Consider the following 115,343-nt stretch of genomic DNA (forward strand, 5'->3'; position numbering starts at 1 on the left):
GTGGCAAGGACTCCATTCTGATGCTGCATCTGGCGCTGAAGGCGTTCGCACCCGCGACCGTGCCGTTCTCCCTGCTGCACGTGGACACCGGGCACAACTTCCCCGAGGTCCTCGCCTACCGGGACCGGGTGGTAGCTGAACACGGGCTGCGCCTCGAAGTGGCGTCGGTGCAGGAATTCATCGACACGGGGCGGTTGCGGGAACGCCCGGACGGCACGCGTAACCCGTTGCAGACACCACCCCTTCTCGACGCCATCGAACGCCACCGTTTCGACGCGGTGTTCGGCGGCGGGCGGCGGGACGAGGAGAAAGCGCGGGCGAAGGAGCGCGTGTTCTCCTTGCGGGATGAATTCGGCGGCTGGGACCCGCGCCGCCAGCGCCCCGAGCTCTGGCAGCTCTACAACGGACGCCACGCCCCCGGCGAACACGTCCGCGTCTTTCCCCTGTCGAACTTCACCGAGCTCGACGTATGGCAGTACATCGCCCGCGAGAAGATCGAACTGCCCTCCATCTACTACGCCCACGAACGCGAGGTCTTCCACCGCGCCGGAATGTGGCTGGCCCCCGGCGACTGGGGCGGCCCCAGGGAAGGCGAGCGGACGGAGAGACGACTGGTGCGCTACCGCACCGTCGGCGATATGTCCTGCACCGGCGCCGTCGACTCCGACGCGCTGACCATCGAGGCCGTCATCGCCGAGATCGCCGCGTCCCGCCTGACCGAGCGCGGGGCCACCCGCGCCGACGACAAGCTGTCGGAAGCGGCCATGGAAGACCGCAAGCGCGAGGGGTACTTCTAACCATGACCACCACGACCCTCCTGCGTTTCGCGACCGCCGGTTCCGTCGACGACGGGAAGTCCACCCTGGTCGGCCGGCTGCTGCACGACTCCAAGTCGGTGCTGGCCGATCAGCTGGAGGCCGTCGCGCACGCCTCCCGCAACCGCGGCCAGGAAGCACCCGACCTGGCACTGCTCACCGACGGACTGCGGGCGGAACGGGAACAGGGCATCACCATCGACGTGGCCTACCGCTACTTCGCCACCCCCCGCCGCCGCTTCATCCTGGCCGACACCCCCGGACACGTGCAGTACACCCGCAACATGGTCACCGGCGCCTCCACCGCCCAGCTCGCCATCGTCCTCGTCGACGCCCGCAACGGCGTCGTCGAACAGACCCGCCGCCACGCCGCCGTCGCCGCCCTCCTGCGCGTCCCCCACCTCGTCCTCGCCGTCAACAAGATGGACCTCGCCGGCTACACCGAGAACACCTTCGCCGCCATAGCCGACGAATTCACCGCCTACGCCGCCTCCCTCGGCGTACCCCAGGTGACCGCCATCCCGATCTCGGCACTGGCCGGCGACAACGTGGTCACGCCCTCCTCCCACATGGACTGGTACGGCGGTCCCACCGTCCTCGAACACCTGGAGACGGTGCCCGTCGTCACCGACCCCACCGCCGAGGACGCCCGCTTCCCCGTCCAGTACGTCATCCGCCCCCAGACCCCCGCCCACCCCGACTACCGCGGCTACGCCGGCCAGATCGCCTCCGGGGTCCTCACCGTCGGCGACGAGGTCACCGTCCTGCCCTCCGGCCGCACCAGCACCATCAGCGCGATCGACGCCCTGGGCACCGGCGTCGACACGGCCTTCGCCCCCCAGTCGGTCACCCTCCGGCTCGCCGACGACCTGGACGTCTCGCGCGGCGACCTGATCGCGCCGACCGCCACCGCACCCGTACCCACCCAGGACGTCCAGGCCACCGTCTGCCACGTCGCCGACAAACCCCTGCGCGTAGGCGACCGCGTCCTGCTCAAACACACCACCCGCACCGTCAAGGCGATCGTCAAGGACATCCCCTCCCGGCTCACCCTCGACGACCTCTCCCACCACCCCCACCCCGGCGAACTGACCGCCAACGACATCGGCCGGATCACCCTGCGCACCGCCGAACCCCTCGCCCTCGACTCCTACCACCACTCCCGCCGCACCGGCGCCTTCCTCCTCATCGACCCCACCGACGGCACCACCCTGACGGCAGGAATGGCCGGGGACGCCCAGGCGGCGTTCTCCGTGGCGGCCGCCGTGGCCGACGACGAAGGCTGGGACTTCTGATGACCATGACGTGTTGTCGCCGCTGACCGCGCCGCCTCGCCATCCGTCCCCCGAGTCCCCGCTCCGCCGCCGGGCCGCCGTGCGCGCACGCACCGCCCCGGACCGTTCGAGAGGAACCCCCTCGTGTCTGTCGCAGTTCGTCGTGCCCTGGCGGCCGCCGCCGCCCTCCCCCTGCTGATCGGCGCCCTGGGCGCCTGCGGCTACGGCTCGGGGAAGAAGGAGGACCGGACGGAGAACGCCGGGGCGAAGGGCGCCAAGCTCTCCGCCGACACCGTCCGGATCGGCTACTTCCCCAACATCACCCACGCCACCCCGCTGGTCGGCGAGCAGGAAGGGCTCCTCCAGAAGGAGCTGGGCGGCACCGAACTCCGGTCGACGACCTTCAACGCGGGACCGTCCGAGATCGAGGCGCTCAACGCGGGCTCGATCGACATCGGCTGGATCGGCCCGTCGCCGGCCATCAACGGCTATGTGAAGTCGAAGGGCAAGAGCCTGCGGATCATCTCCGGCTCGGCATCGGGCGGGGTGAAGCTGGTCGTCGACCCCAAGAAGATCTCCTCGCTCGACGACGTCAAGGGCAAGCGGATCGCGACCCCGCAGAAGGGCAACACCCAGGACGTGGCCTTCCTCAACTGGATCGCCACGAAGGGCTGGAACGTCGACCCGCAGAGCGGCAAGGGCGACGTCTCCGTGGTCCGTACGGACAACAAGGTGACGCCCGACGCCTTCAAGGCGGGCTCGGTCGACGGCGCGTGGGTGCCGGAGCCGACCGCCTCCAAGCTGGTCTCCCAGGGCGGGAAGGTGCTGCTGGACGAGGCCGGCCTGTGGCCGGACAAGAAGTTCGTGATCACCAATGTGGTCGTGTCGCAGAAGTTCCTCGACGCGCACCCGGACGTGGTCGAGGCCGTGCTGCGCGGCTCCGTGCGGACCAACGCCTGGATCAAGGGGAACCCGGACAAGGCCAAGGCGTCGGCCAACGCGGCCCTGAAGAAGCTCTCCGGCAAGGAACTGCCCGCGGAGATCCTCGACCCGGCCTGGAAGAGCATCGAGGTCACCGACGACCCGCTGGCCAAGACCCTGGACGAGGAGGCTGCCCATGCCGTCAAGGCGGGGCTCCTGGAGAAGCCGGACCTGTCGGGCATCTACCACCTGACCGTGCTCAACAAGGTCCTCAAGGCCGAGGGCGGCAAGCCTGCCGACGCCGCCGGTCTCGGCAAGCAGTGATCAGCGACGCCTCTCGAACGAAAGCCAGGAGGTGACCGGATGTCCCCGGCACTGACCACCGACAAGCCCGGCCCGGCGGAGGTCGCGGACGACGCGCCCGTGGCCGTCCGGCTCGCCCATGTCCACAAGAGCTTCGGCCGTCCCGGTGCGGCCCAGCCCGTCCTCGACGACATCTCGCTCTCGGTCCGCCCCGGCGAGTTCGTCTGCCTGCTCGGCGCCTCCGGCTGCGGCAAGTCGACACTGCTGAACCTGGTCGCCGGCCTCGACCGGCCGACCGCCGGCACCATCGAGGTGCCCGGCGGCCGCCCGGCGCTGATGTTCCAGGAGCACGCCCTGTTCCCGTGGCTGACCGCGGGCCGCAACATCGAACTGGCCCTGCGGCTGCGCGGGGTGCCCCGGGCCGCCCGCCGCCCCGAGGCCGAGCGGCTGCTGGAGCTCGTACGGCTCGGCGGCGCGTACGGCAAGCGGGTGCACGAGCTGTCGGGCGGGATGCGGCAGCGGGTCGCGCTGGCCCGCGCGCTGGCGCAGGACAGCCGGCTGCTGCTGATGGACGAGCCGTTCGCCGCGCTCGACGCCATCACCCGGGACGTGCTGCACCACGAGCTGACCCGGATCTGGTCCGAGACGCGGCTGTCGGTGCTGTTCGTCACCCACAACGTCCGGGAGGCGGTGCGGCTCGCCGAGCGGGTGGTGCTGCTGTCCTCCCGGCCGGGCCGGGTGGCCCGCGAGTGGGCGGTGGACATACCGCAGCCGCGTCGCATCGAGGACGCGGCCGTCGCGGACCTGTCCGTGGAGATCACCGAGGAACTGCGCAAGGAGATCCGCCGCCATGGTCAGCACTGAGGCCCCCGCACCCCGTCCGCCGGCGGAGTCCCAGGACCTGGCCGGCCTGGAGGCCGGGCTCGACGCGCTGGACTCCGTACGGGTCGAGCGCACCCCGTTCACCCAGGTCCTGCTGCACAAGGTGCTGCCGCCGGTGCTGGCGGTGGTCCTCGTGGTCGCCGTCTGGAAGCTCCTGGTCCTGGCCGAGGTCACGGACGACTACAAGCTGCCCGACCCGTCGGCGGTGTGGGGCAGTCTCCGGGAACTGTGGCTCCAGGGCACGCTGCTGGACATCGTCTGGACCAGCGTCTCGCGCGGCCTGCTCGGCTTCCTCGCCGCGCTCGCGATCGGCACGCCGCTCGGCCTGCTGGTCGCCCGGGTGCGGTTCGTCCGGGCCGCCCTGGGCCCGATCCTCTCGGGCCTCCAGTCGCTGCCGTCCGTCGCCTGGGTGCCGGCCGCCGTGATCTGGCTGGGCATCACGGACTCGGCGATGTACGCGGTGATCCTGCTGGGTGCGGTGCCGTCGATCGCCAACGGCCTGGTGTCCGGCATCGACCAGGTGCCGCCGCTCTATCTGCGGGCCGGGCGCACCATGGGCGCCACCGGGGCGCGCGGTGCCTGGCACGTCCTGCTGCCGGCCGCCCTGCCCGGCTACATCGCGGGGCTCAAGCAGGGCTGGGCGTTCTCCTGGCGGTCCCTGATGGCCGCCGAGCTCATCGCCTCCTCCCCCGATCTGGGCCTGGGGCTGGGGCAGTTCCTGGAGAACTCGCGCACCGACTCCGACATGCCCGGGGTGCTGCTGGGCATCATCCTCATCCTGTTCGTCGGCATCGCCATCGACCTGATCGTCTTCAGCCCGCTGGAGCGCCGTGTGCTGCGCGTCCGGGGGCTGGCGGCGGCCGGCGGCCGGTGAGGGGCCGGGCAGTGGCCCTCCTGCTCGTCGCGCACGGCAGCCGGGACGCCCGGCACGCGGCGACGGTCGAGGCGATCCGGGCCGTGGTGTCCGTGCTGCGGCCGGGGCTCCGTACCGAGGTGGCTTATCTGGACCTGTGCGCGCCGCGCGTGCCGCGGGCGCTGGAGCGGCTGGCCGCGGACGGGGTGACGGAGGTGGTGGCGCTGCCGCTGCTGCTCGGCCGGGCGTTCCACGCCAAGGTGGACCTGCCGTCCGTGCTGCGCGAGGCGGCGGCCCGGCTGCCCGGGCTGCGGATCCGGCAGGCGGCGGTGCTGGGGCCCTCGCCGCTGCTGACGGCCGCGCTCGAACGGCGGCTGGGCGAGGCCGGGGTGGGCCCGGCCGACCGGGGCTCCACCGGGGTCGTCCTCGCCTCGGCGGGCTCCTCCGACCCGGCGGCGACGGCGGAGTTCGCCGCCCTGGCCCGGGAGTGGCGGCACACGGGCGGCTGGCGCGCCGTGCTCCCCGCCTTCGCCTCCGCGCGTCTGCCGCGCACGGAGGACGCCGTACGGATGCTGCGCGCGGAGGGGGTGCGGCGGGTGGTGGTGGCGCCGTACGTCCTGGCGCCGGGGCGGCTGCCGGACCGCATCGTGCGGGGGGCGGCGGAGGCGGATGTGCTGGCGGGGGTGCTGGGGGCGGCGCCGGAGGTCGGGCGGCTCGTGGTGCGGCGGTACGACGAAGTGGGGGCGGGGGTTCTCCCCGTCCCGCCTCTTCCCGCGTCCGGGGGCTGACGCCCGGGGCCCCTTCCGCGCTACCGCGCGGTGTCCTCAATCGCCGGACGGGCTGAATTTCCGCCCGTCCGGCCGTTGGGAGGAGAACGCGGCGAGGCCGGTCGTCGCGCCCCGTGGGGGTGGGGCGCGGCGGCCGGCCTGACGGCCCTTCCGGCCGTATCAGCGGGTGTCGGCGGGACCGGTGAGCGCGGTCCCCCCGTCGTGCGTTACTTGACGACCCTCAGCAGCTTGTTGGGCGTGCCCGCGCTGGGGTTGGAGATCTTGTCCGGGGTGGCTCCCTGGACGAGGGCGGCCGCGACCTGGTCGGGGGTCGCGTCCTTGTGCCCGCTCAGATAGACCGCGGCGGCACCCACGACGTGCGGGGTGGCCATGGACGTACCGGAGATGGTCTTGGTGCCGGTGTCGCTGTCGTTCCAGTCGGAGGTGATCTCCGAGCCGGGGGCGTAGAGGTCGACCGAGGCGCCGAAGTTGGAAAAGTCGGACTGCTGGTCGCTCTCGGTGCTGGAGGCGACGGTGATGGCCTCCTTCACCCGGGCCGGGGAGCCCTTACCCGCGTCGGTGGACTCGTTGCCCGCCGCGACGGCGAAGGTGACGCCGGAGGCGATGGCCTTCTGGACGGCCGCGTCCAGCGCCTCGTCCGCGCCGCCGCCGAGGCTCATATTGGCGACGGAGGGACCCTTGTGGTTCTTGGTGACCCAGTCGATGCCCGCGACGACCTGCTCGGTGGAGCCGGAGCCGTTGGCGTCGAGCACCCGGACGGCCACGATCTTCGCCTTCTTGGCGACGCCGTGCGCGGTTCCGGCGATGGTGCCGGCCACGTGGGTGCCGTGGCCGTTGCCGTCGTCGGCGTTGTCGTCGCCGTCGACCGCGTCGAAGCCGGAGGTGGCCCGGCCGCCGAAGTCCTTGTGGCTGACGCGGACGCCCGTGTCGATGACGTACGCGGTCACGCCCTCGCCGGCACCGTCCGGGTAGTCGTACTTACCGTCGCCCTTGGTGTCGGTCTGGTCGATCCGGTCCAGCCCCCAGGAGGGTGGGGCCTCCTGGGTGGCGTTGATGCTGAAGGTGTGGTTCTGGACGACCTTGGCGACGGCCGGGTCGGCGGCGAGCCGCTTCGCCTCGGTGCTGTCGAGGCCGCTGGCCGAGAAGCCGTGGACGGCCGAGTCGTAGCTGCGGTTGAGCTTGCCGCCGTAGCGGGCGGCGAGGTCCTTCTTGTCCTGCGCGGCGGCGTGGGCGCCCTTGGCGCTCGCACCGTCCTTCAGCAGGACGATGTAGCTGCCGTCGATCGCGCCCTTGGCGTCCGTGCCGTAGACGGTTCCCTCGGCGGGGGCGGCGCCGGCCGGCAGGGTGAGCAGGGTGGCGCCTGCCGTGACGGCCGCCGCGGCGGATATCGCCAGTACGAGCCGTCGCTTTCCGGCGCGCTTGTGTGATGCCATGACGAGGTTCCTCCTCGTGCGGATGTGGGGGGGAATTGCGCGTTTCGCAACGCATCCGGAGCAACGGAAGCTCTTGCTCCGGGTGTTCGAAACCCTGTCAGGGTTGACGCGCTCAATTCAACATCCGCACGCAGGTGTGACATACGCAACGTCATTGCGTATTTTCAAACCCCTTTGAACGGCGGCAAATTGGACAGTTCACTTGACGGTGGCTGTCACGTTTTACTTGAAAGCCATATGACTAACTTCCTTTGCGGGCAGGCGTTTTCATTGCTGATGCAACATCAGTTACGAATCGCACCTGCCCGCTCCGGCTCCGCCTCGATCAGGCCCGCCGCACGCGCCGTGCCGCCCTCGGCCGCCGGCTCCGCCTTGAGCCGCGCCGACCTGAGCGCCATGTCCGGGTCGCCCACCAGCGAGAGGACGACCTCCCGCGGGGTCCGGGCGTCGGCCCGCTCGCGGACCACCTCCAGGCCGGGGTTCACACGCCCGGGGGCACGATGCCGAACATGGCGATACGGGCGGGGCGAGGGTGAGTCACGCCCCTGACGCTGAACAAGACGATACGTATCGTGCAATCTTTTTCCGGGCCCCGGCCACCGGCCCCGCCCTCCGGGAGGGGAGACTGGGGGCGACCGGCTCGAAGGCAAGTGAGGGACGACGTGGTGGACGCAACGGACGCGAAGGACACGGCTTTCACGGAAGCGCGGGCACGCGAGCTCCTCGCCGCCGCGGTGCCCGAGGCCGCCGTGGCGGACGCGACGCTCCTCACCCTCGGTGAGAACGCGGTCTTCGCCGTCGGCGGCCTGGTGGCGAAGGTGGGCCGGGACGCCTCCCTGCGGGAGCGCGCCGCCCATGAGCTGCGCGTCGCGGGCTGGCTGGCGGAGCTGGGCGTACCGGCGGTCCGGGCGGCCGAGCCCGTGGTCCGGGAGGCCGAAGGGCACCCGGTGACGCTCTGGACCCGGCTGGGCGAGCCGGTCCGCCCGGCCGGCACCCGGGACCTCGCCGCGGTGCTGCGGCTGGTCCACGAACTGCCCCGGCCGGACTTCGCACTGCCCCGGCGCGAGCTGCTCGGCGGCGTCGAGCGGTGGCTGCGGCTGGCGGGCGACGCCGTCGACCCCGCGGACGCCGCCTACCTCCGCGAGCGGCGCGACGGCTTCGCCGCGGCGGCCGCGGCGCTGACCCCGCACCTGTCCCCCGGCCCGATCCACGGCGACGCCCTGCCGCGCAATGTGCACGTGGGCCCCGACGGCCCGGTCCTGGTCGACCTGGAGACCTTCTCCGGGGACCTGCGCGAGCACGACCTGGTCGTGCTCGCGCTCAGCCGCGACCGCTACGGCCTGGACCCCCGGGCGTACGACGACTTCGTGGCGGCCTACGGCTGGGACGTCCGGGAGTGGGACGGCTGCGCGGTCCTGCGCGGGGCCCGGGAGACGGCGAGCTGCGCGTGGGTCGCCCAGCACGCCCCGGGCAACCCGGCCGCCCGCGCCGAGTTCGGCCGCCGGGTGGCGTCCCTGCGCGAGGGCGACCCGACGGTCCGCTGGCACGCCTTCTGAGCGGCCCTCGGCTCGCCGGGCGGCCGGGTCAGTGGGCGGTGCCCGTCGACCAGATGGCCTGGCTGCCGTCATAGATGACGACGTTGCCGTCGTCCTGGACGGCCAGGCGCGATCCCGGGTGGCCGGCGGTCTTGGAGTCCCAGACCGCCCGGCCGTTGCGGGTGTAGACGACGAAGTTGCCGTCCGTCTGGAACTGGGCCGTCCAGCCCTGGCCCACCGTCCTGGACGCCCAGCGGGCCCGGCCGAACTCGTCGTAGACGACGAGGTTGCCGTCGGACTGCATGACGAGCGTGGCCGTGTTGGAGCTGACCGACTCGTTGTGGTTCAGGGCGAACGGCGCGTACAGCGTCTGGGACGCCTGGATCCTCTGCGCGGCGGCCGCGGGGGTGCGGTCCGAGGGCGCCGCGCTCGCCTGTCCGGCGAGCGTCAGGGCGGCGAGTGCGGCGGTCGCGAGAAGTGCGGCGGATCTCTTGCCCACTGGAGAACTCCTTGGGTCAGGTAGTTCGCACACCGGCGCCCGGGTCGGGCACCGCACCCGGACTCTGGCATCCGGGGCGGGACCCAATGAGCCGCTTCCGCCTCGATGACGTGTTCGCATCCCTCTTTGACCTGATATTGCAGACGTCAACTTCCGAACCCCGGGGATCAGGCGGTCCCTGCCATAAAGCTTGAGTGATCGGGACCGCCGCATGGTGCTACAGCGTCGGGGGGCCGGTCTCCTCGGCGATGCGCTGGTCGATGTCGTGCTCGTCCGGGCACGGCTGCCCATCGACAGGGCAGAACATGCCCGGGTCCGCCAGCCAGCCCGGCCGCATGGCCTCTGCCTGCTCCAGGCACATGGTGCAGTAGGTTTCGACGGCGATGTTGATGGTGTCGCCCTCAATACCGCAGAACGCCGTCCGCCACGAGACATCCCGGCAGCACACCAGATGCCCGATGTCGTCGGGATCGGCGTCCAAGCGCAGGTGGGGTTCCGTCCGTACTTCTGGGTCGCTGACGTGCTGATTTGCTATAGATGACACCTGATGGACCCTACGACACAGCCTTGACCTCTTTCGAACCGATTTCCGGGTGCGAAGCTGATGGCAGCTGTCGCTGCCGACCGGCCCGGCGGTGATCATGTCAGCCGCCGCAAGTGGCTCTGGTTATGCCCTCGTTGGGGCCCGGCCATGGGGTACGGTGGCGGCGATCGGGTTACTTCGTTCCATAAACGAAGCGGCCCCCGGAGGTGCTGGAACACCAACCGAGGGCCTACACCCACAAGGACTTACTAAGGAGTCCCGGGATGCTGAGGCATGCTATCGCGCCTGCGCGCTTCTATTCACAGGTGCCCAACGAGATCATCCGCCACCCCCGGCTGTCGTCGGACGCGGTGCGCCTGCTGTCCTGGCAGTTATCGCTGCCGGAGGACGCCGATCAGCCGCTGTCGGAGACCGCGAAGCGGGCGGGGATCAAGAAAACCGGGTTCATGCGGGCGAAGCGCGAGCTCGCCGCCGAGGGCTACCTCCACGAGTGGCGGCGGCAAGGTGCGGACGGCCGGTGGTCGACCACCCAGCTGATCTCCAACGTGCCGCTACCTGCGGAGAGAGCGGTCGCGGTACGGGACGGCCGTCCGACGGACGGTCTTCCGACCGCCGGAGGGCCGGAAGGCCGGTCCGTCGGCCGTCCCCAGAAGAACACGGAAGAGAACATCTCCCACCCTCCCTCGCCGGCCCCCGTGGCCGTATCGGAGCACGCGGCCGGCCAGGCGTACGTAGCGGGGAGGGAGGACACGAACGCCTCCCGGGCATCCGGCCCCGACCCGGTGTGCGCCGTGCCCGCCCCGTTCGTGGAGCGCGGCGCCCAGGCCCTGGCGGCCGTCTCGCACGGCGAACGCCGCCTGCGCCTGTCGGGTCGCGAGGTTGCCGCACTGGCCCCGTTGGCCGGGGACTGGCTACGACGCGGCTCCACGGTGGCCGACATCCGCGAGGCACTGACGCAATGGCTTCCCGACCGGGTGCACTCCCCGGCCGGACTGGTGCGCGACCGTCTCACTCGCAAGCGCCCGGAGGCACCGACGTTCGCCGAGCAGCGGGCGGCTGAGCGAAGTACGGCCGTAGCGCGGTCCGGGCCGCGAGTGGCGGAGATGCGCGAGTGCGCGGGCGAGCATGTGCAGCCGAGGCTGTTCCGGCCGGTGGACGGTGAGGCGCTGTGCCCGTCATGCCGATGCGACCGGGCCGGGACGGAAGCGCCTGCGGCGGCCGAGGCAGCGATGCGGGGCGGCGCCCTGGTCCGTGATCTGCTGCATGCGCACCGGGCAGAAGCAACGGTGTGAGCTACGGATTACGGGGAGGGGGACGGATGAACCTGCGGGATCACCTGTCTTCCGTGGCCTCTTGTCCGGTGCCGACGGACGCCCGATCGTGGCATGCGTCGGCAAGGGGAAGGACGGGGGACTCATAGCCGGAACCCCGCCCGTCCGCCTCACGGGAAGCGCACGGGTGGGGTGGCAGGTGCGGTGAACGCGTCAGGTGGTCAGGTCAGCCATTCAGCGATGGCCAGTGCGACGGGCTGGCCGGTCGTCAACTCAATGAACCCGAACTGCCCCGCGGGGTTGCACTCCAGGAAGTGCCATCCTTCGGCCTCATCAACGACGAAGTCCAACGCTCCGTAAGCGAGCCCGCTTGCCGCCATGAACGCCCGCACCTTCGGCCCGATGCTCTCGGGGACGGGAACGTTCCGCCACTCGACGCCTTCCTCGAACCGCCAGTCGAGCACCCGGTGCCCGGTGTCGGACCGGGCGCAGAACAGCCGGTCCCCGACCACCGTCAGCCGGATGTCAGCCACCTTGGCAACCCGCCGTTGTAGGCACGTCGGTGCGTGCGCCACGGCCGAGAAATCCGCGCCGGGGGGTACCAGCGTGGTCGGGAGTGCTGCGGGCGGGTCGTCCGGGTGACGCCCCGATATGGACTTGCACACCACGGGTCCGGACCGGGTCGCGAACGCTTCGGCGTCCGCCGGCACGGTGGTGATCACGAGGTCCGGGGTGCTCAGCCCTACCGCATGGGCGGTGCAGAGTTGCCCGGCCTTGTACCGTGCCGCGCGCTGGGCATCGGGATGATTCATCCACCTGATGCCAGGCTGAGCCCGCAACGCCCCGTACAGCGCGTGATCGCACTCGTGAGCGGTCCAGCCTCGCTGCACTGTGGCGCCCCCACCGGGCCGACCAGGTCGGCGTATCCAGATGGACCGGACGTCGGCGACGTCGACCGTGCGGCGCCCATGGGTGATGGACCCGGTGATCGTCCCCTTGGTGTACGAGGTGCTGAGGCCGACCCGGCCGGGGAAATCGGCCGGGTCGAACCGGAGCACTGGCACGCCCATGGTGGACAGACGGTCGATGACCAGATCGGCTGTGATGTCCTCCGGGCAGGACAGTACGAGGACGGTCATCAGTGCACGTACTCGTGATCGTCGTCGTCCCTGTGGACCTTCGACCCTGCGGTGGACGTGCTGAGCGGGGTGGCCATCCAGATCGACGTCTGACGGGCGACCCGTGAGCCGTCCGGCTGCACGTTGAGCTGTCGTTCGCCGTCGTACCTGAACGACGGGTGTCCCGCGTCAGGCGGTGCCTGACTGAAGCGCAGGGCGAAGGGCTGCATCGTGATCTCCTCTCAGCCGGTGGTCGGCAGGGTCAGTCGGTGTCGTCGTCGTGGGTCTTGGAACCCGCGCTCGACTGGGTCGGACCGCTCGCCAAGAGGGTTGCGACGTCGCGGGCGGCCGGCGATCCGTCACCCATGACGTTGAGCTGTCGCTCGGGGCTGTACGTGCACGTCATGGGCACCGGTGGTTTCGGCGCCTGTATGAAGGAGAATGCGAAGGGTTGCACTGGAATCTCCTTTGTTCGGTTGTGCGCTACCGTGCGCGCGTCCGGCGCACGGGGACGGGGGGCGGTTCGGGGCCGTCGAATGCGGCCACCAAAACCGCGTCGTGGCTACGGAACTCCGACTTCAGAGCTTCGAACCCGGGCACATCGGTGTCGACGGACGCCGGCCCCGGAACCACGATGATTTCGCCGCTGCCGGCCTTGAGCGTGGCCACTACCTTCTTCCAACCCTCGCGGGCGTTGAGTGCCCGGTCGGGCGTCTCCTCGATCACGGTCTCGATGACCGACCACGCCCGTACCTTGGCGTAGTTGCGACAGTTATTGGCCAGGCGTTCAGCCTCTTCGGGCCTTATGTGCGACACGTAGACGAGGGTGGGAGGCGGGCCGTGCCGACAGGGCCGCCCATCCGTGTTGCAGCCGTAAGACAGTGCGTCCATGGTCATCAACTCCTCAGCGTGGGAACACTTTCGGCAGTCTGCCGCCTCCCCGGCCGTGAGGTACACCACGGCGCTACGTGCGAGGTACAGGAAGACTCACATGGTCGAACGAAAGCCCGTCAGTGGTGCACCCGCCCGCCCCGGTGCCGGGACCGCGCCGATCTTTCGCGAGACCCGGAAGGGTCTGGTCGCCGTCTGGGACGGGTCTCGTTGAAGATCAGGACACGGCCAGCCAACGCGCTCCGCATGTCGATCACGGGGTGCCACATGTCACCGATACGAACGAAGTCGTGGGTCCTGATCATTGCGGGCATGGCTTCCACGAATTCCGTTCCCAAGGGCGGGGCACCTCGGTCGTGTCCACTGCGGCCTCGTCGCCCGTCATCCGGACACCTCCTCGCCGCAGCGCTGAAGGTCCCGGATCTGCGCGCACCACTCGAAGCCTCAACCGGGCGGCAAGAGCCAGACGCAGGACGGCGGCGGGTCATCGGACTGCCGGACCGCCTCACCGATTCCGTGAATGACGCCGACCCGATTCGTGGCCGTGTCGCGAACACGCACGTTCATGGCCACCCAATCGGGCATCGCGCGGTCGCGAGTCCATGCGCTCATGACTTCGTCACCCGCTGTGAAGCCAGGCGTCCCTGGTAGGCGTTCATCCTCGAACACCTGTAACTCATCATTTTTGCTCCCAGCTCCTTCGATCCGCTGCCCGCAGTGCTCCTGGACTCGCAGCCGGGCACAAGGCTTGAAAGATCTTGCGAGGTTCTCGATCAGCCTTCGCGGCGCGGCAGGTTGGACAGTTATGCAGGGGTCGTGCACAAGAGCTCCGGACTGCGAGCACGCGTATGCGCGTCGTCGCTGTGCGCGACTATGCTCGATGCGTGCTCGCCTGGGGCGCTCGCTGCCCTTCGAACCTACGGCCCCCGGTGAGGGCGTAAAACTGATGCTCGGTACGGGTTGTTCGGGTTCGCACGGCCGGAGAAGAGGCGATGAGTCCCACGCGTTCCAACCTCGGCAACGGAACGCTGACCACCGGTCGGCGTTCCAGAAATCGTGCTGCCGAAGGCTTAGTGACAGGGCATCTCTTCAAGGTCATCAGGGAGCGACTCCCCTGCACACAGAGCCAACTTGGTGAGTGTCTCGGCGTGGATACGACCACGGTGCAAGGATGGGAGTCCGGCCGCCGTCCCGTCGCGGCAATGCCTGCCGCACAGTTCTTGATGCTGCGGCGACGGTTTCTCGGCCTGGGCGCTGACCCCGGCCTGCTCGTTCTGCTCGACGCGGCCATGGACGCCGACTCAGTCATTGCGCGGGCGCTTTGTTACGACCACGCGCATGAGGAACTGGAGAGCCACCCCCTGGCAGGGTGGGTCTTCACTCGCGCGTCGACGCACATGATCGCTTGGGCCCTCACCGGTATCCCGCCCGCAGCCCTGCCGCCTGCCCCCTCCGGCACGCCACGCCGACGCGGGCCGTCCCCAGAAACGCCCATGCTTACCGAGGCCGAACGCCGACGGTTCTATTCCCATATGCGGCGGTACACGGAAATTGCTGACCATGCTGGCGAAGTCGGTGCGCTGCTGAGACGGCAAGCGCTGTACCTGTGCAGTTACGACACAGCTCCCGATACGCATGCATGGCTCGCGGACATACGCGCCCGTAAGACTGTGCAGCTAGTCCACTCCGCGTGGTCGCCAGCGTGGGCCGACACACGTTCGCTGGCCACGTCCTTGACCAAGTACGGGGACCTTGACGTTCTTCACGGCTTCATTGAGCGGGGCATGGGGGACGACGCCGGGGAAGTCGCGAACCTGAACTACTGGGCTCACTGGCTCGGCTTGGACCGGACGCCTCGGTCCGATGACTCGTTCATGTCTGATCGGTCCACGCATCATTGGGACGCCAGGGCCCTGTTGCGTGGCTTCGCCGATCGGCTGGACCCTGGACTGGGGTGTGTGGACCTGAACATCCATTCAGTGTGGTCCTTGATCGCTTCACGCCCCGGAGTGCTTGCCGGCGAGGCTGAGCTTGCCCAAGAGCTGCGAGACCGCGTTTCGCGTCTACTGGACAGTGGCTCGGTATCGCGGCAGTCCAGGCGTGAGCTGGACGCCGTGCACTACGGTCTAAGGGATCGCAGAGAATCAACATGCTTACTTGATCTTGGCTTGGGTGGGGCTGGAAGCGAGGAACGTCGTGATGTCGGTGGGTGTGCGGAATCGGGCGGTGGAGGCGTTGATGTGATGGCCGTGCGTTTCCAGGAGGGGGCGGACTTCCTGGTTTGCGCGGCTGATGGTCATGGCGGTGACACCGAAAAGCTGACCGAGGAGGTCCATGGTGGCGAGCTTGCGCTGGTGGAGCACGGTGGCCAGGACCCGGTCGGCTGGAGCGAGCTTGGCTTTGGCTCCTGTGCCGGGGGCCACCAGGCGCTCATGACCTCGGCGGATGCGGAGTGTCCGCTCGCGTTGCAGTTCCAGCTGGGGCGTCAGAGTGTCGATCAGCTCACTGAGCTGCTCGCGGGGCATTCCGGTCAGTTCCGGGGCCTGCAGTGAATGCGGCGTCAGGCGATGTGGTGTGCTCGCCGGCGCCTGGTCCGCTGTGCTGTTGACCGGTGTCTCGTTCACGTGAGGTTGGGGGTGAAGGGTGTAGTTCCAGTCGCCGTGGAAGCGGTGCCGGGTGATCGGCAGGGCGGCGATGGCCTCGTCGCTGACCTGGATGCCGGTGGGGTAGGGGTTGGTATCGAGTTCGGCGTGGACTGTCAGGCCGGTGCGGGTCGTGGTCGCGGCGATGCTCTGGACAATGACTTCGTGGCTGGTCAGGGGTCTGCCACGCCAGTTCATGGTGATGTGGGAGAAGAGCCGGTGCTCAATCTTGTTCCACTTCGATGTCCCGGGTGGCAGGTGGCACACGGTGATCTCAAGGTTGGTTTCGGCGGCGAGGGCGGCCAGCTGAGTCTTCCAGCCGCGGGTGCGGTAACCGTTGGAACCCCCGGCATCGGCGGTGATCAGCAATCGCCGGGCCCGTGGGTAGTCGTGCCGGCCGCGGGCCTGCCACCAGCGGCGGATGGAGGCGACGGCGAAGGCAGCGGTGTCGTGGTCAGTACCGACGTTGACCCAGCCGGTGTTCGCGACCGTGTCATAGATGCCGTAGGGGATTGCCTTGTCAGCCTGACCGGGGAAGTCATGGGTTTTGACCTTTACCGGTTCGCCCATGGGCTGCCACTCCCGCGGTGTTCTTGTAGTCGCCGACCAACTCCTTCTTCTTGGTGTCCACACTGATCACCGGGTCTCCTGCGTCCCGGTGATCGCGGGCTCGCTCGTTGAGGTAACGGAACTGGGCATCGCGGTCCGGATGTTGCTGGCCTTCGATTGTCTTGGCGTTGGCCTGCAGACTGAAGCCTTCCTCACGCAGCAGGTCGCCGACGGTGTCGGCCGAGACACGGTGCCCCTGGCGGGTGAGTTCGGCGGCGAGTGTTCTGGTCGACTTCACCGTCCAACGTAGAGGCGACATCGGATCGCCCCGCATATCGGGCTCGACCAGGGCAAGCAGTGCGGGCCGCAAGCCCGCGTCCAGCTCGGCGGCCTTCTTCCTGCCTCCGCCTGGCCGGCGGACTCGGCCCAGCGGGGCTTCCCCGGCCTCGAGCTCGACAACGCCTTTGCGGACAGTGGCTTCGCTGGCCTGAGCGGCCCGGGCAACAGCCCGGATCCCACCATGTCCCAGGATGCGGGCCTCGGCCCCCATCACCAACCGACGCTGCCGTTCATCCAGGTGCGGGAACAACACCGCGAACCTCACCGCGAGTTGCTCGTGCACCGACTTCGATATGCCCATACCACATCAACGAGCGTCAGAGAGGAAAGCAACACGTTGATTCTCTGCGATCCCTAAGGCTGAGCAGCCCGTGATCCATTCGAAAGGACAGGCCGGATGACTGACGATCAGCATGCCAAGGGGTCCGTGAGCTACCTGATGGAAATGGGCGCTCTGAAGCGCATGAAACGATCCGGCTGGTGGATCGCGGGCGTGAAGGACCCCGAAACGATCGCCGAGCACTCGTTTCGCACCGCCGTCATCGGCTCTGTGCTCGCGATGATGGAGGGCGCCGACCCTGCGCGGGTCGCTCTACTCTGCACATTCCATGACACCCAGGAGACCCGGGTCGGGGATATCCCCTGGATCGGTCGGCGCTATCTGACTGCGGCGAAGAACGAAGCTGTTACCGCCGACCAGGTCTCACAGGCCCACCCTGCGGTCGCGGCGGGCGTTCAAGCCATCGTCGACGAGTACGAGACGGGCGACTCGCTCGAGGTCATGGTGGCGCGGGATGCCGACAAGCTGGAATGCATGATTCAGGGACTGGAGTACCTGGAGCAGGGCTACAGCAATGCCCGGGAATGGGTGGACACCACTCGGGCCAAGCTCAAGACGCAATCCGCCATCACCCTTGCGGACGCCGCACAGAGCATGTCCTCACTGGAGTGGCAGCGCGTCTATCTGCCGTAGGCGCCCATAGCGGGGCTGGCTGCAAGGATAGGCCCCGCACCGCCAACGGCGAATTCGAGGGGTCGTAGCAACACAGTGATCAACTGGCTGTGGCCAGGAGCTTAGCGAGACGCTCGGCTGGGGTTTCCCAGCCGAGCGTTTTGCGTGGGCGGCTGTTGAGCTCGGCCGCGACGGTGTCCAGTTCCTGACGGCTGTAGCGGGCGAGGTCGGTGCCCTTGGGGAAGTACTGCCGGAGCAGGCCGTTGGTGTTCTCGTTCGAGCCTCGCTGCCAGGGACTGCCTGGGTCGCAGAAGTAGACAGGCATGTCGGTGGCTGAGCTGAACTCCTTGTGCAGGTGCATCTCGGAGCCCTGGTCCCAGGTGAGGGAGCGCTTGAGCTGAGTGGGCAGTGCGGAGACGGCCTGTATGAGCGCGTCGCGCATCTGGGCGGGCTGGCGGCCGTCGGGGAGGTGGACCAGGGCGACGAAGCGGGTGGAACGCTCGACGAGGGTGCCGATGGCGGACTTATGGGCCTTGCCGATGATCAGGTCGCCCTCCCAGTGGCCGGGGACCGCGCGGTCCGAGACCTCCGGCGGACGCTCGCTGATCATCACCATGTCCTTCGCCATGCGGGGCTGTCGCTTGGCCGACTGGCGGTGCGGCCGACGCATGGCACGTCCGGTCCGCAGGGCACGGGTCAGTTCGCGGCGGAGTTCACCGCGGCCCTGGACGTAGAGGGCTTGGCAGATCGTCTCGTGGGCCACGTGCATCTCCGGCCGGTCGGGAAAGCGGGCCCGCAGAGCGTGACATATCTGCTCTGGGCTCCAGCGACGTTCGAGGTGGCGCTGGACGAAGTCCCGCAGCTCGGGGTTCTGGCCGAGCTTCCCGGTTTCGGGCGGGGTCGGCGGGCGTCGGCCCGGGACTGTGCGGCGTGTGGACGATAGGCCCAGCGGGACGCGTTCCCGCGCAGGGGCATGCCGTTGCGGCGTATCTCCCGGCTGATCGTCGAGGGGCTGCGGCCCAGCTCGCCCGCGATGGTCCGGATCGATGCCCTTTCGCGCAGCCGGTCGGCGATGTGGATGCGCTCGGACTCCCGCAGATAGCGGCCAGGGCCTGCCGAAGACGGCTCCCGGTGGACCGGGGGACGCGCCTTCGACAAGCCCTTGTGGGCGCGGCGGCCGTTGCGCCACACCTTGCCGGTCCGCGGGTTGATCCCCACGATCCGGCATGCCTCTTTGTTGCTGTAACCCTGCTGCACGAGCTGGAAGTATGCCGCCCGCTCAGCGGTCAGTCTCTTCCGTCCCTGCGGCTTCCGGTCCTCCCGGATCTGGTGGTCCATCGCATCCCCTGAGCTGGGGTGTTGCGACGACCACTAGAACGGAAGAACGCCGGGGCGGGGTCACGGAGTGTGCCCTTCGAGGACGCGTACGTGGGGACGTGCACGGCGGTATTCCGGCGGGCCGTCGCCCGCATAGACAGCGCAACAGCCCGCGACTGCGCGATGCGCATCCACGAGACAGCAGGGAGCGCCATATGACGGAGCACGAGACAATCGTGGTCGAGCGGTTGGACGGCTCGGCCGCGGCGGCGGCCGAGGAGGCGTTCCGCCTGGTCTACGCCGAGGCGTTCGCCGGACCGCCCTACTACGAGACCGGGGACGACGTCGCCGCCACGTTCCGCCGCTTCCGCTCCCAGACCCGCAAGAACACCTTCCGCGCCGCCCTCGCCCGCACCGAGGCCGGCGAGCCGGTCGGCATCGCCTACGGCTACCCCCTCGGCCCGAACACGGGATGGTGGGACCAACTCGCCCAGCCGGTTCCGGAGGCGGTGCGCCACGAGGACGGGCGCCGGACGTTCGGACTCATGGAACTCGCCGTGCGCCCCGCATGGCGCCGGCGCGGCATCGCCCGCCGACTGCATGACGCCGTGCTCGGCGACACCGAGGCCGGGCGTGTACTTCTCAACGTCCGCCCGGACAGCAAGGCGGCATCGGCCGCCTACCGGGCTTGGGGGTACCACAAGGTAGGCGACGCGCGCCCGTGGGATGGCGCCGCGCTTCACGACGTGATGGTGCTCGACTTGCGCTGAGCGGACGGGGCGCAGTGCGCTGCCGAGCCGGCGGGGAGCTGATTCCCCCCGGATTCTCCCCGAGGCGTCAAACGATCACTGAGGCCCCGGGCGACAACGGTCGCTCGGGGCCTCAGTGATTCTGGCCGTCAGATCAGGCTCCCCGCCTCAGGCGCTTCCGTGAAGGAGGACCGCGGGCCGTCGAGGGTGGCGTCCATCCGGGCGGCCTGGCCCTGGGTGAACATGAACATCGCGGCGTCCTCGGTGTAGTCCATGTAGTTCATGAACATGTCGCCGTCGGGGGCGTTGCCGCAGCTGACGACCGGGAAGACGGGACTGCCGAAGTTGGGCCCGCCCTGGTTGGGGGTGTCGGCCACGTGGTCGGTGCCGCTGCAGCCTGTGCCGTCGTCACCCCAGATGTGGAAGAGGTTGAGCCAGTGCCCGACCTCATGGGTGGCGGTGCGCCCGAGGCCGTAGGGGGCCGCGGCGGTGCCGGTGGTGCCGAAGGCCGAGTGCAGGATGACCACGCCGTCCGTGGCGGGCGGGCCGCCGGGGAACTGGGCGTACCCCAGGAGGCCGCGGCGCAGCACGCACGCCCACATGTTCAGGTAGCGGTCGGCGGGCCAGGCGTCGTGGCCGCCCCGGGCGGTGAACTTCACGGCGTCGTCGGTGCCGAAGCCGGCCGTCGTGGTACGGGTCCGGGTGATGCCGGTGGTCGGCCGGCCGGCCGGGTCGCGGGTGGCGAGCGCGAACTCGATCCTGCTGTCGGCGGTGAGCGGCTGCCAGACGGCCGGGGTCCGGGCGACGTCCGGGTTGAGCTTGCGGTAGTCGCGGTTGAGGGCGTCGAGCTGGCTGAGGATCTGCGCGTCGGAGATGTTCTCCGCGCCGGTGCGATAAACGACGTGGACGACAACGGGGATCCGGGTCACCCCGGTGCGGGCCGTGGTCGCGTCGCCCCGCTCGTAGGCGAAGGCGCGGTTCTCCACCGCCACGCGGGCGGCGGCGTATCCGGGCTGTTCGTCGAGCAGCCGGCGGTGCACTTCCATGGTTCCGCACAGCAGATTCTCGGGCGACCGGCCCGCACGCGTGGTCTCCTGGTTCTCGGTCACACCGGACCTCCTCGCATGGCCGCATGACGCGGCTGTGGTGGGGGAAGTCGGGCCCGATACCGATTACCGTAGCCTCCATTCATCCGGAGAAGTGATGGGCATCACACAATCCAGGGGCAAGTGCCAGAGGCCATTCCGCTTCTTGGTGTTCCCGGCGACGGCGGAGGCGGATGAGGCATGAACGACCACACCGGGACCGAGCCGCCCGCGGGTCTCCTCCGGCACTGGGTGCACTCCTTCGAGGAGGACTCCCCCGGGGCCACGGTCTACCGGCCGGAGGATTTTCCCTTTCCGCCGGCGCGGGGAAGGAGGGGGATGGAGTTTCTGACGGGGGGTGTGTTTGTGGACCATCCGCTGGGGAGGGGGGATGCGGAGGAGTCCGTGCGGGGGTGCTGGCGGGTGTCGGGGGCCGGGCGGCTCCGGGTGTGGTTCCCGGGGACCGGGCGGGGTGGTCGGGAGCTGGAGGTTCTGTCTTGTGACGGGGAGGGGTTGCGGGTGGCTGCGCGGTGAGGCGGGGGCTGCCGCGGGGAGCTTTTTCCCCTACCCTCCCCTTCCCGGAACCGGGAGCTTCGCCCCCGGGCCCCCCTTTCCGCGCTGACGCGCGGTGTCCTCAAGCGCCGGACGGGCTGATTTCAGCCCGTCCGGCGCTTGAGGACCGAGGTCCGGGGCGGAGCCCCGCGCAGCGGCACCCACCCCGCACCCTCATCTCACCCCTGCTGATGCAACCCCCGCCCCGCCAGCGACAGGAACACCTCCCCCACCGCCTCCGACAGCGTCGGATGCGCGTGGACGTGCTGCGCCACATCCGTCGCCTCCGCGTCCCAGCCCACGATCAACTGGCTCTCCGCGATCATCTCCGAGACGTTCGGGCCCACCAGGTGCACGCCCAGCACCCGGCCGCCGCCCCGCTCCGCGACGACCTTCACCAGGCCGCCCTGGCCGTGCACCATGCCCTTCGCCACGGCCGTCAGCGGCATCGAGTTCACTTCGGCCTCGTGCCCCCGCTCGCGGGCCTCGGCCTCGGACAGGCCGACGGACGCCGTCTGCGGGCTGGAGTAGGTGACGCGCGGCACGGCCGCGTAGTCCACCGGCCGGGGCGAGCCGCCCGCCAGTGTCTCGGCGACCAGCAGCCCCTCGGCGAAGGAGGCGTGCGCCAGCCCCAGGGACGGCGGCGGCAGCAGGTCGCCCACCACATGGATGCCCGGTACGGACGTCTCCAGGCGCGACCAGTCGGCCGGGGCGACGAAGCCCCGGGCGTCCGTGGCCAGCCCGGCCGCCGCCAGGCCCAGCCCGTCCGTGACCGGCACCCGGCCCACGGCCACCAGCAGCCGCTCGGCCGCCACCGTACGGAGCTCCCCGCGGGCGTCGCGGACCGTCGCCCGCACCCCGCCCTCGTGCACCTCGGCGCCCTCCAGCCGGGCCCCCACGCGCACGTCGACGCCGCGCTTCTTCAGCCCCCGCGTCAGATGGCGGCTGACGTCCGCGTCCTCCAGCGGCAGCAGCCGGTCGGCCGCCTCCACCAGCGTCACCTCGGCGCCCATGGACCGGTGCAGCGAGGCGTACTCCACGCCGATGGCGCCACCGCCCAGCACCAGCACCGAGCCGGGCAGCCCCGGCGCGAACAGGGCGTCGTCACTGGTCACGACCCGGTGGCCGTCGGGCTCCAGGCCGGGCAGCGTACGCGGCCGCGAGCCCGTGGCCAGTACGACGCCGCGCCGGGCGGTCCACACGGCGCCCGCCTCGGCGCCGGAGTCGATCCGCACCGTCCGCGGCCCCGTCAGCGACGCCGAACCCCGCACCACCCGCACCCCGGCGTGCGCGAGGTGCCCCTCCACGCCCCGGTGGTTGCGGGAGACGATGTCGTCGCGGGTCGCGGTGAGCGCTGACCAGTCGACGGAGTCCAGCGTCGCCTTGACTCCCCAGCGCTCGCGCGCCTCCGCGATGCCGTCGACCAGCTCCGCCGCGTGCAGCATCGCCTTGCTCGGGATGCAGCCCCGGTGCAGACAGGTCCCGCCGACCAGATCGCGCTCCGCGAGGACGACGTCGAGTCCCAGGGCGGCGGCCCGCAGTGCGGTGCTGTAGCCCCCGGTCCCGCCGCCGATGACGAGGACATCTGTCGCGTACTCACGTGTTTCAGCCATGGCTTCACCCTGCGCCGTCAGGGATTATGAGTCCAACGCAATGTTTCGATCGGGTCGATGATGGTTCTTCATGGCCCGCTCGTCGGCCCTCGTCGTCCGTCCCGGCAAGGAGAACACATGAGCCTGCGGCAGATGGAGTACCTCGTCGCGGTGGTCGAGGAGGAGTCCTTCACCCGCGCCGCCGAGACGCTGAACGTCACCCAGTCCGCGCTCTCCCACCAGATCAAGGCCCTGGAGCGGGAGGTCGGCGGCCCGCTGCTGGAGCGGCGCCCCCGGGGCATCGGCCTCACCCCCATGGGCCGCGCCTATCTGCCGCACGCCGAACTCGCGGTGCGCAGCGCCGAACAGGCCCGGCGCGCCGCCAAAGCCGCCGCGGGGGCGGCCGGCGGCGAGCTGCACATCGCCTCGCTGCACGCGCTCGCCGTGGGCGTCCTGCCCCCGGTCTTCGCCCGCTGGCGCGGCGCCCACCCGGCCGTCCGGCTCCACCTCCACGAGTACGCGACCACCGAGGAGCTGCGCGACCACATGGAGCGCGGCGTGGCCGACATCGCGGTCGGCCCCCGCCCCGAGGACTGGGCCGGTCCCGTCGTCTCCCTGGGCATGGAGGACATCGCCCTGATCACCCACGCCGGTGACCCCCTCGCCCGGACCGGCGGGCCCGTGTCGGTGGCCTCCCTCGCCGACCGGGCGTGGGTGCGCTGCGCGCTCGAACCGGTGGTCCAGGGGCGGCGCTGGCTGGACTGGGTCTGTGCCCGGGGCGGCTTCGCGCCCCGCACCGCCGTGTGGACCGAGCACTCCTCCACGGCCGTACGGATGGCCGTCTCCGGGCTGGGGCTGGTCGCCGCCCCCGTCCATATGGCCCGTGACGTGCCCGGCGCCGTCGTCCTCCCCGTCGACCCGCCCTGGCGGCGCGAGCAGACGGCCTTCTCGCGTGTCGAGCTCACCGGCACCACGGCCGCCTTCGTCGGCCTCTGCCAGGAGCTGGCCTTCCCGGAACCGACCGCTCGGGCCCGTACGAGCACACCGGAACCGACCGGTCGGGCCCACACCAGCGCACCGGAACCAACCGCTCAAGCCCACACCAGCGCCCCTGAACCAACCACTCAGACCCGTACGAGCAGCCCGGAGCCGGCCGCTCAGACCCGCACCACCACCCCGGAACCAACCACTCAGACCCGCACCAGCAACGCCACCGGATAGCCCTCCAGCAGCTCCGCCAGCGCCACCCGCCCCGCCACGGCACGGTCCGTCAGCAGCTCCCGCCAGCGGCCGCCGCCCGGCAGCTCCAGGGTCGTCCCCCGCCAGCCGCCCGCCTCCGCGAGCCGCCCGCGCAGCCGGGTCGCGACGGACACGGCGGCCCCGGACCGGACGAACGCCACGCAGTGCCCGGCGGCCGGACCGAGGGCGGTCAGCGGGTGGTACGAGCCGTCGGCGCCGAACCAGTCCGGGTGCGCCCGGCGCAGCCGCAGCGCGATCCCCGTCAGCCGCAGCTTCTCGGCGGACAGCCCGGTGGGCTCGGCGCCGGGGAAGTCCGGCACCCGCCGGTTGTCGGGGTCGACCAGGGCGGTGCGCAGCCGTTCGGTGCCCATGTACACCTCCGGCACCCCCGGCATGGTCAGGTGCAGCAGTGCCGCGCCCAGCGTGTTGGCCCGGACGGCCGGGGCCAGCTCCTCCTCCAGCGGTCCGAGCTCCACGTGTGCCGGGCCGCAGGGCCCCGCCGCCGCGTACGCCTCCACGGCCGCCTCGTACGCGGTGTCCGGCTCGGTCCACGTGGTGCGCAGCCCGGCCTCCCGGACGCTCTTCAGCAGGGCGGGGGCGAGCCGCTCCGGGTCGGGGGAACCGAGCCCGAAGACGCTCTGCCAGGCCAGCCACGCCACATGCGCGTCGGGCGCGGCCACCCCGGCCTCCCCACCGGATCCGCTCGTCACCTTGTCCATCAGCTCGCCCCACCGGTGCGGGAACTCGCTCAGGGCGGTGATCCGGGCCCGCAGGTCGGCGCTGCGCTTGGTGTCGTGCGTGGACAGGACCGTGCCGGTGGCCGGCCAGTCGCGCTGGATCCGGGCGCAGTAGGCGTGGAAGCCGTCGGGCGACACGGCGGGCCGGTCGGGGACGCCGCCGACCTCCGTGGCCGACAGCAGGGGCGCGTGCCGGTAGAAGGCGGTGTCCTCCACCGACTTGGCGCGCAGCGCGGACGCGGTCTGGGCGAACCGGGCGCAGAAGTCCCGGTGCTCCGGCCCGGTCCCCAGACGGCCCAGGGCGGCGTCCCGGACGGTTTCGACCACCGCGGCCTCCTCCGGCACGGCGAAGGCCGTCCGCGCCCCCTGCGCGGCCTGGTCCAGCAGCGCGGCGTCCACGGGGGCGACGGGCCGCCCCGGGATCGCGTAGGGCCGGTAGACGGGCAGCCGGACGAGGATCTCGCGCAGGGCGGTGCGCAGCGCCCAGGGGGCGTGGTCGCGCAGCGGTGGCGAGGTCTCGCAGATCCGGCCGGCGGTGCGCACCAGCCGCTCCACCTCGGCGGCGAGCTCATGGGTGATCACCTTGTACGCGGCGCGGCGCTGTGTGGCGGGCCAGTCGCCGCCCCGGTCGGGCGGCAGGCCGGTGAAGGCGCGGTAGCGGACGCCGAGCTCGGCGGCGCCCTCCGGGTCGACGAACAGGCCGTCGAGGTGGCGGAGGGCGTCATAGCCGGTCGTCCCGGCCACCGGCCAGCCGGCGGGCAGCCGCTCGTCCCCGCTGAGGATCTTCTCCACCACCGTCCAGCGGCCCCCGGCGGCCTCGGCGAGCCTGCGCAGATAGCCGGCCGGGTCGGCGAGCCCGTCGGGGTGGTCGACGCGCAGCCCGTCGAGCACGCCCTCGCGCAGCAGCTGGACCACCTTGGCGTGGGTGGCGTCGAAGACCTCGGGGTCCTCCACACGGACCGCGATCAGCTGGGAGACGGTGAAGAAGCGCCGGTAGTTCAGCTCCGTCCGGGCCAGCCGCCACCAGGCCGGCCGGTACCACTGGGCGTCCAGCAGCTCGGGCAGCGGCAGCCGCTCGGAGCCGGGCCGCAGCGGCAGGACGTGGTCGCGGTAGCGCAGGACGTCCTCGGCGCCGGCCCCGCCGCCCGGCGCGCGTTCCACCCGGAAGTGCGCCAGCTCCGCACCGAGCCGCCCGGCCAGCACCGGCAGCAGCACCTTCCCGCCGTGCTCCGACCAGTCGATGTCGAACCAGCGGGCGTACGGGGAGGCGGGTCCGTCGCGCAGCACCCGCCACAGCGGGGCGTTCAGCCGCACGGACGCCGGCAGGGCCATGTGGTTGGGGACGATGTCGAGGACGAGGCCGAGCCCGTGCGCCCGGGCGGTCCGGGCCAGGGCCCGCAGGCCCTCCTCGCCGCCCAGCTCCGCGCGCACGGCCGAGTGGTCGGTCACGTCGTAGCCGTGGCTGGAGCCCGGCACGGCCTCCAGCACGGGAGAGAGGTGCAGGTGCGACACGCCGAGGGCGGCGAGGTGGGGCACGGCCCGCTCGGCGGCCCGGAAGGGGAAGCCGGGCTGGAGCTGGAGCCGGTAGGTGGCGGTCGGCGGCGCGGCGGTGTCGGGGGTCATGGGAACGTACGTACCCACTACGGGCGCCGTTGTCGCGGCGGACTACGCCGGGCGCTGCAACACCGTCAGGCTGCGGTCCGTGAGCGTCAGCCGGTCGCCGGCCTGGACCTTGGGCCCGTCGGTCTCCACCCCGCGCGGGCGGGCGGTGTCCACCACGACCTGCCACTGCCGGCCGTGGTCCACGGGCACCACGAAGTCCAGCGGGGCGTCGTGCGCGTTGAACATCAGCAGGAACGAGTCGTCGACGATCGGCTCGCCGCGCGGGCCCGGCTCGGAGATCGCGCCGCCGTTGAGGAAGACCGTCAGGGACTTGGCGTGCGAGGCGTGCCAGTCGTGCTCGCGCATCTCGTCCCCCTCATGGGTGAACCACGCGATGTCCGAGAGCTCGTCGTGGGTGCCCTGCACCGGGCGGCCGTGGAAGAAGCGGCGGCGCCGGAAGACGGGGTGGTCCCGGCGGAGCCAGACCATGGCCCGGGTGAAGTCCAGCATCCGGCGCGCGCGGGCGGAGGAGCCGTCCGAGGGGTGCGGCCAGCGCACCCAGGAGATCTCGCTGTCCTGGCAATAGGCGTTGTTGTTGCCGAGCTGGGTGCGCGCGAACTCGTCGCCGTGGCTGAGCATCGGCACGCCCTGCGACAGCATCAGGGTGGCGGTGAAATTGCGCATCTGACGCTCCCGCAGGCCGAGCACGGCGGGGTCGTCGCTCTCGCCCTCCACCCCGCAGTTCCAGGAGCGGTTGTGGCTCTCGCCGTCGCGGTTCTGCTCGCCGTTGGCGTCGTTGCGCTTGTCGTTGTACGAGACGAGGTCGTGCAGGGTGAAGCCGTCGTGGCAGGTGACGAAGTTGATGGAGGCCAGGGGCCGCCGGCCGTCGCCCTGGTAGAGGTCGGAGGAGCCGGTCAGGCGGGAGCCGAACTCGGCCAGGGTCGCGGGCTCCCCACGCCACAGATCCCGGGACGTATCCCGAAATTTGCCGTTCCACTCGGCCCACAGGGGAGGGAAGTTCCCCACCTGATAGCCGCCCTCCCCGACGTCCCACGGCTCGGCGATCAGCTTCACCTGGCTGACGACCGGGTCCTGCTGCACCAGGTCGAAGAACGACGACAGCCGGTCCACCTCGTGGAACTGCCGGGCCAGCGTCGCCGCCAGATCGAACCGGAACCCGTCCACACGCATCTCGGTCACCCAGTAGCGCAGCGAGTCCATGATCAGCTGGAGGACGTGCGGGCTGCGCATCAGCAGGGAATTGCCGGTGCCCGTCGTGTCCGTGTAATAGCGCGGATCCTCCGCCAGCCGGTAGTACGAGGCGTTGTCCAGCCCCCGGAAGGAGAGCGTCGGCCCCAGATGGCTGCCCTCCGCCGTGTGGTTGTAGACCACATCCAGAATGACCTCGATGCCCGCCGCGTGCAGCGCCCGCACGGCCGACTTGAACTCCAGCACCTGCTGGCCGCGGTCGCCCCAGGAGGCGTAGGCGTTGTGCGGGGCGAAGAACCCGATGGTGTTGTAGCCCCAGTAGTTGGCCAGGCCCGCGTCCACCAGCCGGTGGTCGTGCACGAACTGATGGACCGGCATCAGCTCGATCGCCGTCACGCCCAGCTCGGTCAGGTGCTCGATGACCGCCGGGTGCGCCAGGGCCGCGTACGTCCCCCGGATCTCCTCCGGCAGCGCCGGGTGGCACATCGTCAGACCCTTCACATGGGCCTCGTAGATGACCGTACGGTGATAGTCCGTCCGCGGCGGCCGGTCGTCGCTCCAGTCGAAGTACGGATTGACCACCACCGACGTCATCATGTGCGGCGCCGAGTCCATGTCATTGCGCTTCTCCGGGCGCCCGAAGTGGTAGCCGTAGACCGCCTCGCCCCAGTCGACCTGCCCGCTCACCGCCCGCGCGTACGGATCGAGCAGCAGCTTGGCGGAGTTGCAGCGGTGCCCGCGCTCCGGCTCGTACGGGCCGTGCGCCCGGAAGCCGTACCGCTGACCGGGCATGACGCCCGGCAGATAGGCGTGCCGTACGAACGCGTCGCTCTCCCGGAGCTCCACCGCCGTCTCCGAGCCGTCGTCGTGCAGCAGGCACAGCTCGATCCGCTCGGCGGCCTCGGAGAAGACCGCGAAGTTGGTGCCGGCGCCGTCGTAGGTGGCGCCGAGGGGGTACGCCTGTCCCGGCCAGACCTGCATGAGTCGACTCTTCCCGTTCGTCGTAAGGGGATGCTCGGGACCGAACCGGCATCTTCCCCCAACCGAAGTCCTTGAGCCGCCCTTTCGGCAGATCTTCCCCAAAAGGAGCGCACCCACGGCTCCCTTCGGCTCGTCCGACCGGGTGACTGGCCCGTACCGGCCGCTGACCGGCCGGTTCCGCCCCACCCGGCACGGCCGCCCCTCCCCTCCGCCGACGGCCCGTCACCGGCCCGCCCGGGGAACCGTCGTGGACCTGCCGCTATGAAACGGCTCACTCCCGCCGCGCGGGCCCGGGACAACACCGACGAAGGACGGGAGAGTTGGTGGAGGACCCTTCGCGTCCGGGTGCAGGGGCCGCCGCCCGCACAGTAGTCTGCCTTGATCGTTGGACGGGGGCGGAAGGCGGTGCACTGGTGAGCTCGGGCGGGCTGGAGCTGCCCTCTGGAGACAGTTGTCCCGGGGGAGACGGTTCGGCCGACGCACCACCCGGCGCGGTCTCCGTGGCGCGGCCGATGGAGATCGGCGCGGCACTGGACTGGGACGCCGACGCGTGGGGAGAGGTACGCACCCGCGCGCGGCGGGCCGGGCGTGCCTACATCTGGCTGAATCTCGTCGAACAACGGCTGCGCGCCGTCGTCGCCGCCGTGCTGCGGCCGGTCTACGAACCGGTGCACGGCGAGGACGAATGGGTGGTCGCCGCGGCCGGCCCGGCCGGCCAGGAGTGGGTGCAGCGCGCCGTCGCGGTCCGGGAGGTCAGCCGCCGCAAGGGCTATCTCCTCGACCCGGCCGACGACAACGTCCTCAGCTTCCTGACCCTGCCGCAGCTCCGCGAGCTGCTCGTCCAGCACTGGCCGTGCTTCGAGCCGTACCTGGACGACCGGCGCGAGCTGGAGCTGGCGCTGGACGAGCTGGAGGTCACCCGCAACGTCGTCTCCCGCAACCGCGCGCTGTCCGAGACGGTCCTCGCGCAGGCCGAGCGCGCCTCGGCCCGGCTGCTGAACATCCTCGGCGGCGGCACCGGCGCCGGCGCGCCCTCGGCCGACCGGCTGCCCATCGACGCCGTCGAGGACCTCGTCGGCGACCGCTACGCCGATGTGGTGGGCGTCCACCCCGACCGGGTCCGTCTCCAGCGGCAGCTGCCCGTGGAGGACCTCTTCGGCAGCGCCCGCCGCCTCGACGCGGTGGGCATAGGTCTGAACCTCCTCGTCCAGAACTACTCGGGCCGGCGGCTCGTCCGCCTCGCCGAGTCCGGCTGCCGGGCCCGGCTGCTCTTCCTCAACCCCGCCAGCAGCGCCGTCCGCCGGCGCGAGCGGGAACTGGGGATCAAGAAGGGCGAGATGAGCCGGTCCGTCGAGATGAACATCATGCACATGCGGCGGGTGCGGGACCGGCTGCGGGACACCGCGGCCTTCGAGATCCGGGTCTTCGACGAGACACCGCGCTTCACCGCCTACCTCGTCAACGGCGACGGCTCGGACGGCCTGGCCGTCGTCCAGTCCTACCTGCGCAAGGCCCGGGGCATGGAGGCGCCGGTGCTGGTGCTCCGCGGCGGCGGCAACGTCCTGCGGGACAACCGGAACCCCGACGACGGCACGCACGGCCTCTTCGAGACCTACCGCGAGGAGTTCGAGAGCGTGTGGGCGGACTCGCGGCCGGTCTCCTGAGGGCCTTTCCGGGGGCCCGCTCGGGACCCCCGGGGCGGCCGTTACGGGCCTCCCGGGGCGGTCGCTACGGAACTCCCGTGGCAGCCGGTACGGACTCCCGTGGCGGCCGGTACGGGACTCCCGTGGCGGCCGGTGCCCCTGACAGGTCGTGGGGCGTTGTCAGTGGGGCGTGCGACGCTGGGGACCAGTCGGGGGAAGCACCACGAAGGGGGAGCGCCATGGGGTGGCATCAGGGGCCGCTGATCGGATTCGATCTGGAGACGACGGGCACGGACCCCACCGAGGCGCGCATCGTCACGGCCGCCGTCGTCGAGACCAAGGCCGGCGAGGTCGTCGGCCGCCGGGAGTGGCTGGCCGATCCGGGCGTTCCCGTCCCGGCCGAGGCCGCCGCCGTCCACGGCGTCACGACCGAGCGCGCGGCGCTCGGCAGACCGGCCCGCGAGGTGGTCGAGGAGATAGCGGCCACCCTCGCCGCCCACTGGGCCACGGGCGCGCCCGTCGTCGCGTACAACGCCTGCTTCGACCTGTCGCTGCTGGCGGCGGAGCTGCGGCGGTACGGCCTGCCGTCCCTGCGGGAGCGGCTGGCGGAGTCCGGCGCGCCGCCCGGCGAGACGGGCCCGGTCGTCGACCCGTACACGATCGACCGCGCCGTCGACCGCTACCGCAAGGGCAAGCGCACCCTGGAGGCGGTCTGCGGGGTGTACGGCGTGGCCCTGGACGACGCCCACGAGGCGGGCGCGGACGCGCTCGCGGCGGTCCGGGTGGCCCTGGCGATCGCCTCGCGGTATCCCGAGACGGCGCGGCGGGAGCTGGGTGAGCTGCACCGGGATCAGGAGCGGTGGTACGGGGAGTGGGCGGCGTCGTTCCAGGAATGGTTGCGGCGCAAGGGGGACGCGGGGGCGGTGATCGATCCTCGGTGGCCGTTGCGGTAGGGGGTGTGCGGGCGGGCGGGTACGGCGGGGTGCCGCCGCGCGAGCTTGTTCCCCGGCCCCGCCCCTTCCCTCCCCCGGCTACCTCTGAGGGTGCCCCCAGAGGTGCCCCCAGCCGATGTGCGGCTCCGCCGCGTGGGCGACGACCGCGCTCGGGCGGGCCGCCGACGCAGAGCCCCGATGCGGCGGCAGGGCCCGGACCGCGCGTCGCGGTCCGGGCCCTGCCCCGTGCGGTGCCGCCCCGCGGCGGCGGCGCGTCAGCTCTGCGCGGTGTCGTCGCCCGCCTGCCCGGCGCCCTTGGCCACGCCTGCCTTCTCGCGCATCTTGCGCACCAGCTCCGCCTTCTGGGCGGCGGCGCCCTGGCGGTCGAGGTTGCGGTGCGGACCGTTGTTCTGCCGTTCGGCGCGGGACAGCTTCTTGCGCTGGCCGCCGCCCTGGCCCACGGGGTTGTTGATGTTCTTGCTGTCGGTCACGGGTTCTCCCGGTAATAAATGCGAAGTGATCTAAGGATTCATCGGTGGGGGACGGGCGGCGACGTCGAAGGACGTCAGCGGGGGCCCATCACGCTCTCACTCGTAAATCGGCGTCTGGAAGAACATGACAAAGACGTTACCCGGTCCCGTCGGCCCCGCACACCAGCCTTTTCGCCGCCCGGCGGCGGCCGGGCCTTCGGCGAGCGCCAGGGGTCGGCCGTTCCCTTCCGGGAATCCCGGTACCACCGCCCGCCGGTGGTCGCCGCGGAACTGCCGGTCCGGAGCGTCGGGGAAGGGGCGGGGTGGGGCGGGGTGGGGAAAAGCCCCGCGCAGCGGCACCATGGGCACCGTCGCCGCCGTCGAGAGGAGCCGAGCCGTGCTGTTCGAGGTGTGGGCGCCGGAAGCCCGGCGAGTCGCGCTGACCCTGGACGACCGCGAGCGCGCCATGACGCGGGACCCGGCCCGCACGGGCTGGTGGCGGTGCGCGGCCGACGCGACGGAGGGCGCCCGCTACGGCTTCTCCCTGGACGGCGGCCCCGTGCTGCCGGACCCCCGCTCGCGCCGCCTGCCGGACGGGCCGGACGGGCTGTCCGCCGTCGTCGACCCGGACCGCTTCCCCTGGCGGGTGAACTGGCCCGGTGCCCCGCTGCCGGGCGCGGTCCTGTACGAGCTGCACATCGGCACGTTCACCCGCGAGGGCACCTTCGACGCCGCGGCCGCCCGGCTGCCGCACCTCGCGGAGCTGGGGGTCACCCATGTGGAGCTGATGCCGGTGTGCCCGTTCCCGGGCACGCACGGCTGGGGCTACGACGGGGTGGCGCCGTGGGCCGTCCACGAGCCGTACGGCGGCCCGGCGGGGCTGGCCCGGTTCGTGGACGCGGCGCACGCGGCGGGGCTGGGCGTGGTCCTCGACGTGGTGCACAACCACCTCGGCCCGTCCGGCAACCACCTGCCCGCGTTCGGCCCGTACTTCACGGACACCCACCACACCCCGTGGGGGGCCGCGGTCAATCTGGACGCGCCGGGCTCGGACGAGGTCCGGGCGTATCTGACCGGCAGCGCCCTGGCCTGGCTGCGGGACTACCGCCTCGACGGGCTGCGCCTGGACGCGGTGCACGCGCTGGCCGACACGCGGCCGAAGCACTTCCTGGCCGAGCTGTCGGGGGCCGTCGACGCGCTGGCCGCACGGCTGGGCCGGCCGCTGTTCCTCGTCGCCGAGTCCGACCTCGGCGACCCGGCGACGACGGCGCCGCGCGAGTCCGGCGGCCAGGGCCTGCACGCCCAGTGGAACGACGACTTCCACCATGCCCTGCACACCGCGCTGACGGGCGAGTCCCAGGGCTACTACGCCGACTTCGCCGCCGATCCCGCGCACGCCCTGGCCAAGACCCTGACGGGGGGCTTCTTCCACGACGGCGGCCCGTCCTCCTTCCGGGGCCGCCGCCACGGCCGGCCGCTGGACCCGGCCTCCCCCGCGCACCGTCTGCTCGGCTACGCCCAGACCCACGACCAGATCGGCAACCGCGCGACCGGGGACCGGCTGCCGGCCCGCCTCTCCCCCGGTCTGCTGGCCTGCGCCGCCGCGCTCGTCCTGTGCGGGCCGTTCACGCCCATGCTGTTCATGGGCGAGGAGTGGGGCGCCGGCACTCCCTGGCAGTACTTCACCGACCACCCGGACCCCGCGCTGGCCGAGGCCGTACGGACCGGGCGGCGCCGGGAGTTCGCGGCGCACGGGTGGGCCGCCGAGGACGTACCCGACCCGCAGGACCCCGCCACCCGGGCGCGCTCCTGCCTGGACTGGACGGAACCGGAGCGGGAGCCGCACCGCGCGCTCCTGGACTGGCACCGGACGCTGATCGCGCTGCGCCGCGCCACACCGGAACTCACGGCGGGCCCGCTCTCGGACACGGCCGTGACCGTCACCGGGGACCTGGTGACCGTGGTGCGCCGGGGCGGTCTGTGCGTCGCCGTCAACCCGACGGGCGGCCCGGTCACGGTCCCGCTCGGCGGCCCCGCGCCCGAGGTGCTGGCGGCCTGGCGCCCGGTGGAGCTGTCCGGCGCGGACGGCGCGCGGTCGCTGCGGCTCCCGGCGGAGTCGGCGGCCGTGCTGCGCGGCGGCTGAGCCCGGCCCCGGACGGCCCGCGTTGCGGCCGGAAACCGTCCGCGGGACCCTGGAGAAGGGCGTATCCGCGCCTGAGTGTGCGCGGAGCCGGAGCGCCGGGTGCGGTGCGTCGCACCAGAGGGAGTGAGACGCCATGCGCACTCTGCTCAGAGCCCGGATGGACACCCGCGCGGGCAACGAGGCGATCAAGAACGGGTCGATGCCCGGGATCGTCCAGGCGCTGATGGACCAGCTCAAGCCCGAGGCCGCCTACTTCACCGCCCTGGACGGCGGGCGCACCTGCCTCATGGTCTTCGACCTGGAGGACCCCTCGCAGATGCCCGCCGTCGCGGAGAAGCTCTTCATGGACATGGAGGCCGAGGTCGAGATGCACCCGGTGATGAACTACGACGACCTGAAGAAGGGCCTGGGCGCCCTGTCCAGGGGCTGACCCCGGCCCGTGGCGGGCCCGGGCGCCCGGGGATCAGCCTTCCGCGGGCTCCAGGCGCAGGGAGATGGAGTTGATGCAGTAGCGCTGGTCGGTGGGCGTGGGGTAGCCCTCGCCCTCGAAGACGTGCCCGAGGTGGGAGCCGCAGCGGGCGCAGCGGACCTCGGTGCGGACCATGCCGTGCGAGTGGTCGTCGATGAGCTCGACGGCCGTGGAGTCCTTCGGGTCGTAGAAGCTGGGCCAGCCGCAGTGGCTCGCGAACTTCTCCGTGGAGCGGAACAGCTCCGCGCCGCAGGCGCGGCAGGAGTAGACGCCGGCGGTCTTCGTGTCGGTGTACTCACCGCGGAAGGCCGGCTCGGTGCCGGCCCTGCGGAGCACCTGGTACTCCGCAGGGGTCAGCTCGGCGCGCCACTGCTCGTCCGTCTTCTCGACCTCGTACGACATGTCGCGCGCCCCTTACGTTCGTCCTGCCGGTGTCAGCTCTCCAGGCGGGCCAGGATCTTCGGACCGAGGTCCGTGACGTCACCCGCGCCCATCGTCAGAACGAGATCACCCGGGCGGGTCATTCCCGCGATGACGTCCGGGATCGCCGCCATGTCGTGCTCGCTGCGCACGTCCGCGCCCGCCGTCCGCGCGGCGTCGATGATCAGCTCGCTGGTGATGCCGGGGACCGGGTCCTCGCGGGCCGGGTAGATGTCCAGGACCACGGAGGCGTCGGCCAGCGCGAGGGCCCGGCCCATCTCGGTGCCCAGCTCCTGGGTGCGGCTGAAGAGGTGCGGCTGGAAGACGACGAGGATGCGCGAGCCTGCGGCGGCGCCCCGGATGGCCTCCAGGTCGGCGGTCATCTCGGTGGGGTGGTGCGCGTAGGAGTCGATGACCTGCACGCCGTTCGCCTCGCCCTTGAGCTGGAGGCGGCGCTTGACGCCGGTGTACTTGCCGAGCGCCGAGGCGAGGTTGTGCGCGGGGATGCCGAGCGCGACGCCCGCGGCGAGGGCGGCCACGGCGTTGTGCGCGTAGTGGCTGCCGGGCACGGAGACGGTGAAGGTCAGCATCTTGCCATTGAGCAGGACGGTGACCTCGCTGGTCAGGCCGCGCGGGTTGACCTTGAGGACGCGGACGTCGGCGTCCTCGGCCGAGCCGTAGGTGACGACCTCGATGTCGTAGCGGCCGGCGATCCGCTCGGTCAGCTCGCGGGCGCCCGCCTGGTCGGCGGAGACGACCAGCGTGCCGCCGGGGCGGATCCGGCCGACGAAGGTGTCGAACGACTCGTAGATCTCGTCCATCGACGCGTAGTTCGCGTGGTGGTCCAGCTCCACGTTGAGGATGATCGCGACCTCGGGCGCGTACTTGTGGAAGCTGCGGTCGCTCTCGTCCGCCTCCGCCACGAAGATCTCGCCGCTGCCGTGCAGGGCGTTGGACCCGGGCGCGTCGAGGTCGCCGCCGATGGCGTACGAGGGCGCGAGGCCGAGGGCGTCGAGGGAGACCGCGAGCATGGAGGTCGTGGTCGTCTTGCCGTGGGTGCCGGCGACGGCGATCGGGCGCAGGCCGTCCATCAGGCGGGCGAGGGCGTCCGAGCGGTGCACGACGGGGATGCCGCGCTCGGCGGCGGCCGCGAGCTCGGGGTTGTCGGCGCGGATGGCGCTGGAGACGACGACGCAGGTGGCGTCCTCGGCCAGGTGCCCGGCGGCGTGGCCGATGTGGACGGTGGCGCCGAGGGCGCGCAGGGCCTCGGCGGTCGCGGATTCCTTGGCGTCGCTGCCGGCGACGGCCGCGCCGCGCTGCGCGAGGATCTTCGCGATGCCCGACATGCCGGCGCCGCCGATGCCGATGAAGTGCGGTCGGTCCATCGTCGTGGGGACGGCCGGTGCCATGTGCGGTGCTCCCTGGGGTCGGCAAAGGTGGATACCTGGTGGATACCTATCAGCGCCACCGATTGTTGCACCCGCTGTCGGCGGCCTGATCCACGGGCGCCCGGTATTTCCCTGTATGGGCGTTTCGGGTCCGGCGTGCGGGACCGGCCGGCAGCCGTCGGAGTGAACCGTCCGGCGGTCGGCAGGCGCGGGACGGCGCCGGCGGGCCCCGGGCGAAGCCCCGCCACACGGCGGGGAGGGGCGGACGGGGACGCGCCCCCGCGCCCCTCCCTTTGGGGCAGATCAACCAGGCGGCGGGCGTCGGCCGGCGTGAGCCGGACCTCGGCCCGCCCGGACCGGCTCCGTCCGCGCCCGGGCGGTCACCCGTCCCCGGGCCCCGCGGAGACCCGGGCCCTGCGGAGACCCGGGCCCCACGGAGACTCCGGCCCCGCCGCCTCACACCGCCCGGATCAGCCCCGCCGCCAGCCCCGCCGCGATGGCCGCCGTGCGGCTGTCGACGCCGAGCTTGCCGTAGATGTGCACGAGGTGGGTCTTCACGGTCGCCTCGCTGATGAACAGGCGGCGGGAGATCTGCTTGTTCGCCAGGCCCTCGGCGAGCAGGCCCAGGATCTCGGCCTCGCGGGGCGACAGCGTCGGGCGGCCGGCCCGTACCCGGCCCAGCAGGCGGGCGGCGACGGGCGGGGCCAGGACCGTCTCGCCGCGGGCCGCCGCCTGGACGGCCGTGGCGACGTCCTCGGGCGGGGCGTCCTTCAGCAGATACCCCGTGGCACCGGCCTCGACCGCGGCGAGGATGTCGGCGTCGGTGCTGTACGTGGTGAGGATCAGCACGGCGGGCGGGTCCGGCAGGGCGGTGATCCGGCGGGTGGCCTCGACGCCGTGCATGCCGGTGCCCATCTGGAGGTCCATCAGGACCACGTCGGGCCGTGCGCCGTCCTGGAGGAGGCGCAGCGCCTCGGCGCCGTCGGCCGCCTCGCCGACCGCCTCGACGTCGGGCAGGTCGTCGACCATGGCGCGCAGCCCGCGCCGGACGACGGGGTGGTCGTCGACGAGCAGGACCCGGATCACGCGGCCTCCAGGGCGCCGGGCTCCGTGGCGGCGGGTCCCGCCGGGGCCGCGGGCCGTACGGGCACGGCGGCGGCGACCGCGGTGCCCTCGCCGGGGGCGGACTCGACGGTCAGGGTGCCGCCCAGCTCGGCGATGCGCTCGCGCATGCCGTGCAGGCCGAACGTGCGGCGGCCGTCGGCGGGACCCCGGCCCGGGGTGAAGCCGACGCCGTCGTCGTAGATGTCGAGGGTGACCTCTCCGTCGAGGTAGGAGAGGGTCACGGCGGCGTGTTCGGCACGGGCGTGGCGGGTGACGTTGGCGAGCGCCTCCTGGGTGAGGCGGAGCAGGGCCACCTCGGTCTCGACGGGCAGGGCGCGGGGCTCGCCGTCGAGGCGGAAGGCGGCCGTGGGGGCGGTCCGGGCGGTGACCCGGCGCAGCGCCTCGGGCAGCGGGGTGTCCTCCAGGGCGGGCGGGGTGAGGGCCCGGACGAAGCGGCGGGCCTCGGCGAGGTTGTCGGCGGCGGTCCGGCCGACCTCGCGCACATGGGCGCGGGACGTCGCGGGGTCGGCGGTCTCGGCGGCGCGGGCGAGCAGGACGATGCTGGAGAGGCCCTGGGCGAGGGTGTCGTGGATCTCGCGGGCGAGCCGCTGCCGTTCGGCGAGCCGGCCGGCCTCCCGCTGGGCGGCGGCGAGCTCGTCCCGGGTGCGGACGAGGTCGTCGATGAGGCCCTGGCGGCGGGCGCTCTCGCGGTAGAGGGCGGCGTAGCCGTAGGCGGTCAGGACGGCGACGAGGGCCCCGGCGACCGGGCCGATGACCTTGGCGGCGGTGAGCCCGCCGGGCGCGGCGGCCTGGGCGGCCACGACGGCGGCGGTGCTGGCGGCGACGGCGGGCAGCGACCAGCGCACCGGCATGGCGCGCAGGAAGTGGAAGAACAGCGGGAAGGCGACGTAGCTGAAGCCGTGGTCCAGGGCGAGGAGCGCGAGCCACAGCGCGGTGACGACGGCCAGCCACGGGCCGGGGCGGGCGGCGCGGCGCACGACGCCCGCGCCGTAGGCGGCGGCGAGCAGCAGGCCGAGCGCCGGGACGGCCGGGGGCTCCGTCCCGAGCAGGGAGGGGCCGAGGGCGACGGCGAGCAGGGCGTAGAACGCTCCGTGCAGGGCGAGGCCGACCAGCCGCAGCGACGGCGCCTCGGCGGCGCGGCGCCACGGGCGGGAGCGCGCGGGGAGACCGCGCGCGCGGGAGCGCGGTGCCGTCGCGTGGGGAGCGGGGGTCGGGGTCACCCCATCGAGCGTACGGCTCCGCGGCGGCGGGCCCCTCCGGACGACCCTCAACCGTTCGATTGATTTTCGGGTGCGTCGTACGGACGGGGTACGGACCAGTCCTTGCCCTGATGGCGGGGCGGCCCGTGCGCGGGACCGTGGAGGGGTCCTGATCAGAACCCGGGAGGGGTCCTTGTTCGTCGCGCTCCGTGACATCCGTTTCGCCCGGGGGCGGTTCACCCTCATGGCCACGGTCGTCGCGCTCATCACCACCCTGGTCGTCTTCCTCTACGGGCTGACGGGCGGGCTGGCCCGCGAGGCCACGTCGGCCGTCGCGCACCTGCCCGCCGACCGCGTGGTCTTCGGCGCGCCCGCCGGGGCCGAGCCGGAGGTGTCCTTCTCGAACAGCACCCTCGACGACGGGCAGGTGCGGGCCTGGCGCTCGGCGCCCGGGGTCCGCCGGGCCGAGCCGCTGGGCGTGGCCATGACGCGGCTGACGGCGCACGGCAAGGCGGAGTCGGTGAGCGCGTTCGGCACGTCCGGGCGGCTGCGGCCGACGCTCGTGACGGGTGCGGCGCCCGGGGACGGCGGCCTGGCGGTGGGCGAGCGGGTCGCCCGCGAGGCCGGGCTCCGGGTGGGCGACCGGGTCACCCTCGGCGCCGAGGAGCTGACCGTCTCGGGGATCACCGCCGACCGGAGCCACGGGCACGCGCCGAGCGTATGGACGACGCTCGCCGCCTGGCAGCGCGTCGCCCACCAGGCCGGGCCGACCGCGCTCGCGGTCACCGGCTCCGGCGGCCCTTCGGGGGACGCCGCGCGGACGACGACGGCGGTGCCGGTCGCGGAGGCCCTCGACGGCATCGACGGTTACGCCGCCGAGCACGGCACGCTCCAGCTCGTCCAGGGCTTCCTGTTCGTGGTGAGCGCGCTGGTGGTGGGCGCCTTCTTCACGGTGTGGACCGTGCAGCGGCGCCCGGAGGTGGCGGTGCTCAAGGCGGTGGGCGCGAGCAGCGGCTATCTGGTCCGGGACGCGCTCGGGCAGGCCGCGGTGGTCCTGGTCGCCGGGGCGGGGCCGGGCGCCGCGGCGGGCGCGGCCGGTGGGGCGCTCGCCTCGGCGGCGGTCCCGTTCGAGCTGGGGGCGGCGACGGTGGCCGTACCCGTGGCGGCGATGGTGCTGCTGGGGCTGGCCGGGTCGGCCCTCGCCGTACGCCGCATCACGTCCGTGGACCCGCTGACCGCGTTGGGAGCCAACCGATGACCGCGACCGTGCCCACCCCTCGGGAGCCGCTGCCCGGCACCGCCGCGCCCGCCCTGAGCTTGGAGGGCGTGACGCTCACCTATCCGGACGGCGACCGCCGGCTGACCGCCCTGGACGCCGTCTCCCTGGACGTCGCCCCCGGCGAGCTGGTGGCCGTCGCCGGGCCGTCCGGCTCGGGGAAGTCGAGCCTCCTCGCGGTCGCGGCGACCCTGCTGCGCCCCGACTCGGGCCGGGTCGCCGTCGGTGGGCGGGACACGGCGCGGATGAGCGACGGGGACCGTACGGCGCTGCGCCGCGAGCGGATCGGCATCGTCTTCCAGCAGGCGAACCTGCTGCCGTCGCTGACGGCCGAGGAGCAGCTGCTGGCGGTCACGCACCTGCGGGGCGGCCGGGTGCGGGAGGCCCGGGGCCGGGCGGCCGGGCTGCTGGAGTCGGTGGGCCTGGACGCGGCGAAGCGGCGCCGCCGCCCGCACCGGTTGTCCGGTGGCGAGCGGCAGCGCGTGAACATCGCCCGCGCGCTGTTCGGCGGTCCGTCCGTCCTGCTGGTGGACGAGCCGACCTCGGCGCTGGATCACGAGCGCGGTGAGCGGGTGGTGGAGCTGCTGGCGGAGGTGACGCGCCGGCACCGCACCGCGACGGTGCTGGTCACGCACGACCGGGCGCTGCTCGGCCGGGCCGACCGGGTACTGGTGATGCGGGACGGCCGGCTGACGGAAGGCTGACCACCGCCCGCCCGCGTGCTTCCCGCCGGGTCACTCCTCGTCGTTGTGGGCGTAGAGCTTCAGCACCGGGACGCCGACCTTGTGCCGGGCCCGGGAGGCCCAGTCGCGGTGGAAGAACTCCTCGACCAGGTGCGGGGCGGTCAGCACGATCACCTCGTCGGCGTGGGTCTGATCGACGACCGACCGCAGCAGGTCGAGCGGGTGCCCCTCGATCAGCTGGCCGACGGCCTCGCTGCCCGCGTCCCGGAGGGAGCGCAGCGAGTGCTCCAGGGCGAGGGCCGCCGGGCGGCGGGCCTGCTCGCCCTCGGGCTCGTCGGCCTCGTGGACCGCCTGTTCCAGCTCGCCGAGGGCGACGTCGTCGATGGCGCGCAGCAGCCGGTCCTCGGCGCCTCTCGGCTGCATGAGGACGATGAAGGACATCGTGTCGTCGTGAAGGGTGGTGACGAAGTCGACGTCCGCGGCGGACAGAGGTTGCTCGATCATCAATACGCTCGTGAACACGGTGGAAGCCCTTCTCCTTCGTGGGCCACCGGCCCAACAGAAACCATCCTGCGCGTGCCCCCCTGGGCCCGCCTGTTTTGATCACGTGCCCCTTGGGGCGCGTCCGACTCAATTCTGCCCATCGACAGGTAACCGGAAGAGGGAATTCCGCCGATTGTCAGATCTGGTGGTACCGGGTGAAGAGGAAACCCGATTCTTCTATGACCGAGGCCAGGGTGAATCGTTCCGGCACCGCGACGGGCGGACCGTTCACGATCCGGGGCGCCGTACCGGAGACCGCCACCGGGGCCAGCGACAGACAGAGCTCGTCCAGCACGCCCGCCGCCACGAACTGCCCCAGGAGCTTCGGGCCGCCCTCCGTCAGCAGCCGCGTCAGCCCCCGCCCGGCCAGCACGCCGGGCACCCGCGCGGCGTCGACCCGCCGCCCCTCGCCCGCCACGAGCACCTCGGCGCCCGCCTCACGGGCCGCGCGGACCCGGTCCGCGGGCGCGTCCGCGCCGGTGAGGACGAGCGTGGGCACCAGTGGCGCGGTGAACAGCGGAAGCGAGAAGTCCAGGTCGAGACCGGCGCTCACGACCGCGATCGCCGGCGCGGGGCCCTGGCCGAGCGCCGCCCGCCGCGCCGCGAACGCCTCCCGCGCCCGCGCGGGCCGGTACCCCTCCTGCCGTACGGTCTCGGCACCCACCACCACGGCGTCCGCGAGGCCCCGCAGGGTCCCGAAGATCCGCATGTCGGCGTCGGAGGACAGCGGCTGGGAGCGCCCCTCGTGGTGGGCGGCGCCGTCGAGCGAGGAGACCATGTTGGCCCGCAGCCACGCGGACCGTGTCCCTCCGCCGGCCTCCCCCCGCCCCGGTTCGGGGTACGCGTAGACCTCGGCCAGTTCGGCCAGGTCCCAGGTGCGGTCTTCGATGTCGGACGGGGTGAGCGGGTGGGGGAACAGGCGTCGCATAGGCCGCAGTGTGACATGCCTCGCTGTTCCCGGGCCCGGAGCCCGGCGGACAGCGACTAGGCTGGAGAGCTGTGTCGTCCTCCACCGCATCCGCCTCCAGCGCCCCGGGTTCCACCGGTGCCGCCGGCGCCACCGGCCCGATATCCGGGCCGGCCACCGGCTCCCCGATAGCGCTCACCTCGCGCGCCCCACAGGTACCCGCCGACCGCCTGGTCGCCGAGATGGTGCCGCCGCCGCGCTTCGACTCGGTGCGCTTCGACAACTACATACCCGACGCCAAGCAGCCCAGCCAGGCCGAGGCCGTCCAGGTGCTCGGCGGCTTCGCGGCCGGCCTCGGCGGCGCGAGCGCGAGCGGCACCGGCCGCAAGCGCTGGTTCCGGCGCGAGGCGAAGCCCGCCGCCGGCCCGCGCGGCGTCTACCTCGACGGCGGCTACGGCGTCGGCAAGACCCACCTCCTCGCCTCCCTCTGGCACGCCACCCCGGCGGCGCCCGAGCACAAGGCGTTCGGCACCTTCGTGGAGCTGACCAACCTGGTCGGCGCGCTCGGCTTCCAGCAGACCGTCCGCACCCTCGGCGGCCACCGGCTGCTGTGCATCGACGAGTTCGAGCTGGACGACCCGGGCGACACCGTGCTCGTCTCGTCCCTGCTCGGCAAGCTCGTCGAGGCGGGCGTGGCGCTGGCCGCCACCTCCAACACGCTGCCGGGCAAGCTCGGCGAGGGCCGCTTCGCGGCGGCCGACTTCCTGCGCGAGATCCAGGGCCTGTCGGCGCACTTCCGGCCGCTGCGCATCGACGGCGAGGACTACCGCCACCGGGGCCTCCCCCAGGCCCCCGTGCCGTTCGACGACGAGACCGTCACCCGTACGGCGTACGCGACCGCCGACGCCTCCCTGGACGACTTCCCGTCCCTCCTCGACCACCTCTCCAAGGTCCACCCGAGCCGCTACGGCGCCATGTGCGACTCCGTGCGCGCCGTGTGCCTGACCGGTGTGGAGCCGGTCGGCGACCAGTCCACGGCGCTGCGGCTGGTGGTCCTCGCGGACCGGCTGTACGACCGGGAGGTGCCGGTGCTGGCTTCGGGGCGGCCTTTCGACGAGCTGTTCAGCGAGGAGATGCTGAACGGGGGCTATCGGAAGAAGTACTTCCGGGCGATATCGCGGTTGACGGCGTTGGCGCGGGACGCGAAGACGCTGATCGCGGAGTAGGGGGGGACGGCGGGCTTGTTCCCCACCCCGCCCCTTCCCGTAACCGGGGGCTGGCGCCCCCGGACCCCCCTTTCCGCGCTGACGCGCGGTGTCCTCAAGCGCCGGACGGGCTGAAAATCAGCCCGTCCGGCGCTTGAGGACATTCGGGAAGGGGCGGGTAGGGGAAAGCCCCCCGCCCGTACCCCTTAGGCCAGACCCGCCACCAGCTCGGCGACGTCCTTACGGCGACCCGTGTAGAACGGGACCTCCTCGCGCACATGCATCCGCGCCTCGGACGCACGCAGATGACGCATGAGGTCGACGATGCGGTAGAGGTCGTTCGCCTCGAACGCGAGGATCCACTCGTAGTCGCCCAGCGAGAAGGACGCCACGGTGTTGGCGCGCACGTCCGGGTAGCCACGCGCCATCTTGCCGTGGTCGGCGAGCATCCGGCGGCGGTCCTCGTCGGGCAGCAGGTACCAGTCGTACGAGCGGACGAAGGGGTACACGCTGACGTAGTCGCGCGGCGTCTCGTCGGCGAGGAACGCCGGGATGTGCGACTTGTTGAACTCCGCGGGGCGGTGCAGCGCCATGTTCGACCACACCGGCGTGAGCGCCCGGCCGAGCGCGGTGCGGCGGAAGAGGTTGTACGCGTCCTGGAGGGCGTCCGAGGTCTCGGAGTGCCACCAGATCATCACATCGGCGTCGGCCCGCAGGCCCGAGAGGTCGTACGTGCCGCGGACGGTGACGTCCTTCTCGGCGAGCTGCGCGAACAGCTCCTCGACCTCCTCGGCCCAGCCGGAGCGGTCCGCCGGGAGGACGTCGCGGAGCTTGAACACCGACCAGAGGGTGTAACGGATGACCTCGTTGAGGTCCTTGGCCTTCTTGCCGGCGTTCGGGATCTTCTCAGGGGCGTCAGTCATGTCCCTATTGTCACTCGCGGGTTCCGGCGCCCGCCGTCAGGGTCGGCAGTGCCGCCAGGATCTCGTCAGCGGCCTTGTGCGCACTGGACACGCAGGCCGGGATGCCCACGCCGTCGTAGGCCGCGCCGCACACCCGGAGCCCGGGCAGCCGGGCCACGTCCGCGCGGATCCGGGCGACGCGCTCCAGGTGGCCGACCGGGTACTGCGGGAGCCCGGCGCGCCAGCGGGTCACCCGGCTCGCCACCGGGGCCGCCGCGAGACCCGTCGCCGCGCCGAGGTCGGCGAGCGAGAGGGCCACCAGGTCGGCGTCCTCGCGCTCCAGGTCGGCCTCGTCGCCGAACCGCCCGATCGAGGTACGCAGGACGAAGAGGTCCGGGTCGGAGTCGGCGTTCCAGCGCCACTTGTCGCTGGAGAACGTGGCCGCCTTGATCTTCCGCCCGTCGACGGGCGGTACGAGGAAGCCGCTGCCCCGCGGCAGCGCCGCGGCGTCGGAGCGCCGGAAGGCCATGGTGACGAGTGCCATCGAGGCGTACTCGACCGTGGCCAGGTCCGTGACGGCGGCGCGCGCGTGCGGGCCGAGGAGCCGGGCCGCGTCGTGCGCGGGGGTCGCGACGACGACGGCGTCGGCCGCCAGCGTCTCCGCGCCGCTCCCGGTGCCCAGGACGACCCGCCAGCCGTCCGCCGCGCGTTCGACGGCGGCCACGGGCGACTGCGTGCGGATCACGCCGCCCCGGGCGCGCACCGCGTCCGCGACGGCGAGCGGCAGCCGTCCGACGCCGCCCTCGACGCCCATGAAGACCGGGCCGGACTGCTGCCGGGCCGCCGCCCGGGCCTGGAGGTCGCGCACGGCCCCGGCCAGCGTGCGGTGCGTCCGCGCGGCCTCGAAGAGCTGCGGCACGGCCGTCCGCATGGAGATGCGGTACGCGTCGCCCGCGTACACCCCGCCCAGCAGCGGCTCCACCAGCCGGTCCACGACCTCGCGGCCCATCCGCTCGGCGACGTAGGCACCGATGGCGACGTCCTCGCCGAGCTCGGTGCGCGGCAGCTCCGCGTCCCGGGAGATCCGGGCGAGGCCCTCGGGCGAGAGCACCCCGGAGGCGGCCAGCGGCCCGAGGTCGCCGGGCACGCCCATCATGTGGCCCTGGGGCAGCGGCCGGAGCTCGCCGCGCGTCCACAGCAGCGCGGTGGCGGCGGGCGCCTGGAGCCGGTCGGCGAGCCCGACCGCGCGGGCCAGGCCGACGGCCTCCGGCCTGCGGGCCAGCATGGATTCGGCGCCCAGGTCGACGGGGACGCCGGCGATCTCACCGGCGAGCAGCTTGCCGCCGACCCGGCCGGAACCCTCCAGGAGCGTGACCCGCGCGCCGGCCTCCGCCAGCCGGTGGGCCGCGGCCAGCCCGGAGATCCCGCCGCCGACGACGACCACATGGTGCCTGGGAGTGTCCGTTGCGCTCATGGGGCCACTCTCTCAAACGCGTCCGGGGCCCCCGCCGGGCGGTCAGCCGGTGCCGAGGGCGCGGTGCGCCGAGGCGGTGCGGAGGTCGGCCTCGACCCGGGCGGCGGTCTCGCGCAGGGCGGGCAGGAAGTCCCGCCGGGTCTCCTGGGCGCCGCCCCGCCCGGCGTGGGTGGCGACGTTGAGCGCGGCGACGACGCGGCCCCGGCCGTCCCGGACCGGCACCGCGAGCGAGCGCAGGCCCTCCTCCAGCTCCTGGTCGACGAGCGCGTGCCCGTCCTCGGCCACCCGGTCCAGGAGCCCGGCGAGCGCGGTGGCCGAGGTGACGGTGCGCCGGGTGGGCGCGCGCGTCACCGCCTCGCCGGCCAGCCACGCCGCGCGGGCCCGCGGGTCCAGCCCGGCGAGCAGCACCCGGCCCATGGAGGTGGCGTGGGCCGGGAAGCGCGTACCGACGGTGATGTCGACGCTCATGATGCGGACGGTGGGCACCCGGGCGACGTAGCGGATGTCCGGACCGTCGAGCACGGCCACGGACGCCGACGCGCCGACCCGGCCCGCGAGCGCGCGCAGATGGGGTCCGGCGAGGTCGGCGAAGGTCAGCTCGCCGAGCGGGGCGTGGCCCAGCTCCAGGATCCGGGGCAGCGGCCGGAACCGGCCGCCGTCGGCCGCGACGTAGCCGAGGTGGGCGAGGGTGAGCAGCGCGCGGCGGGCGGTGGCCCGCGCGAGCCGGCGGCCGCGGCGAGCTCGGAGAGCGTCGCGCCCGGCCCGGCGCCGCGGCCCCGCCGAAGGCCCGCAGGACGGCGAGGCCGCGGACGAGGGACCGGAGGGGCGGGGCGGCGGCCTCGACGGGGAGGCGCCGGGGCGGTCCGGGGCCGTCCGGCGCACCGCCGGGTGCGGGGCGCGCGACGGCCGGGCCGTCCTTCGTGCCGTACGGGTCGGGGGCGGGGCGACCGCCTCCCGACGCGCGGGGGGCGCCGGCCGGGCCGGCCTGTCCGCCGTACGGAGCGGCGGCGGGGTCGCCGCCCTGCCTGGCGTAGGGAGCGGAGGACGAGATGTCCTCCTCGCCGTACGGGACGGGGGCGGAGTGGTCGCCTCCCGCCGTGCAGGGGGCGCCGGCCGGGCCGGCCCATCCGCCGTACGGAGCGGCGGCGGGGTCACCGCCCCGCCTGGCACGGGAGGCGGGGGACGAGACATCCTCCTCGCCGTACGGGACGGGCGCCGGGGCGCGGCCTTCCGTGGCGTCCGGGGCCGCGTCGTCACCTTCCGCGTCGGCCGGGGCCGCGTCACCGCCTTCCGTACCGTGGGCCGTAGCCTCCTCCGTCGCCGTCGCCGTAGCCGTAGCCGACGTCGCCGTCACCGTCGCCGCCAGCGCCGCCTCCATCGCCGGGACCGCCGCCCGCAGTGCCGTCAGCGTCTCCTCCCGCAGGCCCGTCGCGGAGTGCCGGCCGGTGTGGCTGGTGACCGTCACCGCGCACGCGGTCCGTCCCGCCGGGTCGCGGACCGGCACGGCCACCGCCACCAGGCCGGGTTCGAGGAGCTGGTCGTCCACCGCCCAGTCCGGTGGCGCGGCCGTGAACAGGGCGCCGGGGGCGCAGCGGCCCGCGGGCAGCAGGTCGCCGATGCGGAGGCCGGTCCGGAGGCCCGCGGAGGCCGTCCGGGGGCGGGCGGCCTGGGCGACGATCCGGACGCCGTCCGCGTCGGGCACGGCCACCGAGACGGACGCGTCGAGCGCGGCGGCCAGCCCCGCCACGTGCGGGCCGAGCGCGGCGGGCAGCCCGCTCGCCGTCAGATAGGCGTTGCCGAGCTCCATCAGGCCGACGGCCAGGACGACTTCACGACCCTCGGCGCGGACGTACCCGAGCAGGCCGAGCGTGGCCAGCACCCGGTCGACGACGGAACGGGCAAGTCCGGTGGTACGGGCGAGGTCGGCGGGCCGGACCCGCGCCCCGGCCTCGTGCCCGGCGAGGGCGCGCAGCACGGCGAGGCCCCTCACCAGCGGGCCCACGAGCGCCTCACCAGCCCCATTGACAGCGGTTGGCGGCACACCGAGACTCGTCACGGCACCGATTATGAACGAAAGTTCACTGGGCGAACAGCCGTCCGGGGGAGGAGGATTGCCGCACCACCGGTACCAGCCCGCCGCACCGCACTCCCTCCTCGCCCGACCGCTCAAGGAGCAGCCATGAACGACCGCATCCGGGACGTGTACATCGTCGACGCCGTGCGCACCCCGGTCGGCAAGTACGGCGGCGCCCTCGCCGCCGTCCGCCCCGACGACCTCGCGGCGCACGTGGTGCGCGAGGTGGTCGGCAGGGCGCCCGGCCTCGACCCGGCCCGCGTCGACGACGTGGTGTTCGGCAACGCCAACGGCGCCGGCGAGGAGAACCGCAACGTCGGCCGCATGGCCGTGCTGCTCGCCGGACTGCCGGTGTCCGTACCGGGCGTGACGGTCAACCGGCTGTGCGCCTCCGGCCTGGAGGCCGTCGTGCACGCCTACCGCGCCATCGCCCTGGGCGACGCCTCGGTGGTGGTGGCGGGCGGCGTCGAGTCGATGACCCGCGCCCCCTTCGTCCTGCCCAAGTCCGACCGCGCCTTCCCCGTGGGCCACCAGGAGCTGTACTCCACGACCCTGGGCTGGCGGATGACCAACCCGGCCATGCCCGAGCGGTGGACGGTGGCGCTGGGCGAGGGCGCCGAGCTGATCGCCGACAAGTACGGCATCACCCGCGAGCGGCAGGACGCCTACGCGCTGGCCAGCCATCAGAAGGCCGCGCGGGCCTGGCGGGACGGCGCGTACGACGCCGAGGTCGTCCAGCTGCCGGACACCCCGCTCGCCCGCGACGAGACGATCCGGGACAACACCTCCGCCGAGGCCCTCGCCCGGCTGAAGCCCGCCTTCCGGACGTCGGGCGGCACGGTCACCGCCGGCAACTCCTCCTCGCTGAACGACGGCGCGGCGGCCCTGCTGCTGTGCGACGAGGAGGGGCTGCGGGAGACCGGCCGCGAGCCGCTGGCCCGGGTCCGGGCCTCGGCCGTCACCGGCATCGAGCCCGACATGTACGGCCTCGGGCCGGTGGACGCGGTGCGGCGGGCCCTCGCCAAGGCGGGCCGCTCGCTCACCGACCTCACGCACTTCGAGCTCAACGAGGCGTACGCGGCGCAGGTCCTGGGGTGCCTCACGGAGTGGCCCGAACTCGACCCCGGCATCGTCAACCCGCGCGGCGGCGCGATCGCGATCGGCCACCCCCTCGGCTGCTCCGGCGCCCGGCTCACGGGGTCGATCGCCCACCAGCTGGCGGCCGCCGGCTCCGGCACCGGGCTCGCGGCGCTGTGCGTGGGCGTCGGCCAGGGCCAGGCCCTGGTGCTCGAACGCTGAGGCCGCGCGGCGGTGCGGACGTCCCTTTTCCAGCCTGTCGGCAGACAGGCCGGGTCGCCCGGAACGCGGTGGGGTAAGTCACGGCCATGGCATCTGAATCCGTTCGGGAACAGACGGGCCGCGCGGCCGCCGGCCTCCAGGAAAGCCCTCGCCACGACGCACGCCGGAGCACCGCCGACGGCGCCCGCGACAGCGCGCCCGGCGCCCCTGCCGACGCCGGCGCGCACGGCATACCCCCGTACACCGGCGACCCGCTGCGCCGCCCGCGCCGCCCCCTCGTGCCCGTGGCCCCCGGCCCCGAGGCCGTCGAGCTGTCCGGCCCGGTCTTCGGCCCCGCCGACGTCGACCCGCTGGACTCCGATCTGACCCGGCAGCACGCCGGGGAGCCGCTGGGCGAGCGCATCACCGTCTCCGGGCGGATCGCGGACCGGCGGGGCCGGCCCGTGCGCGGCCAGCTGGTGGAGCTCTGGCAGGCCAACGCCGCGGGCCGCTACGCCAACCGCCTCGACCGGCGCCGGGCGCCCCTCGACCCGAACTTCACCGGTGCGGGCCGGTGCCTCACCGACGACGAGGGCCGCTACCACTTCACCACCATCCGCCCCGGCCCCTACCCCTGGCCCGGCCGCGAGCACACCTGGCGCCCCGCCCACCTGCACTTCTCCCTCTTCGGCACCGCCTTCACCCAGCGCCTCGTCACCCAGATGTACTTCCCCGGCGACCCGCTCCTGAGGTACGACTCGATCTGGCACTCCGCCGGCGACGCCGCCGCGCGCGACCGGCTGGTGGCCGCCTACGACCCCGGCCTGGGCGTCTCCGGTTCGACCCTCGGCTACCGCTGGGACGTCGTCCTGGACGGGCCCGCCGCCACCTGGGCCGAGGAGGGCCGCTGAATGGCCTCCGTCATCCCCGCGGGGACCGCCACCCCCGCGCAGACCGTCGGCCCCTTCCACGGCCACGCCCTGCCCTTCGCCGGCGGCGGCGCCCCGGCGCCCGCCGGGCACCCGCAGACCGTCACCGTCCACGGCGCGGTCCTCGACGGCGCGGGCGACCCCGTACCCGACGCCCTGCTGGAGTTCTGGCAGGCGGGCCCGGACGGCTCGGCGCCCGCCGTGCCCGGCGCCCTGCGCCGCGACGGCCTCGCCTTCACCGGCTTCGCCCGCGTCACCACCGGCCGGGACGGCCACTACGTCCTGCGCACCCTGCCGCCGGGCGGGGCCCCCTACCTCGCGGTCTGCCTCTTCGCCCGCGGCCTGCCCCAGCACCTCTTCACCCGCGTCTACTTCACCCTGCCCGGCCACGACCCGCTGCTCGCCGCCCTGCCGCCCGACCGCCGCCTGACCCTGCTCGCCGCCCCGGACCCCGGCCACCACCGCGCCCACCGCTTCGACATCCGGCTCCAGGGCGACCGCGAGACCGTCTTCCTCGACTTCGCCACGCCCCGTTCCGGCGCCGCCCCGGGAGCCCTCTGATGCGTACGACCGTCGGTATAGTCGGGGCCGGTCCGGCCGGCCTGCTGCTCGCCCGCCTGCTGCACCTCGCCGGCGTCGACTGCGTCGTCCTGGAGGCCCGCGACCGCGCCTACGCCGAGGCCCGGCAGCGCGCCGGGATGCTGGAGCAGAGCACCGTCGACGTCCTGCGCGCCTGCGGGGCGGGCGCCCGGCTGGACCGGGAGGGGCTCTTCCACGACGGCATCGAGATCCGCTTCGACGGCCGGTCCCACCGCGTCGACCTGGCGGCGCACACCGGCGGCCGGCAGGCGACGATCTACGCCCAGACCGAGATCGTCAAGGACCTCGTCGCCCTCCAGCTGAAGGACGGGCCGCCGCTGCTGTTCGAGGCCCAGGCCCTCGCGGTCGAACGGGCGGACACCGCGCGGCCCGCCGTCCGCTACTTCCACGAAGGCGCCGAGCACCTGCTGGAGTGCGACTACGTCGCGGGCTGCGACGGCTCGTACGGGGTGACCCGGCGGGCCCTGCCGGCCGCCGGCACCCGGGTGTACGAGCACGTGTACCCGTACTCCTGGCTCGGCGTCCTCGCCGACGTGCCGCCCACCCACGACGAGCTGGTCTACGCCGCGCACGAACGCGGCTTCGCGCTCTACAGCATGCGCACCCCCGCCGTCTCCCGGCTCTACCTCCAGGTGCCCGCCGGCACCGACCCGGCCGACTGGCCGGACGAGCGGATCTGGGACGAGCTGGCGGCCCGCTACGCCACCGCGGACGGCCCGCCGCTGCGCCGCGGGCCGATCATGTCCAGGAGCCTCACCCCGATGCGCACCCGGGTGACCGAGCCGATGCGCCATGGGCGGGTGCTGCTGGCCGGCGACGCGGCGCACATCGTCCCGCCGACCGGTGCGAAGGGCCTCAACGGCGCGGTGGCGGACGCCGTGACGCTCGCCGAGGCGCTCGCGCTGTGGCACCGCACCGGCGGGGAGCGGCTCCTCGACGTCTATTCGGACACCTGTCTGCACCGCGTCCGGCAGGCCGTGCGCTTCTCCCGCGACCTCACCGAACTGCTGCACACCGGGCCGGACCGGGACGGGTCCGCGCACCGGTCCCGGACGGCCCGGCTGCGCCGGCTGCTGGCCTCGCCCGGCGCGGTCGCCGCCCTGGCCCACGAGTACACCGGCCTGTGGTCCGCGTGGTGTCCTGCCGCACCGGCCGGGGACGGGGGTGGCTAGCCTGGCCGTTCGACCGGCGAAAGGGACGCAGTCCATGACGGCACAGCGGCTGGTGGTCATCGGGGGCGACGCGGCGGGCATGTCCGCGGCCTCCCGGGCCCGCAGGCTTAAGACCCCCGGCGAACTGGAGATCACCGCCTTCGAGCGCGGCCGGTTCAGCTCGTACTCGGCGTGCGGCATCCCCTACTGGGCCGGCGGCGAGGTCGACGGCCCCGGCGCGCTGATCGCCCGCACCCCCGAGGAGCACCGCGCGCGCGGCATCGACCTGCGGATCCGCACCGAGGTGACCGAGCTGGACGTGGCGGGTCAGCGGGTCCTCGCCCGGGACCTCGCGTCCGGCGAGGAGCGGTGGCACGGCTACGACCACCTGGTCGTCGCCACCGGCGCCCGGCCGGTCCGGCCGCCGCTGCCGGGCATCGACGCGCGCGGCGTCCACGGGGTGCAGACCCTGGACGACGGGCAGGCGCTCGTCGACGGCCTGGAGCACGCCCCGGGCCGCCGGGCGGTGATCGTCGGCGCCGGGTACATCGGCGTGGAGACGGCCGAGGCGCTGGTCCGGCGCGGCTTCGGGGTGACGGTCGTCGAGCGCGCCGCGCAGCCGATGTCGACGCTCGACCCGGACATGGGCGCGCTGGTCCGCGACGCGATGTGCGGGATGGGCATCGAGGTGGTGACGGGCGCGGAGGTCACCGAGGTGCGGACCGGCGCCGGGGGCGAGGTGACCGCGGTCGTCACCGACGCGGCCGAGTACCCGGCGGACGTGGTCGTGCTCGGCCTGGGCGTACGCCCGGAGACGACGCTGGCCAGGGCCGCCGGGCTGCCGGTGGGCGAGTCCGGCGGGCTGCTGACGGACCTGGCCATGCGGGTCCGCGGCCATGGGAACATCTGGGCCGGGGGCGACTGCGTGGAGGTCCTGGACCTGGTCTCCGGCCGGACCCGGCACATCGCCCTGGGCACGCACGCCAACAAGCACGGCCAGGTGATCGGCTCCAACGTCGGCGGCGGCTACGCCACCTTCCCCGGTGTGGTCGGCACGGCCGTCAGCAAGGTCTGCGAACTGGAGATCGGCCGCACCGGCCTGCTGGAGGCGCAGGCCACGGAGGCGGGCCTGCGGTTCGTGTCGGCGACGACGGAGTCGACGAGCCGGGCCGGCTACTACCCGGGCGCCCGCCCGATGACGGTCAAGATGCTCGCCGAGCGCCGCACGGGCCGCCTGCTGGGCGTCCAGATCGTCGGCGGCGAGGGCGCGGCGAAGCGGGTGGACGTGGCGGCGGTGGCGCTGACGGCCGGGATGACAGTGGAACAGCTGACGGCCCTGGACCTGGGCTACGCGCCGCCGTTCTCCCCGGTGTGGGACCCGGTGCTGATGGCGGCCCGCCGGGCGGCCGCCGCGGTGGCCGCGGACGCGAAGGGCTGAGGGCACGAAGGGCCGAGCCGGGCGCACGGCCTGGTGAGGCCCCGCGATCGGGGGGATGTCGCGGGGCCTCACCGGGAGAACGGACCGCCGACCGGGTTGGTTCCCCCTCTTCTGCGGCAATATGGCGGGAGGGGGTGGTGGGCGTGCGGGACCGGCCGGACGGCAAGAGGAGTGCGAACGGCAAGAGTTACGACCCGGAGAGGCTCTTCCTGCCGCCCGACGACGATCTCGCGCCCAACCGGCCGGGGGAGACGCTCCGGGCCCGGCTCGACGCCTCGGGGGCCGGCGGCCTCGGCCTCGCGGTCGCCCGGCTCCTCGGCCGGCGGCCGGTGGAGGACGTCTGGCGGCGGACGCTCGCGGCCGAGCAGCGCGTGGGCGCCGCCCTGGAGGAGCTGACGGGCGGCGGCTGGGAGGTGGTGCACTCCGTCGTCCTGCCGGGCGACGCGGTCATACCCCATCTGCTGATCGGCCCCGGCGGCGTCTTCGGCATCGCCGCGCTGCCCGGCCGCCGGGCACGGGTCCACGTCGGCGAGACCCTGGTCCGGCTGGACCGGGAGCGGCAGCCGTGGCCGTACGTCCGCCAGGTCCGGCACGACACCGCGCGCGCCTCGCTGGTGCTCTCGCGCGGGTGCGGCTTCCTGGTGCAGGTGCGGCCGGTCCTGGTGTTCGTGGGGGCCGAGAGCCTGGAGGTGGCGCCGGAGCTGAAGGACGTACGGGTGCTGCGCGACACGGAGGTGGCCGGCCTCGGCCGGACGGCCGGCGAGTTCCACCCGCAGCGCGCCGACCGCGTCCACACCGTGGCCCGCAACCGCAGGGTCTGGCTCTGGGCCTGAGCCCCGCGCGCTGTCAGAGGAGCGGCTGCCGGGGCGCGGGGAAGGCGCTGGTGAGCAGGGCCCGCAGCAGCTCCTCGTCCGCGGCGGGCAGCTCGGCGACGAACCGCGCCAGCACGACCTCCCGGTCGGGCAGCCCGTCGAGGATCTTGCACATCCGGCGGGCGGCCAGCCCCGCCTCGTCGGTCACCGGGGCGTAGGCGTACGCACGGCCGCGCGGGGTGCGGGTCAGCACCTCCTTGCCGAGCAGCCGGGACAGGATCGTCACCACCGTGCTGTACGTCAGCTCGCCCGCCAGCCGGCCCTGGACCTCGCGGGGCGTCAGCGGTCCCTCGGCCCGCTGCAGCGCGGCGAGCACCTCGCCCTCCAGAGCGCCGTTGGCTCGGCGGCGGCCGTGGCGCGGCACGGCGGCGGTGGGGGTGGCGGTTTCCATGTCGTGCGATGATCCTTCTGCATTTACAGGTGTGTAGAAACGATACGCTACCCGAACAGAGCTCCTTATTTGGAATCCACGGACATCTGCCGTACCCGCCGCACAGTCGCAGGCCGTAGGGTCGAGTGGTGTTCGAACGCCGAAAAGGGGCGCACGCCCGGAACCACGCCGCTCCGGCCCGCCGCAGGCGCGCCGCCCCCCGCAAGCGCCGGCCGCGCCTCGCGAAGCTGCGCCCCGCCTACCCCCGGCCGGGGCGGCAGGGCTTCCGGCGCTGGGTGCCCTCGTGGCGCCAGGCGCTGGGCTCCGTCCTCACCTTCGCCGGCCTGCTGACGGCCCTGGTGACGATCATGTACGTCCGGACCGAGATACCCGCCGACCTCAACGCCTTCGCCACCCAGCAGGACAACGTCTACTACTGGGCCGACGGCACCGAGATGGCCCGCACCGGCGAGGTCAACCGCCAGGACCTCGACCTGCGCAAGGTCCCCGAGAAGGTCCGCTGGGCGGCCCTGGCCGCCGAGAACGAGACCTTCTACTCCGACAGCGGCATCTCGCTCAGCGGTATGACCCGCGCCGTCACCAAGATGGTCACCGGAGGCAGCACCCAGGGCGGCTCCACGATCACCCAGCAGTATGTGAAGAACGCCTACCTCAACCAGGACCAGACCTTCAGCCGCAAGTTCACCGAGATGTTCATCGCCATCAAGCTGGACAACCAGATGAGCAAGGACGAGATCCTGGAGGGCTACCTCAACACCAGCTGGTACGGGCGCGGCACCTACGGCATCCAGCGCGCCGCCCACGCCTACTACGGCAAGGACGTCTCGCAGCTCAACGCCAGTGAGGGCGCCTTCCTGGCCTCGCTGCTCAAGGGCGCCGGCCTCTTCGACCCGTCGCTCGGCCCGAAGAACCACGAGCGCGCCGTGGAGCGCTGGAACTGGATCCTCGACCGGATGGTGACCATCGGCAAGCTCTCCAAGGAGGAGCGGGCCACGTACACCACCTTCCCCGAGCCCCAGGCCCCGCCGAAGCCGGCCGGGCTGACCGGGCAGACCGGCTATCTGGTGGAGACCGCCCGCGCCTATGTGAGCGCCCACACCGACGTCTCCGACCACGACTTCGACCTCGGCGGTTACCAGATCCGCACCACCTTCGAGAAGCCCCGGATGGCCGCGCTCACCAAGGCCGTCGCCGAGGCGAGCGGCCGCCTGGACGCCGAGAAGCGCGACGCCGACAAGGACGTCCGCATCGGCGCCGCCTCCGTCACCACCGACGGGCGCGTCGTCGCCCTGTACGGCGGCCCGGACTACCTCAAGCAGGGCTTCAACGACGCCAACTCCTCCGTCGTCCCCGCCGGCACGTCCTTCACGCCCTTCGTCTACGCGGCCGCCCTGCGCGAGGGCGTCCAGAAGGAGCGCGGCAAGCCCCGTACCCCGGTCTCCCCGGCCACCGTCTACAACGGCGACGACAAGATCTCGCTACTCACCCCCGAGGGCCCGTACTGGTCCCGCTCCGGCAAGATCGTCAAGGCGCTCAACGACGGCGGGAAGTCCTGGGGCAGGATCACCCTGAAGGAGGCCGTCGCACAGTCCGTCAACACCCCGATGATGCAGCTCGGCATGGACGTCGGCCTGGACCAGGTGGGCGAGACGGCCGTGGCCGCGGGGCTGCTGAAGAACAGCCTCGGCCAGAAGCTGCCCGGCTTCTCGCTGGGCACCGCCACCCCCAGCGCCATCCGCATGGCCGGGGCGTACGGCACCTTCGCCGCCGGGGGCCTGCACAGCGAGCCGTACTCCGTCGACAGGCTCAGCCGCAACGGCAACCCCGTGCCGGTGGAGAAGCCCAAGGCCGAGCGGGTCCTGCCCGCGCAGGTCGCGGGCGCCGTGGACGACGCCCTGCGCGACGCCGTGCTGCGCGGCAGCGCGGCCGCCGCCAAGGCGGCCGGGGCCGGCGCCGCGGGCAAGACCGGGACGGCACAGGACAACAAGTCGGCGTGGTTCGCGGGCTACCGGGGCAAGGTGTCGACCGCCGTCTCGCTCTCCCGCATCGACCCCCGGTCGCAGGAGCTCCAGCCCCTGGACGGCCTGGCCGGCGCCGCGAAGGACACCCTGGGCAGCACGATCCCGATCGACATCTGGACGAAGTACACGGCCGCCCAGCGGAGCTGACCGGCCGGTGCGGCGCCGGGCCCGGCGCCGCGGTGGCCCGCTTTCCTCGCGGTCTACTTCTTCTTGACGAACGTGGCCCAGTCCGGGGACTGGGCCGGGTCCAGCCCGCGCAGCTTCGCCAGCACCTTCGGATCCTGCTCGTCGAGCCAGTCCGCGAGCTGCTTGAAGGACACGCAGCGCACGCCGTCCCGCTTGCACACCGACTTCATGACGTCCTCGATGGCCTTCATATAGATGCCACCGTTCCAGTCCTCGAAGTGGTTACCGATGAACAGTGGTGCCCGGCTGCCGTTGTAGGCGCGCTCGAAGCCGTTCAGATAGCCGTCCCGCGTCAGCTTCCGCCACTCCGCGTACTTCTTCGGATCGCCCTTGGTGTTGTCACCGGACTGGTTGTAGAGGAAGTTGAAGTCCATCGACAGGACCTGCTTCTCGCTCTTCGGGTACGGCAGCAGCTGCAGCGGGAAATTCCAGACGCCGTTGATCTGGGACGGCCAGATCTGGAAGTCGCCGGGCGAGCTCGCGTCGTACCGCCAGCCGAAGGACTTCGCCACCGGTATGAGGTTCTTCTGCCCCTCCAGACACGGGGCGCGCCCGCCGACCAGCTCCTTCTTGTAGTCGAAGGGCAGCGGCGGCAGGTCCGTGTAGCCGGTGTTCGTCTTCCAGTTCTGCACGAAGGAATACGACTGCTCGATCTCGCTCTTCCACTCCGCCGCGCTCCAGTCGCCGCCGCCCTTGGCGCCGCAGAAGTGGCCGTTGAAGTGGGTGCCGATCTCGTTCCCGTCCAGCCAGGCACCGCGCAACTGCTGAAGGGTGTCCTTGATGTGCGGATCCGTCGCATAGGAGATCGCCGACTCGCCGGGCTTGTGCTGCGGCGGCTTGTACAGCGTCGCCTTCGACTTCGGCAGCAGATAGGTGCCGGTGAGGAAGAACGTCATCCGGGCGTCGTTCTGCTTGGCGACCTCGCGGAAATGCGAGAAGAGGTGGTCGTCGCCCTCCAGCGCGCCGTCCCAGGAGAAGACCACGAACTGCGGCGGCTTCTCGCCGGGCTTCAGCCTCTCCGGCTTCGGCTGCTTGGGCTGCGGCCCGGTGTAGGACGTCGAACCGTCGCCGAGCACCCGGACCTTGCCGTCCCACTTCTCCTCGGGCTTCTTGCTCGCCGTCGGTTCCTCGTCGGGCTCGGTCTCGGGAGCGTTCTTCGCCTTGCCCTTCGGCTGGGCGGACGCCGAGGCGTCGCCCTTGGCGTCGGTCTCCCCACCGCTGCCGCAGGCGGTCAGCCCGAGCCCCAGGGCGGCCACGGCGCCCACGGTGACCAGAGCCGTCGCGCCGCGTACGGTCCTTTTCGACAACTTCTTACCCCCTGGCGCCAAAACAGATGTTCTGGCGCCAGTATCACAGGTCGTACTGTCAGACCCGTAGCGCCGGGTGGTCCGCGACCACGGTGCACGACCCCGGGGCGATCTCGGTGAAGCCCGCGTCCCGGACCACCGGCAGACCGCTCGTCGTCAGCCCCGCCCAGCGCGCCGGGTCGGCCGTCCGCACCGACAGCGCGAAACCGGACGCCAGCCAGGCCCGCCGGGCCGCCTCGTCCAGCCCCCACCACGCGAGCTGCGCGCCGTGTCCCGCCTGCGCCATGGTCTTGCCGGCCGACATCTCCAGCTCCGGGTTGAGCCACAGCACCGGGCCGGCCCCGGCCGGCAGCGGGGCCGGGGGCTCCGGGTCGGCCAGGTCCGTGCCCGACACCTGGAGCTTCACCAGCTCCTTGGGCCAGCCGTCGAGCGGTACGGGCGGGAAGACCCGCACCTCGGCCCGCTCGCCCGTGACCGTGATGCCCGGCAGCGCCGACGCCTTGCGCCACTCCGCGCCCCGCGCCCGCCGCACGACCTTCCGGATCCGGGCGTCCTGCCAGTCCCGGACCGCCCGCGCCCACTCGCCGTCCACGCCGTCGCCGCCGGTGGCCGCGCGCTCGTCGGCCAGCAGCGTGAGCACCGCGCGCGCCGCCGTCTCCAGGGCGTCCGTACGGGCCGGCGGCGCGTCCTTCTCGATCCGGACCACGAGCGGCAGCACGAACTGCGGCGCCTCGTCGCGGGGGTCGTCCTCCGGAGCTGTCGAGGGGCTGCCGGTCTCGGTGCGGGTGTCAGGGCTGGTCACGCCCCCAGTCTGCCAGCCGCCCCGGGAACGGACCGCCCCGGCCGGACGGCCGGGGCGGGGAGGGCGCGCGTGAGGAGGGCGCGGGGGGTGGGCGATGATGGCGGAACGCCGACGGACACGGACGGCCGCGCACGGACGCGTGGCCCCGCGAGGGACGGAGACGACATGGAACGTACGGACGGAAGCCCCGCCGCCGCGGCCCTCGCGGACTGCGTGCACTGCGGCGAGCCCACGGAGTACCCCGCCGAGCGGCCCGGCCTGACGCTCTGCCCCGTCTGCGAGTGGCAGGAGGCCCAGCGCACGGCCTGCTCCGGCTGACGGGGCGTCGCGCCCGGTACCGTTTGGTCCCGCCCGGGGCTCAGCCCCCGGCGATCAGATCCGAGACCCGCACGAACTCGTAGCCCCGCGCCCGCAGCTCGGGCACGATCCGCCGCACCGCCTCGTCCGTGGTGGGCGCCGCGCTGCGCGTGCAGTGCATCACCACCACCGAGCCGGGCTTCACCTGCGTCAGCACCTGGTCCGCCACCGGCCCGGCCTTCTTGGCGAAGGCGTCACCGCTGATCACGTCCCACTGCACGGCCGTCACCTTCGCGGGTGCGACGGCGCGCAGCGCGGCGTCGTCGTAGCACCCGCCGGGGAAGCGGAAGTACGGGACGGTGCGCCGCACCCCCGCCTTGCGGAAGGCGGCGGACGCGCGTTCCACGTCGGCCCGGGCGCCGTCGCGGGGGACGGCCGGCAGCCCGTAGCAGGGGGTGGAGAAGGCGTGGTGGCTGTACGAGTGGTTCGCGACCTCGAAGAGGGCGTCGCCACCGATGGACCGGGCCTGGTCGGGGTACTGCTCGGCCCATCTGCCGGTCATGAAGACCGTGGCGGGCACCTTGAGCCGCCGCAGCGTCGTGATCAGCTCGGGGTTGTCGAACGGCTCCCCGCGCGCGGCCCGCGGCCCCTCGTCCGAGGTCATGTCGGCGTCGAAGGTCAGCGCGACGCGCTTGGCGCCGCGTTTCCCGTGGAAGAACACGGGCGCCCGGCCGTCGGCCCCCACGGGCAGGGTGGGCGCGGGGGACGCCTCGGGGGAGGCGGCGGGAGTGGGGCGCGCGGCGGTGGCGGAGGCCGGGGCGCTCGGGGCGGCGGTGGACTTCCCGGAACCGCCGCCTCCGCCACAGGCGGAGAGGGCGGCGCAGAGGGCGAGGGCGGCGAACGACCGGACGGTACGGATCGGTGAGTGCACCGCAGCACTCTATGACCGGACGGGCCGGTGTCCGACGGGGCCGCCGGGTGCGGGTGGGTGCCGCTGCGCGGGGCTTTTCCCCTACCCGCCCCTTCCCGTAACCGGGGCTCCGCCCCGGACCCCGGTCCTCAAACGCCGGACGGGCTGAAATTCAGCCCGTCCAGCCACCGCCGGGAGACGCCCCGGCCAAAGACGTTCAGGCCCCCACCGCCGCCGCTGCCACCGCCCCCGACGGCGCCGGTTCCGCGCGCCCCGCGCAGGAGGCGTGCCGGTCCGGGAGGGCCCCGGTCAGCAGATACCGCTCCGTGTGGGCGTTGACACAGGCGTTGGCCCCGAAGGCGATGCCGTGGGTGCCCGCGTCCCGCTCGGTCACCAGCGCCGAGCCGGGCAGTCTGCGCTGGAGCTCCAGCGCGCCCGGGTACGGCGTCGCGGCGTCCCGTTCGGCGGCGAGCACGAGCGTGCGGGGCAGGGCGCTGGCCGGGGCGCCGACGTCGACCGGTCGCTGCCGCGGCCCCTTCCAGAAGGCGCAGGGCAGGTTCATCCAGGCGTTCTCCCAGGTCTCGAAGGGCGCCCGGCGGGCGAGGCGGGTGTTGTCCCGGTCCCAGACCCGCCAGGAGCGCGGCCAGGGGGCGTCGTTGCACTCCACGGCGGTGTAGACGGCGTTGGAGTTCTCCTCGGAGCGGGCCGACGCCGGGTCGGGCATGGCGAGCGCGCGCAGCGCCTTGTCGTCGCCGCGCAGATACGCGGACAGGGCGTTCGCGCTGCGCGCCCAGGCGCTGTCCGCGTAGCCGACCTGGAGGAGGGCGGACTGGAGCTGCCCCGGGCCGAGCTTCCCGCCGACGGGCCGGCGGGCCAGCCGCCGGCTCGCCCGGTCGTAGGAGTGCCCGACGCCTTCCGCGGTGCGGCCCAGGTGGTAGACGTCGTCGTGCCGGGCCACCCAGCGGCGCCAGTCGCCCCAGCGGACTTCGAAGGCCGCGGACTGGTCGAGGTTGCTGCGGTACCAGATCTTGCCGGGTGAGGGGTTGACGACGCTGTCGAAGACCATGCGGCGCACGTGCCCGGGGAACAGCGTGGCGTAGAGGGCCCCGAAGTAGGTGCCGTAGGACGCGCCCATGTACGTGAGGCGCTTCTGGCCGAGGGCCGCGCGCAGCACCTCCAGGTCGCGGGCGTTGTTCAGGCTGGTGAAGTGCCGCAGGTCCCGCCCGCCCCGCTGGGCGCAGCCCCGCGCGTACTCCTTCGCCTGGGCGATCCGGCGCGCCTTGTACGCCTCGGAGGGGTGTTGCGGCGCCCGGCTCGGGGCCTTGACGAAGCGCGCCGGGTCCACGCAGGACAGCGGGGCCGAGCGGCCCACGCCCCGGGGCGCGTAGCCGACGAAGTCGTAGGCCCTGCCCGCGGCCCGCCACTGGCCGATGCCGGCGAGCACCGGGAAGAACATCCCCGAGCCGCCCGGCCCGCCGGGGTTGTAGACGAGCGCGCCCTGGTGTTCGGCGCGGGTGCCGGTGGCCCGGGCGCGGCTGACGGTGAGTCCGATGTGCTTGCCGTGCGGCCGGGCGTAGTCCAGCGGTACGGAGACGGTGCCGCACTGGACGGTCGCGGGCAGCCCTTCCGCGGCCGGGCACGGGCCGTAGCGGATGCGTTCGACGGCGGCCTGGTGGACGGCGGTGACCACGCCACGGGCCTCGGCGCGGGTGCCGCCCGGTGGCGAGGGGTCCTCCAGGGCCCCGGCCGGCGCCGTGGTGACCGCGGTGAGGACCAGGGATCCGAGGGCTCCGTACAGGGCTGCTGCTCTCACACCGGCCATCCCTTCTCGTCTTATCTGACAAAAGGGATAATTGGTGGGGTTGTTGACGAAGTAAAGCACCGAGGCTCGTGTCGGTCGCAAAGGGCTCGATCGGGCCCGAATCAGGTCTGAGGGGCCACCGAGCAGCGGCCGAAGGCCCCGCACCGGGCCCCGGACCGGCCCGTCAGGGGTGGTGCTCGCGCAGCCGGGCGCAGAGTGCGGCGCGCAGTTCGGGGTCGGCGAGGGCCTTGCGGCCGCGCACGGCCAGCGCGGCCAGGAAGCCCGCGTCGTCGGAGCCGGCCCCGGATCCGGCCCCGGAGCCGACGCGGTCCAGGAGCTCCTGCCCGGCGACCGACGCCCAGGGCGTGTAGGGGTGGATCTCGATCCGGGCGATCAGCAGGCACGCCGACGTCAGCAGCAGCGGCAGCGCGAACCACGCCGCCGCCTCGCCCCGGTGGGTCTCGGGCGGCACCATCAGGACGGCGGCCGCCCCGGTCAGCACCACCAGGCCGCAGGCCGCGCGCACCTGACGGACGGCGGCCGTCACGTTCGTACGGGCCGGGTCGGGCACCGCGAGCCCGGCCTCGACCAGCCGGTCGGCCAGCGCCCGTACGGCGTCGGCGGCGGCGTGCGCGGCCCGCACGGCGGGCACCGGGGACTGCCCGTCCGGCCCGATGGCGGTGATCAGCGAGCGCTCCAGCTCGTCCCGCCCGACCGGGTCGACGACCGTGGCCCAGCCGGTGCGCGCGAGCAGCACCCGTCGCTCCCGGCCCATCCTGACCAGCGTGAGGTCGGTGACCCGGTGCGGGCCGCCGGCCAGGAACGCGGCCTCGTAGAGGCTCAGTCCATGCGCCCGGTCACCGGCCCCGGCGCGCTCCGGGGACACCTCGGCGGCCGCGGCGGCCGCGAGGCAGAGGCGTCCGCAGGTGAGGATCGCCGCACCCCAGGCGATCACCAGGAAGAGGACCCACATGACGGCTTTCTAGCCGACGGCCGGGGACTCCGCCATGGTTCGCGCAGGGTTCGCCCCGCCGTACGGACCCGGGTCGCGGGCCCGTACGGCGCGGTCGCGGGGCCTCGGGTCAGCGCGCGGTGTGCTCGTGGACGTACTCCACCAGGCGGGTGAGGGCGTCCGGGTCCGTGCTGGGCAGCACGCCGTGGCCGAGGTTGAAGATGTGGCCCGGCAGGTCCGCGGCGGCGTCCAGCACCTCCTGGGCCTTGGTCTCCACGGCCTCGCGGCCCGCGAAGAGGACCGCCGGGTCGAGGTTGCCCTGGAGCGCCTTGCCGGGGCCGACGCGGCGGACGGCCTCGTCCATCGGGATCCGCCAGTCGACGCCCACGACGTCCGCGCCGGCCTCGCCCATCAGGCCGAGCAGCTCGCCCGTACCCACGCCGAAGTGGATGCGGGGCACGCCGTGGCCGGCGACGGCGTCGAAGACCTTCGTGGAGGCGGGCATGACGGAGCGCCGGTAGTCCGCCGGGGCGAGCGCGCCGACCCAGGAGTCGAAGAGCTGCACGGCGGAGGCGCCGGCCTCGATCTGGATCTTCAGGAAGGCGGCGGTGATGTCCGCGAGCCGGTCCAGGAGGTCGGCCCAGAGCTCGGGGTCGCCGTACATCAGCGCCTTGGTGTGCTCGTGGTTGCGCGACGGGCCGCCCTCGACCAGGTAGCTGGCGAGGGTGAAGGGCGCGCCGGCGAAGCCGATGAGCGGGGTGGCGCCGAGCTCGGCGGTGAGCAGGCCGATGGCCTCGGTGACGTACGGGACGTCGGACGGGTCCAGCGGGCGCAGCCGGTCGAGGTCCGCGCGGGTGCGGATGGGCTGGGCGACAACGGGGCCGACGCCGGGCTTGATGTCCAGGTCGATGCCGATGGCCTTCAGGGGCACGACGATGTCGCTGAAGAAGATCGCGGCGTCGACGTTGTGGCGGCGGACCGGCTGGAGGGTGATCTCCGTGACCAGGTCGGGACGCATGCAGGACTCGAGCATCGGGATGCCCTCGCGGACCTTGCGGTACTCGGGCAGCGAGCGGCCCGCCTGGCGCATGAACCACACGGGCGTGTGCGGCACGGGCTCGCGCCGGCACGCCCGCAGGAACGCCGAGTCGTGTGCCGCGGTGCGGCCGGTCTGCTGCTGGCTGGGCTCCGTACGCTCACTCATGTCCCAAATCTTCGCACGGGCCGAACGAGTGACCCGCCCATGTGGGTGTCCCTACCCGGAACAGGGCGTCCTTCCGCCTAGTCTTCCGGGCATGGCTGCGGCGCAGGGACACCTCTCGGAAGGTCCGGACGACGCGGATGGGGAGGGCTCCCCGTCCGTCTTCCGGCAGGCGGTCGCCGGTTTGCAAGGGGTGCGTCTGCGGCCCGAGATCGAGCTGGACGCGACGCCACCGCCCCAGCGGCTGGCGCCCTTCTCGTACGCCCTGGAGGCCGCCGTCGTCGTGGACGACGAGGAGCTGGCGGACGGGCGGCTGATCCTGCTGCACGACCCGGCGGGGCACGAGGCGTGGGGCGGTACGTTCCGGCTGGTGACGCTGGTCCACGCCGATCTGGAGCCGGAGATGGCGGCGGACCCGCTGCTTCCGGAGGTGTGCTGGTCGTGGCTGACGGGCGCGCTGGAGGCCCGGCGGGTGCCCTACGGGGCCCCGAGCGGCACGGTGACCCGGGCGAGTTCGCACTACTTCGGCGGGCTGCGGGAGCGGGAGCCGTCGACGCGGATCGAGATCCGGGCCTCGTGGTCGCCGGTGGAGCCGGCGGGCGCCGGGGCGGCGGCACCGGCGGCCCGGGCGGCCCGCTGGGCGCGGCGGGCCCGGTGAGCCTCGCGGGCGCCGGGAAGCAGGGCGCGGCGCGGCCGGGGCGGGCGACCCGGCGGCGCCCGGGGCGGGGGTTCCCGACACGGCCGCGCACCTCGCGGCCTGGTGCGACCTGCTCTGTCAGATCGCTGGGCTGCCGCCGGGCGGGGCGCCGGAGGCGGGCGTGGTGACGCTTCCTCAGCGGCGCGATCCGCAGAGTCGTTGATCGATCAACCGTCCTAATTGCCCGAATTGTTACTCATCAATTCGTGATCTTCCCCTAAAGCCGGGACGCTTCGCTGCCGAAGAGGCTTGTGACCCTTCCCATACGGATCGCCCCGGCTTACCCCCAAAGTCGGCACCGTCCCCCGCCACTCCCCCTGGAGGCTTGGTGTCCGTTCTCCTCGAGCAACCTGCGAGCCTCGCCTACCGCCCGAACAAACCGACGGCCATGGTCGTCGTCGCCGACCCCCGCGTCCGCTCCACCGTCACCCGCCACCTGTGGGCGCTCGGCGTGCGAGATGTGATCGAGGCGTCGTCCATCGCGGAGGCCCGCCCCCGCGTCGGCAACCCGCGCGACATCTGCGTGGCCGACGTCCACCTTCCCGACGGGTCCGGGCTCACCCTGCTCTCCGAGACCCGCGCGGCGGGCTGGCCGAACGGCCTGGCCCTGTCCGCCGCCGACGACATCGGCGCGGTGCGCAACGCCCTCGCGGGCGGCGTCAAAGGCTATGTCGTCACCGGCACCCGGACCAATCTCGGCCTGCCCGGCCGGCCCGGCTCCGCGCCCATCGGCTCGGCCGCCGCGGCCCGGATGCACCGCCGCCCGCCCGGCGCCCCCGGCCACCCGGGGGGCTACCGCGAGCTGTCCGGCCGTGAGGTCGAGGTGCTGCGGCTGGTGGCGGAGGGCCAGTCCAACAAGGCCATCGGCGTCTCGATGGGACTGTCCGCGCTCACCGTCAAGAGCCACCTCGCCCGGATCGCGCGCAAGCTCGGCACCGGCGACCGGGCCGGCATGGTCGCCGTGGCCCTGCGCACCGGCATCATCCACTGACCGCTCCCGGCGGGCACGGCGGGGCCGATCGGGTCCCGGAACGCCCGCCGCACGACACCACGCCCGTCGACGGGAACGTTCCGTCGACGGGCGCTTGCCATACACAGATACCCTTGACCGGTGACCGACGCCCAAGAGACCGCAGCAGACACGACACTGCGAACCCCCGGGGGCGACCCCCCGGTCGACGTCGATTCGGCGCCGATCCCCCTGTTGGAGCCACGCGAGGGCATCCCGCCCGTCGTCGCTGACAACGATGCCCTGGCCCGGATCGTCGCGGCGTTCGCGGCCGGTACGGGCCCCGTCGCGGTGGACGCGGAGCGCGCCTCCGGCTACCGCTACGGCCAGCGCGCCTATCTCGTACAGCTGCGCCGCGAGGGCGCCGGCTCGACCCTGATCGACCCCGTCGGCTGTCCCGACCTGTCCTCGCTCGGCGAGGCCGTCGGCGACGCCGAATGGGTGCTGCACGCGGCCACCCAGGACCTGCCGTGCCTGCGCGAGATAGGGATGACGCCGTCGCGGCTCTTCGACACGGAGCTGGCGGGACGGCTCGCCGGATTCGCCCGGGTGGGACTCGGCGCCATGGTCGAGAACGTCCTGGGGTACGCCCTGGAGAAGGGCCACTCCGCCGTCGACTGGTCCACCCGCCCGCTGCCCGACCCGTGGCTGCGCTACGCCGCGCTCGACGTGGAGCTCCTCGTCGACCTGCGCGACGCGCTGGAGGCGGAGCTGGACCGGCAGGGGAAGCTGGAGTGGGCCCGCCAGGAGTTCGCGGCGATCGCCGCCGCGCCCCCCGCCCCGCCCCGCAAGGACCCCTGGCGCCGTACGTCCGGGATGCACAAGGTCCGGCGGCGGCGGCAGATGGCCGTGGTCCGCGAGCTGTGGACCGCGCGCGACCAGATCGCCCAGCGGCGCGACGTCTCGCCCGGCAAGGTGCTCGGCGACGCCGCGATCGTCGAGGCCGCGCTGAACATGCCGCCGAACGCCCAGGCGCTGGCCGCGCTGCCCGGCTTCGGCCACCGGATGAGCCGCAAGCAGCTGGAGCAGTGGCAGGCCGCGGTCGACCGCGCCCGCGCGATCCCGGACAACGAGCTCCCGCAGCCCGGCCAGCCGCTGACCGGCCCGCCGCCGCCCCGTGCCTGGGCGGACAAGGACCCCGTCGCGGCCGCCCGGCTGTCCGCGGCCCGTACGGCGGTGTCGGCGCTGGCCGAGCGGCTCACCATGCCGCAGGAGAACCTGATCGCCCCGGACACCGTCCGCCGGCTGTGCTGGGAGCCGCCGAAGGCACCGACGCCGGACGCGGTGGCGGAGGTCCTCACCGCGCACGGCGCCCGCGCGTGGCAGGTGGAGCAGGTGACACCGGCCCTGGTGAAGGCACTGACGGAGGCCACGGACTGAACGACGTACGCGGTGTACGCGGTGCACGCCGCCGGACTGAACGACGTACGCGGTGCACGCGGTGCACGCGGTGCACACCGCCGGACTGAACGACGTACGCGGTGCACGCGGTGCACGCGGTGCACACCGCCGGACTGAACGACGTACGCAGTGCACACCGCCGGACGCCTCGCGGCGGGCCGAGCGCCGTCGCCGCGGATTCGGGGCCCCTGCCCCGCCCTCTCAACCGTTTCCCGGGGCTACACCCCGGCCCCCTCGGGGGTCTGGGGGCTTGCCCCCAGGAAACGGGAAGGGGCGGGGCAGGGGCCCTTTGCCGCGCCGCGACGGCGCTCGGCCCGCCGCACGGCGCCCGGCGGTGCCGAACCCGCCGCGGTCGCCCCCCCCACCGGGGAACCCGGCGGTGCCGAACCGCCCCGGTCGCGACCGCACACGGAATGTGACCTTCGCCGCTCCCGCCAGGGGGGCTGGGCAACCTAGTTACCCGTAAGTAGCATGGCGGTTGTCAGCCCGCACCGCGGCGGAGCCGTACCGGCGTGCCCGCGCGCAGCGATCCCGCACATGGAGGAGAGCCAACGTGCCTCGTACCGCTAGGGACGTCGTCTTCGTCGACGGCGTCCGCACCCCGTTCGGCAAGGCGGGCCCGAAGGGCATCTACCACGAGACCCGCGCCGACGACCTCGTCATCAAGTGCATCCGTGAGCTGCTGCGCCGCAACCCGAACCTGGACCCCGCCAAGATCGACGAGGTCGCCATCGCCGCGACCACGCAGATCGGCGACCAGGGCCTGACCCTGGGCCGCACGGCCGGCATGCTCGCGGGCCTGCCGCAGACCGTGCCCGGCATGTCCATCGACCGGATGTGCGCCGGCGCGATGACCGCCGTGACGACCGTCGCCGGCGGCGTGGCCTTCGGCGCGTACGACGTCGCCCTCGCGGGCGGTGTCGAGCACATGGGCCGGCACCCGATGGGCGAGGGCGTCGACCCCAACCCGCGCTTCGTGTCGGAGAAGCTGGTCGACGACTCCGCCCTCGTCATGGGCATGACGGCGGAGAACCTGCACGACCGCTTCCCGCAGCTCACCAAGGAGCGCGCGGACGCGTTCGCGGTCCGCAGCCAGGAGAAGGCCGCCAAGGCGTACGCCGACGGCAAGATCCAGGCCGACCTGGTGCCGATCTCCGTGCGCCGCACCACGCCCGAGGGCGGGGAGCTGGGCTGGGGCCTCGTCACGGCCGACGAGCCGATGCGCCCGGGCACCACCATGGAGGGTCTCGCCAACCTGAAGACCCCCTTCCGCCCGCACGGCCGGGTCACCCCGGGCAACGCCTCCGGCCTCAACGACGGCGCCACCGCCTCGCTGATCGCCTCCGAGGACGCGGCGCGCGAGCTGGGTCTGCCGATCCGGATGCGCCTGGTCTCCTACGCCTACGTGGGCGTCGAGCCCGAGGTGATGGGCTACGGCCCGATCCCGGCGACCGAGAAGGCCCTCGCCAAGGCGGGCCTGACCATCGACGACATCGGCCTGTTCGAGCTGAACGAGGCGTACGCGGTGCAGGTGCTGGCCCTCCTGGACCACTACGGCATCGCGGACGACGACCCGCGCGTCAACCAGTACGGCGGCGCCATCGCGTTCGGCCACCCGCTGGCCTCGTCGGGCGTGCGTCTGATGACGCAGCTGGCCCGGCAGTTCGAGGAGCAGCCGCACGTCCGCTACGGCATGACGTCAATGTGCGTCGGCCTCGGCATGGGCGGAACGGTCATCTGGGAGAACCCGCACTTCGACGGAGGCAGCAAGTGAGCACCGCGGAACTTCTGAAGGGTGCGGCAGAGCTGTTCCCGGGTGAGGTCGTGACCCAGGCGCACGTGCGCCACTTCGACCTGCCCAAGGGCGCGGGCACCTTCGCGCTCATCACCCTGGACAACGGCCTGGACCACACCAAGCCGACCACGTTCGGCCCCCGGTCGCTGGCGAACCTGAGCGCCGCGATCGACCAGGTCGAGGCCGAGGCCCGGGACGGGAAGATCACCGGCGTCGGCGTCACCGGCAAGCCGTTCATCTTCGCGGTCGGCGCCGACCTCAAGGGCGTCGAGCTGCTCGCCCGCCACGAGGACGCGCTGGCCATCGGCAAGGGCGGCCACGACGTCTTCAAGCGGCTGTCGTCGCTGGCGGTGCCGACGTTCGCGTACTACAACGGCGCGGCCATGGGCGGTGGCGTCGAGGTCGGTCTGCACTGCACCTACCGGACCGTCTCGAAGGCCATCCCGGCCTTCTCCCTGCCCGAGGTCTTCCTCGGCCTGGTCCCCGGCTGGGGCGGCTGCACCCTGCTGCCGAACCTCATCGGCGCGGACCGCGCGGTCTCGGTGATCATCGAGAACTCGCTCAGCCAGAACAAGCAGCTGCGCGGCAAGCAGGTCTTCGAGCTGGGCATCGCCGACGCGCTCTTCGAGGGCGCGGACTTCCTGGAGCAGTCGCTGCTCTGGACCGCCTCCGTGCTCAGCGGCGAGACCGAGGTCTCCCGCCCCGAGGTCGACCGCGGCGAGGCGTGGGACCGGGCCGTCGAGCGCGGCCGGTTCGTCGCGGACTCCAAGGTGCACGGCGCCGCCCCGGCCGCCTACCGCGCGCTGGAGATCATCTCCGCGGCGAAGAACGGCGACCTGGCCGCCGGCTTCGACGCCGAGGACAAGGCCCTCGCCGACCTGATCATGGGTGGCGAGCTGCGCAGCGGCATCTACGCCTTCAACCTGGTGCAGAAGCGCGCCAAGCGCCCGGCCGGTGCCCCGGACCGCTCGCTGGCCCGCCCGGTCACCAAGGTGGGCGTCGTCGGCGCCGGTCTGATGGCCTCCCAGCTCGCGCTGCTCTTCCTGCGCCGCCTCGAGGTGCCGGTCGTGCTGACCGACATCGACCAGGAGCGGATCGACAAGGGCGTCGGCTACGTCCACGGCGAGATCGACAAGCTGCTCGCCAAGGGCCGCATCGGCCAGGACAAGGCCAACCGCCTCAAGGCGTCCGTGACGGGCTCCCTCAACAAGGCCGCCGCCTTCGGCGACGCGGACTTCGTCATCGAGGCCGTCTTCGAGGAGATGGGCGTCAAGCAGCAGGTGTTCGCCGAGGTCGAGGCGGTCGTGCCCGCGCACACCATCCTCGCCACGAACACCTCCTCGCTGTCCGTCAGCGAGATGGCGTCGAAGCTCAAGCACCCCGAGCGGGTCGTGGGCTTCCACTTCTTCAACCCGGTCGCGATCCTCCCGCTCCTGGAGATCGTGCGCGGCGAGCTGACCGACGACGCGGCGCTGGCCACGGCCTTCGGCGTCGCCAAGAAGCTGAAGAAGACCGCGGTGCTGGTGAAGGACGCCCCGGCGTTCGTCGTCAACCGCATCCTGACCCGCTTCATGGGCGAGATCCAGAACGTCATCGACGAGGGCACGCCGGTCGCGGTCGCCGAGAAGGCCGTCGAGCCGCTCGGTCTGCCGATGTCGCCGCTGGTCCTGCTGGAGCTGGTCGGCCCGGCGATCGGGCTGCACGTCTCCGAGACGCTCAACCGCGCCTTCCCGGACCGCTTCACCGTCTCGCCGAACCTGGCCGCCGTGGTCAAGGCCGGCAAGCGCGGCTTCTACGTCTACGACTCCGGCAAGCCGGAGCTGGACCCCGAGGTCGCGGCGCTCCTGAAGCAGGGCGACGTCGTCCTGACCGAGGAGCAGGTGCGCGACCGGGTCCTGGACGCCGTCGCGCAGGAGATCGGCCTGATGCTGGACGAGGGTGTCGTCGCCGAGGCGCAGGACATCGACCTGTGCCTGATCACGGGCGCGGGCTGGCCCTTCCACCTGGGCGGCATCACGCCGTACCTGGACCGCGAGGGCGTCTCCGAGCGCGCGGCGGGCCGGCGCTTCCTGGCGCCGGGTGTGGCGAGCGTGCCGGCGTAACGCCGGAGTCCCCGGAGCGCCGGGCGGGTTGGTCGGAACCCGCTCGGCGCTTCGGCGTGTCCGAATCCGGGGGCGACGGCCCGGCCCGGCGGCCTGTGCCGTGGCGGCCCGTCACGGCGGGGCGGACCGGGGTCGTTCTCCGGATGCGTCCCCCGCGCCGGGCCGCGATCGTGGCGCCATGAGAAGTCATCCCTTCGTCGTCGTGCACGCCCCGGACGGCCGTGGGCTGAGGGCCGTGTCCGCCGGGGGGAAGGCCGTCGGCAGCGCCTGGTCGGAGCGGGAGCTGCGCCGGGTGCTGGGCCGGGCGGGAGTACCCCGGGACTCCGATCTCGGCGACCGCGCGCGCGTGCTCTGGCCGGCGGACCGGGACGACTGGCCGGACCGCCCGTGGCGCAGGCGTGCCACGGGCGCCGTCATGGCGCTCGGGCTCCTCGCGTCGGCGGCCGTCCTCCTGCGCGTGAGGCTGACGGACGCCTTCCACGCGCTGGCCTACGGCGGGCCGGGAGGCGCTCTCCGAGTCGGAGCAGGAGCCCTACGGCATGAAGACCATGTACGCGGCGACCGATCAGCCGGTCACCCAGCTCCTGCACAAGGCGGGTAAGTGACCCGGCGGCGGCTCAGCGCGAGCCCGCGCCCCACTCCCCCGCCACCTCCGCCAGCGCCCGTACCGCCTTCTCCACCAGCACGTCGTCGCCCCGTACGCGCCTGCTGTGTTCCACGTGCAGGAACGGCACCTTCACCGCCGCCGCGTGGTCCCCCTCGACGTTCGTGCGGCCCTCCAGGCGGCCGCAGTACCGTTCCCACACCTCGCACACGCGCAGCTCCCGCGCGCGCAGGGCCCCGGACAGGCGGCGGGCCCACCGGAGGCCCGCGTCGCCCTTGCCCGTCGAGACGACGACGTCCTCGTCGGGCAGGCTGCTGTCGGCGAAGCCGTGCACCTGGACGGCCGGGAGCTTGCGGTCGGCGAGCGCGTCGGAGACGGCGGCGAAGACGGAGTCCCGGCGGTGCGCCACGTCGGCCACGTCCGACGCGCCCGTGTCGTCCGCCCCGCCCGACGCGTCGCTCGCCGCCGCCCGGTGCGCACCCGCCAGGATCAGGACGCCCCCGGGCGCCGCCCGCAGCAGCCCGATCCCGAGCTGCTCGCTGCGCAGGTCCGCCGTGGGGTGCGGGACCTGCACCTGCCAGCGGGCCGGGCCGCGCAGGTCCACGTAGACCCGTCCCCAGCCGCGCCGCGCCTCGCCGTCCGCCGTGGTGTCGGCGATCTCGGCGACCTGCTGCCCGCTGTCCCGGTCGACGAGGGCCCGTACGCCGTAGCCGACCTCGGCCAGGGCCCGTTCGGCCGTCGCGCGGTGGCCGTCGAGCAGGGCGCGGACGCCGTCGGCGACGGCCCGGCGGTCGCGCTCGCCGGGCACCCGGTAGTGCCCTCCCGGCGTGATGCGGTCGGTGAACTCCGTGATCCACTGCCGGAGGTCGACGGGGCTCGGCGTGCCGACGCGGGCCGGCGTGGTGGTGGGCGCGCCGGAGCCGGACGGGGAGGAGCAGCCCGTGAGTCCCACGAGTGTGAGCACCGCGAGCAGCGCGAGGGCGCGGACGCCGTCCGGCGTGAGTCTCATGTCGGTAAAAATACCCCTTCAGGCATTCGACTTGGCACAGCGCGCCCATCGCCCCATACGTCAAGTCCCCGGTAGGTGCACGCACATGGGGTGTGTCGCCACGGAAATTTTGGAAACGCTTTAATTATTGCTTAGGATTCAACGGCCCTTGCCCCTCTGGGCGCCCACCTAAGTACCACCCGCACGCGCCGCAGACAACTCCACCCCTCCCGTCGTCCCGGCAACACCGTGCCGCGGTCGAAAGGAACCATGTTGTCCGCTTCGCGCGGCACACGTCGGCGGAAGATACGCCGTCGCGCCGACATGCCCTTGCTCGGTGGCGCCCGGCCGCCGATAGCCGCGCTGCTGGCACTGCTGCTGGCCGTGGCCGGGGCGACGGCCCTCGTGCTGGGCGATCGCGACCACGCGGGCACCGACACGGCGATACTCGGCTCGCAGCAGCGGGTGGCCGAGGACGGCGCCCTGTCGCTGCGGGCCTCCCTCGACGAGAGCGTCACCGACCTCCAGCGCGCCGCGACCCTCTTCTCGGGCTCCCGGCCCGTGACGGCCGACACGGCCCTGGACAAGCTCGGCAAGGTCTACAACAAGTGGCGCGGCACCGCCGTCATCGACCCGGCCGACGGCACCCTCCTCGCCGCGCGCGGCGAGAACATCCCGCTCGCCTCCCTCCTCAAGGACGTCAAGGGCGCGCCGGAGGGCGACAAGGGCAAGGACGGCAAGCCGACCGCCCCCGCCCCGCAGCTGGTGCGGCTGCGCTCGGGCGAGACCCGCATGCTGGTCACGGCCCCGCTGGGGGGCGGCGACCGGCCCCGGCTGCTCGTCGCCTCCGGCACCCTCAACGTCCCCGGCATCTCCACCGGCGAGAACCGTTCCCTGCTGGTCGTCGACTCGGCCGGCACGGTGCTCGCCAGCGACGGGCCGCCGGTGGCGCGCACGTCCTGGGCCAAGCAGGCCGCCCGGACCGCGGCCTCCGACTTCACCAGGACCCCCGAGCCGGGCGGCCACCCGGGCGCCAGCGGCCACCTGATGGCCCGTACGGGCGGCGACGGCGACCGCCGTACGGCGGTGGGCTACGCGGCGGCCGGGCGCGCGCCCGGCGAGAACAGCCCCGCGGGCGGCCTCGGCCTCTCGGTGATCACGTCGGTGAAGGTCACCGGCGACCCCGCGGCCGTCCGCACACAGGCGTTCGGGCTGGTGGCGGCGGGCGTGCTGCTGGTCCTGGCCCTGGTCGTGACCTGGGTGCTGATGCGTACGGTCCAGCGGCCGCTGCTCCAGCTGTACCTGGAGAGCCGCAGGCTCGGCCGCGGCGAACTCGACCGGCCGGTCCGGCGCTTCCGGGGGCGCGAGCCCGCCCGGATCGGCGCCGCCCTGGAGAGCCTGCGCCGCCAGAGCCTCGGCGACCGCCCCACCCGCACCGGCCGGGCCCGGGGCGGCTTCGGCACCCGTGGCACGGTCATCGTCTGCGGGGTGCTGCTGCTCGCCTGGGCCGCGCCGCTCCTGCTGCTGCTCAACCGCGCGGGCGGCTCCGTGACCGTGCCCAAGCAGCTCGTCGAGGACCAGCGGCGGCGCACCGACACCGCCGCCGACCGGGTCCGCAAGGCGCTCAACGAGGGCTGGGCGGACGTCGCCTCCGTCGCGCAGATCGTCGGCGCGGGCCCGAAGGAGCCCGCGAAGGACGACAAGGAGGCCCGGCAGGAGGCCCAGGACGCCAAGGCCACGGCCAAGGACGCAGCCAAGGACGCCGCCGCCGACAGGACCGTCCTGGAGACGACCCTGCGCGAGCACCCCCGCTACCGCGCCGTCTACGTCCTCGACGGCGACGGCAAGGTCCTCGCCCGGGCCGGCGCCTCCCCCCGCCACCCGGCCGGGCGCAAGCCGTACCCGGACTCCGTCGCCCAGCTCAACACCTCCGGCAAGGAGCCGGCCGTCGCCGCGTACGCCGCGGTGCCGGACGGCGACGGCCGCACCGTCGTCGGCGAGTACGACCCGCAGTTCCTCATCTCGATGGTCACCCGGCCGGGCCTCGGCCAGGTCTGGCTGGTCGACAAGAAGCACCGCGTCATCGCCGCCGACCGCCCGCACGGCTTCCGCGCCTTCGGCAAGCTGCCCGGCGGCCACCTCGACACCCTCGCCGCCAAGGCCCGCAAGGACAGCGACGGCAAGGCGGTCCTGCACCGCTCGGCCCGCTCCGCCTCCCTCGCGGCGGCCGCCCCGTTCACCGGCGGCGGCGCGGTCAAGGGGCTGGAGTGGCAGGTCGTCAGCGAGCAGCCGACGTCCTGGCTGAAGCTGCCCGAGTACACCGCCGAACGGCACACCATGCTCGCCGGCCTGCTGGGCGTGACCGCCGCCGTGGCCTGCCTGGGCTGGCTGCACATCATCGTCATCCGCCCGCTGCGCGCGCTCGCCGGCCAGGCGGAGGCGCTGGCCGCGGGCGACCGGAAGACCGTGCTGTTCCCGCAGCACCACGACGAGGTCGGCGCCGTCGTCCGCAACCTGGAGCTGATCCGGCAGCGGCTGGCACGACCCTCCGGAAGGAACTGACCCGTGCTCTTCCTCTACACGGTCCTGGTGATCTGCTGTGCGATCGTGCTGGTCGCCGGGGTGATCGAGCAGCGCCGGCACTTCACCAACCTCGACCTGATCCCCACCCGGGTGCTGATCAACGGCATCCGGGGCAAGAGCTCCATCACCCGGCTGTGCGCGGGCGCGCTGCGCGGCGGCGGGCTGGTCACGGTCGCCAAGACCACCGGCACCGCGGCGCGCTTCATCCACCCGGACGCCACCGAGGAGCCGGTCTACCGCAAGTTCGGCATCGCCAACGTCGTCGAGCAGATCGGCATCGTGCGGCGCGCCGCCGCGTACCGCCCGCACGCCCTGGTGATCGAGTGCATGGCGGTGATGCCGGCGCTCCAGGAGGTCAACCAGACCAAGCTGATCCGCTCCACGATCGGTGTGCTGTGCAACGTCCGTGAGGACCACCTCGCCGAGATGGGCCCGACCCTGGACGACGTCGCCCGGTCGCTGAGCCGGTCCATGCCGCACGGCGGGATCTGTGTGACGGCCGAGGTCGACCGGCTGCACATCCTCCGGGAGGAGGCGGCCAAGCGGGACTGCCGGCTGATCGCGGTGGACCCGGAGACGGTCACCGACGCGGAGCTGCGCGGCTTCAGCTGGTTCACGTTCAAGGAGAACGTCGCCATCGCGCTGGCCGTGGCCGAGCTGCTGGGCGTCGGGCGCGAGACCGCGCTGCGGGGGATGTACGACGCGCCGCCGGACCCCGGTGTGCTGTCCGTGGAGCGCTACCGCACCCCCGAGGGCGTGCCGTTCCGCTTCGCCAACGTCTTCGCGGCCAACGACCCCGAGTCGACGCTGATGAACGTCGAGCAGCTGCTGAGCCTCGGCGCGATCGAGCGGCCGCTGCACGTCCTGATCAACTGCCGTCCCGACCGCGTCGAGCGCAACGGGCAGATGGGCGAGATCGTCCCCCGGCTGGCCCCGGACACGGTCTTCCTCATCGGCCACCCCACCAAGAGCGCCGCCGACGCGATCCCCGACGGGTGGCGCGACCGCGTCGTCGACCTCGGCGGCGACCGCCGCGACCCGGCCGAACTGGAGCGCGAGATCCTGGGCCGGCTCGGCCCGGGCGCCTCGCTGGTCGCCATCGGCAACATCCACGGCCAGGGCGAGCTGCTGCTGGAACGGCTGGCCGAGCTGCCGGCGGACGAGCCGGCGCAGGCCGAAGAGCCGGAGCAGCCCCCCGTGTATGTCCCGACCTACATAGAGCACACAGGAGACTTCCGTTGATCCCCGCCGTCCTCACCCCGGAGATCGCCGCCATCGGGATCGCCCTGGGTCTGCTGTTCTCGCTGGTCTGCTATCTGACGACCAATCTCTCCCCCGGCGGCATGATCACCCCCGGCTGGCTGGCCCTCACCCTGGTCGAGGACCTCCAGCGCGCGGCCATGGTCGTCGGCATCACCGTGCTGACGTACCTGTCGACGCTGCTGCTCCAGCGGTACGTGATCCTCTACGGCAAGCGGCTGTTCGCCGCGGTCGTGCTCACCGGCGTGGTGCTCCAGGCGACCCTGCACATCATCCTCCAGCAGCAGTTCCCGCTGATGTACGCCAACCAGACCCTCGGCTTCATCGTCCCGGGACTGATCGCCTATCAGCTGGTCCGCCAGCCGAAGGGCGCGACGCTGCTGGCCACGGGCACGGTCTCGCTGGCCAACTACGTCGTCCTCACCGCCGGCATCCTGCTCGGCTTCATGCCGACCGCCTGACCCGTCCGACCCTCCTTACCCTCACGGAGCGCCGCCTGATGAGCCCGAAGACCAAGGCCCGCAAGAAGCAGAGCCTGACCGGCCGCCGCGCGGTGCACGCGCTGGTCGTGACCGGTCTGCTCGGTGCCAGCGCGTACCTCACCGTGGAGCTGCGGGACCAGCGGCCGGAGGCCGCGCCGCCGGTGCGGTCCGTGAGCGGCTCCGGCCCCACCACGGGCGCCAAGGCCGCGACCGGCGAACGGCGCTTCGAGCGGCTCGCCAACCCGGCCCGTACGGTCGTCCGGGCCGGCGACGGCGCGGTGCTGGCCACCTTCACCGACGGCGCCCGCACCGCGGTCCTCACCGGCCCCAGCCGTACCTTCACCGAGCCGAAGTACACCTCGGCGAAGGTGACCACGGACAGCTGGGTGCGGCTGCTGCCGCAGCAGTGGAAGGAGGGCTCGGAGAAGGCCGCCTGGTTCACCGAGTGGTTCGGGAAGTCCCTGGGCAGCAAGGACCCCGACATCTTCGCCTTCTCCATGGAATACCTGGAGGGCGCCCCGCAGAAGAAGGACGCGCAGGGGCTCGTGTACGCGGGCGACGCCCAGTTCGGCCCGCTCAACCCGGGCGGTTCGGAGGCGGGCGACATGCGCCTGGAGGAGTCGGACTTCTACGACTACCTGGGCATCCCGTACACCTTCCGGGACGGCACCGTGGAGCACCCCGAGGCCAAGCGGCTGCGGGCCATGGACTGCTCGGGCTTCGTGCGCACGGTCTTCGGCTTCCGCGCCCGCTACCCCCTGATGGGCAAGGACGTGAAGGGCGACGGCCTGCCGCGCACCGCCAACGGCATGGCCCGCCTCTCCCCCGGCGTCCCGGTCCTGGAGCTGACGGGCAAGCGCCCCGCGGCCACCGACCGGCTCCAGCCGGGCGACCTCGTCTTCTTCGACATCGACCGCCGCACCGGCGACCGGCTGGACCACGTCGGCATCTACATGGGCCTGGACACGGACGGCAAGCCGCGCTTCATCTCCAGCCGCGAGGAGGCCAACGGCCCGACGTTCGGCGACAAGGGCGGCACGGCCCGGCTGGACGGCAACGGCTTCTACGCCACGGGGCTGCGCAGCGCGAAGCGGCTGTGACGGTGGAGGGCCGGGCCTGCCGCTGCCCGTGGCCGGGGGCTGGCTGACGGGTGCTTTCCGCGCCGCCGCGCGGTGTCCTCGAACGCCGGACGGGCTGATTCGGCCCGTCCGGGGGCACATCCGGGGGCACCCCCAGCGGTAGCTCGGGGAGGTGGCCGGGAGAGCTTGAGGACCGGAGCCCGGGGCGGAGCCCCGGGAGGGCAGGGCGCCGGGAGAGCAGGGCGCCGGGAGAGCAAGGCGCCAGGAGAGCAAGGCGCCAGGAGAGCAAGGCGCCAGGAGAGCAAGGCGCCAGGAAGCAAGGCGCCAGGAAGCAAGGCGCCAGGAGAGCGGCGCGCCGGACCTCAGATCCGCTCCCAGTCCCCCAGCGCCAGACCGGCTTCGGACGTCCGCTGGCGCGCCACCCGCAGGTGGCCGTCCATGCCGAGCACCGCCACGACCACCCGTCCCCGGGCGTCCCGCGCCAGCGCCGGCGCGCCCGCGAATTCCTCGCCCGTCTCCGACCAGACCGGCTCCACCGTCTCGTCCCCGCTGGGGAACGCGGCCACCGCGGGCAGCCCGGAGGGGGCGCGCTGGGCCAGGACCGTGCAGTCGTGGCCGTCGAGGACCGTACGGAGCACGGCGACGGGCCCGCTGCCGATCGTCCCCAGGGAGACGCTCTCGGGTTCGGCGTCCTCCGCGGCCGCTTCCTCCGCCGCCTCGGGCGGCAGGACCCGCAGCGAGGAGTCGCCGTCCTCCCGCCAGAAGTGGGTGATCCGGTCGTCGCCGGTCGGGGCGGACGTCGAGGAGGCCGCGGCGGGCTTGCCCGGGACGTTGCGGATACGCCGGAACGGGCCGCCCGGCTGCTCCTGCCGCCAGCGCAGCACGAACTCGGCCGCCGGGGCCAGGAGTTCGACCCGCCCGCCGGCCGTGACACCGGCCGAGAGGCTGTCCAGGACGTGACTGCCCTTCATGTCCTGCCAGGGGCCCCAGATCCCGCGCGCGTCCTGGCGCCGGCCGCACACCCCGCCGCCGGAGTTGCGCACGAAGACGTTGAGGCCGTGCCGGTCCACGGCGGCGGCGGGCACGCCGATCTGCTCGGCGCGCTGCCGGTCCGGGCCGTGCGGGGTGCCCAGCGACCGCCAGTTGGTGGGCTGCCGGCCGGGCTGGAACTGCGTCGCGTAGACCACCTCGGTCTCGGTCCGCTCGCCCTCGTCGCCCGGGACGACGCGCTTGCGCACGCCGACCAGCGAGACGTAGCCCTGGGCGCTCCGCGCTATGGAGAGGTAGGGCTCCAGGCCGGGGACCGGCAGCAGCTCCGGGCCGGACCACTCGGGGCCGCCCGGCCGGGTCTCGGTCCAGCGCACGACACCGCCCTCGGTCGGCGCGTAGGCCGTCAGCCGGCCGTCACCGCCCCGCAGTAGCCAGCCGGTGACCGGGGTGGCCGTACGCACTGCCATGACTCGCTGCCAGCCTTTCTCGCACGCGGGTCCCGCGCGCTCCGCGCGAGACCCGTTTGTCGACCCTCGACAATAACATCGTGGGTACCCGGGAACTTCCGTGCGTGCCGGGCGTGCGAGGCTGTGGGAATGACCGCACTGCTTGTCGTGGATGCCGCGAATGTCGTCGGTTCGGTGCCCGACGGATGGTGGCGCGACCGCCGGGGCGCCGCCGAGCGGCTGCGGGACCGGCTGGCCGCCGACGCGGCGGCCGGCGGCCCGGCGCTGCCCGTGGAGGCGGCGGAGGTGGTGCTGGTGGTCGAGGGCGCCGCGCGTGGCGTGGCGTCCGTGCCGGGCGTGCGGGTCGAGGCCGCCGGCGGCAGTGGCGACGACCGGATCGTGGAACTGGTGGCGGCGCGGGACCCGGGCCGGCGCTGTGTGGTGGTCACCGCGGACCGCGAGCTGCGGGAGCGCGTCCGCGCCCTGGGCGCGGAGGTCCTGGGGCCGAGGTCGGTACGCCGGTGATCCCGCGCGGGGCCTGACGGCCGCCGTACCGGGAATCGCGGGCCGGTGGCCCCCCGTACCGGCCTACCGCGCCGGCCGCGGGACCGGCCCCGCGCCGGAGGCGGCCTCCCGGCCCCGCCACGCGTACAGCACCGCTCCGTCCACCGCCCCCACCCGCTCGTACGACCGCGTCAGCGCCGCCCGCAGCGACGGCAGCCGCCCCGGCGCGTACGGCTTGCCGCGCGAGTCGTCGACGACGAGCTCCGGTGGCCGGTCGGCCAGCTCGCGGCGGAAGACCGGCCAGGAGCCGGGCACCCCGTACGCCTCGCCGACCCGGGAAGGGCCGCGCCCGCCGCTGTAGTTGGTGAGCAGCCCGGCCGTCAGGAAGCGCCCCGCGGGGCGGCGGTCGGCCAGCCAGTACTGCTCGGGGTGCATGCCCCAGAACAGGACGCGGGCGGCCGGCCGGGTGCGCTCGCGGACGGCCCGGGCGACCTTCAGGGAGTGCGGCAGGTCGGGCGGGTCGTCGGCGAGCCCCCAGCCCAGGAAGTACCCGCAGGAGAGGACGGACAGGCCCACGGCGGTCCGCAGCACCCGCCGGGGCAGCGAGCACAGCGCGGAGGCGGCGAGCAGGGCGAGCGGCGGGATCAGCTGGAGGTAGTAGTGCCCGAAGAAGTGGAAGCCGGTGGTGACGGCCACGCCGGAGGCGGCGAGCCATACCCACAGCTCGGGCGGGGCGGCGCGGCGGCGGGCGAGGACCAGGGCGCCGACCGGGACGAGCAGGCCCGCGCAGCCGGCCGCGGCGACGGAGGCGCCCGCGGCCGCCCGGTCGACGGCGAGCGGCACCGAGCCGGCCACCGACGCGTAGGTGCCCGAACCGGTCACCGACCAGAACAGCAGCCGGGCGGGCCCGGTGAGCCAGGCGACGGCGGCCACCGGCAGGACGGCGCCGAGGGCCAGGGCCGCGGCGCCCGTCGCGCGCCCGCGCCCGCGCCCGGTCCAGAGCAGCAGGAGTACGGGCGCGAGGACCGCTCCCCCGGTCTGCTTGGTGAGCATGGCGCCCGCCACCGCCAGCCCGGCCGCGCCCCAGCGGGACCGGTCGGCGCACCACACGGCGGCCGCCGTCCACGGCACCATGAAGACCTCGAAGCAGGCCGCCTGGGCGTCCTCGGGGGCGAGGCAGACGGAGGCCAGGAGGTAGAGCGACCCGGCGGTGCGACCGGCCCGCTCGCCCCAGCGGCGCCGGGCCAGGGAGGCCAGCAGCACGGCGGTCAGCAGCTGGGCGAGGACCGCGAGGGCCTTGACCGGCAGCAGCGAGCCGTCGCCGAAGAGCGCGAAGCACAGCTCGTACAGCCAGGGCAGCACGGGCGGCTTGCGGTCGACGACGGTGCGGTAGAGCACGGCGCCCTGGCCGAGCATCCGGGCCTCGGTGGCGAGGAAGCCCTCGTCGGGGTTCCACAGGGGGCGGGCGAAGGACGGCAGCCGGGTGAGGAGGGCGAGACAGGCCAGCGCGGGCAGCAGGCGGCGCCAGAACCGGCCGCGGCCCGGGGGCACGGCGGGCCCGTGCTCGTAGGGGGGCCGCGCGTGCGGGACGGGGGTGCCGGCCGGTACGGCTGCGCGCTGTGCGACGGGCATGCAGGTCAACCTAGGGTGGTGCGTCCTCGGGCGGCGGTCCGCGGTCTCCCCCGGGGCCGGGGTACGGCCGGGAGGTGCCGCCGGGCGGGCGCCGCTTCAGGGCCCGCCCGGCGGTGGGACCGTCAGGGGACGCGGCTGTGCGCGCGTCCGTAGACGAAGTAGACGACGACGCCGATGACCATCCACACGGCGAACCGCAGCCAGGTCTCGGCGGTGAGGTTGAGCATCAGCCACAGGGAGGCGAGCACGGACAGGAAGGGCACGACGGGGACGAACGGGGTCCGGAAGGCCCGGGGCAGATCGGGGCGGGCGCGGCGGAGGAGGACGACGCCGAGGGCCACGACGACGAAGGCGAAGAGCGTGCCGATGTTGACCAGCTCGGCGAGGACGTCGATCGAGGTGAAACCGGCGAGCACGGCGACGACGACGCCGAGCAGGATCGTGGAGCGGTAGGGCGTGCCGTACTTCGGGTGCACCCGGGAGAAGATCCTGGGCAGCAGCCCGTCGCGGCTCATGGCGAAGAACACCCGGCTCTGGCCGAGCAGCAGGATCATGCAGACGGTGGTGAGGCCGACGGCGGCGCCGAAGCTGATCAGCCCCGCCCAGAAGGGGTGGCCGGTGGCCTTGAAGGCGTCGGCGAGCGGCGCGTCCGTGGAGAGGTCGCTGTACTTCTGCATGCCGGTGACGACGATGGACACGGCCACGTAGAGGACCGTGCAGATGGCGAGCGAGCCGAGGATGCCGCGCGGCACGTCGCGCTGGGGGTTACGGGTCTCCTCGGCGGCGGTGGCCACGATGTCGAAGCCGATGAAGGCGAAGAAGACGACCGCGGCGGCGGAGAAGATGCCCATGACGCCGAAGTTCGACGGCGCGAAACCGAAGATCAGCTGGATGAGCGGCGCCTTGATGTCGCTGCCGGCCGTGGTGTCCTGGGAGTGGGGGACGAACGGCTCGTAGTTGGAGCCGGTGATGAAGAAGGCCCCGACGACGATCACGATCAGGACGACGGTGACCTTGATGGCCACCACGACGGTCGTCACCCGTGAGGACAGCTTCATGCCGAGGACGAGGATCGCGGTGAGGACGAGCACGAGGGCGCACGCCAGGATGTCGAAGCCGAAGCGGCCCTCGTGGGTGCCCTCCAGGCTCACGGGCAGGTGCCAGCCCGCGTTGTCCATCAGCGAGCGGATGTAGCCGGACCAGCCGACGGCGACGACGGCGCAGCCCAGCGCCAGCTCCAGGATCAGGTCCCAGCCGATGATCCACGCGGGCAGCTCGCCGAGGGAGGCGTACGAGAAGGTGTACGCGGAACCGGCGACCGGCACGGTGGAGGCGAATTCGGCGTAGCAGAGCGCCGCGAGCCCGCAGACGACGCCGGCGAGGACGAAGGCGAGCGCGACCGAGGGGCCGGCGTTCTCCTTGGCGACCTTGCCGGTGAGGACGAAGATCCCGGTGCCGATGACGACACCGACGCCGAAAACGGTGAGGTCGAGGGCGGTGAGCGACTTCTTGAGCGCGTGCTCGGGCTCCTCGGTGTCCCGGATGGACTGTTCCACCGTCTTGGTCCGGAAGACGCCGCGCCCGCCGCGGCTGTTCCGGAGGGGTTGTTCCGTGCTCATCGGCCCACCTCCACCTGTCTCGGATCTCTCTCGGCCGTCGCCCGTCCGTTCGTCCGTGAACTGGGCGAGTGTCCGCGATGATCCGGTCCGTACCGGGGTGGGCCCGGCCACGGGGGCCAGGATTCACCCGATGGGACGCGGTGGGGGGTATGCGTACGGGCCGGCCGGACCACCCGGATAGGTGGTCCGGCCGGCCCGTGGAGCAAGCCGGTGCCGGTGGCGGGGAGGTCAGTCGCGGGCCGCCTCGGCCACGACCTCGTCCGTGCCGGAGACCTCCTCGTAACGCCCGTCCAGCTTCGCGACCAGGCCGGTGACCTGGCGCGCGATGTCCGGGGCGGTCAGCCCGATCTCGGCCATGACCTCCTTGCGGGAGGCGTGGTCGAGGAAGCGCTGCGGGATGCCGAAGTCACGCAGCGGGAGGTCGACGTCGGCGTCACGCAGCGCCTGGGAGACCGCCGCGCCGACGCCGCCCGTGCGGCCGTTGTCCTCGACGGTGACGACGACGCGGTGCTCGGCGGCGAGGCCGGGCAGGGCCGCGTCGACGGGCTTGACCCAGCGCGGGTCGACGACGGTCGAGGTGATGCCCTGCTTGTCGAGCAGGTCGGCGATCTCCAGGCACATCGGGGCGAGGGCGCCGACGGAGACGATGAGGACGTCGGGGCGCTCCACGCCCTCGGCGGGCTTCCTCAGCACGTCCATGCCGCCGACGCGGCCGACGGCCTCGACGGCGGGGCCGACGGTGCCCTTGGAGTAGCGCACGACGGTGGGGGCGTCCTTGACCTCGACGGCCTCGCGGAGCTGGGCGCGCACCTGGTCGGCGTCGCGCGGGGCGGCGATCCGCAGGCCGGGGACGACCTGGAGGATCGACATGTCCCACATGCCGTTGTGCGAGGCGCCGTCGTCGCCGGTGACACCGGCCCGGTCCAGCACGAAGGTCACACCGCACTTGTGCAGGGCGACGTCCATCAGGACCTGGTCGAAGGCACGGTTGAGGAAGGTCGCGTACACCGCGAAGACCGGGTGCAGACCGCCCGTCGCCAGACCGGCCGCCGAGGTCGCCGCGTGCTGCTCGGCGATCCCGACGTCGTAGACGCGCTCGGGGAACGCCTTGGCGAACTTGCCGAGGCCGACCGGCTGCATCATCGCGGCCGTGATGGCGACGATGTCCGCGCGCTCCTTGCCGAGCTCTACCATCTCGTCGGCGAAGACGGAGGTCCAGCTGGCGCCGGAGGAGGCGAGGGGCAGGCCGGTGTCGGGGTGGATGGCGCCGATGCCGTGGAAGCGGTCCGCCTCGTTCTGCTCGGCGTGCTTGTAGCCGCGGCCCTTCTGGGTGAGGCAGTGCACCAGGACCGGGCCGCCGAAGCGCTTGGCGCGCTGCAGCGCGGACTCCAGGGCCTCGATGTCGTGGCCGTCGATCGGGCCGACGTACTTCAGGCCGAGGTCCTCGAACATGCCCTGCGGGGCGATGAAGTCCTTGAGGCCCTTCTTGGCGCCGTGCAGGGTCTCGTAGAGCGGCTTGCCGAGCACCGGCGTGCGCTCCAGCAGGTCCTTGCCGCGGGCCAGGAAGCGCTCGTAGCCGTCCGTGGTGCGCAGGGTGGCGAGGTGGTTGGCGAGGCCGCCGATGGTGGGCTCGTAGGAGCGCTCGTTGTCGTTGACGACGATGACGAGCGGGCGGTCCTTGGCCACGGCGATGTTGTTCAGCGCCTCCCAGGCCATACCGCCGGTGAGCGCGCCGTCACCGATCACGGCGACGACGTGGTCCTTGCGGCCCAGCACCTGGTTGGCCTTGGCGAGGCCGTCGGCCCAGCCCAGGACCGTGGAGGCGTGGCTGTTCTCGATGATGTCGTGCTCGGACTCCTCGCGCGCGGGGTAGCCGGACAGGCCGCCCTTCGCCCGCAGCCGCGCGAAGTCCTGGCGGCCGGTGAGCAGCTTGTGCACGTACGACTGGTGCCCGGTGTCGAAGAGGACCTTGTCCTTCGGCGACTCGAAGACCCGGTGCATGGCGATGGTGAGCTCGACCACCCCGAGGTTGGGCCCGAGGTGCCCACCGGTCTTCGACACGGCGTCGACGAGGAAGGTCCGGATCTCCGCGGCGAGCTGATCGAGCTGCTCCGGGCTCAGCCGGTCCAGATCGCGCGGTCCCCTGATGCGGGATAGCAGCGCCACCCGTGCCTCCTTAAGCGTTCGAGCTGTCGAGCCTTGCCGGTCTGTCGAGTCTAATGTTCCGCCCGCGATGCGGGTGAACGGGTGCCGCGAGGTATGTCACGCGATCGGCGTAGACCGGTGGATCTTTCCCCACGGGGAGTTTCGCCGCAACCGGACAGGGTCGCGATCAAGCCCGTCCGGCGTTTGAGGACATTCGGGAAGGGGCGGGCAGGGGAAAACCCCACCCGCCCCCACCAGGCCCACTCGGCCCTCAGGCCCGCCCCGCCGTCTTCTGCGTACGCCGCGAGACCGAGTCGATCACCACCGCCGCGAGCAGCACCGCACCGGTGATCATGTACTGCACCGCCGACGCGATCCCCAGCAGCGCCATCCCGGAGGCGATGGACTGGATCACCAGCACCCCCAGCAGCGCGGACCATGTCTTGCCCCGCCCGCCGAAGAGGCTGGTGCCGCCGATGACGGCCGCCGCGATGGCGTTCATCAGCAGGCTGCCCGCGCCGGAGGACTGGTTCGCGGCGTTGATCTGCGAGGCCAGGAACATCCCGCCGAGCGCGGCCATCGTCCCGGAGAGGGCGAAGACCGAGATCCGGACGGCCGAGACATTGATACCGGCGCGCCGGGCGGCCTCGACGCTGCCGCCGAGGGCGAAGACCCTGCGCCCGTACGAGGTGCGCCGGAGCACGAGGTCCAGGGCCACCACGACGCCCAGGAAGATCACCACGGCCAGCGGCAGGCCCTTGTACTGGTTGAAGAGCCAGGCCACCACATAGGCGGGCACGGCCAGCGCCGCCGTGCGCAGCGCGATCTCGCTGAGCGGGCGGCTGGGGACGCCCGCGGCCTCGCGGCGCCGGCTGTCGCGGAGGGAGACCGCGAAGAACACGATCACGGCCACCGTCGCCAGCCCGTAGGCGGCGGAGATGTCGGTGAAGTAGTGGTTGGTGAGGCCGGCGACCAGGCCGGAGTCGTCGAGGTTGATGGTGCCGTTGGAGCCCAGCACCTGGAGCATGAGGCCGTTCCAGCCCAGCAGACCGGCCAGGGTGACCACGAAGGCGGGGACGCCGATGCGGGCGAAGAAGAAGCCGTGGAGGGCCCCGATGACGGCGCCGGAGAGGAGCGCCAGGACGAGCGCGAGCCACTCCGGCATGCCGTGGTTCACATTGAGCACGGCGAAGACGGCGGCCGCGAGCCCGCTGACCGAGCCGACGGAGAGGTCGATCTCGCCGAGGATCAGTACGAAGACGATGCCGACGGCGATCAGGCCGGTGCCGGCCGCGGTGACGAAGAGGTTGGAGAGGTTCTCCGCGCCGAGGAAGGCCGAGTCGCGCAGCTGGAAGACGATGCCGATGATGATCAGGCCGACGACGACGGGCAGCGAGCCCAGCTCGCCGCTGCGGAGCTTCCGGCCGAATTCGCTCCAGTAGCCGGCGAAGCCCTCCTCGCGGACGAGGAGGCGGGGGTCGACGGCGGGGACGGCGTCGTGGGCGGCCGCCTGGCCGTTACCGGCCGTGCCGGTGGTGTTCTCCGTGGTCATTTCTTCCCCTCCGCACGGGACTGACGGCGGGTGACAGCGTTGTCGGTCGCACCGGTGATGGCGGAAATGATCTCTTCCTGGGAGGTGTGGGCCACCTCGAAGACGCCGTTGTTGCGGCCGAGGCGGAGCACCGCGACCCGGTCGGCGACGGCCTTCACGTCGGCCATGTTGTGGCTGATGAGGATGACCCCGAGGCCGCGCTCGCGAAGGCGTTCGACCAGGTCGAGGACCTGCGCGGTCTGCTCCACGCCGAGCGCCGCGGTGGGCTCGTCGAGGATGACGACCTTGGGCTCGCCGAGCAGCGAGCGGGCGATGGCGACGGTCTGCCGCTGCCCGCCGGAGAGCGAGGCGATGGGGATCCGGACACTGGGGATCCGGATGGACAGGGTGGCGAGCAGCTCGCGGGCGCGGCGCTCCATCTCGACCTCGTCCAGCACCCCGGCGCGGACGATCTCCCGGCCGAGGAAGAGGTTGCCGACGACGTCGAGGTTGTCGCAGAGCGCGAGGTCCTGGTAGACGGTCGCGATGCCGAGCTCCTGGGCGGTGTGCGGCCGGTCGACGGTGACCGGCCGGCCCTCCCACTCGATCACCCCGTCGTCGGCGGGGCCGACCCCGGCGATGGTCTTGACCAGGGTGGACTTCCCGGCGCCGTTGTCGCCGACCAGGGCGACCACCTCGCCTGGGTGGATCTCCAGTTCCACGTCGGTGAGCGCCTGGACGGCACCGAACCGCTTGGAGATCCCGCGCAGCGCCAGCACGGGCGTAGCGGACACGTTCATCATCTCCTTCGCCGCCCGGGGGCGGCAGCTGTGGGGCTTACTTCAGTCCGGCCTTGTCGCACTGCGCCTTGTACTTCGCGGTGCAGATCTCGTCCAGGTTGAAGAAGCCCTCCTTGCCGACGTACTGGCCGATGTCGGCCTTGGTGAGGGCGAAGGGGGTGACGATGATGGCGGGGACCTTCTTGGCGGTGCCGCTGTCGACGGTGGACTTGGCGACGCCGTCGAGGGCCTTGCCCCGGGCGAGGGCGACGGCCATCTCGGCCGCGGCGTCGGCCTCGGGCTTGTAGGGCTTGTAGACGCTCATGAACTGCTCGTCGGAGAGGATCCGCTGGACGGCGGAGAGCTCGGCGTCCTGGCCGGTGACCGGCGGGAGCTTGTCGAAGCCGGCGCTCTTGAGGGCGGTGATGATGCCGCCCGCCATGCCGTCGTTGGCGGAGTAGACGCCGACGATCTTGTCCTTGCCCAGCGAGGAGATGGCGCCCTTCATGTTCTCGTTGGCGTTCTCCGGCTTCCACTCCTTGGTGTCGTACTCCTTGCCGACCTTGACCTTGCCGTCGAGGACGGAGTGGGCACCGTCCTTGTACATCTTGGCGTTGGGGTCGGTGACGGAGCCGTTCATCATGACGATCTCGCCCTTGGCGGCGTTGTCGCCGAGCTCCTTGAGCAGGGACTCGCCCTGGATCTTGCCGACGCGCTCGTTGTCGACGGAGGTGTACGCCTTGATGGGGCCCTTGGCCAGCCGGTCGTACGCGACGACGGGGATGCCCTTGTCGTTCGCCTTCTTCACGGAGCTCGCTATCGACTTCGCGTCCACCGCGTCGACGATCAGCGCGTCGACCTTCTTGGTGATCATCGTGTCGACCTGCTGCTGCTGGACGGAGGCGTCCTGCTTGGCGTTCTCGTAGAGAACCGTGGTGTCCGAGCCCGCCAATTCCTTGATCTTCTTTTCGATCAGCGGCTTGTCGAAGCGCTCGTAACGCGCGGTCTGGTTTTCCGGCAGAAGGAGGCCGATGGTGAGCGCGGCCTTTCCTTCCTTCTTGCCGCCACCGCCGTCACCGGCTTCCTTGGCCTTCCCGCAGGCGCCGATCCCGGCGGCCATCGAAACGGCCGCCACGGCCACGGCTGCACGACGCAGATGCGTGTTCACTTGCAGATACCTCCCTGACGAGGCCGCGTCGTTGCGGCCGAGGTGGCTGGAAGTCAACTCGGCCGCCAGAGGAGCGTCAAGAAGTAAATCCTTAACGAGATGGCAACGATGCCATTCGTTATCTGCGTGAACTCAAGATGGGGCCGCGCCGCGCCGCGAAGGCCCCTGGAAGGACCGAAAGGCGGTAGCGGCCCGCCGGTCAGGCGAGGGCGGGCGCGACGGTCGGCGGCAGCTGGTCCAGAAGGCTGGAATCACCCATCTCGCTGAGGACGAGCGCGAGGGCGCCCAGCACCTCGGCACGGCCGCCGAGGGCGCCCGGTACGACCTCCAACTGCCGTGCGGCGCTGGGGATCGCGTAGCGCGAGACGGATTCCCGGATGGGCCCGAGGACGAGCTCGCCGGACTCCGCGAGATCGCCGCCGAGCACGATCCGGCGGGGGTTGAGGAGGTTGCAGAGGTTGGCGACGCCACTGCCGATGTGCCGGCCGACGTCGCCGATCACACGCCGGCAGCCCGGGTCGCCGTCCTGGGCGAGCTGCACCATGCGGGCCACGGTCAGATCGGTGCCGTGGGCCGAGTGAAGGAGCGGCAGCACGTACCGGGCGGCGGTGAAGGTCTCCAGGCAGCCGCGGTTGCCGCAGCGGCAGACGGGCCCGGACTCGTCGAGGGTGATGTGCCCGATCTCCCCGGCGGTGCCACCGGGACCGCGGTAGATCTGCCCATTGATGACGAGGCCCGCGCCGACACCGCTCGCGACCTTGATGTAGGCGAGATCGGCGGCCCCGCGCCCGGCCCCCCAGACGAGCTCGCCGAGGGCGCCGAGGTTGGCGTCGTTGTCGACGTGGACGGGCACGCCGAGGCGGGCGGCGAGGTCGTCACGGGGATTGGTGCCGGCCCAGCCGGGCAGGATCGAGGTCGACCCCAGCGTGCCGCTCTCCACGTCGATGGGCCCGGGCACGCCCAGCCCCACCCCGACGATCTTCGCCGGGTCGATCCCCGCTTCCTCGATCAGCCGCCTGACCAGCCGCTCGGCCCGGTCCAGGCCCTGCGCGGCGGAGGCGTCGACATCGAGGGGCTCGGCGTCCTCGGCCAGCACGCGGTGGGCGAGGTTCCCGATGGCCACCCGAAGGTGTGTATGCCCGAAGTCGACACCGACGACGACCCCGGCGTCCCCGGACAGCGAGACGCTACGGGCCCGCCGCCCGCCGGCGGAGGTGGGCGTGACCTCGACGGTCCCGCCGTCCTTGAGCTCCCGCACGATATTGGACACGGTGGCGGCCGACAGCCCCGTGGTCCGGGCGATCTCAGCCTGGGTCAGCGAACCCGCCATGCGCACCGCGCGCACGACCCGCTCGAGATTGGCCCGGTGCAGCGACGACTGCGACCCCGGAGTCTCCACGCCCATCCACTCCCACCTAGACCGGACACGGCACGCCGGCCGTCCCCGCGACCGGACCACGACTCTGGGACCCGGCCATCCATACAACATATGAACTCTAAGCTGAGCCGCCGGGGGGAGACCCCGTCAAGGTCCTTAACCACATCGAGGCCCCTATGGTACGAAAGACGCCTTACGGAAGCGGTGGGGCGGGGACGGCTCGCTGAGGCGACGCCGGGGCCAGAAGCCCGGAGCCCGGAGCCCGGACAGCACTGTGAGGGGGGAACCGGCACCTCGGCGGCGCGCACTGCAGGGGGCCGAACGACAAGATCGCTCGTACGCCGGTCCGCGAACGAGGCCAGAGCCTGATCGGCGGCCTATGGGGGCGGGACGCAGGCTGGGCAAGGCACGCACCTCCGCCGGCCGCTCATCCCTCCGACCCCGGCCGACAAGTGAGCCTCGTCGGCGCCTTCACGGCAAAACTGAAGCCCTGCCAGTTCCTGGCAGGGCTTCAGTTGGGTTCATGCGGCCTTGGCTCTAGGACTTTCTTGTTCGCCCGAGCCTCGAACTGACCGTCCTCAAGAAACTTCCTCATGACTTCACCTTGGCATATCCTTCATGACCACTTCACCTTCATGGATCCGGCAACTGTAGTGACGGCCAGGCATCTTGATCCACCGTATTAACTCAGGGCCAAAACATCCGACCTGCAGACCGACTGCCATCACAGCGGCACCCTTCCGCCCGAACGACTCAAACCCTGGCACCAGAAGTCGAGTTACCGGCCCGGACTGGGACTTGACAAAGGAGCCGGGCTAAGCACGGAAACATCGGAGAACACCTGAGGCGGCGCCCTCTTTCGGGACACCGCCTCAGGTGTTTCATTTTCGACCGGGAGTACCAGATCCGGTCACTGACCCCGGAATCACCCCCCTAGGAGGACCTCTTGAAGGTGAAACCCTTTACGGTGTCCGCATTGAAGGGCATGCATAGCCCGTCCCTGGCACCCTTCCCACGTATCTCCATCCACGTGCCCACGGTGGAATGGGCAGCGTCGCCAAGAAAGAGGTGAATCTCCTGGTCGCCGAGTTTAGGTTTCTTCTCAAGCGTCCAAGTCCCCTCACCGGTGAACGGATTGACAGGCTCGTGGTCATCGGAGAAACCAGCAGGAACCCCGACCGCGGTAAGCGTGCCGTCCTCACGGAAGGTCAGCCGAGCTCCCCGACTGCCGTACCAGGAGCCGACAATCTCGCTCCGTTCAGCCGAGCCGTCCGGCTCGTACAGGTAGAGGAAGGCTGCCACACCCGCCATCAGTAGCGCACCGAAGGCGGCCAGTAGTATCACGATCTTCTTCATTGGGCATCCAGGGTCTCGATCCAGCTTGCCTGCTGCGTCTTAGTCCGGAGCGGCCCGTTGATCTTATTGGCCAGATGGTCGAGCGGTCCACCTACGTACTTCTCCATCGGCTCTCGTATGTACGGGAGATGAGTCAAGGACGAGATGGTAGTCGGATTCGTGACAGTGATCTTCACTTCAGATTTCCCGGTCCGAGTATCGCGCGAGAGGACCTGGAAGTCATAGGTGTACGTTCCGACGAAGACGGAAGTATCGGTTCCGTACTTTCCATTGGTCCACCAATTCTGAATGACCCCGGACCGACCGGCCGATCTCAGGTATTCGAAGTCGGTAATGAACCGGCCGACACCTTCAGATTTGTAGACATTGTAATCACCACTGCCAGATTCCGCGTTATGTTTGATTTGTTCAAGGATTTCAGCACGGACCTTGTCCATCGAGTGGTCCCCGCGGAGTTCCTTGGTGAACCTGTCTCCCGGCCCGTAGGTGTCCACCTTCCTGCCGGTTCCGGTCAGCCACTGGACTCCGAGCCAGAACGCGCTGGGGGAACCGGTCTTGGAATTGTCCGACAATGCCAGCCGCATGTTCTCGAGCTGCCATCGTTCGATGTTCGACAGCATGGCCTCGGATGCGCGGGCCACCTCCGCCTGCGCACGGCGCAGCGCCTCTGCCTCTGCGACCTTGATTTCGTAGGCATGGATGGCGCCTCGGTGGGCTTCTTCGGCGGCTGCGGCGTCCTTGCCTGCAGCTTCGGCCGAAGCGCGGGCCGCACCGGCGGAAGCGTAGGCCGCCTGTGCTGAGCCGCTTGCCCGTTCAGCGGAGAGCATGGCCCGTGTCGCGGAGTACTCGGCCTTGGCGGCGTCGTCCTCCGCTGCTGTCGCTGCGGCGTCGGCCGTCCGTGCGGACTTGGCAGCCTCGGCTGCCGATGTCTCGGCCTGGTTCGCGTAACCATCAGCCTTGGTGGCGAACTCCTTCGCCACGCCGGCTGCCTTCAGAGCCTCGTCGGCATAGCGCTGGGCCTGGTCGGCGGCATCGTTGGCCTTGACCGCGACGACGGCTGCCTCGGCAGCGTCCTTCTGCGCGGTGGCCGCGGTTCCGGCGGCTTCGGCGATGAGCTGCTCGACGAAGGCGACGTGCGTGGCGGTGAGGTGGTCGCTCCGGGCGGTCGAGTACTGCCCGACCTGGATGAACTCGTGGAGAGCCTCGTCAGTTCCTTGCAGGGCGACCTTGGCCATGGCTTGCGTCTCGGGACCACCGCTGCCCATCAGCTGAGTGGCACGGATGCGGTCATCGGTCACTTGCGCGGCGTACTGACCTTCACGGAGGAAATCGACGAGCTTACCGACCGATCCGTCCCTCAGTGCCGTCTGGGCGGCACTCTTGAGTTCAGGGCCCCCACTGCCCATGATCTGAGTGACCCGCACCCGGTAGTCGGTCCGCGCGGCCTCATAGCCACCGGTGCGCAGAAACTCGCTGATCGTCTTCGCGTCCCCCTTGAGCGCCTCGGCGGCGGCTTTCCGGAGGCTTTCGTATTCGCTGTCGACCGCGAGGACCTGAACCTGCGCGCGTTCGTCCTGCGTCGCGGCCTGCTGCCAACCGGTGCGCAGGTAGGACCGGACGGCTTCGTCGGAGCCGGTGAGCGCGGTTTTGGCGGCAGCCTGGCTCCAGGGGCCGCGGGTCTTCATCGCGAGGACGGCGACCTTGCGGCCCTTGGCCGCCACGTCCTTGACGTCCGTGCCGGGCTTGGCGGCTTCGGCGGCCAGACGCACGGCCTCCTCGTCGAGGTCCTTGGTGGCCTTTTCGGCTCGGTCCGCGGCATCCTTGCCCAGGGCCTGGACGTTCTTCTCCGCCCTGGCCTGCTCGATGCCGGCAGCGGTCCTGGCCTTGAGCCCCTCGGCCTCGACCTTCGTGGCCACGTCGTGGACCTTCTTGGCCGTTTCGACCGCGTCGGTCGCCTGGTCAGCCGCTTCCTTGGCCGCCTTGGCGTGGGCGGTGGACTCCTTCGCGGCCGTCGCCGCCTCGCCCGCGTGCTTCGCGGCCTCCCTCGCGGCGGTCGCCGCCTTCCTCGCGTGCCCGGCAGCGCTGGTGGCCGCTGCGCGCGCCTCTCCCGCGGCGCTCGCGGCCGCGTAGGCGAGGTCCCGTGCCGCAGTGGCGGCCCGACGCGACTCACGGGCCTGGCTGCGTGCCGTCGCCGCCCAGCTCTTGGCCCGGGAAGCTTCGGCGCTCGCCCCGCCGGCGTAACCGGCGGCCTCGTCGGCGGCATCCGCGGCAGCGTCGGCGTTGGAGCTGGCACCGGCGGCGGCGTCAGCTGCCGCGCCGGCCTCCTTCGCGGCGATCTCCACCTGCTTGGCGGCCGCCGCGGAAGTCTCCGCCGCTTGGGCAGCGGCGTCGGCGTCCTCGGCGGCCTGTCGCGCGGCCGAAGCCATGCCGGCATTCGCCGCCGCGCCGGCTGCCGCGTCACGGGCCCGCGAGGCGGCGGCAGCGGCGGCCGAAGCGGCGGCCGCGGCGTTGGCAGCGGCCGAAGCAGCCATCCGGGCAGCGTAGTTGGCGGCCTGCGCGGCTTCGATCGCTTCCTGCGCGGCGGATGCGGCGCGCTGTGCCGCGTCCGCCGCACGCCCTGCGGCGCCCGCGGCCCGGCCGGCGTCCTTGCCCGCCGCCTGGGTCTCCTCGGCGGCCGTCTTCGCCTGCTCCTTGGCCAGCTCGGAAGCCTTCACCGCACGCTTGGAGGCGTCCTTGGCCGCGTCGGTCTGCTGCTTGGCCACGGCACCCGCGGTCTTGGCCCGCTCAGCCAACTGGCCAACAGTCGCCCGTTCCTGATCCCGGGAAAGGGCGACGTTCTGCCCCACTGCCAGGAACTCGCGGACGTCGTCCGCCGAGCCCCGCAGCGCCACTTTCGCGGCTTCCTTCGTCGCCGGACCGCCCGCGCTCATGATCTGGGTGACCTTGAGCCGGTCGTCGTTGTCCCGGGTCGAGTACTGGCCCGAGTCGAGAAACTTCCGGATGTCGTCGATCGAGCCGCGCAGCGCGGTCTGGGCGGCCTCCTTGGTCGCGGGGCCACCCGCTTCCATGATCTGCGTGGTGCGGATCCGCATGTCCGTCTCGAACGGAGCCCGCCAGCCGTCCTTGAGGAAGGCGCGCAGTTCCTCCCGTGAACCGTGCAGTGCCTTGTAGGCCGCCTCACGGACGGTCACTCCACCCGCGGTGAAGATCCGTGTCGCGTTGATGCGCTCGTCACTGAGTTCGGCGAAGTCCTTCTCGCTGCTGAGGAACTTGCGGACGTCTTCGTCGGTACCTATGAGCGCGGCCTCGGCCGCGGCCTTGACCGAAGGGCCACCCGTCGTCCACAGCTCCACCACACGACCCCGGTCCGACGCGGCCGGATCCTGCGCCGCTGCGGCAGGGACCGCTCCGAGCAGGCCCATGAGGAGGGACAAGGGCAGCAAGGCCAGGCACAGCAGACGTCTGCCGAACCCTTGCCTTCTCTCGGCCCCCGTCAAGGAGAGTTTATATCTCACATCAGTTCTCTATCGCTAGTTTCATAACACCGGCATTCGGCGCCGCGAGCATAGACCCATTGATCGACTCCGGCGGTCGATGATGGCCAAAATTTCCCCTGCACGACCGAGCGAGGGGCGACACCCCCAGCTTGGTCGTCATGAACATGACATCTATCTACTTGAGGTAACCCGCTTATTTGCAGGGCTCTACAGCCCTACACTCGGTCAAGCAACAGCAAAATCAAACGGCATGGTAGGTTTCTTGCCGTCGACTTTATCTTGTCGTTATGCACAGCTATTTCCGCTGCATATCCCCTGGAAGGATTCTCTGGTGATATCTCGCGCGCGTAGAAATCTGCTCGCCGGCGTTATCGGATCCATCTCCATAATCGCCTCCGGCACACCCTCTGTAGCTGCGGTCTCGACCGGGCCGGACGAGACCCCCCTACCTTCCGCCGTGGAGACCTTCGAGTACCCGAACGCGGCGAAGATCCTCAAGGAGCAGGGCATCGCGCTCCGCAAGGGCGACGGGCACATCCTGCTGGCCGACTGCAGGGTTTCCAAGGACATCCAGGTGATGACCTCGATGGATCACCCTGGCCAGACCGAGCGCGGCCTCTACTGCTTCAAGGTCACCGGCACCGGGAAGACCGGCTACCTCTCCCTGGAAATCCCCAAGGTCTACAACATCATGACCGGTGACGTAGCGGTTCGGGCCAGCCTCACCGCCGAGGGGCAGACCCAGACCGTCACTGTCCCCAAGAACGACGGCAAGGGTGTCGGAACGGGCGGCACCCCGCCGACCGCACCCACGGTCCTGGTCGAGCTCCGTGTAACCGGCTGATCGAAAGATCCTCCCGGGCCACTCTTCAACCGCTCAGAACCAGACAGGAAAAGCACATGTTCGCCAGACGACCCCGCGCAGCCATGGCCGCTGGGCTCCTCGCCTCCACCGCCGTAGCCGGCCTGCTGACGGCCACTTCCGCCGACGCCGTCGTGGGCACGGCGGCCAAGGACGGCACCTACACCTTCACTGCCAAGCTCGACATCGGGGCCGGACAGCGCAGTTGCTCGGCCGCGCTGATCGCGCAGCAGTGGCTGGTCACCGCCGCCAGCTGCTTCGCCGACAATCCGGCCCAGGGGTTCAAGGTCGCCGCGGGCGCGCCCAAGTTGAAGACGACGGCCACCGTCGGGCGCACCGATCTCACGCGCGATGCCGGAAGTGTCGTCAACGTCGTCGAGCTCGTTCCGCGCGAGGACCGTGATCTGGTGCTTGCCAGGCTGGAGACCCCGGTCCCCGGCGTCGCTCCCGTGGGAGTCGGCTCCAACGCCGCGCTGCCGGGCGAGGACCTGTGGGCCTCCGGTTACGGGCGCACCAAGGACGAGTGGGTGCCTGACCGTCTGCACTACGCGAAGTTCACTGTCGGATCGGTCAAGGACACCTCCCTCGGCCTCTCCGGCAAGTCCGACGACGCGGTGCTCTGCCAGGGCGACACCGGAGGCCCCGCCTTCCGGGACATCGGCGGCCGCTACGAACTGGCCGGCATCCACAGCACCTCCGGGCAGGCCGGCTGCTTCGGCACCGACGAGGCCGAGACCCGCAAGGGCGCCACCGACACCCGCGTCGACGACATCGCCGCCTGGATCCAGACCACCACCGCCCCCCGGGACCTTCTCAAGGGCAAGAAGTGGACCGACGCCAAGCACCTGGTCCCCGGTTACTTCACCGGCGGCGCGCCCGGCGGCAGCCGGCACATGGACCTCTTCGTCACATGGGCGGACGGCTCGGCCAGCCTCTTCCAGGGTGCCGACAACAACGACCCGAAGTACCCCTTCACCGCCGAGCACAAGATCTCGGGCAGCGGTTGGAAGGGCGCCAAGACCGTCTCGGGCGGCAACTTCGCCGGCAGTGGTTCCGACGGCCTGATGGTCAGCTGGGAATCGGGCGAGGTCACCTGGTTCTCCCACGTCGACCAGAACGGGTTCAGCAAGGAAGAGCAGCTCAGGCCCGCCAACACGACCTGGAAGGAATACGCCAAGCTGACCGCGGTCGGCAAGTACACCGGCAACGCTCTGCGTGACGACGTGCTCGTCGTCTGGCAGGACGGCTCCATTTCGCTCTTCCCCGACCTTGGCACGAACAAGCTGAAGGGCGAGATCCAGCTGCAGAAGGCGCTGCCCGTCGGAACCTACATCGCGCAGATCAGTGCGGGTGAGTTCACCGGCAAGGCGACCTCCGACCTCCTGATCCGCTGGAAGAACGGTGCAGCCAGCATCTTCCCGGGCGTGACCCCCTCGGCCAAGCCGTTCCACGACGAGATCCCGTTCCGTCCCGTCGATTCCGCATGGAAGAACACCCTGTCGGTTACGGCAGGAGCCTTCGCCGCCAACAACCGTCCCGCCGACGTCCTGGTCCGTTGGAACGACGGCAACCTCGGCCTTTACCCGGCCGTGGACACGGCCGGTACGCATGGCGAGGTCGATCTCCTCCTCCAGTAAGACGGGCCGTGTCGGCGGCCTCGGGACACATCGACGGGAGATCCCGGCCGTCGCCCCGGACCGCTGTCCGGGAATCGACAACAGCTTCCGAACGGGCTTGGCACGGCTCGAGCCGTGCCAAGCCCCTCAGCCGCGCAGGCATTGCCCCGGCCGGAATCAACCCGCTCGGTCCATCTGAGGAGTCCATGACGCCGTCACGGTGGAGCATTTGATTCCGGTTGCCCGGAGCAGACATGGCAGAAAGACGTTTCTTTGTTCAAGAGATCTCACCACCATGCCGGGGAATCACGTCCCGGCACCCCGGTTCGGCTGGCCCGGTGCGCCTTGGCCACAGCACTGACGGTCGGCGCACTGGCGACAGGTGCCCCCCTCGCGGCCGCCGCCACCGCGAAAGCGCCCGTACCGTCGCCGAGGCCCAGCACCAGCGGCGGACCGGCGGCGGCTCTGGCGGCGGCTCCCGACGCCTTCGCGAAGAACTGGAAGGTGCCGCGGCTCGCCGTGATGCCTCTGGGCGACTCGATCACCCATGGCGCCGGCAGCTCCAACGGCGCCGGATACCGCGACGACCTGTGGAGTCAGCTCGCTCCGCATACGAGCAATCTGGACTTCGTGGGGTCCCTGCGGAACGGCAAGCTGCCGGATCCCGATCATGAGGGGCACTGGGGCTGGAAGATCGGCGGTCTGTCCGCCAACATCGACCGATGGCTCCCGGCGGCGAAGCCGAACACGGTGCTGCTCCACATCGGCACCAACGACATGCACGACGACTATCAGGTGGACACGGCCCCCCGACGCCTTGGGGAACTCGTCGACAAAATAACGTCGGCGGCCCCCGACATGACCGTACTGGTCTCCTCGCTCGTCCCCTCCAAGGACGCCGGAACCCAGCAGCGCATCGAGCGGTTCAACGCCGTGATCCCTCAGCTGGTCGCAGAGCGCAAGGCCAAGGGCCGGCACATCGGCTTCGTCGATATGAGCGCCGTCACCACCCAGGACCTCGACGACGACCTCCACCCCCGGGACAGCGGCTACGTCAAGATGGCGGACGCCTTCTACAACGGGGTGGCTCAGGCGGCGGCCGACGGCTGGATAAAGCAGCGTGTGGACATCAAGCCGGGAACCCCTGCCCGTAAGGCGACGCCCGGGGATTACCGGATAGACATCAACGGCGACGGACGAGCCGACTACCTCGTCGTCCAGGACAACGGCGTCGTCAACGCCTGGATCAACAACGGAGGCACCGGCCACGGCGGCTGGAGCGAACAAGGCACCTTCGCCACCGGCGTCGGCGAACCCGGAAGCAAAGTCCGCTTCGCCGACATCAACGGCGACGGACGAGCCGACTACCTCGTCGTCCAAGACAACGGCGTGATCAACGCCTGGATCAACAACGGAGGCACCGGCCACGGCGGCTGGACCGAGCAAGGCACCTTCGCCACCGGCGTCGGCGAACCCGGAAGCAAAGTCCGCTTCGCCGACATCAACGGCGACGGACGAGCCGACTACCTCGTCGTCCAAGACAACGGCGTGATCAACGCCTGGATCAACAACGGAGGCACCGGCCACGGCGGCTGGAGCGAACAAGGCACCTTCGCCACCGGCGTCGGCGAACCCGGAGACAAAGTCCGCTTCGCCGACATCAACGCCGACGGCAAAGCCGACTACCTCGTCGTCCAAGACAACGGCGTGATCAACGCCTGGATCAACAACGGAGGCACCGGCCACGGCGGCTGGAGCGAACAAGGCACCTTCGCCACCGGCGTCGGCGAACCCGGAGACAAAGTCCGCTTCGCCGACATCAACGCCGACGGCAAAGCCGACTACCTCACCCTCCAAGACAACGGCGTCGTCAACGCCTGGATCAACAACGGAGGCACCGGCCACGGCGGCTGGAGCGAACAAGGCACCTTCGCCACCGGCGTCGGCGAACCCGGGCACAAGGTACGGATCTAGGGCCCCGAGGGCAGCAGCGTGACAGAGGTTCGCGTCACGCGGCAGTGACGGTGACCAGGCGTCCGTCTCCCGACGTGCAGGGGCCATGACCCCTGGAATTCTGTGACTGCAATGTCTCATGCAGTGACCATCTAGCCTATAAGATGAGCGCTTCATGCCCATTCGTTCCACAGCCGACGCCCGTCTTGGGCCGATTCGGCCATGCCCTATATCACCTTGTTCCGCCCGACGCACGTCGGGCGGAACCCAGGCGTCTTCGCGAGCCCTGGAGATCGCACCTTCATGGCCGCGCCACGCCCTCGCAAGGCCCTACGACGCAACCGACGTCACGGGATTTCGCCTGCTCGTCACCTGGGATAGCTGACAGTGAGTCTGATAACCCCCACCCCTACCATCAAGCAGTCCGACCGGCCCCCTGCCTCACGGGTGCGCCTGGACTCGCTCACTGGTCTGCGGTGGTACGCGGCGCTACTCGTCGCCTGTTTTCACTTCGCCTACGAGGAGGCGTCCACCGGCACCTCGCTCCACGTCTTCAGGTTGAAGGAGATCGTCTACGCCGGCCCCTCCGCGGTGTCCTTCTTCTTCATCCTTTCCGGGTTCGTGCTCGCCTGGTCGGCACGCCCCCGTGACACCGTCACCGGATTCTGGCGCCGGCGCTTCGCCCGTATCTACCCGAGCCATCTGGCGACCTTTTGCGTCGCCGTGCTGACGATGGTCTGGATGGGCAAGGAACTCGACCCCCGTATCGCGCTGGCGAACCTGGGGCTGCTCCAGTCCTGGGTGCCGAACCGGAAGGACTGGTGGTTCGGCTACAACGGTGTCTCCTGGTCACTGAGCTGTGAGTTCCTCTTCTACCTCTCGTTCCCCTTCGTGGTGAAGCTCGTCCGGCGGTTCTCCCACCGCGGACTGTGGGCGACGGTGGTCGTAGGGAATCTGGGCGTCATCCTGGCCCCGCTGTACATGAAGTCCATCGAGCGGGCAGCCGACCTGGACCCCAAGTTCCTGCTCTACGTCTTCCCGCCCACACGGCTGATGGAATTCGTGATCGGTATCGCCGTCGCCCTGCTGGTGAAGAACGGCGCCTGGCGTGGCCCCGGGCTGACCGCCAGCCTCGCGCTCGCCGTCCTGGTCGTTCTCGGGCCGACGCACGTCATGCCCTTCGACTTCCACTGGGCCGCCGACACCGTCATCCCGTACACCCTGACCATCGCCGCGGCCGCGCGCGCCGACGCGCTGGGAGAGCCGTCTCCTTTCAGGAACCGGATCAACGTGTACCTGGGTGAGGTCTCGTTCGCCTTCTACCTGGTGCACGAGATCGTGATCTTCAGCCTCGACCATTTCCTGAAGTCCCACCACCTCAAGGTTCCCCTGACCCTGCACCTGGGCCTGTTCCTTGCGGTGTCCTTCGTCGGCGCGGTGCTCGTGCACGAGTACGTGGAGAAACCCGGCGTGAAGCTGCTGACCCGCAGCCGCAAGAAGTCCAGACCGATCACGGTCTGACAGCAACGGGCTTGGAGCCCCGACAGATCCGTCGGGGCTCCAAGTGGGCTTGTCCGACCTTCAGCCCCAGGCTTTACTTGTCTTTCGCGCGGGCCGTGTACTGGCCGTCTGCAAGGAAAGCGATCCGATCCGCCGGAGTACCCTTCAAAGCCGCCTTGGCCGCTTCCTTCACCGAGGGGCCTCCCTGGCCGAAGATCCGCGAGACCAGAATCCTGTTGTCGTCGTCCCGTTCCATGTACTGCCCCCGCTCAAGGAAGGCGACCCGGTCCTCCGGGGTCCCCTTCAAGGCCGCCGCACCGGCTTCCTTCACTCCGCGCCCGCCCGACCAGTAGATGACCCGCGAGACCTCAACCCTGTTGTCGCCGTCCCGGGCCTCGAACTGGCCCGTCTCGAGGAACTTCCTCATCTCAGCGGCAGTGCCGTTGAGCGCGGCCTTACCAGCTTCCTTGACCGAAGATCCCCCAAGACTGATGGTGCGCAGGATCTCAGCCTTGTCCTTCGCCGCCTGCTGGTCCGTGCCGGCAGGCTCTTCGTCCTGCTGCCCGGCGACCTGGGCCGACCGAGCGGACAGGGCCGAAGCCGCGGTGTCCGCAGAGGCCGACGAAGCGAGCAGCACGGCCGGAGCGATGGCGGTCGCTGTGACCACCGCAGCTATTCGAGACAGTCTCACCTTGACATCGCCTTTCATTACATTTCGTCTTCACCTGTTGACTAAGTGTAGTGAAAATTAGGCACCTTGATCAACTGATTTATTCCGATAGCCGACCTCACGTCCGACGGCGAACGGGCGATGCTCTACCGAACGCGACCGCCTGTCATCACACCCGAGACGGCGGTCCACCGTGCAAGCTTCATGGCAGATTCCTTGCACAGAGGGCGAGTTCCGCTGCCCGCGTGCGTACGTACCGGAGGAACGCGGACCACACCCCCGCAGACAAGGTCAGCACCGTCACCGGCCGGTCGCTCTCGCGCAAGTAGAAGCGGCTGTCCGGGGTACCGGCCGCCTCCAGGCACTCCGAGCCGCCACCGCTGCCCGAGAAGGACGAGCGCTGCCAGACGGGCGTCCCGTCGGGAGGGTCTTCCGCGGTGGGAACAGGGTCCGGAGCCGGAGCAGAGGTCGGGTCGGGAACGGGAGCCGGGGACCGGGCGGGGGCGGGAACCCCTTGCCGCCCGCAGTGGTTCATGGCCCGACCGCCAGTTTTTTGAGCGTTTCCAGTGAGTTCGCGGGGTCCAGGGCCGCGTTCCTCAGCGTGTCGAAGAGCGCCCGGTAGCGCTGGACGTCCTCGTCCTTCTCCAGGTAGGCCGCACCCGCCAGGCTGTCCATTATGACCACGTCCATCCCGCTCGGGAGCAGCCCGTAGAGGACGAACGGGCCGTCCAGCCCGCCGTGCACCCCCGCGCTGAACGGCATCACCCGGATCCTGGCCCGCCCCGCCTCCGCCAGGTCCGCGAGGTGCCGCAGCTGGCCGCGCATGACCTCGTGTCCGCCGACCTCCGCGCGCAGCACCGCCTCGTAGACGAGGGCCGTGAGCTCGGGCGCGTCCGGCTTGTCGAGGACGGCCTGCCGGGTGGTGCGGGCCTCGACGCAGCGCTCGGCCTCCGTCTCGTCGTAGTCGTGCCGGCCGCCGCGGAACAGCGCGCGCATGTAGTCGGGCGTCTGGAGGAGGCCCGGGACGAGGACCGTCTGCCAGACCTGGACCGTGACCGCCTTCGCCTCCAGGTGCGCGAGATCGGCGATGCCCGGGAGGGTGCTGCCGTAGTGGTTCCACCAGCCCTGCCGCCGGCCCTCCTTGGCCATGTCCACCAGGGAATCGATCAGCTTCGGGTCCGTCACCCCATAGGCGCTCAGCAGCCCGCGCAGTTCGAAGGGACGGATGCCGTTGGTGCCCGTCTCGATCCGGCTGATCTTGGCCTGGCCGCACTCCAGTGCTTCCGCGGCCTCCTCACCCGACATACCCGCGGCTTCTCTGAGCTTCCGGAGCTCCGCTCCGAGGCGCTTCTGGCGGATAGTGGGGGGCTTCTGCGGCATGACAATCCTCCCTTCCTTTGGGAGGAGAGTCTGCCTGCACCCACCCGATGAGCACAGTCACTCACAGGGGCGAAAGCCCGTGGAATTTATGCACTCACGGTCGATCCGGTTCCGGTCGGGCGGCCTGGGGAATTGGGCATGAATACGAGCATCGAGCGGGTGAACGGGCCCACCGGCCGTAGTGCGACCGGTGAGGCCGGACCGTACCCCTTACTTCAGCGCCCCCGCCGTCAGCCCCGCCTGCACCTGCCGCTGGAACACGATGTACGCCGCCAGTACCGGCAGCATCGCGATGACGAGCCCGGCGAAGAGACCCGACCAGTCGCCCTTGTATCCCTGGCTGACGGCCAGCGCCACCAGGCCCTGGGGTAGCAGCTTCTTATCCTCGTCGCCGACATTGAGCACGGCCGGCAACAGGTACTGGTTCCACTGGCCCAGGAAGTTGAAGATGCCCACGCTGATCAGCCCCGGCTTCGCCATCGGCAGCATCACCTGGAAGAAGGTCCGGGTGTGCGAGGCACCGTCGATGACCGCCGCTTCCGCGATCGAGCTCGGCAGCGTACGGAAGAAGCCGCTCAGGAAGAAGATGGTGAACGGCAGCGAGTAGGCGATGTAGACGAGAATCAGGCCGTGGTAGGTGTCCAGCAGCTGCATGTTCTTCATGACGAAGAACAGCGGGACCAGCGCGAGGATCACCGGGAAGCTCATCCCGCCCACGAAGAGGTAATAGATGAAGCGGTTGCCCGGGAATTCGAACCGGGCGAGCACATAGGCCGCCATCGACCCGAGCAGCATCGTGCCGAAGAGCGAACCGGCGACCACGATCACCGAGTTGAGGAAGTAGTCGCTCATGTGCGCCTGGGACCAGGCGCGCGACCAGTTGTCCAGGTGCAGGCTGGAGGGCAGCGCCCAGGGCGAGGTGAAGATGGACTTGTCGTCCTTGAAGGAGCTCATCACCGCCCACAGCAAGGGCAGCGTGACCATCAGCCCCCATAGGATCAGCACCCCGTGCGAGAAGACGTTGAGAACGCCGCCCTCGCTCCCCTGCCGCCCCTTGGGGGAATCGACGCCCGGCAGGGGCGAATCGGCGCCCGGCAGTTCCCCGGGCCCTTCCGGCGCGGTCGCGGTCACGGTGCTACCCCCAGGCCGATCGAGTAAGAAATGATCAAGTGGACCGGCCCGGCCGGACTTCGCCCCGCCATCAGAACTCCAGCCGTTCGCGCCGCCCCAGCTTCATCACCACGCCCGCGAAGATCATGGTGACGATCAGCAGCGCCACACCGAGCGTCGTCGCATAGCCGGCCTGGCCGTCCCGGAACGCCTTGGTGTAGAGGAAATAGGCGAGGACTTCGGTGGAGTAGTCCGGTCCACCCGGCCCCACGGTCATGATCTGGACGACGGCGAATCCGTCGAGCGCCATGATCCCCATATAGACCCAGCCGGTCTGGACCGTGTCCCACAGCAGCGGCAGCGTGATCCGGAAGAACGTCTGGACGCGGTTGGCGCCGTCGAGGAGCGCCGCCTCGTAGAAGTCCTTGGGGATCGAGCTCATGCCCGCCGAGAACAGCACCACGTAGAACCCGACGTTGCTCCACACCATCACCGCCATCACGCACCACAGCGCGAGCTGCGGGTCGCCCAGCCAGTCCGGCTGTACGGAGCCCAGGCCGATCGCCTTGAGGAAGGAGTTCAGGGCCCCGCTGTTGGGGTTGTAGGCGAACTGGAAGAGCAGCGCGACGATGGCGATGGAGAGGACCTGCGGGAAGAAGTAGATCACCTTGTACAGGCCCGAGCCGCGGACGCCGGCGACCGCGGCGTTCTTCCGGCGCCTGCCGCCGACGTTGAGCATAAAGGCGAAGAAGAGGCCGAGTCCCAGGGTCACCAGCGGCAGCACCAGAAGGAGCAGCACATTGTGGCCCACGGACTTCCAGAAGACATCGTCCTGGAACATCTTCCGGTAGTTGTCGAAGCCCACGACCTCGAAATCGGGACTCAGCCCCGTCCAGTCGGTGAAGGAGTAGTAGATGGCCTGGACGAACGGCGAGATGACGAAGATCCCGTAGATCGCCAGGGGCACGATCAGGAACCCGACGATGAAGCGGTACTTTCCGTGCTGCATTACCACCGACCCCGATCTGCCACCCCTGGTCCCACCACCGCCGGCATCGCGTGCCCCGGGCCCTCGCCACGCCGGCGAAGGCGGCTCACTTGTGCTTGTACTTCTTGACGGAGCTGTCCTCGCGGGTCTCGTCCGAGAATTTCTGGATCTTGGCGATGGCCTCGTCCGGGGTCATCCGGCCGGCCATCATCTCGCCGATCGCGGCGACGCCGATCTTCTCCTTCTGCAGGGCGACGTACCAGTCCTGGATCCGCGGATTGACCACGTTCCGCCCGGCCTTGGTGAGTGCTTCCTGCGAGGAGGCGAGGCCGGGCGGCAGGGTCAGGCCCTCGGTCCCGCCGTTGAGCGAGGTGAGCGAGGAGACCTGCTTGATGAAGTTCTGCGAGGACTTCTTGCCCAGCATGATGCGGAGCAGTTCCATTCCGCCCTGCGGGTTCTTGGCGTTCTTCGGCACGATGAAGGGCTCGCCGCCGGAGGCCCAGATGGTGCCGAAGGGCAGCTTGTCGGTCTTGGCGTCGAGGCTGGACGGGGCGCCCACGGCCAGCTTGAAATCGGCCGGGGTGGTCTTCTTGGATTCATTCTCCACCCATGAACCGTTGGGGATGAAGAGCGCCTTCCCCTGGTTCCACGCGGTCTGCGATTCGATATGGGTGAGACCCGGGGTGCCTCTGAGGATGTAACCCTTCTTGTAGAGCTCGTAGTACGCCTCGAAGGCCGCCTTGACGGCGGGGTCCTTCCAGGCGTTCGGCTCCAGGTTGTCGATCCGGTCGAGGACCTCACGGCCGCCGATCTTGGCGATAAAGGGGTAGAGGCTGAAGGGCAGGTAGTACGGGTACTTGCCCGGGTACGTCCAGCCGGCGATCCCCTTCTTCTTGGCCTTCTCGCAGAGCGCGAGCATCTCGTCCCAGGTCTCCGGGTACCGCGCGTCCAGCTTCTCCAGCGCGGTCCGGGAGTACCAGACGCCGTAGACCGTGTAGGCGTAATAGAGGATCCAGGTCTCCTCGCCGTCGAAGCGGCCCATCTCGACGACGCCCGGGCGCAGGGTGTCGCGCACCTTCTTGGCCGGGTCGTCGATGGACGGCGCGTCGAGCAGGGCGTTGAGGTCGGTCAGCTGCTTCTTGCCGACGAGGGTGCCCATGTCCATCTGTTTGGCACCGGAGTTGTCGATCAGGTCCGGCGGGGTGCCGCCGTTGAAGCGGGGCTGCAGCTGGGTCTGGATCTCCTGGGTGGCCCCGTGCTTGACCCGGGCCTTGGGGAACGCCGACTGGTACGCCGCCTCGGCGTCCTTGGCGTACTGCTGGCCAAAGCCACCGTCGAAGATGACGACGTCGAGCGCCGCCGTCTCATTGACGGCGAGGGGGTTCTTCCCGGTCTTCTGCCCCTTGTCGGCCTTGTCGCTCTTGTCGCCACTGTCACCGCTGGCGCACGCGGTCAGGACGCTCACCGACGGGACGGCGATCAGGCCCACGGCCACCGCCCGCTTGATCAGGTCACGCCGACCGAACTCCGAGGTGGATCCCATGCTCAAGTCCTCGCCTTCTCCAGGACTCAGGCGGTGTGGCGGTCTCCCCTTGTGAACTTCCATCGACGAAGGGCCCGACACCGCGGGTCAGTTGAAGCTTGGTGTGCTGGGTGTGCACCGGGTTCGGTGAGCTTCGAGTGTGACCTGTCCGTCCACCGCTCTCCCCCGGATCCGCCGCGGCGGCCTGCGACCGTCCCGGATGTGCGACAGGTATAGTCCACGCTCCATCAACTGGGCAAGATCGGGAGCGTCTTTACCCGTCAGTCTTTCCCTAGTTGAGACCTCCCCACCGGAGTTTCGCCGGGCGGTCCGCAGGGGTCCGTAGAGTGCTCCACCGACCGTTCCGCCGGCTGTTCCGTACCCGTTCCACCGACTGCTCCGGCCCGTTCCGCCGACTGTCCCACGCCCGTTCCGCCGGCCTCCCCGGACTTCCCCCGAGCGCCTTCCTCCGAGCGTCCCCGCGCCTTCGGGGAACACCTCCGCGGCGGATCGCCACCGGGGGCTCCCACCGCGCGACACCAACTTCCGAACCCTTGACACCACTGGCGTCTCACGCACTACTTATCTCTGCGCGACACAGGAGACAACGTTGTCAGTTTCCTTGGGAGGCATGGCATGCGGCACGGACAGCGATACCGGCCCTCCGGCCGCCCCCTGCACCGCCGGCGTAACCTCACGCGCTCCCTGGCACTCCTCGCCGCCACCGTGATGCTGACGGGCCTTCAGGGCACCCAAGGGGCCCCCGCGGTGAACGCTTCGGCCGTTCGGGCCAACGCCCCCGCCGAGCGCTTCTTCTCCTCCTTCGAGGCGGGCGAGCCCCGGCCCGACTGGACCGACACCGTCGAGACCGACCCCACCGGACGCAAGCGCTCCGCCGGGGTCGACGGCCAGGACACCAGTGGCATCCCCGGCAGCGTCATGGACCGCGTCACCGCCGTCCGGGCGAGCGGGGAGAACAGCGGGGCAGGTGAGACCAAGGAGAACCTGGTCGACGGCGAGCCGACCACGAAGTGGCTCACCTTCGAGCGGACGCCCTGGCTGGAACTGGACGTCGCCGAGCCCGTCCAGACCGTACGGTACGCGCTGACCTCCGCCAACGACGCCCCCGCCCGCGACCCCCGGGACTGGACGCTCCAGGGCTCCCAGGACGGCCACACCTGGACCGCCCTGGACACCCGCAAGGACGAGAGCTTTGAAAAGCGCCTCCAGACAAGGGAGTTCTCCTTCGTCAACACCACCCCCTACCGCCACTACCGGCTCGATATAGCCCGCAACGGCGGCGCCGACCTCACCCAGCTGGCCGAGGTCCAGCTGGCGACCGGGGACACCGGCGCCCCGCCGCCGCCCGAGATGCGCAGCCGCGTCGACCGGGGCCCCACGGGCTCCCCCACCGCCAAGGCGCGCGTCGGCTTCACCGGCACCCACTCCCTGCGCTACGGGGGCACCCACCGGGCGGCCGGCCGTGGCTACTCGTACAACAAGGTCTTCGAGGTAAACCTCCGGGTCACCGGCCGGACCCGGCTGGCGTACAAGATCTTCCCCTCGATGCCGGAGCCCGACCCCCGCTATCCCGCCACCCATGTCGCGGTGGACCTCGCCTTCACCGACGGCACCTATCTGAGCGACCTCGGCGCCCTCGACCAGTACGGCGCGCCGCTCACCCCGCGCGGGCAGGCCGAGGCGAAGACGCTCTACGCCAACCAGTGGAACAACCGGGAGTCGCACATCGGCGCGGTCGCCGCGGGAAAGACCGTCGACCGCGTGCTCATCGCCTACGACGCGCCCGCCGGCCCGGCGAAGTTCCGCGGCTGGGTCGACGACATCTCGCTCGCGCCCGCGCCCGCGGAGCGCCCGCCGGCCCATCCGGCGGACCACGCGGTCACCACCCGCGGCACCCATTCCAGCTCGGGCTTCTCCCGGGGCAACACCTTCCCCGCCACCGCCGTCCCCCACGGCTTCAACTTCTGGACCCCGGTCACCAACGCCGGGTCGACCGACTGGCTCTACCAGTACGCGGCCGGCAACAACGCCGACAACCTCCCCACCCTCCAGGCCCTCGCCGCGAGCCATGAGCCCAGCCCCTGGATGGGCGACCGGCAGACCTTCCAGATCATGCCGTCGGCCGCCGCGGGCGTCCCGCCCGCCGGACGCGCGGCCCGCGCCCTGCCCTTCCGCCACTCCGACGAGACGGCCCGGCCGCACTACTACGGCGTCACGTTCACCAACGGCCTCAAGGCCGAGATCGCGCCCGGCGACCACGCCGCCATGATGCGCTTCACCTATCCGGGCGAGGACGCCGGCGTCGTGCTCGACAACGTCAAGGACCGGGGCGGGCTGACCCTCGACCCCGAGCACGGGGTGATCACCGGCTGGTCCGATGTGAAGAGCGGGCTGTCCGTCGGCGCCGGCCGGCTCTATGTGTACGGCGTCTTCGACGCGCCGGTCACGGCGAGCGGCAAGCTCAAGGGCGACCACGGCGGCCAGGACCTCACCGGCTATCTGCGCTTCCGGCCCGGCCCGGACCGTACGGTCACGCTGCGGATCGCGACCTCCCTCATGGGCGTCGACCAGGCGAAGGCCAACCTCGACCAGGAGATCCCGGAGGGCACCTCCTTCGGCCGCGTCCACGACCGCGCCCGCGCCGCGTGGGACGAGGTCCTCGGCCGTGTCGAGGTCGAGGGCGCGAGCCGGGACCAGCTCACCACCCTCTACTCCAACCTCTACCGCCTCTACCTGTATCCCAACTCCGGCTTCGAGAACACCGGCACCCGGAGCCGCCCGCAGCACCGCTACGCCAGCCCCTTCTCCGCGCCCGTCGGCGAGACCACCCCGACCCGTACCGGCGCGAAGATCGTCGACGGCGAGGTCTACGTCAACAACGGCTTCTGGGACACCTACCGCACCACCTGGCCCGCGTACTCCCTCCTGTCCCCCAAGGGCGCGGGAAAGCTCGTCGACGGCTTCGTCCAGCAGTACAAGGACGGCGGCTGGATCTCCCGCTGGTCCTCCCCCGGCTACGCCGACCTGATGACCGGCACCAGCTCGGACGTCGCCTTCGCGGACGCCTACGCCAAGGGCGTCGACTTCGACGCCGAGGCCGCCTACGAGGCCGCGCTCAAGAACGCCACGGTCGCCCCCACGGACCCGGGCGTCGGCCGCAAGGGCATGGAGACCTCCGTCTTCCTCGGCTACACGAGCACCGCCACCCGCGAGGGCATGTCCTGGGCGCTGGAGGGCTATCTCAACGACTTCGGGCTCGGCCGGATGGGCGAGGCGCTGTACGAGAGGACGCACAAGGCCCGCTACAAGGACGAGTCCGCCTATTTCCTGAACCGCGCCCGCAACTATGTGAAGCTCTTCGATCCCCGGATCGGCTTCTTCCAGGGCAAGGACGCGGCCGGCGGCTGGCGGCTCACGCCCCAGCAGTACGACCCCCGCGTCTGGGGCCATGACTACACCGAGACCAACGGCTGGAACTTCGCCTTCCATGCTCCGCAGGACACCCGTGGCCTGGCCAATCTCTACGGCGGCCGGGCCGGCCTGGCCAAGAAGCTCGACACGTTCTTCGGCACCCCCGAGACGGGCACGCCGGAGTTCGCCGGCTCCTACGGCGGCGTCATCCACGAGATGACCGAGGCCCGCGACGTCCGCATGGGCATGTACGGCCACAGCAACCAGGTCTCGCACCACATCACCTATCTGTACGACGCGGCGGGGCAGCCCTGGAAGACGCAGGCGAAGGTCCGCGAGGTGCTGTCCCGGCTCTACCTCGGCAGCGAGATCGGCCAGGGGTACCCGGGGGACGAGGACAACGGCGAGATGTCGGCCTGGTACCTCTTCAGCGCCCTCGGCTTCTATCCGCTGGTGATGGGCGGCGGCGAGTACGCGATCGGGTCGCCGCTGTTCACCAGGGCCACCGTCCATCTGGACAACGGCCGCGACATCGTGGTGAAGGCCCCCCGCAACAGCGACCGGAACGTCTACGTCCAGGGGCTGCGGGTCAACGGCAAGAAGTGGAACTCGACGGCCCTGCCGCACTCCGCGATCGCCGACGGCGGGACGCTGGAATTCGCCATGGGCCCCCGCCCCTCGGACTGGGGCACCGGCCGCGGCGCCGGCCCCTCGTCCCTCACCCACGACGACAAGGTGCCCGCGCCCCGGAGCGATGTGACCGCCCAGGGCGGCTCCCCGCTGACGGACGACACCTCGGCCACGTACGCCTCCTTCACCACGGCCGCCCTGGAGGTCCCGTCGGCCGCGCGGGTCGGCTCGTACACCCTCACCTCGGCCGAACGGGCGAAGGCGCCGGGCGGCTGGGTCCTGGAGGGTTCGAAGGACGGCACCACCTGGACGGAGGTCGACCGGCGGGTGGGCGAGTCCTTCTCCTGGGACCGCCAGACCCGGGTCTTCGGGGTGCGGCATCCGGGCGCGTACCGGCACTACCGGCTGACGCCGGAGGGCGGCGAGAGCACCCTGGCCGAGGTCGAACTTTTGGGGACATCTTCAACATAAACGTGATTGACAGGTAAAGAAATTGTGAAACGATCAACGTGATCCAGTGGCGCGCCCCGAACGGGCGCGCCACTCTTCACTCTTGACTCACTGGAGACCTACGTGGCTCACTCTTCCGACCGCACGCGCGGCGTCGCCCTGCGCCGTCTCGCGACCGTGGCGATAGCCGCCGCCCTGGTCGGCACGACCGCCGGACAGGCCCTCGCCGACAACCCCGCCCCCGCGAAGTCCGCGGCCGAGCGGGCGGCGAAGCTGGCCGGCACCACCTCCGCGAAGCACCGCTCCGAGGCCCTGCGCGGCGAGGCCAAGTCCGGCGACTACCCCAAGTCCGGCGCCACCGCCCCCAAGGCCCCGCGTCTCGCGGCCCCCCGCTCGGTCAAGGCCGACGGCCCGTCCGCCGAGGCCCCGTTCTTCCCGCTGAGCGCCGTCAACTCGAACGAGCTCTTCTTCTACTGGCCTGACGGCAAGGGCGGCATCACGCCCAAGGAGTACGTCACCGACGGCTGGGACAAGATCAACGCCGCCGCGCGGGTCGACCACGACCGCAACGGCACCTCCGAGGCCCTCTACGTCCGGGACCTCGACCAGAACATCATCTTCGCCACCGCCGACAAGGGCGCGGCCGTCGTCGCCGACGACTGGGGTCAGTACGACCAGTTCATGTCCCCGGGCAACCTGGGCGGCGGCAAGGAGTCCGACATCCTGGTCCGGGACCGCGAGGGCGTCCTGTGGCTGTACCTCGCCAACCCCGACGGCACCCTCTCGGGCCGTAAGAAGGTCGGTCCGGGCTGGGGCCAGTTCACCGAGATCGCCGGCCGTGGCGACCTCACGGGTGACGGCAAGACCGACATCGTCGCCCGCGACAAGGACGGCGTGCTGTGGCTCTACAAGGGCACCGGCGACTACACCAAGCCCTTCGAGTACAAGCAGCGCATCGGCGGCGGCTGGAACCAGTTCAACAAGCTGGTGGGCACGGGTGACGTCGACCTGGACGGCAAGGCCGACCTGATCGCGCGCGACAACGACGGCGCGCTGTGGCTGTACCGCGGCACGGGCCGTACGGACCAGCCGTACGACTACAAGGTGAAGATCGGCAACTCGGGCTGGAACCAGTTCCGTCTGCTGTTCTGAGACGTGACGTCCTGACGTAACGTCACTGCACGGGATCGCCCTCACGGGACGGAACTCCGGGGCTACGGTGGGTAGGTGACCACCCAGCCCAGGAATACCGACCCGTACAGCGATCCCCGCGCGTTCTACGGGGCCGAGCTGCGGCGCCTGCGTGAGGCTGCCGGCCTCACGCAGGAGCAGCTCGGCCATCGCGTTTTTTGCTCCGGGTCGTACATCGGCCAGTTCGAAGTGGCGATCAGACGGCCGCAGTTGGAGCTGTCGCAGCTCCTGGACGATGTGCTGGACAGCGGCGAGCATCTGCAGCGGCTGTGCCGACTGGCACGGAATTCGAAAGTCGCCGACTACTTCGCCGACGCGGCGGATCTGGAACAGCGCGCTCGGCTGATCAGCGAGTACGTTCCGATGTGCGTACCGGGCTTCCTGCAGACGGAGGCATACGCACGGGCAGTCACATCAGCGGCACTGCGGTTCTCGCCGCAGGACATGGTGGACCAGTTCGTCCGGGCACGGATGGAACGTGCCCGGCTGCTCGACGGCTCGGACGCGCCCGTCTACTGGGCCATCCTGCACGAATCGACACTCCGCGTTCCCGTGGGAGGTCCTGCGGCGATGCACGAGCAGCTCTGCCACCTCGCCGAAACGGTCCGGTCCCGCCGCAACGTCGCACTCCAGGTGATGCCGTTCGACGCAGGGGCCCACCCGTTCATGACCGCTCTGGTCTCGTTGATGAACTTCGCCGACGCGCCGCCCCTCGTCTATACGGAAAGCGCCTACACAGGACACCTCGTCGAGGATCCTGCCCTGGTCGCCCAGTACCAAGCGGCCTACGATCTGGCCAGGGCCGTCGCACTGTCGCCGGAGGCGTCCCTCGCTCTGATCGAGTCGGCGGCGAAGGATTTCGCGACCCATGAACAGCGTGCGTGACCTCAATGCAGCGGACTGGCACAAGTCGTCCTACAGCAACGGGTCCGGCGGAAACTGCGTAGAAGTCGCCCTCAGGATCCCCGGATTCGTTCCCGTCCGCGACAGCAAGCGTCCCGACGGCCCCGTCCTCCGCTTCCCACCCACCGCGTGGGCGGCCTTCATCCGGCAGTACTCCTGGTAGCACGCCGGACGAGCGCCCGTACCGGCCGCCCCAGCACCAGGGCGAGCCCCGCGATCGGCAGCGTGAGCAGCACGATCTGCACACACGCCGAGACCAGGCCGAGGACCGGGTAGCCGGAGGTTCCCGCGTTCCCGATCAGCTGGTCGATCGCCTGCCAGTCCGTACGGAGCAGCTGCGGGAGGTTGAGCAGCACCATGCCCAGTTGCAGTGTGAGCGCGGGCACCAGGAACAGGACCCACGCCGCGACCACGATCTGCGGCCATCGCTTCAGCGCCTTCAGGCGCTCGTCCTCCGGGCGCCGGAGGACGACCCGCTTCAGGATCGGTCCGATGTACTTGAACAGGTCGGGGATCCCGACCAGGTCGGCCACGATGTAGTAGCCGTCGAACCGCAGCGTCGGCAGCAGCTGCTGGACCATCTCCACATGCACGGAGAAGATCGCCACCAGCAGGAGCGGGCCGCCGGTCACCTCGTACAGCGCCAGCAGGCCCAGCACGAAGAGCGCGTTGAAGTAGACGCCGCCCAGGTCCGCGCGGATCCGCCCGGCCCGGCCGAGCCGGTAGGAGCTGGTGATGTCGGTGTAGAAGGCGGGCCACACCAGATAGATGCCGCAGCCCATCGCGCCGGGCCGCACCCCGCCGTAGCGGCAGGCCGCGCCGTGGCCCATCTCGTGGAACACGCAGGAGGCGACGGCCAGGAGGACGACGAGGAGGACGTCGGCCGGGGAGGAGAGCACGGACCGCAGCGCGGCGCCCGTGTCCTGGGTCATCCACAGCCACACCTCACCGAAGGCGAAGGCGCCCAAGGCACTCAGGACCGGCAGCGGCCGGAACAGCCACGAGAACAGCCCGGCCAGGAGCCATGTGGCGCGCTCCGGCAGCACCGCCAGGCGGAACCGGAAGGCGAGGAACGGATCGCTCTTCTGCGCGGGCGGGGGCGGTGAGCCGTCGCTGTACGTCGTGATGCCGAGCGGGGCGAGCTTCTTGTCGATGACGTAGACGACGTGTTCCGCCGTGAACCGCCGCCCGGTCTCCCGGCTGAGCCCCTCGGCCACCCGCTCCACGGGCCGGCCGTCCAGTGCCCGGGCGACCTGGTACAGCAGAGGGGGGAGCCGGACGATCTGCCCGTCGGGCCGGCACACCAGGTGCGGCGGCTCGCGGTAGCCGGAGTCCTCGAACTCGCCGACAAGTTCCGTACCGGCCACCAGCGCGGGCAGCGCCATGCTGCGCCCTCCGTAAGGGACGTGCGTAAGGGACGTGCGTAAGGGACGTTCACAAGGGGACAGGGGTCGGGGAAGGGCCGGTCGGTGCTTTCCGGCCCTTCCCCTGCTGCGCCGCGCGTGCGCTAGTGGCTGGAGACGGCCGCCGGGACGCAGTGGAGGCCGGTGGCCGGGTTCTGCGCGTTCAGGCCGAGCGCGCTCAGCAGGCCCGCGTTCTGCTGACGGTCCACGGACTGACAGGCGGCCAGCATGGTGGTGCCGTGGTCGGGGGCCGGCGGAGCGTAGACGCCGCCGCCCGAGGCCGTCGCGGAGCTGCTGCTGGAGCTGCCGGCGCCGGCACCCGCACCGCCGTCCCCGTCGGGGCCGTACGCGAGCGGGGCGGCCACGATGCCCATGACCGTGCGCTCGGGCAGCAGCTCGCCGGCGACGCCGTCGAGTTCCTCGAAGCTGATGGCGTTGTCCATTTCCTTGCCCTTCTCTGATGACGGATTACGGATCAGTGCTCAACGGGTGGAGATGGCCGCGGGAATGCACGTCGTCGTATAGCCGGGGTCCTGGGACGCGAGCCCCAGGAAGACGAGGAGCGGAGGACTTCCCGCGTTCTGCCGGTACTGGCAGGCGTAGGCGACCGTCGTGCCGTGGTCGGTCTTCACCATCACCGGATGAACCGGCTGGTCGGAGGCCGCCGGCAACACGCTCGACAGCGCGAGCCGCGGAGGGAGCTCCTCGCCCGAAAGGCGTTCGAGCTCCCCGAAGGTGACGGCGGATCCCATGGTTGTTCCCTCCCTAGGGGACGACATCGTCCCGGCGTCGATCCCCGGCGGAGACTAACCAGGAGCGGAATGCCCGACACTTCGCCAATCCTCCGACCACCCGGCCGAGTTGGGATTTAAGCCCTGAGGGTGGAGGGGCGAACGCGTGTACCGAGCCAAGGGGGTACGCGAGTCAATTGGCTGGAATGGTCGCCTAGTTCCCGCCGTGCCCAGTTGACGAAGTTCGTCTTCGAGCCGGGCCTGGGCGGCCCCGGATCGTCGACGAGAGCCTGTAA

At 71.7% G+C, this 115,343-nt stretch carries 93 protein-coding genes and 4 pseudogenes (1 of these 97 running past the window's edge); 45 read left to right on the forward strand and 52 right to left on the reverse strand.

Annotated elements, in window-relative coordinates; translation table 11 throughout:
- The 6 genes from cysD to AF335_RS15395 form a co-directional block, all read left to right on the forward strand.
- Nucleotides 1–797: the 3' portion of a sulfate adenylyltransferase subunit CysD gene (gene cysD, locus AF335_RS15370; protein ID WP_102918953.1), read on the forward strand. 106 nt of this gene lie to the left of the window's left edge; the window shows 797 of its 903 coding nt (coding positions 107–903); the start codon falls outside the window, past its left edge; it ends in the stop codon at nucleotides 795–797.
- A 2-nt stretch (nucleotides 798–799) separates the two neighbouring features.
- A complete protein-coding gene (locus tag AF335_RS15375; protein ID WP_102918954.1) occupies nucleotides 800–2,110 on the forward strand; it encodes a sulfate adenylyltransferase subunit 1 in 1,311 nt (436 codons plus the stop codon).
- Nucleotides 2,111–2,233: 123 nt separating this feature from the next.
- On the forward strand, nucleotides 2,234–3,334 hold the full coding sequence (locus AF335_RS15380) for an aliphatic sulfonate ABC transporter substrate-binding protein (RefSeq protein ID WP_102918955.1): 1,101 nt from the start codon (nucleotides 2,234–2,236) through the stop codon (nucleotides 3,332–3,334).
- Nucleotides 3,335–3,373: 39 nt separating this feature from the next.
- Nucleotides 3,374–4,177, forward strand: coding sequence for an ABC transporter ATP-binding protein (locus tag AF335_RS15385; RefSeq protein WP_102918956.1), 804 nt, complete (start codon nucleotides 3,374–3,376; stop codon nucleotides 4,175–4,177).
- Nucleotides 4,164–5,069 (forward strand): ABC transporter permease, encoded by a 906-nt coding sequence (locus AF335_RS15390; RefSeq protein WP_102918957.1) that lies wholly within the window; start codon nucleotides 4,164–4,166, stop codon nucleotides 5,067–5,069. The genes AF335_RS15385 and AF335_RS15390 overlap by 14 nt, the downstream gene beginning before the upstream one ends.
- 11 nt (nucleotides 5,070–5,080) lie before the next feature.
- Complete coding sequence (locus tag AF335_RS15395; RefSeq protein ID WP_244927030.1) at nucleotides 5,081–5,836, forward strand: sirohydrochlorin chelatase; 756 nt, start codon at nucleotides 5,081–5,083, stop codon at nucleotides 5,834–5,836.
- Nucleotides 5,837–6,042: 206 nt separating this feature from the next.
- Here the strand turns inward: AF335_RS15395 and AF335_RS15400 are convergent, their stop codons facing one another.
- On the reverse strand, nucleotides 6,043–7,269 hold the full coding sequence (locus AF335_RS15400; protein WP_102918959.1) for a S8 family peptidase: 1,227 nt from the start codon (nucleotides 7,267–7,269) through the stop codon (nucleotides 6,043–6,045).
- Nucleotides 7,270–7,553: 284 nt separating this feature from the next.
- Nucleotides 7,554–7,754, reverse strand: coding sequence for a hypothetical protein (locus tag AF335_RS15405; RefSeq protein ID WP_102918960.1), 201 nt, complete (start codon nucleotides 7,752–7,754; stop codon nucleotides 7,554–7,556).
- 177 nt (nucleotides 7,755–7,931) lie between these two features.
- Here AF335_RS15405 and AF335_RS15410 point away from each other — a divergent pair, with 177 nt between their 5' ends.
- Complete coding sequence (locus AF335_RS15410; RefSeq protein WP_244927031.1) at nucleotides 7,932–8,825, forward strand: phosphotransferase enzyme family protein; 894 nt, start codon at nucleotides 7,932–7,934, stop codon at nucleotides 8,823–8,825.
- A 28-nt stretch (nucleotides 8,826–8,853) separates the two neighbouring features.
- Here the strand turns inward: AF335_RS15410 and AF335_RS34635 are convergent, their stop codons facing one another.
- Together AF335_RS34635 and AF335_RS34640 are read right to left on the reverse strand one after the other, a co-directional pair.
- A complete protein-coding gene (locus tag AF335_RS34635; RefSeq protein ID WP_170127704.1) occupies nucleotides 8,854–9,303 on the reverse strand; it encodes a lectin in 450 nt (149 codons plus the stop codon).
- Nucleotides 9,304–9,520: 217 nt separating this feature from the next.
- Nucleotides 9,521–9,847, reverse strand: a complete 327-nt coding sequence (locus AF335_RS34640) for a hypothetical protein (RefSeq protein WP_170127705.1) — start codon at nucleotides 9,845–9,847, stop codon at nucleotides 9,521–9,523.
- A gap of 263 nt (nucleotides 9,848–10,110) precedes the next feature.
- On the opposite strand from AF335_RS34640, the gene AF335_RS15420 reads away from it, so the two are divergent.
- Nucleotides 10,111–11,139, forward strand: coding sequence for a hypothetical protein (locus tag AF335_RS15420; RefSeq protein WP_102918962.1), 1,029 nt, complete (start codon nucleotides 10,111–10,113; stop codon nucleotides 11,137–11,139).
- A 200-nt stretch (nucleotides 11,140–11,339) separates the two neighbouring features.
- Here the strand turns inward: AF335_RS15420 and AF335_RS15425 are convergent, their stop codons facing one another.
- The 5 genes and pseudogenes from AF335_RS15425 to AF335_RS15450 all read right to left on the reverse strand — a co-directional run bounded on the left by AF335_RS15425 (nucleotide 11,340) and on the right by AF335_RS15450 (nucleotide 16,958).
- Nucleotides 11,340–12,257 carry an MvdC/MvdD family ATP grasp protein gene (locus AF335_RS15425; RefSeq protein ID WP_102918963.1) on the reverse strand — a complete coding sequence of 306 codons (918 nt, stop codon included), beginning with the start codon at nucleotides 12,255–12,257 and terminating at the stop codon, nucleotides 11,340–11,342.
- Nucleotides 12,257–12,466: a putative ATP-grasp-modified RiPP gene (gene tgmA, locus AF335_RS15430; protein ID WP_102918964.1), complete on the reverse strand. Its 210-nt coding sequence runs from the start codon at nucleotides 12,464–12,466 to the stop codon at nucleotides 12,257–12,259. The genes AF335_RS15425 and tgmA (AF335_RS15430) overlap by 1 nt, the downstream gene beginning before the upstream one ends.
- Nucleotides 12,467–12,498: 32 nt before the next feature.
- Nucleotides 12,499–12,693, reverse strand: a complete 195-nt coding sequence (gene tgmA / locus AF335_RS15435; protein ID WP_102918965.1) for a putative ATP-grasp-modified RiPP — start codon at nucleotides 12,691–12,693, stop codon at nucleotides 12,499–12,501.
- Nucleotides 12,694–12,719: 26 nt separating this feature from the next.
- Nucleotides 12,720–13,127, reverse strand: a complete 408-nt coding sequence (locus tag AF335_RS15440; RefSeq protein ID WP_146045531.1) for a recombinase family protein — start codon at nucleotides 13,125–13,127, stop codon at nucleotides 12,720–12,722.
- Between the two features lie 2,153 nt (nucleotides 13,128–15,280).
- A pseudogene (locus AF335_RS15450) lies at nucleotides 15,281–16,958 on the reverse strand (ISAzo13 family transposase).
- A gap of 96 nt (nucleotides 16,959–17,054) precedes the next feature.
- Here AF335_RS15450 and AF335_RS15455 point away from each other — a divergent pair.
- Nucleotides 17,055–17,630: an HD domain-containing protein gene (locus tag AF335_RS15455; RefSeq protein WP_102918967.1), complete on the forward strand. Its 576-nt coding sequence runs from the start codon at nucleotides 17,055–17,057 to the stop codon at nucleotides 17,628–17,630.
- 79 nt (nucleotides 17,631–17,709) lie between these two features.
- On the opposite strand, the pseudogene AF335_RS15460 reads toward AF335_RS15455, so the two are convergent.
- A pseudogene (locus AF335_RS15460) lies at nucleotides 17,710–18,947 on the reverse strand (IS30 family transposase).
- Between the two features lie 194 nt (nucleotides 18,948–19,141).
- Here AF335_RS15460 and AF335_RS15465 point away from each other — a divergent pair.
- Nucleotides 19,142–19,696 carry a GNAT family N-acetyltransferase gene (locus AF335_RS15465; RefSeq protein WP_102918968.1) on the forward strand — a complete coding sequence of 185 codons (555 nt, stop codon included), beginning with the start codon at nucleotides 19,142–19,144 and terminating at the stop codon, nucleotides 19,694–19,696.
- Between the two features lie 128 nt (nucleotides 19,697–19,824).
- On the opposite strand, the gene AF335_RS15470 is transcribed toward AF335_RS15465, so the two are convergent.
- Together AF335_RS15470 and lpdA are read right to left on the reverse strand one after the other, a co-directional pair.
- Nucleotides 19,825–20,784 (reverse strand): zinc metalloprotease, encoded by a 960-nt coding sequence (locus AF335_RS15470; RefSeq protein ID WP_280524635.1) that lies wholly within the window; start codon nucleotides 20,782–20,784, stop codon nucleotides 19,825–19,827.
- Between the two features lie 707 nt (nucleotides 20,785–21,491).
- The gene (gene lpdA / locus AF335_RS15480; protein WP_102918970.1) at nucleotides 21,492–22,925 is read right to left on the reverse strand and encodes a dihydrolipoyl dehydrogenase; all 1,434 of its coding nucleotides are present in this window, start codon (nucleotides 22,923–22,925) and stop codon (nucleotides 21,492–21,494) included.
- A 117-nt stretch (nucleotides 22,926–23,042) separates the two neighbouring features.
- Here lpdA and AF335_RS15485 point away from each other — a divergent pair, with 117 nt between their 5' ends.
- Nucleotides 23,043–24,125 carry a LysR family transcriptional regulator gene (locus AF335_RS15485; protein ID WP_102918971.1) on the forward strand — a complete coding sequence of 361 codons (1,083 nt, stop codon included), beginning with the start codon at nucleotides 23,043–23,045 and terminating at the stop codon, nucleotides 24,123–24,125.
- Here the strand turns inward: AF335_RS15485 and treY are convergent.
- Nucleotides 24,095–26,503: a malto-oligosyltrehalose synthase gene (gene treY, locus AF335_RS15490; protein ID WP_102918972.1), complete on the reverse strand. Its 2,409-nt coding sequence runs from the start codon at nucleotides 26,501–26,503 to the stop codon at nucleotides 24,095–24,097. The genes AF335_RS15485 and treY overlap by 31 nt on opposite strands.
- A gap of 42 nt (nucleotides 26,504–26,545) precedes the next feature.
- Nucleotides 26,546–28,672, reverse strand: coding sequence for a glycogen debranching protein GlgX (gene glgX, locus AF335_RS15495; RefSeq protein ID WP_102918973.1), 2,127 nt, complete (start codon nucleotides 28,670–28,672; stop codon nucleotides 26,546–26,548).
- Nucleotides 28,673–29,085: 413 nt separating this feature from the next.
- Between glgX and AF335_RS15500 the strand changes: the two genes are divergently transcribed.
- Together AF335_RS15500 and AF335_RS15505 are read left to right on the forward strand one after the other, a co-directional pair.
- On the forward strand, nucleotides 29,086–30,336 hold the full coding sequence (locus AF335_RS15500) for an SAV2148 family HEPN domain-containing protein (RefSeq protein ID WP_102918974.1): 1,251 nt from the start codon (nucleotides 29,086–29,088) through the stop codon (nucleotides 30,334–30,336).
- Between the two features lie 218 nt (nucleotides 30,337–30,554).
- On the forward strand, nucleotides 30,555–31,268 hold the full coding sequence (locus AF335_RS15505; RefSeq protein WP_102918975.1) for a 3'-5' exonuclease: 714 nt from the start codon (nucleotides 30,555–30,557) through the stop codon (nucleotides 31,266–31,268).
- 254 nt (nucleotides 31,269–31,522) lie between these two features.
- Here the strand turns inward: AF335_RS15505 and AF335_RS15510 are convergent, their stop codons facing one another.
- On the reverse strand, nucleotides 31,523–31,738 hold the full coding sequence (locus AF335_RS15510; RefSeq protein ID WP_102918976.1) for a DUF6243 family protein: 216 nt from the start codon (nucleotides 31,736–31,738) through the stop codon (nucleotides 31,523–31,525).
- Nucleotides 31,739–32,114: 376 nt separating this feature from the next.
- Between AF335_RS15510 and treZ the strand changes: the two genes are divergently transcribed.
- Together treZ and AF335_RS15525 are read left to right on the forward strand one after the other, a co-directional pair.
- A complete protein-coding gene (gene treZ, locus AF335_RS15520; RefSeq protein WP_102919246.1) occupies nucleotides 32,115–33,860 on the forward strand; it encodes a malto-oligosyltrehalose trehalohydrolase in 1,746 nt (581 codons plus the stop codon).
- 133 nt (nucleotides 33,861–33,993) lie between these two features.
- Nucleotides 33,994–34,290 carry a hypothetical protein gene (locus AF335_RS15525; protein WP_102918978.1) on the forward strand — a complete coding sequence of 99 codons (297 nt, stop codon included), beginning with the start codon at nucleotides 33,994–33,996 and terminating at the stop codon, nucleotides 34,288–34,290.
- A 33-nt stretch (nucleotides 34,291–34,323) separates the two neighbouring features.
- Here AF335_RS15525 and msrB read toward each other — a convergent pair whose 3' ends face one another.
- The 4 genes from msrB to AF335_RS15545 form a co-directional block, all read right to left on the reverse strand.
- Nucleotides 34,324–34,731, reverse strand: a complete 408-nt coding sequence (gene msrB / locus AF335_RS15530) for a peptide-methionine (R)-S-oxide reductase MsrB (RefSeq protein ID WP_102918979.1) — start codon at nucleotides 34,729–34,731, stop codon at nucleotides 34,324–34,326.
- Nucleotides 34,732–34,763: 32 nt separating this feature from the next.
- Nucleotides 34,764–36,158, reverse strand: coding sequence for a UDP-N-acetylmuramate--L-alanine ligase (murC, locus tag AF335_RS15535; RefSeq protein ID WP_102918980.1), 1,395 nt, complete (start codon nucleotides 36,156–36,158; stop codon nucleotides 34,764–34,766).
- A 435-nt stretch (nucleotides 36,159–36,593) separates the two neighbouring features.
- Nucleotides 36,594–37,223, reverse strand: a complete 630-nt coding sequence (locus AF335_RS15540) for a response regulator (RefSeq protein WP_102918981.1) — start codon at nucleotides 37,221–37,223, stop codon at nucleotides 36,594–36,596.
- On the reverse strand, nucleotides 37,220–38,380 hold the full coding sequence (locus tag AF335_RS15545) for a sensor histidine kinase (RefSeq protein ID WP_228773041.1): 1,161 nt from the start codon (nucleotides 38,378–38,380) through the stop codon (nucleotides 37,220–37,222). Before AF335_RS15545 ends, AF335_RS15540 begins: the two co-directional genes overlap by 4 nt.
- Before the next feature lie 274 nt (nucleotides 38,381–38,654).
- Between AF335_RS15545 and AF335_RS15550 the strand changes: the two genes are divergently transcribed.
- Together AF335_RS15550 and AF335_RS15555 are read left to right on the forward strand one after the other, a co-directional pair.
- Complete coding sequence (locus tag AF335_RS15550) at nucleotides 38,655–39,719, forward strand: ABC transporter permease (RefSeq protein ID WP_102918983.1); 1,065 nt, start codon at nucleotides 38,655–38,657, stop codon at nucleotides 39,717–39,719.
- On the forward strand, nucleotides 39,716–40,441 hold the full coding sequence (locus AF335_RS15555; RefSeq protein ID WP_102918984.1) for an ABC transporter ATP-binding protein: 726 nt from the start codon (nucleotides 39,716–39,718) through the stop codon (nucleotides 40,439–40,441). The genes AF335_RS15550 and AF335_RS15555 overlap by 4 nt, the downstream gene beginning before the upstream one ends.
- Nucleotides 40,442–40,471: 30 nt before the next feature.
- Here AF335_RS15555 and AF335_RS15560 read toward each other — a convergent pair whose 3' ends face one another.
- On the reverse strand, nucleotides 40,472–40,942 hold the full coding sequence (locus tag AF335_RS15560; RefSeq protein WP_102918985.1) for an indole-3-glycerol phosphate synthase: 471 nt from the start codon (nucleotides 40,940–40,942) through the stop codon (nucleotides 40,472–40,474).
- 157 nt (nucleotides 40,943–41,099) lie between these two features.
- Entirely contained in the window at nucleotides 41,100–41,891 is a 792-nt protein-coding gene (locus tag AF335_RS15565; protein WP_102918986.1) for a pyrimidine reductase family protein, read from the reverse strand.
- Nucleotides 41,892–41,962: 71 nt separating this feature from the next.
- On the opposite strand from AF335_RS15565, the gene zapE reads away from it, so the two are divergent.
- A complete protein-coding gene (gene zapE, locus AF335_RS15570; protein ID WP_376697805.1) occupies nucleotides 41,963–43,096 on the forward strand; it encodes a cell division protein ZapE in 1,134 nt (377 codons plus the stop codon).
- A gap of 185 nt (nucleotides 43,097–43,281) precedes the next feature.
- Here zapE and hemQ read toward each other — a convergent pair whose 3' ends face one another.
- The 4 genes and pseudogenes from hemQ to AF335_RS36795 form a co-directional block, all read right to left on the reverse strand.
- Nucleotides 43,282–43,998 carry a hydrogen peroxide-dependent heme synthase gene (gene hemQ / locus AF335_RS15575; RefSeq protein ID WP_102918987.1) on the reverse strand — a complete coding sequence of 239 codons (717 nt, stop codon included), beginning with the start codon at nucleotides 43,996–43,998 and terminating at the stop codon, nucleotides 43,282–43,284.
- 10 nt (nucleotides 43,999–44,008) lie between these two features.
- Nucleotides 44,009–45,451, reverse strand: coding sequence for a protoporphyrinogen oxidase (gene hemG, locus AF335_RS15580; protein ID WP_102918988.1), 1,443 nt, complete (start codon nucleotides 45,449–45,451; stop codon nucleotides 44,009–44,011).
- 42 nt (nucleotides 45,452–45,493) lie between these two features.
- Nucleotides 45,494–46,333 (reverse strand): IclR family transcriptional regulator domain-containing protein, encoded by an 840-nt coding sequence (locus AF335_RS35600; RefSeq protein WP_102918989.1) that lies wholly within the window; start codon nucleotides 46,331–46,333, stop codon nucleotides 45,494–45,496.
- Nucleotides 46,334–46,895: 562 nt separating this feature from the next.
- Nucleotides 46,896–47,738, reverse strand: a pseudogene (locus tag AF335_RS36795) (IclR family transcriptional regulator); the annotation flags it as partial.
- On the opposite strand from AF335_RS36795, the gene AF335_RS15595 reads away from it, so the two are divergent.
- From AF335_RS15595 to AF335_RS15620, 6 genes are all read left to right on the forward strand, one after another.
- Nucleotides 47,631–48,824 carry a thiolase family protein gene (locus AF335_RS15595; RefSeq protein WP_102918990.1) on the forward strand — a complete coding sequence of 398 codons (1,194 nt, stop codon included), beginning with the start codon at nucleotides 47,631–47,633 and terminating at the stop codon, nucleotides 48,822–48,824. The pseudogene AF335_RS36795 and the gene AF335_RS15595 sit on opposite strands and share 108 nt — an antisense overlap.
- 86 nt (nucleotides 48,825–48,910) lie before the next feature.
- A complete protein-coding gene (gene pcaH, locus AF335_RS15600; RefSeq protein ID WP_102918991.1) occupies nucleotides 48,911–49,714 on the forward strand; it encodes a protocatechuate 3,4-dioxygenase subunit beta in 804 nt (267 codons plus the stop codon).
- Nucleotides 49,715–50,293 carry a protocatechuate 3,4-dioxygenase subunit alpha gene (gene pcaG / locus AF335_RS15605; RefSeq protein WP_102918992.1) on the forward strand — a complete coding sequence of 193 codons (579 nt, stop codon included), beginning with the start codon at nucleotides 49,715–49,717 and terminating at the stop codon, nucleotides 50,291–50,293. It abuts the gene before it with no gap.
- Nucleotides 50,293–51,504: a 4-hydroxybenzoate 3-monooxygenase gene (locus AF335_RS15610; protein ID WP_102918993.1), complete on the forward strand. Its 1,212-nt coding sequence runs from the start codon at nucleotides 50,293–50,295 to the stop codon at nucleotides 51,502–51,504. Before pcaG ends, AF335_RS15610 begins: the two co-directional genes overlap by 1 nt.
- A 34-nt stretch (nucleotides 51,505–51,538) precedes the next feature.
- Nucleotides 51,539–52,921 carry an FAD-dependent oxidoreductase gene (locus tag AF335_RS15615; protein ID WP_102918994.1) on the forward strand — a complete coding sequence of 461 codons (1,383 nt, stop codon included), beginning with the start codon at nucleotides 51,539–51,541 and terminating at the stop codon, nucleotides 52,919–52,921.
- 137 nt (nucleotides 52,922–53,058) lie between these two features.
- Nucleotides 53,059–53,754: a nuclease-related domain-containing protein gene (locus tag AF335_RS15620; protein ID WP_102918995.1), complete on the forward strand. Its 696-nt coding sequence runs from the start codon at nucleotides 53,059–53,061 to the stop codon at nucleotides 53,752–53,754.
- 13 nt (nucleotides 53,755–53,767) lie between these two features.
- Here the strand turns inward: AF335_RS15620 and AF335_RS15625 are convergent, their stop codons facing one another.
- Nucleotides 53,768–54,184: a BlaI/MecI/CopY family transcriptional regulator gene (locus tag AF335_RS15625; protein WP_102918996.1), complete on the reverse strand. Its 417-nt coding sequence runs from the start codon at nucleotides 54,182–54,184 to the stop codon at nucleotides 53,768–53,770.
- Between the two features lie 128 nt (nucleotides 54,185–54,312).
- Between AF335_RS15625 and AF335_RS15630 the strand changes: the two genes are divergently transcribed.
- Nucleotides 54,313–56,352 (forward strand): transglycosylase domain-containing protein, encoded by a 2,040-nt coding sequence (locus tag AF335_RS15630; protein WP_102919248.1) that lies wholly within the window; start codon nucleotides 54,313–54,315, stop codon nucleotides 56,350–56,352.
- Nucleotides 56,353–56,405: 53 nt separating this feature from the next.
- On the opposite strand, the gene AF335_RS15635 is transcribed toward AF335_RS15630, so the two are convergent.
- Complete coding sequence (locus AF335_RS15635) at nucleotides 56,406–57,698, reverse strand: polysaccharide deacetylase family protein (RefSeq protein ID WP_102918997.1); 1,293 nt, start codon at nucleotides 57,696–57,698, stop codon at nucleotides 56,406–56,408.
- A gap of 58 nt (nucleotides 57,699–57,756) precedes the next feature.
- Nucleotides 57,757–58,500, reverse strand: coding sequence for an aminoacyl-tRNA hydrolase (locus tag AF335_RS15640; RefSeq protein ID WP_102918998.1), 744 nt, complete (start codon nucleotides 58,498–58,500; stop codon nucleotides 57,757–57,759).
- 165 nt (nucleotides 58,501–58,665) lie between these two features.
- Between AF335_RS15640 and AF335_RS34645 the strand changes: the two genes are divergently transcribed.
- The gene (locus tag AF335_RS34645; RefSeq protein ID WP_170127706.1) at nucleotides 58,666–58,818 is read left to right on the forward strand and encodes a hypothetical protein; all 153 of its coding nucleotides are present in this window, start codon (nucleotides 58,666–58,668) and stop codon (nucleotides 58,816–58,818) included.
- A gap of 40 nt (nucleotides 58,819–58,858) precedes the next feature.
- Here AF335_RS34645 and AF335_RS15645 read toward each other — a convergent pair whose 3' ends face one another.
- From AF335_RS15645 to hemE, 4 genes are all read right to left on the reverse strand, one after another.
- Entirely contained in the window at nucleotides 58,859–59,728 is an 870-nt protein-coding gene (locus AF335_RS15645) for a polysaccharide deacetylase family protein (RefSeq protein WP_244927033.1), read from the reverse strand.
- A gap of 196 nt (nucleotides 59,729–59,924) precedes the next feature.
- The gene (locus AF335_RS15650; protein ID WP_102919250.1) at nucleotides 59,925–61,520 is read right to left on the reverse strand and encodes an alpha/beta hydrolase; all 1,596 of its coding nucleotides are present in this window, start codon (nucleotides 61,518–61,520) and stop codon (nucleotides 59,925–59,927) included.
- A 172-nt stretch (nucleotides 61,521–61,692) separates the two neighbouring features.
- Entirely contained in the window at nucleotides 61,693–62,481 is a 789-nt protein-coding gene (locus AF335_RS15655) for a TIGR04222 domain-containing membrane protein (protein WP_102918999.1), read from the reverse strand.
- A 109-nt stretch (nucleotides 62,482–62,590) separates the two neighbouring features.
- Nucleotides 62,591–63,664 (reverse strand): uroporphyrinogen decarboxylase, encoded by a 1,074-nt coding sequence (hemE, locus tag AF335_RS15660; protein ID WP_102919000.1) that lies wholly within the window; start codon nucleotides 63,662–63,664, stop codon nucleotides 62,591–62,593.
- 91 nt (nucleotides 63,665–63,755) lie between these two features.
- On the opposite strand from hemE, the gene AF335_RS15665 reads away from it, so the two are divergent.
- The 6 genes and pseudogenes from AF335_RS15665 (at nucleotide 63,756) to AF335_RS15685 (ending at nucleotide 70,665) form a co-directional block, all read left to right on the forward strand.
- The gene (locus AF335_RS15665; protein ID WP_244927034.1) at nucleotides 63,756–64,319 is read left to right on the forward strand and encodes a DUF3000 domain-containing protein; all 564 of its coding nucleotides are present in this window, start codon (nucleotides 63,756–63,758) and stop codon (nucleotides 64,317–64,319) included.
- Nucleotides 64,320–64,386: 67 nt separating this feature from the next.
- A pseudogene (locus AF335_RS35605) lies at nucleotides 64,387–64,521 on the forward strand (DUF3000 domain-containing protein); the annotation flags it as partial.
- Between the two features lie 165 nt (nucleotides 64,522–64,686).
- Complete coding sequence (locus tag AF335_RS15670) at nucleotides 64,687–65,349, forward strand: response regulator transcription factor (RefSeq protein ID WP_087925687.1); 663 nt, start codon at nucleotides 64,687–64,689, stop codon at nucleotides 65,347–65,349.
- Between the two features lie 120 nt (nucleotides 65,350–65,469).
- On the forward strand, nucleotides 65,470–66,747 hold the full coding sequence (locus tag AF335_RS15675) for an HRDC domain-containing protein (protein WP_102919001.1): 1,278 nt from the start codon (nucleotides 65,470–65,472) through the stop codon (nucleotides 66,745–66,747).
- A gap of 574 nt (nucleotides 66,748–67,321) precedes the next feature.
- The gene (locus tag AF335_RS15680) at nucleotides 67,322–68,542 is read left to right on the forward strand and encodes a thiolase family protein (protein ID WP_102919002.1); all 1,221 of its coding nucleotides are present in this window, start codon (nucleotides 67,322–67,324) and stop codon (nucleotides 68,540–68,542) included.
- Nucleotides 68,539–70,665 (forward strand): 3-hydroxyacyl-CoA dehydrogenase NAD-binding domain-containing protein, encoded by a 2,127-nt coding sequence (locus tag AF335_RS15685; RefSeq protein WP_102919003.1) that lies wholly within the window; start codon nucleotides 68,539–68,541, stop codon nucleotides 70,663–70,665. The genes AF335_RS15680 and AF335_RS15685 overlap by 4 nt, the downstream gene beginning before the upstream one ends.
- A gap of 617 nt (nucleotides 70,666–71,282) precedes the next feature.
- Here AF335_RS15685 and AF335_RS15690 read toward each other — a convergent pair.
- Entirely contained in the window at nucleotides 71,283–72,278 is a 996-nt protein-coding gene (locus AF335_RS15690) for a hypothetical protein (protein WP_102919004.1), read from the reverse strand.
- A 303-nt stretch (nucleotides 72,279–72,581) separates the two neighbouring features.
- Here AF335_RS15690 and AF335_RS15695 point away from each other — a divergent pair, with 303 nt between their 5' ends.
- The 4 genes from AF335_RS15695 to AF335_RS15710 are packed head-to-tail and all read left to right on the forward strand — an operon-like array spanning nucleotide 72,582 to nucleotide 77,682.
- Nucleotides 72,582–74,819 (forward strand): HAMP domain-containing protein, encoded by a 2,238-nt coding sequence (locus AF335_RS15695; RefSeq protein WP_102919005.1) that lies wholly within the window; start codon nucleotides 72,582–72,584, stop codon nucleotides 74,817–74,819.
- 3 nt (nucleotides 74,820–74,822) lie between these two features.
- Nucleotides 74,823–76,082: a poly-gamma-glutamate synthase PgsB gene (gene pgsB / locus AF335_RS15700; protein ID WP_102919006.1), complete on the forward strand. Its 1,260-nt coding sequence runs from the start codon at nucleotides 74,823–74,825 to the stop codon at nucleotides 76,080–76,082.
- Nucleotides 76,079–76,561 (forward strand): poly-gamma-glutamate biosynthesis protein PgsC/CapC, encoded by a 483-nt coding sequence (locus AF335_RS15705; RefSeq protein WP_087925693.1) that lies wholly within the window; start codon nucleotides 76,079–76,081, stop codon nucleotides 76,559–76,561. The genes pgsB and AF335_RS15705 overlap by 4 nt, the downstream gene beginning before the upstream one ends.
- A 38-nt stretch (nucleotides 76,562–76,599) precedes the next feature.
- Complete coding sequence (locus AF335_RS15710; RefSeq protein ID WP_102919007.1) at nucleotides 76,600–77,682, forward strand: C40 family peptidase; 1,083 nt, start codon at nucleotides 76,600–76,602, stop codon at nucleotides 77,680–77,682.
- Between the two features lie 341 nt (nucleotides 77,683–78,023).
- On the opposite strand, the gene AF335_RS15715 is transcribed toward AF335_RS15710, so the two are convergent.
- A complete protein-coding gene (locus tag AF335_RS15715; protein WP_146045534.1) occupies nucleotides 78,024–79,118 on the reverse strand; it encodes a PLL family lectin in 1,095 nt (364 codons plus the stop codon).
- A gap of 129 nt (nucleotides 79,119–79,247) precedes the next feature.
- Between AF335_RS15715 and AF335_RS15720 the strand changes: the two genes are divergently transcribed.
- Nucleotides 79,248–79,622 (forward strand): PIN domain-containing protein, encoded by a 375-nt coding sequence (locus AF335_RS15720; protein WP_102919009.1) that lies wholly within the window; start codon nucleotides 79,248–79,250, stop codon nucleotides 79,620–79,622.
- Nucleotides 79,623–79,685: 63 nt separating this feature from the next.
- On the opposite strand, the gene AF335_RS15725 is transcribed toward AF335_RS15720, so the two are convergent.
- The 9 genes from AF335_RS15725 to AF335_RS15765 form a co-directional block, all read right to left on the reverse strand.
- A complete protein-coding gene (locus AF335_RS15725; protein ID WP_102919010.1) occupies nucleotides 79,686–81,233 on the reverse strand; it encodes an ArnT family glycosyltransferase in 1,548 nt (515 codons plus the stop codon).
- 122 nt (nucleotides 81,234–81,355) lie between these two features.
- Entirely contained in the window at nucleotides 81,356–82,852 is a 1,497-nt protein-coding gene (locus AF335_RS15730; RefSeq protein WP_102919011.1) for an amino acid permease, read from the reverse strand.
- Between the two features lie 228 nt (nucleotides 82,853–83,080).
- Nucleotides 83,081–85,018 (reverse strand): 1-deoxy-D-xylulose-5-phosphate synthase, encoded by a 1,938-nt coding sequence (gene dxs, locus AF335_RS15735; RefSeq protein WP_102919012.1) that lies wholly within the window; start codon nucleotides 85,016–85,018, stop codon nucleotides 83,081–83,083.
- 250 nt (nucleotides 85,019–85,268) lie between these two features.
- Nucleotides 85,269–86,549 carry a sugar ABC transporter permease gene (locus AF335_RS15740; protein WP_102919013.1) on the reverse strand — a complete coding sequence of 427 codons (1,281 nt, stop codon included), beginning with the start codon at nucleotides 86,547–86,549 and terminating at the stop codon, nucleotides 85,269–85,271.
- Complete coding sequence (locus AF335_RS15745; RefSeq protein ID WP_102919014.1) at nucleotides 86,546–87,331, reverse strand: ATP-binding cassette domain-containing protein; 786 nt, start codon at nucleotides 87,329–87,331, stop codon at nucleotides 86,546–86,548. The genes AF335_RS15740 and AF335_RS15745 overlap by 4 nt, the downstream gene beginning before the upstream one ends.
- Before the next feature lie 34 nt (nucleotides 87,332–87,365).
- On the reverse strand, nucleotides 87,366–88,475 hold the full coding sequence (locus AF335_RS15750) for a substrate-binding domain-containing protein (RefSeq protein WP_184743316.1): 1,110 nt from the start codon (nucleotides 88,473–88,475) through the stop codon (nucleotides 87,366–87,368).
- Nucleotides 88,476–88,674: 199 nt separating this feature from the next.
- Entirely contained in the window at nucleotides 88,675–89,874 is a 1,200-nt protein-coding gene (locus tag AF335_RS15755) for an ROK family transcriptional regulator (RefSeq protein ID WP_102919252.1), read from the reverse strand.
- 912 nt (nucleotides 89,875–90,786) lie between these two features.
- Nucleotides 90,787–91,209, reverse strand: a complete 423-nt coding sequence (locus tag AF335_RS15760) for a hypothetical protein (RefSeq protein WP_102919015.1) — start codon at nucleotides 91,207–91,209, stop codon at nucleotides 90,787–90,789.
- Nucleotides 91,206–94,565 (reverse strand): ALF repeat-containing protein, encoded by a 3,360-nt coding sequence (locus AF335_RS15765; RefSeq protein WP_194963161.1) that lies wholly within the window; start codon nucleotides 94,563–94,565, stop codon nucleotides 91,206–91,208. Before AF335_RS15765 ends, AF335_RS15760 begins: the two co-directional genes overlap by 4 nt.
- 598 nt (nucleotides 94,566–95,163) lie before the next feature.
- Here AF335_RS15765 and AF335_RS15770 point away from each other — a divergent pair.
- From AF335_RS15770 to AF335_RS15785, 4 genes are all read left to right on the forward strand, one after another.
- Nucleotides 95,164–95,550, forward strand: coding sequence for a hypothetical protein (locus tag AF335_RS15770; protein WP_102919017.1), 387 nt, complete (start codon nucleotides 95,164–95,166; stop codon nucleotides 95,548–95,550).
- Nucleotides 95,551–95,606: 56 nt separating this feature from the next.
- Nucleotides 95,607–97,205, forward strand: coding sequence for a S1 family peptidase (locus AF335_RS15775; protein WP_102919018.1), 1,599 nt, complete (start codon nucleotides 95,607–95,609; stop codon nucleotides 97,203–97,205).
- Between the two features lie 324 nt (nucleotides 97,206–97,529).
- Nucleotides 97,530–99,158 carry an FG-GAP-like repeat-containing protein gene (locus tag AF335_RS15780; protein ID WP_228772859.1) on the forward strand — a complete coding sequence of 543 codons (1,629 nt, stop codon included), beginning with the start codon at nucleotides 97,530–97,532 and terminating at the stop codon, nucleotides 99,156–99,158.
- Nucleotides 99,159–99,524: 366 nt separating this feature from the next.
- Nucleotides 99,525–100,658: an acyltransferase family protein gene (locus AF335_RS15785; protein ID WP_170127707.1), complete on the forward strand. Its 1,134-nt coding sequence runs from the start codon at nucleotides 99,525–99,527 to the stop codon at nucleotides 100,656–100,658.
- 73 nt (nucleotides 100,659–100,731) lie between these two features.
- On the opposite strand, the gene AF335_RS15790 is transcribed toward AF335_RS15785, so the two are convergent.
- From AF335_RS15790 to ngcE, 6 genes are all read right to left on the reverse strand, one after another.
- Nucleotides 100,732–101,346 carry an ALF repeat-containing protein gene (locus tag AF335_RS15790; RefSeq protein ID WP_102919020.1) on the reverse strand — a complete coding sequence of 205 codons (615 nt, stop codon included), beginning with the start codon at nucleotides 101,344–101,346 and terminating at the stop codon, nucleotides 100,732–100,734.
- Between the two features lie 163 nt (nucleotides 101,347–101,509).
- The gene (locus AF335_RS36625) at nucleotides 101,510–101,842 is read right to left on the reverse strand and encodes a DUF397 domain-containing protein (protein ID WP_102919021.1); all 333 of its coding nucleotides are present in this window, start codon (nucleotides 101,840–101,842) and stop codon (nucleotides 101,510–101,512) included.
- A complete protein-coding gene (locus AF335_RS15800) occupies nucleotides 101,839–102,687 on the reverse strand; it encodes a helix-turn-helix domain-containing protein (protein ID WP_102919022.1) in 849 nt (282 codons plus the stop codon). Before AF335_RS15800 ends, AF335_RS36625 begins: the two co-directional genes overlap by 4 nt.
- 210 nt (nucleotides 102,688–102,897) lie before the next feature.
- Nucleotides 102,898–103,764 carry a carbohydrate ABC transporter permease gene (locus tag AF335_RS15805; protein WP_228772871.1) on the reverse strand — a complete coding sequence of 289 codons (867 nt, stop codon included), beginning with the start codon at nucleotides 103,762–103,764 and terminating at the stop codon, nucleotides 102,898–102,900.
- Nucleotides 103,765–103,888: 124 nt separating this feature from the next.
- The gene (locus AF335_RS15810) at nucleotides 103,889–104,806 is read right to left on the reverse strand and encodes a carbohydrate ABC transporter permease (protein WP_102919024.1); all 918 of its coding nucleotides are present in this window, start codon (nucleotides 104,804–104,806) and stop codon (nucleotides 103,889–103,891) included.
- A gap of 85 nt (nucleotides 104,807–104,891) precedes the next feature.
- Nucleotides 104,892–106,328, reverse strand: coding sequence for an N-acetylglucosamine/diacetylchitobiose ABC transporter substrate-binding protein (gene ngcE, locus AF335_RS15815; RefSeq protein ID WP_102919025.1), 1,437 nt, complete (start codon nucleotides 106,326–106,328; stop codon nucleotides 104,892–104,894).
- 615 nt (nucleotides 106,329–106,943) lie between these two features.
- Between ngcE and AF335_RS15820 the strand changes: the two genes are divergently transcribed.
- The 4 genes from AF335_RS15820 to AF335_RS15835 all read left to right on the forward strand — a co-directional run bounded on the left by AF335_RS15820 (nucleotide 106,944) and on the right by AF335_RS15835 (nucleotide 113,076).
- A complete protein-coding gene (locus tag AF335_RS15820; RefSeq protein WP_228772860.1) occupies nucleotides 106,944–110,840 on the forward strand; it encodes a GH92 family glycosyl hydrolase in 3,897 nt (1,298 codons plus the stop codon).
- Between the two features lie 102 nt (nucleotides 110,841–110,942).
- Nucleotides 110,943–111,971 (forward strand): FG-GAP-like repeat-containing protein, encoded by a 1,029-nt coding sequence (locus AF335_RS15825; protein WP_102919026.1) that lies wholly within the window; start codon nucleotides 110,943–110,945, stop codon nucleotides 111,969–111,971.
- A 75-nt stretch (nucleotides 111,972–112,046) separates the two neighbouring features.
- Nucleotides 112,047–112,895 carry a helix-turn-helix domain-containing protein gene (locus tag AF335_RS15830; RefSeq protein ID WP_102919027.1) on the forward strand — a complete coding sequence of 283 codons (849 nt, stop codon included), beginning with the start codon at nucleotides 112,047–112,049 and terminating at the stop codon, nucleotides 112,893–112,895.
- A complete protein-coding gene (locus AF335_RS15835) occupies nucleotides 112,879–113,076 on the forward strand; it encodes a DUF397 domain-containing protein (RefSeq protein ID WP_102919028.1) in 198 nt (65 codons plus the stop codon). Before AF335_RS15830 ends, AF335_RS15835 begins: the two co-directional genes overlap by 17 nt.
- Here the strand turns inward: AF335_RS15835 and AF335_RS15840 are convergent.
- The 3 genes from AF335_RS15840 to AF335_RS15850 form a co-directional block, all read right to left on the reverse strand.
- A complete protein-coding gene (locus tag AF335_RS15840; protein ID WP_184743310.1) occupies nucleotides 113,054–114,298 on the reverse strand; it encodes a zinc metalloprotease in 1,245 nt (414 codons plus the stop codon). The genes AF335_RS15835 and AF335_RS15840 overlap by 23 nt on opposite strands.
- A gap of 122 nt (nucleotides 114,299–114,420) precedes the next feature.
- Complete coding sequence (locus AF335_RS15845) at nucleotides 114,421–114,759, reverse strand: hypothetical protein (protein ID WP_102919029.1); 339 nt, start codon at nucleotides 114,757–114,759, stop codon at nucleotides 114,421–114,423.
- A 39-nt stretch (nucleotides 114,760–114,798) separates the two neighbouring features.
- Nucleotides 114,799–115,068 (reverse strand): hypothetical protein, encoded by a 270-nt coding sequence (locus AF335_RS15850; protein WP_102919030.1) that lies wholly within the window; start codon nucleotides 115,066–115,068, stop codon nucleotides 114,799–114,801.
- Nucleotides 115,069–115,343: the final 275 nt, after the last annotated feature.

This window comes from Streptomyces eurocidicus, from assembly GCF_002891295.1.
GTDB classification, from domain to species: domain Bacteria; phylum Actinomycetota; class Actinomycetes; order Streptomycetales; family Streptomycetaceae; genus Streptomyces; species Streptomyces eurocidicus.

What these genes read in the sequence shown, in the direction of transcription:
- AF335_RS15375 (WP_102918954.1), top strand. Translation starts at nt 800, where the DNA reads ATGACCACCACGACCCTCCTGCGTTTCGCGACCGCCGGTTCCGTCGAC.
- AF335_RS15385 (WP_102918956.1), top strand. Translation starts at nt 3,374, where the DNA reads ATGTCCCCGGCACTGACCACCGACAAGCCCGGCCCGGCGGAGGTCGCG.
- AF335_RS15390 (WP_102918957.1), top strand. Translation starts at nt 4,164, where the DNA reads ATGGTCAGCACTGAGGCCCCCGCACCCCGTCCGCCGGCGGAGTCCCAG.
- AF335_RS15400 (WP_102918959.1), bottom strand. Translation starts at nt 7,269, where the DNA reads ATGGCATCACACAAGCGCGCCGGAAAGCGACGGCTCGTACTGGCGATA.
- AF335_RS15420 (WP_102918962.1), top strand. Translation starts at nt 10,111, where the DNA reads ATGCTGAGGCATGCTATCGCGCCTGCGCGCTTCTATTCACAGGTGCCC.
- AF335_RS15425 (WP_102918963.1), bottom strand. Translation starts at nt 12,257, where the DNA reads ATGACCGTCCTCGTACTGTCCTGCCCGGAGGACATCACAGCCGATCTG.
- tgmA (WP_102918964.1), bottom strand. Translation starts at nt 12,466, where the DNA reads ATGCAGCCCTTCGCCCTGCGCTTCAGTCAGGCACCGCCTGACGCGGGA.
- AF335_RS15440 (WP_146045531.1), bottom strand. Translation starts at nt 13,127, where the DNA reads ATGGACGCACTGTCTTACGGCTGCAACACGGATGGGCGGCCCTGTCGG.
- AF335_RS15455 (WP_102918967.1), top strand. Translation starts at nt 17,055, where the DNA reads ATGACTGACGATCAGCATGCCAAGGGGTCCGTGAGCTACCTGATGGAA.
- AF335_RS15465 (WP_102918968.1), top strand. Translation starts at nt 19,142, where the DNA reads ATGACGGAGCACGAGACAATCGTGGTCGAGCGGTTGGACGGCTCGGCC.
- lpdA (WP_102918970.1), bottom strand. Translation starts at nt 22,925, where the DNA reads ATGGCTGAAACACGTGAGTACGCGACAGATGTCCTCGTCATCGGCGGC.
- AF335_RS15485 (WP_102918971.1), top strand. Translation starts at nt 23,043, where the DNA reads ATGAGCCTGCGGCAGATGGAGTACCTCGTCGCGGTGGTCGAGGAGGAG.
- treY (WP_102918972.1), bottom strand. Translation starts at nt 26,503, where the DNA reads ATGACCCCCGACACCGCCGCGCCGCCGACCGCCACCTACCGGCTCCAG.
- glgX (WP_102918973.1), bottom strand. Translation starts at nt 28,672, where the DNA reads ATGCAGGTCTGGCCGGGACAGGCGTACCCCCTCGGCGCCACCTACGAC.
- AF335_RS15505 (WP_102918975.1), top strand. Translation starts at nt 30,555, where the DNA reads ATGGGGTGGCATCAGGGGCCGCTGATCGGATTCGATCTGGAGACGACG.
- AF335_RS15525 (WP_102918978.1), top strand. Translation starts at nt 33,994, where the DNA reads ATGCGCACTCTGCTCAGAGCCCGGATGGACACCCGCGCGGGCAACGAG.
- msrB (WP_102918979.1), bottom strand. Translation starts at nt 34,731, where the DNA reads ATGTCGTACGAGGTCGAGAAGACGGACGAGCAGTGGCGCGCCGAGCTG.
- murC (WP_102918980.1), bottom strand. Translation starts at nt 36,158, where the DNA reads ATGGCACCGGCCGTCCCCACGACGATGGACCGACCGCACTTCATCGGC.
- AF335_RS15555 (WP_102918984.1), top strand. Translation starts at nt 39,716, where the DNA reads ATGACCGCGACCGTGCCCACCCCTCGGGAGCCGCTGCCCGGCACCGCC.
- AF335_RS15565 (WP_102918986.1), bottom strand. Translation starts at nt 41,891, where the DNA reads ATGCGACGCCTGTTCCCCCACCCGCTCACCCCGTCCGACATCGAAGAC.
- hemQ (WP_102918987.1), bottom strand. Translation starts at nt 43,998, where the DNA reads ATGACTGACGCCCCTGAGAAGATCCCGAACGCCGGCAAGAAGGCCAAG.
- hemG (WP_102918988.1), bottom strand. Translation starts at nt 45,451, where the DNA reads ATGAGCGCAACGGACACTCCCAGGCACCATGTGGTCGTCGTCGGCGGC.
- AF335_RS15595 (WP_102918990.1), top strand. Translation starts at nt 47,631, where the DNA reads ATGAACGACCGCATCCGGGACGTGTACATCGTCGACGCCGTGCGCACC.
- pcaH (WP_102918991.1), top strand. Translation starts at nt 48,911, where the DNA reads ATGGCATCTGAATCCGTTCGGGAACAGACGGGCCGCGCGGCCGCCGGC.
- pcaG (WP_102918992.1), top strand. Translation starts at nt 49,715, where the DNA reads ATGGCCTCCGTCATCCCCGCGGGGACCGCCACCCCCGCGCAGACCGTC.
- AF335_RS15610 (WP_102918993.1), top strand. Translation starts at nt 50,293, where the DNA reads ATGCGTACGACCGTCGGTATAGTCGGGGCCGGTCCGGCCGGCCTGCTG.
- AF335_RS15615 (WP_102918994.1), top strand. Translation starts at nt 51,539, where the DNA reads ATGACGGCACAGCGGCTGGTGGTCATCGGGGGCGACGCGGCGGGCATG.
- AF335_RS15625 (WP_102918996.1), bottom strand. Translation starts at nt 54,184, where the DNA reads ATGGAAACCGCCACCCCCACCGCCGCCGTGCCGCGCCACGGCCGCCGC.
- AF335_RS34645 (WP_170127706.1), top strand. Translation starts at nt 58,666, where the DNA reads ATGGAACGTACGGACGGAAGCCCCGCCGCCGCGGCCCTCGCGGACTGC.
- AF335_RS15655 (WP_102918999.1), bottom strand. Translation starts at nt 62,481, where the DNA reads ATGTGGGTCCTCTTCCTGGTGATCGCCTGGGGTGCGGCGATCCTCACC.
- hemE (WP_102919000.1), bottom strand. Translation starts at nt 63,664, where the DNA reads ATGAGTGAGCGTACGGAGCCCAGCCAGCAGCAGACCGGCCGCACCGCG.
- AF335_RS15665 (WP_244927034.1), top strand. Translation starts at nt 63,756, where the DNA reads ATGGCTGCGGCGCAGGGACACCTCTCGGAAGGTCCGGACGACGCGGAT.
- AF335_RS15690 (WP_102919004.1), bottom strand. Translation starts at nt 72,278, where the DNA reads ATGAGACTCACGCCGGACGGCGTCCGCGCCCTCGCGCTGCTCGCGGTG.
- AF335_RS15695 (WP_102919005.1), top strand. Translation starts at nt 72,582, where the DNA reads ATGCCCTTGCTCGGTGGCGCCCGGCCGCCGATAGCCGCGCTGCTGGCA.
- AF335_RS15710 (WP_102919007.1), top strand. Translation starts at nt 76,600, where the DNA reads ATGAGCCCGAAGACCAAGGCCCGCAAGAAGCAGAGCCTGACCGGCCGC.
- AF335_RS15715 (WP_146045534.1), bottom strand. Translation starts at nt 79,118, where the DNA reads ATGGCAGTGCGTACGGCCACCCCGGTCACCGGCTGGCTACTGCGGGGC.
- AF335_RS15720 (WP_102919009.1), top strand. Translation starts at nt 79,248, where the DNA reads ATGACCGCACTGCTTGTCGTGGATGCCGCGAATGTCGTCGGTTCGGTG.
- AF335_RS15725 (WP_102919010.1), bottom strand. Translation starts at nt 81,233, where the DNA reads ATGCCCGTCGCACAGCGCGCAGCCGTACCGGCCGGCACCCCCGTCCCG.
- AF335_RS15730 (WP_102919011.1), bottom strand. Translation starts at nt 82,852, where the DNA reads ATGAGCACGGAACAACCCCTCCGGAACAGCCGCGGCGGGCGCGGCGTC.
- AF335_RS15740 (WP_102919013.1), bottom strand. Translation starts at nt 86,549, where the DNA reads ATGACCACGGAGAACACCACCGGCACGGCCGGTAACGGCCAGGCGGCC.
- AF335_RS15745 (WP_102919014.1), bottom strand. Translation starts at nt 87,331, where the DNA reads ATGATGAACGTGTCCGCTACGCCCGTGCTGGCGCTGCGCGGGATCTCC.
- AF335_RS15760 (WP_102919015.1), bottom strand. Translation starts at nt 91,209, where the DNA reads ATGAAGAAGATCGTGATACTACTGGCCGCCTTCGGTGCGCTACTGATG.
- AF335_RS15775 (WP_102919018.1), top strand. Translation starts at nt 95,607, where the DNA reads ATGTTCGCCAGACGACCCCGCGCAGCCATGGCCGCTGGGCTCCTCGCC.
- AF335_RS15790 (WP_102919020.1), bottom strand. Translation starts at nt 101,346, where the DNA reads ATGAAAGGCGATGTCAAGGTGAGACTGTCTCGAATAGCTGCGGTGGTC.
- AF335_RS36625 (WP_102919021.1), bottom strand. Translation starts at nt 101,842, where the DNA reads ATGAACCACTGCGGGCGGCAAGGGGTTCCCGCCCCCGCCCGGTCCCCG.
- AF335_RS15800 (WP_102919022.1), bottom strand. Translation starts at nt 102,687, where the DNA reads ATGCCGCAGAAGCCCCCCACTATCCGCCAGAAGCGCCTCGGAGCGGAG.
- AF335_RS15810 (WP_102919024.1), bottom strand. Translation starts at nt 104,806, where the DNA reads ATGCAGCACGGAAAGTACCGCTTCATCGTCGGGTTCCTGATCGTGCCC.
- ngcE (WP_102919025.1), bottom strand. Translation starts at nt 106,328, where the DNA reads ATGGGATCCACCTCGGAGTTCGGTCGGCGTGACCTGATCAAGCGGGCG.
- AF335_RS15820 (WP_228772860.1), top strand. Translation starts at nt 106,944, where the DNA reads ATGCGGCACGGACAGCGATACCGGCCCTCCGGCCGCCCCCTGCACCGC.
- AF335_RS15835 (WP_102919028.1), top strand. Translation starts at nt 112,879, where the DNA reads ATGAACAGCGTGCGTGACCTCAATGCAGCGGACTGGCACAAGTCGTCC.
- AF335_RS15840 (WP_184743310.1), bottom strand. Translation starts at nt 114,298, where the DNA reads ATGGCGCTGCCCGCGCTGGTGGCCGGTACGGAACTTGTCGGCGAGTTC.
- AF335_RS15845 (WP_102919029.1), bottom strand. Translation starts at nt 114,759, where the DNA reads ATGGACAACGCCATCAGCTTCGAGGAACTCGACGGCGTCGCCGGCGAG.
- AF335_RS15850 (WP_102919030.1), bottom strand. Translation starts at nt 115,068, where the DNA reads ATGGGATCCGCCGTCACCTTCGGGGAGCTCGAACGCCTTTCGGGCGAG.